A 115,343-nucleotide genomic window follows, 5' to 3' on the forward strand; every position below is an offset into this window, starting at 1 on the left:
ACCGCCGCGACGATCAAGGCCGCCGCAAACCAGACCGACGGCGTGAACGCCGCGATGGTGTACGGCACCGATGGCGGCATCGCCTCGAGCGGCCTCGTCGTGCTCGACGACGACAAGCACGTGCAGCCCGTCTATGCGCCGGCACCCGTGATTCGCGAAGCCGCGCTGAAGGCGCATCCGCAGATCGCCGACTACCTGAAGCCCGTGTTCTCGAGCCTCGACCTGAAGACGCTGCAAGCACTGAATGCACGCATCCAGATCAATGGCGAACCGGCGGCCGGCGTGGCCAAGAGCTATCTGAAATCGAAGGGCTTCGTCAAGTGACGGATCGCGCCGTGGCGTCCGCGCGGCGCATCACGCTCGACAAGGTCGGCATTCTGATCGGTGTCCTGACGATCGTCGCGGTGGTCGGCATGCCGTTCATGGTACTGCGGCCGAACCGCATCGCGGCCGGCACGGGGCTGTCGGTATTCGCCGCGCTGCCGGCCGCGCAGGGCGCCGCGCTCGCTGCACTGTGGATCGTCGGCGCGCTGTGGGCGATGACGGCGAGCCGTCCCGGATGGCGGCTCGCGGCCGGCTCCACGTGGCTCGCGACGCTCGCGTATGCGGTCGGCGCGGCCGCGGCGCACGTCGTCGCGCCCGACGACATGCTCGCGCGCGTGTCGCCCGCGGCAGGCGTCTGGCTGCTGCTGTTCGCGTGGGCCGTGCTCGTCGCGGACGCGCTCGCGCGGCTCGCCTTCGGCCCGTGGCGGCGCCTCGTCGCGCTCGCCGTCGTAATCGCGGCGATATCGGTGCCGCTCGCGAGCGGCTGGTGGGACGGCCTTTCCGTGATGCGCGAATATGCGGTGCGCACCGACGACTTCTGGCGCGAGGCCATCCGGCACGTGTCGCTCGCGGGCGGCTCGGTCGCGGCCGCGCTCGTCGCGGGCGTGCCGCTCGGCATCGCGTGCGCGCGGATCGCACCGGTACGCACCGTCGTGATGCCGGTGCTCAATATCGTGCAGACGATCCCGAGCATCGCGATGTACGGGCTGATGATGGCGCCGCTCGGCCTGCTCGCCGCGCACGTGCCGCTCGCGGCCGCGCTCGGCATCCGCGGGATCGGCGTCGCGCCGGCCGTGCTCGCGCTGTTTCTCTACTCGTTGCTGCCGATCGCATCGAGCGTCGTGGTCGGACTCGAGCAGGTGCCGCCGCATGTGACCGAAGCGGCACGCGCGATGGGCATGACGCGCGTGCAGCGGCTGCTCGGTGTCGACCTCGTGCTCGCGCTGCCGGTGATCCTGAGCGGCGTGCGCATCGTGCTGGTGCAGAACATCGGGCTGACCGCGGTCGCCGCATTGATTGGCGGCGGCGGATTCGGCACCTTCATCTTCCAAGGGATCGGACAATCGGCCGCCGATCTCGTGCTGCTCGGCGCGATCCCGACGATCGCACTCGCGCTGGCAGCCGCCGTCGTGTTCGAAGCCGCGACCACGCTCGCGAAGGGACGTACTGCATGATCGAGATCGAACGCCTCGGCAAACGCTTTGGCGACATCACCGCCGTCGACGACGTGTCGCTGACGATGAAGCAAGGCACGATCACCGCGCTCGTCGGCGCATCGGGCAGCGGCAAGTCGACGCTGCTGCGGATGATCAACCGGCTGATCGCGCCGACCAGCGGCACGATCCGCATCGACGGCGTCGACACCGCGAGCGTTCCGCCCGAGCAGCTGCGGCGGCGCATCGGCTACGTGATCCAGGGGCACGGCCTGTTCCCGCACTGGAGCGTCGCGCGCAATATCGCGACCGTGCCGCGCCTGCTCGGCTGGCCGGCCGCGCGCATCGACGCGCGCGTGCGCGAACTGCTCGAACTGTTTCACCTCGCGCCGTCCGAATTCGCGGACAAGCTGCCGCATGAACTGTCGGGCGGCCAGCAGCAGCGTGTCGGCGTCGCGCGCGCGCTCGCGGCCGAGCCCGCGATGCTGCTGATGGACGAGCCGTTCGGCGCGCTCGATCCGATCATCCGCAACAAGGCGCAGGACGACCTGTACGCGCTGCAGCGCCGCCTCGGCATCACGGTCGTGATCGTCACGCACGATATCGAGGAAGCGCTGAAGCTCGGCGACACGATCGCGGTGATGGACGGCGGCCGGCTGCTGCAGGTCGCGTCGCCGGCCGAGATTCTCGGCAAACCGGCGGCGGGCGTGGTCGAACAGCTCGTCGCGGGCGTCGACCGGCCGCTGCGCCTGCTCGCGCTGACGCCGATCGATGCGGTGGCCGAATCCGGTCACGCCGACGGCGAACCGATCGCCGCGACGCGCACGCTGCGCGATGCGGTGTCCGAGCTGCTGTGGCGCGGCGTCGACGCATTGCCGGTCGACGACGGCAACGGGCGCGATGCGCGACGCATCACGCTCGGCGCGATCCGCGCGCACGCGAGGAAGCCCGCATGACGCCGCGGCCCGCGCGTTCACCCGTGCCGCGGCGGCTGCCCGCGTACGTCGCGCGCGCGGCCGCGCTCGCGCTGTTGCTCGTGCTGCTGTTGCGTCCCGCGTGGCTGCAGGGCGTGTTCGCGCCGTTCGCGGACAACGGCGCGCCGGTCATCTACGATCGCGCGAGCCTGCTCGACCTCACGCTCGCGCACCTCGGCACCGTCGCGCTGTCGAGCCTGATCGGCATGCTGATCGCGGTCGCGGCCGGCATCGCGGTCACGCGGCCCGCCGGCGCGGATTTCCTGCCGGTCGCGCGCAGCGTCGTCGACATCGGCCAGACCTTTCCGCCGGTCGCCGTGCTCGCGCTCGCGGTGCCAGCCGTCGGCTTCGGGTTGAAACCCGTGCTGATCGCGCTCGTTCTGTACGGGCTCCTGCCGATTTTCGAGAGCACGATCGCGGGGCTCGAGGACGTGCCGCGCGACGTCGTCGACGCCGCGCGCGGGATGGGGATGAGCGGCTGGCAACAACTGGTGTCGGTCGAGCTGCCGCTCGCGTTTCCGGTGATCGTGAACGGCATCCGGCTCGCGGTCGTGATCAATCTCGGGACCGCGACGATCGGGTCGACGGTGGCCGCGCGCGGGCTCGGCGACGTCATCATCGCGGGCCTGCAGACCTCGAACACGGCGTTCGTGCTGCAGGGCGGCGTGATCGTCGGGCTGCTCGCCGTGCTGGTCAGCGATGCGATCGGCGCGCTGGCACGGGTGGCGAGTGCGCGGCGGCCGTAGCAAGCGCCTGGCGTCGCGGCGCTGCCCGCGAAAAAGACGGCGCGACAAAAAATCGGGGCGGGCTTGATCCGGACTCCGATGCGTGTTCGTGCAACGATCCCGTCTGCGCACGGCGCGCGTCGATACAAGCCTACAGCATGCTTTCATTCGAGCCCGTGCTCGAACGCGTCAGACGATTGGCCGATATACTATGCGCCTCCCATTTCCCCGCACTACACCATGCGACGACGGTTTTTCTGGCTGATCGTGCTTTCGCTCGGCATTGCGCAACAGGCTTCGGCGCAGCAGGCGCCCGCGCTGCCTGCGTCCGTGCCCGAAGCGGCCGCATCCGCGCCGGCCGCGGCATCTGCGCCGCTCGCCAACGCCAACGATCAGCCGAACGAAGCAAACCGCCGCATCACCTCGTACCTGACGAAGAAATTCGGTCTCGCGAAGGAGCGCGCCGCGCGGCTCGCCGATATCGTGAGCGTCACTGCGACGAAATATTCGCTGCCTCCCGCACTCGTTTACGCGATTATCTCGATCGAATCGCGCTTCCAGGAAAAGGCACGCGGCCAGCATGGCGCGACCGGGCTGATGCAGGTCGTGCCGGCCGCTCACCGCGGCCTGCTGCGCAACGTGAAGGATCTGACCGAGCCGAATGCGAACGTCGAGGCCGGCTCCAAGATCCTGTCGGGCTATGTGCGGGCGGCCGGCGGCAACGTGCAGGCCGGGCTCAAGAGCTACGGCGGATCGAATGCGTATGCGGCGAAGGTGATGCAGCGGGTCGACGCGTTCAGGTTCGTGCTCGAACCTGAAGACGATGCGAAAGCCGCGAGCGACGGCAACGCGCACATGGTGCCGGTCAGCGATCCGTCGACGGCGGCGCCGGCCGCAAGTCGCGGCGCGAAGTAAGCACGCCGCACGGCACGCGCGTTCGTTCGTGCCTATCGTGACGCGTCAGAACGCATGACGGCATCCATCGCCCGTCACGCTCGCGCGAAATGCGTGCGCAGAAACTCGATGAAGACCTGCGTCTTTAATCGTCCTTAGGCGAGCAACGCCCCACGCACGATCGGGTCGCGGCAATTGCAGCCCAACCGCGCGAGCTCAGAGCAGTTCCACGTTGACCTTGGGCACCATGGGTGCAATGCGAAGCACCCGATCGGCCTGATCCCGAACGTACTCCGAAATACGGCGCACCCATGCCTGCTCGTCGCCCGCATAGATGTCCGATTGCGCCAGCTCGGAAGCCAGCTTCGCAGCCAGGGTTGCCATCCGCGTCATTTCGCGTGCAACGAGTGCCGGCCGGATCTGCGCACGATGTGCGAAGTCTGCGAGCGCGAAAGCGGTCAGCTCCTCGGTACGGAACACGTCTCCGTACGCCATCGCCATGTCTTGTACATAGGCGTCTCCGTACACGTTCACGCAGACCAGATCGTACAGCGGCGCCGGATCGAGCCCGCCGCTGCTGACGAAAAACGAAATGTTCTTGCCATGCGCGTCGCTGTTGCCGATCAGCAGTTGCAACAATGCCCAGCGCAGCATGGCCGAACGCGCGGCGGCCGGCGTCTCGAGCGACGGCGTCAACGAGAACAGTCGCTCGAAGCTCACGCCTTCACGGATATTGCGTACGTCCTCGTTGTTACCGAGATTGCGCTCGTACTTGAGCGTCGCCGGTAAATCGAGGGCCTGGCACCCATCGATGATATGAAGTCGCCGCACCGCGCTCACGCGGTGCGGATCGGCCGGGTCGGTCGTCACGATCCGGTCGAATCGTTCGATCAGCAGAATCGGTTCGGGGATGCGCCGAATCTCGACATGCGCGACCGGCAGGCCCATGCGAGCCGCCAGCGTCATGCAGAAATGCTCGTTGGCGACCATGAACGGCGCATTCGGGCTACGCGACTCGGGCTTGAGAATATGCGAGCTGCTGAGCGCGCCATCGACGAGCGAGAACTGCTCGCCCTCGACGAGCACCTGCAGTTTGTCCTGATGACCGGCGATCGACAGGCGCACCTGATCGTCCCAGACGGCAAACGGGATCGCATCGCGCTTGCGGATACGATCGGTCAGCTCTTCCACCGAAATCGGCCGACGCACAGGTTCGGGGCTTTCGGGCGCCCGCGCGGCCGAATCGTCGTCAGGAATGAAGCTCAACGCGCCGACCGGCTCCTTGCCGAGCATCCGGATCAGGCCGAAGACATTGTCCTTCGATATCTGATACATCGATGCGGCCACGTCGAGCGCGCGGCCCTCGGGCAGCAAGTTGCCTACGAAACGCTGGACCGCGCCCGCCGGCGGCTTGCCGCCATCGAGCGGAATGCACGGCGATAACGCGAACGCATCGCCACGCGCGAGCCACGCCGGGTCGTACGAAAAGCCGTAATCGTCGCGACCGGCGTCGTAGGTCAGTTGCCCGACGGGCGAGCCGTCGGTCGACACGCGCAGGCGATGGACCATTACGCGCCCTCGTGCGAATCAGTTGACGCGGCACGCTTCTGCATATGCTCGCGCACTGCGTTGCGCGCCGCCGGTACGTCGCGTTTCGGCACGACGAGCAGATTGAGGCCGAGGCCATCCAGTACCTTGAACAGCTTGTCGACACTCACGGCGCGGCCGTTCTCGAGCCGCGACAGCACGTCCTTGGAGACGCCGAGCATGTCGGCCGCATCATCGATCCGCATCTGGCTCTGCGCGCGTCGGTTGCGCACGAGCGCCCCCAGCGCTGCGAGATCCAGCGCGAGCGGGTCGGGGGCCGCGATCGGTCGCGGTAAGGTACGCGCCATAATTCCGGGATTTCAGGAACAAAGCGCTGGCGCCCCGTGCCCGATCACATAGTTACTAGAATATCGGAATTATAGTCGACCATAGGCCGAAAGCCCAATTATTCCGATATTTCAGGAACAATGCCGCACACACCGGCTCATCACCCTTTGTTCCGATATTTCAGGAATTAAAACGAGCGCGGCGACGCTTCCGCGCCGCCGCCCGAGCTGCGACCGAATCGCCCGCGACCGGGCATCACCCGCTCACAACTGCCCCGCCGCCCCCGTCCACCGCAGGTAATCCCCGCGCGTCCAGTCGAGCGACACGCCGACGCGCTTCGTCCCCGGCCGGATCTTCGGCTTGTACATCGACAGCGTCAGCGACTCCAGCGCGGGCCATTCGCGAAACGACAGCACCGCGAGATCGGCGACGAGCGTCTCGAGCAGCCGCGTATGCGGCTTGTGCGACAGGAACGAGGCGACACGCGCGCAGTAGCCGTCGTAGTCGATCCACTCGCCCTGCTCGCTCGGCTCGCAGCGATACCCGAGCCGTGCATCGATCACGATCGGCTGCGGCGCCTCGTGCTCGTGCGCGTGGATGCCGATGCGCGCGGGCACCTTCAGTTCGTCGACGAACACGCTCCACCCGCGCCCGCGCCCGCGCAGGCGCGGCGCGTCGATCGCCACGAACGGTTCGTCGAACGGCTTCATGATGCGAGCGGCGCCGCGGCGTCGAGCATGATGCGCACGAAATAGTCGGCGAAGCTGCGACGCAGGACGATCTCGAACGTATCGTCGCCGGTCGGGATCAGCGTGATCGGCGACTTGAAGTAGTGCGATTGCGCGCACTGGCCCGGCTTGAGCACGCGCGGATGCAGATCGAGCGGACAGCCGCGCGCGATCACGTCGCGCACGCGTTCGCCGCTGACCTCGACGACCGTGTAGCCGCTGCCGACGTCGACGGCCGCCGCATACGAACCCTGCACGGCCTCCGCGAGCTGCGCCTCGAGCACGCCCGCCTGGACGGGCCCGTTCGAGCGCACGAGCCACTCGTCGGGACCGAGCCAGAGCACGTCGTACTCGACGGCACGCGCCACCGTGTTCGGCGCCGACGGCGGCCGGCAACCGACCACGCGCTCGAACGCGCTGACGAATGCCGGGTCGCTCAGCTCGCCGCGCACGTTCACGAGATCGAGGAACGGCCGCTCGCGCAGCGTGAACTTCTTCGATGCGCGCGCCTGATGCGGCTTCAGCACATCGGCCGAGCCGACGAGCGGCGATTCAAGCGTCACGCCCGCGCCTGCCACCGGCGTCTGATTTCTCGTTTCATTCCACATGCTGGCGCACCCCTTCGGTATCGTAGAAAACCGGGCTCGAGATCTTCGCGGTGACGCGCTTGCCGTTGGCCAGCGGAATCACGACGCTCTCGCCCATCTTGTTCAGGCCGCCCTTCACCACCGCCAGCGCAATCGAGCGCTTCAGGATCGGGCTGTAATAACTCGACGTCACGTGGCCGATCATCGGCGTCGGATCGACCGTCGACACCTGCGTGTCCTTCGCGATGATCTGCGCGCCTTCAGGCAGCACGAACTGTTCGTCTTCGGTCAGCAGGCCGACGAACTGCTTGCGGCCTTCCTTCGACGTATCCGAGCGCGACAGCGAGCGCTTGCCGAGGCAGTCCTTCGACTTCGCGACGAGCCCGCCCATCCCGAGGTCGTACGGCGTAACCGAGCCGTCGGTGTCCTGGCCGACGATGATGTAGCCCTTCTCCGCGCGCAGCACGTGCATCGTCTCGGTGCCGTACGGCGTGATGTCGAACTCGGCACCGGCCGCCATCAGCGCTTCCCACACCGCGCGGCCTGCATTGGCCGGCACGTTCACTTCATACGCGAGCTCGCCGGAGAAGCTGATCCGCATCACGCGCGCCTTCGCGCCCGCGACGGTGCCGTTCCGGTAGCTCATGAACGGGAACGCGTCGTTGCCGAAATCGATGTCCTGGCACACCTTCTGCACGACCTTGCGGCTCTTCGGGCCGACCACCGCGAACGTCGCCCAGTGATCGGTGACGGACGCGAGCCGCACCTTCATGTCGGGCCATTCGGTCTGCAGCCAGCGCTCGAGCCACGTGAGCACGCGCGCCGCGCCGCCGGTGGTCGTCGTCATCATGAAATGCTGGTCGGCGAGGCGCACCGTCACGCCGTCGTCGAACACCATCCCGTTTTCGTCGAGCATCAGCCCGTAGCGGCACTTGCCGATCTCGAGCTTGTTCCACGGGTTCGTGTACATCCAGTTCAGCAGCTTCACCGCGTCCGGACCCTGGATGTCGATCTTGCCGAGCGTCGACGCGTCGAGGATGCCGACACCGTTGCGCACCGCGAGGCATTCGCGCTTCACGGCCGCATGCAGGTCCTCGCCGTTCTTCGGGAAATACCACGGCCGCTTCCAGTTGCCGACGTCCTCGAACAGCGCGCCGTGCTCGACGTGCCATTCATGCACGGCCGTCTTGCGGATCGGGTCGAGGAAATCGCCGGTCTCGCGGCCCGCGAACGTACCGAACGACACCGGCGTGTAGTTCGGGCGGAACGTCGTCGTGCCCGTTTCGGGAATCGTCTTGCCGAGCGCTTGCGCGAGGATCGCCATCCCGTTGATGTTGCCGAGCTTGCCCTGGTCGGTGCCGAAGCCCATCGCGGTGTAGCGCTTCACGTGCTCGACCGACTCGAAGCCTTCGCGTGCGGCCAGCAGGATGTCGGCGGCCGCCACGTCGTTCTGGAAGTCGACGAACTGCTTCGGCCCGCGTGCGGCGGCCTCGCGGCTGCCGACGAGCCACAACGGCTGCAGCGCGCCTTCGACGGTTTCGGCGACCTGCGGCGCGGCCACGCGCTGCGGCGCCGCGAAGCCGGCCGCCTTCGCCGCTTCGACGCCCGCGTCGAGTGCGAGCCGCAGCGCACGTGCGAGACCGAACTCGCCCGCGGCCGCACCGACGCTCGCCTCGGCCTGCACGGGCTTGCCCGGCAGGAAGCACGCCTTCTCATCGTTCCAGCACGCCTTGCCGCCGGACTGCGCGAACAGGTGCAGCACCGGGCTGAAGCCGCCCGACATCGCGACGAGGTCGCACGGCAGCGACTGCAGCTTGCTGCCGGTCTGGCCGTTCGTGTAGGACGCGACGTCGACCGACGATACGCGCCACTTGCCCGAAGCGGCCGTCACCACGGCACCGCTCATCACCGTCACGCCCTGCCGCTTCGCGGCGGCAGGCAGCGCGCCGTTCGACGACGCACGCGAATCGACGACCGTCACCTTCGCACCGCACGCCTTCAGATCGAGCGCGGCCTGGTACGCACGGTCGTTGTTCGTGAACACGACCACGTTGCGGCCCGGCATCACGCCGTAGCGATGCACGTAGGTGGACACCGCGCCAGCGAGCATCACGCCCGGCAGGTCGTTGTTGCCGAATACAATCGGACGCTCGTGCGCGCCGGTCGCGAGGATCACGCGCTTCGCGCGGACCTTCCACAGCAGCTCGCGGGTACCCTTGCGCATCGACACCGGCTGGTGATCGGTCAGGCGCTGCGTGATCGTCACGAGGTTGTGGTCCTGATAACCGAATGCGGTGCTGCGCGACAGGATCGTCACGTCAGGCAGCTTGCGCAGCTCGGCCTCGATCTTCTCGACCCATTGCTGCGCCGGCTTCCCGTCGATTTCCGCGCGGCACGACAGCAGGCTGCCGCCGAGCTCGCGCTGGTCGTCGACGAGGATCACGCGCGCGCCGGCCGTCGCGGCCGCATGCGCGGCGGCGAGGCCCGACGGGCCACCGCCGACCACGAGCACGTCGCAGTGCGCGTAGCATTTGTCGTAGCGATCGGCGTCGAGCACCTCGGGCGCCTTGCCGAGGCCAGCGGCCTCGCGGATCTTCTCTTCGTACTTCGGCCACATGTTGCGCGGCCACATGAAGGTCTTGTAGTAGAACCCGGCCGGCATGAAGCGCGAGAACTTCTGGTTGATCGCGTACTTGTCGTTCTCGAGCGACGGCTCGGCGTTCACGCTCGTCGCGACGAGGCCCTGGTACAGCTCGATTTCGGTCGCACGCGCGTTCGGCACCGTGTACGGGCCGGACTCGAGCTGCACGACGGCATTCGGTTCCGCGACGTCCGCCGTCACGATCCCGCGCGGACGGTGGTACTTGAAGCTGCGCGCGACGAAGTGCACGCCGTTCGCGAGCAGCGCGGACGCGAGCGTGTCGCCCTGGAAGCCCTGATACGTGCGGCCATTGAACGTGAACGTCAGCGGAATCGCGCGATTGATGCGGCCCCCGGTGCCGAGGCGGTCTTTCTGGCTCATTTGCTCGTGCCCTCTTCGTGTGCGTTGCCGGCAGCGGCGCCGTTGGCAGCCCCGCCGAACTTTTCGTAGCCCTTGATATCGTAGGTCACCGTGTCGCGCGTGACCTTGAACCAGCGGCGGCAGCCCTGCGTGTGCAGCCACTGCTCGCGGTGCAGCCCGCGCTTGTTCTCGCGCATGAACACGTATTCGCCCCATTCGCGGTCGGTCATGTTCTCGTTCGCCACCGGGCGCACGATGTCGGCTTCACCGCCGCACGTGAACTCGGATTCGGCGCGCGGCCCGCACCACGGACATTCGATCAGCAACATGTTTCTTTCTCCTTCAGTGCGGGGATTAGTGCGCGACGGCGGCAGCGCCGTGCTCGTCGATCAGATGGCCGGTGTAGAAGCGGTCGAGTGCAAACGGTGCGTTCAGCGGATGCGGTTCGTCGCGGGCGATCGTGTGCGCGAACACCCATCCCGAGCCCGGCGTCGCCTTGAAGCCGCCGGTGCCCCAGCCGCAGTTGAAATACAGGCCCTTCACGTCGGTCTTGGTGATGATCGGGCACGCGTCCGGCGACACGTCGACGATGCCGCCCCACTGGCGGTTCATCCGCACGCGCGAGAACACCGGGAACATCTCGACGATCGCCTGCAGCGTGCTTTCGATGATGTGGAAGCTGCCGCGCTGGCCGAAGCCCGTGTACTGGTCGATACCCGCGCCGATCACGAGGTCGCCCTTGTCGGACTGGCTGATGTACGCATGCACCGCGTTCGACATGATCACCGAGTTGACCACCGGCTTGATCGGCTCGGACACCAGCGCCTGCAGCGGGTGGCTTTCGATCGGCAGGCGCACGCCGGCCATGTCGGCGAGCGTCGTCGTATTGCCGGCCGCGACCACCGCGACCTTCTTCGCCTTGATGAAGCCCTTCACCGTATCGACGCCGACCACTGCGCCGCCTTCGCGGCGAATGCCCGTCACCTGGCAGTTCTGGATGATGTCGACACCGGCGCGGTCCGCGCCGCGCGCGAAGCCCCAGGCCACCGCGTCGTGACGCGCGACGCCCGCACGGCGCTGGATCGATGCGCCGAGCACCGGGTAGCGGCTGTTCAGGTTGATCGTCGGCTCGATTTCCTTGATCTGCGCGGGCGTCAGGAATTCGGCGTCGACGCCGTTCAGCCGGTTCGCGTTCACGCGGCGCTCGGTGTCGCGCACGTCCTGCAGCGTGTGCGCGAGGTTCATCACGCCGCGCTGGCTGAACATCACGTTGTAGTTGAGATCCTGCGACAGCCCTTCCCACAGCTTCATCGCCTTCTCGTACAGCGCGGCCGATTCGTCCCACAGATAGTTCGAGCGCACGATCGTCGTGTTGCGCGCGGTGTTGCCGCCGCCGATCCAGCCCTTCTCGAGGATCGCGACGTTCGTGATGCCGTGCTCCTTCGCGAGGTAGTAGGCGGTCGCGAGGCCGTGGCCGCCGCCGCCGACGATCACGACGTCGTATTCCTTCTTCGGTTCCGGGCTCTTCCACTGCTTTTCCCAGTTCTCGTGATACGAGAGGCCGTTGCGGAACAGGCTGAATATCGAGTAGCGGCTCATGTTAGTGATCCTTCGTTAGCATTCGATGACGTTCACGGCAAGACCGCCGCGCGACGTTTCCTTGTATTTCGTCTTCATGTCGGCACCCGTCTCGCGCATCGTCTTGATCACCGAATCAAGCGACACGTAGTGCTGGCCGTTCCCCTTGAGCGCCATCCGCGACGCGTTCAACGCCTTGATCGCGCCCATCGCGTTGCGTTCGATGCACGGGATCTGCACGAGCCCGCCGACCGGGTCGCAGGTCATGCCGAGGTTGTGCTCCATGCCGATCTCGGCCGCGTTCTCGACCTGGTCGGGCGTGCCGCCCATCACCGCGGCGAGCGCGGCCGCGGCCATCGAGCACGCGACGCCCACTTCGCCCTGGCAACCGACTTCCGCGCCGGAAATCGACGCCGTTTCCTTGTAGATGATCCCGATCGCCGCGGCCGTCAGCAGGAATTCGACGATGCCGGCTTCGTTCGAGCCCGGCACGAATTTCACGTAGTAGTGCAGCACCGCGGGAATCACGCCGGCCGCGCCGTTGGTGGGCGCGGTGACGACGCGGCCGCCCGCCGCGTTCTCTTCGTTGACGGCCATCGCATACAGGTTGACCCAGTCGAGCATCGACAGCGGGTCGCGCAGCGACTCCTCCGAACGCGCACGCAGGTGCCCGTTCATCTCGGCCGCACGGCGCTTCACGCGCATCGGGCCCGGCAGTTCGCCCTCGACCTTGCAGCCGCGCTCGACGCATGCCGCCATCGTGCGCCAGATCGCGAGCAGGCCGGCGCGCACTTCGTCCTCGGGGCGCAGCGCGCATTCGTTGCGCAGCATCACCTCGGCGATCGACAGCCCGTGTTCGCGGCACTGGCGCATCAGGTCGTCGCCGGTACGGAACGGATACGGCACTTCGACCGCCGCACGCACGCCGTTCACGCGATCGCCGTCGCGGTTGACGACGAAGCCGCCGCCGACCGAGTAATACTCTTTCTCGACGAGCAGCTGGCCGTGCTCGTCGAACGCCTGGAAGCGCATCCCGTTCGGGTGCACGATGCTCGTGCCGCTCATCAGCTTGCGATAGAAGCCGATGTTCTCCTTCTCGTCGAAGCGGATCGTCTGCTTGCCGAGCAGCGTCAGCGACTTCTCCGCGCGGATCCCGGCGAGGCGCGGCTCGATCAGGTCCGGATCGATCGTGTCCGGCAGATGGCCCTCGAGACCGAGCAGCACCGCCTTGTCGGTGCCGTGGCCCTTGCCCGTTGCACCGAGCGAGCCGTATAGTTCGACCCGCACGCGGCGCACGAAGCCGAGCAGGTTCGCGTCCTCGATGTGCGATGCGAAGCGGCACGCGGCGATCATCGGGCCGACCGTGTGCGAACTGGACGGGCCGATACCGATCTTGAACAGGTCGAACGCGCTGACGTTCATCTGGCTTCCTCTGGGTGGGCGTACGTGAAATGTCGTTGGCATCAGTACATCAAAGCGTAAAATTGGCAGATAGAACAAAAACGGCATCGGCGTGGGATAGCGCCGCCAAGCCCCGCGCAAGGCAGCCGGAAAGTGCGTTTTGGCGATGGTTCGCGACGCAAAAGCACAAGTCGGCCGGCGCCTGCACCGCCCGGCAGACGTACCCCGCAAACCGAGTGAAACGAGTGAGACCTGCCTTTCCGGCGTGACGAGATTGACCGCGATGACACCCGACGTACCCGCTTCCCCCCTCGCCGAACCGGCGCCGCAGCGCATCCGCTTCGGCATCGTGCTGCTGCCGAACTTCACGCTCACGGCCTTCTCGGGTTTCGTCGACATGCTGCGGCTGTCGGCCGACGACGGCGACTACAGCAAGCCCGTGCGCTGCGCGTGGAGCGTGATCGGCGAAACGCTGGCGCCGGTGCGCGCGAGTTGCGGGATCCAGATCACGCCGTGGGAAACCTTCGATGGGGCCGAACCATTCGACTACGTGGTCGTGGTCGGCGGGCTGCTGCACTCGGGGCCGCAAGCCGGCCCCGAAACGCTCGAGTTCATCCGCCGCGCGGCGGGGGCCGGCGCGACGGTCGTCGGCATCTGCACGGGCGTGTTCACGCTGATGCGCGCGAAGGTGCTCGACGGCTATCGCACCTGCGTGAGCTGGTTCCACTACTGGGATTTCATCGAGCGCTTCCCGAGCGCCGATCCCGACCTGCTGATCGCCGACCGCCTGTTCGTGATCGACCAGCGCCGCATCACCTGCTCGGGCGGCCGCGCGTCGATCGACGTCGCCGCCGCGATCCTGCTGCGCCATTTCGACCATGCGACCGTGCAGAAGGCGCTGCGCATCCTGCTCGTCGGCGAGATGCAGAAAGGCAATGCGCCGCAGCCGCATCCGCCGGGCCTCGAACCGGCCACGCACCCGAAGGTCAAGCGGGCGATTCTTCTGATGGAACAGCATGTCGGGCGCTCGCTGCCGCTCGAGGAACTCGCGTGCAAGCTCGACATGTCGACGCGCCAGCTCGAGCGGCTGTTCAAGGCCGAGACGGGCAGGAGCCCGCAGGCGTTCGCGAAGCAGGTGCGGCTGCGCACCGCCGCGTGGCTGCTGACCAGCTCCGACCGCACCGTCGCCGATATCGCGTCGAGTTGCGGGTTCGCCGACGCGTCGCACCTCGGGCGTGAGTTCCGCAAGCAGTTCGGCGTGCCGCCGGCCACCTATCGCGAGCGCGGCGGAGAGGTCGCGGAAGTCGCGGTGCCGGTTGCAACGGATGCCGATCCCGTCGAAGACATCGCCGACTGACGATCGCGCGCCGTCTCCGGCGCGCTCCCTTTCCTCCTCCGACTGCGCATCGAACCGCGCACGATCGCCGTACGTTCCCCCCTAATTGGAACCGGTTCCAATCGACTTGCCCGACGTTCGCGGATCGTTGATTGAGGGTTATTCCGGATGCTGACGCTCGTCCAAATTTGTATGATGACCACATCACCTTACAAACCAGAGCGCCATGTTCGAGAAAATTCCCGCCCGTGCGATGAGCGATCACGTCGCGCAGCAGCTGCTCAAGCAGATCGAAGCCGGCAGTTTCTCGGCCAGCGGCAAGTTGCCGACGGAAGCCGTGCTTGCGCAGGAATTCGGCGTGAGCCGCACCGTGATCCGCGAGGCGATCTCGCGGCTGAAGAACGAAGGCGTGGTCGAGCCGCGCCAGGGCAGCGGCGTGTACGTGAACCAGCACGGCGCGATCCGGCCGCTGCGGATCGACTACGCGGAAGCCGTCGAGGCCAGCTCGCTGCCGCACCTGCTCGCGGTGCGCCGCGCGATCGAGGCTGAAGTCGCGGCCGAAGCCGCGCTGCGCCACACCGCCGACGACATGGCCGACATCGACGACGCGCTGCGCAAGATCGACGCTGCGGCGGCCGAAGGGCGCGACGGCGTCGCGGAAGATGTCGCGTTCCACCGCACGATCGCGGCCGTCACCGGCAACCCGTATTTCCTGAAGACGCTGCAGTTCCTGAACCAGTACCTCGAGGCCGGCGTGAAGGTCACGCGGCGCAACGAAGCGACGCGCGAGGATTTCTCGCGGCAGGTGCGCGAGGAACACGCGGCGATCGCCGACGCGATCCGCGCGCGCGACCCGATGGCGGCGCGCAACGCGGCACGCACGCACATGTACAACGCCGCGCGCCGTCTCGCGGAAGCCGGCATCTGCTGAAGCCGGCGGCGGTGCCCGACCGGGCGCCGCCGCCGTCCCGAACCTCTTCCCGAATCGATCAAGGTTGACCATGTCACGAAATGTTGGAGTCATCGGCCTCGGCGCAATGGGCCTGGGCGTCGCCCGCTCGCTGCTGCGCGCGGGGTTCCGCGTGCACGCATGCGACGTGCGCGACACCGTATTGCAGGCGTTCGCGGCCGAAGGCGGCGTGGCCTGCGCGAGCCCGGCCGAACTCGGCGCGCAGTGCGACGTCGTCGTCACGCTCGTCGTCAATGCCGCGCAGACCGAAACGGTGCTGTTCGGCGAGCACGGCGCGGTCGTGGCAATGAAGCCGGGCGGCGTCGTGATCGCGAGCGCGACCGTCGCGCCCGACTTCGCGGTCGCGCTCGGCGCGCGCATCGAGGCCGCGGGCTTGCAGATGCTCGACGCCCCGGTGTCCGGCGGCGCCGCGCGCGCGGCGTCGGGCGAGATGACGATGATGACGTCGGGTCCGGCCGCCGCGTATGCAGGCTGCGACGACGTGCTCGCCGCGATGGCCGGCAAGGTGTATCGCCTCGGCGACGCGCACGGCATCGGCTCGAAGGTGAAGATCATCAACCAGCTGCTGGCCGGCGTGCATATCGCGGCGGCCGCGGAGGCGATGGCGCTCGGCCTGCGCGAAGGCGTCGACGCCGATGCGCTGTACGACGTGATCACGCACAGCGCCGGCAATTCGTGGATGTTCGAGAACCGTGTGCCGCACATCCTGAACGGCGACTACACGCCGCTGTCGGCCGTCGACATCTTCGTGAAGGATCTCGGCCTCGTGCTCGATACCGCGCGTCGCAGCAAGTTCCCGCTGCCGCTGTCGGCCACCGCGCACCAGATGTTCATGAGCGCGTCGAGCGCCGGCCACGGCGGCGAGGACGATTCCGCCGTGATCAAGACTTTCCCCGGCATCACGCTGCCGCCCGCCCGCTGATTCGAACGACGCTCCCGCCATGACCGCTTCCGCTTCCCGTCCCCTGCTCGGCTGCATCGCCGACGATTTCACCGGCGCGACCGATCTCGCGAACATGCTCGTCAAGAGCGGCATGCGTACCGTGCAGACGATCGGCGTGCCCGCCGACGGCGCCGCGCTCGATACCATGGTCGACGCCGATGCGATCGTCGTCGCGCTGAAGTCGCGCACGATTCCCGCCGCCGACGCCGTCGCGCAATCGCTCGCTGCTTACGCATGGCTGCGCGCGCAGGGCTGCCGACAATTCTTCTTCAAGTACTGCTCGACGTTCGACTCGACCGACGCGGGCAACATCGGGCCCGTCGCCGACGCGCTGCTCGATGCAGCCGGCGGCGATTTCGCGATCGCGTGCCCGGCGTTCCCCGAGAACGGCCGCACGATCTTTCGCGGGCACCTGTTCGTCGGCGACGTGCCGCTGAACGAATCGGGCATGGAGCACCACCCGCTCACGCCGATGAAGGACGCCAACCTCGTGCGCGTGCTGCAGCGGCAGACGACGTCGAAGGTCGGACTGATCCGCTACGACACGATCGCGCAGGGCGCGGCCGCCGTGTGTGCGCGCATCGACGCGCTGCGCGCGGACGGCACGCGTTTCGCGATCGCCGACGCGCTGTCGGACCACGACCTCCACGTGCTCGGCGAAGCGTGCGCGAACCTGCCGCTCGTCACGGGCGGCTCGGGCGTCGCGCTCGGTCTGCCGGAGAATTTCCGCCGCGCGGGGCTGCTGCCCGAGCGCGACAACGCGGCGTCGCTGCCGCGCATCGACGGGTTGTCGGCCGTGCTCGCCGGCAGCGCGTCGAAGGCGACCAACGCGCAGGTCGCCGCGTGGCGCGAAAGCCGTCCGAGCTTCCGGATCGATCCGCTCGCGGCATCGCGCGGCGAACCCGTCGTCGACGACGCACTCGCATTCGCGCGCTCGCACCTGCCGCAACCCGTGCTGATTTATGCGACCACGTCGCCCGACGAAGTGAAGGCCGTCCAGCAGGCGCTCGGCGTCGAAGCAGCCGGCCATCTCGTCGAAAGCACGCTCGCGGCGATCGCCCGCGGCCTGCGCGAGCTCGGCGTGCGCAAGTTCGTCGTCGCCGGCGGCGAAACGTCCGGCGCGGTCGTGCAGGCGCTCGACGTGAAGTCGCTGCAGATCGGCGCGCAGATCGACCCCGGCGTGCCGGCCACCGCCACCATCGACGCGCAGCCGCTCGGCCTCGCGCTGAAGTCCGGCAACTTCGGCACGGTGGACTTTTTCGACAAGGCGCTGCGCGCGCTCGACGGAGCCGCATGATGCGCGACGAAACGAAACTGCGCGACGAGATCTGCGTCGTCGGCGCGAGCCTGTATGCGCGCGGCCATGCGGTCGGCAGCGCCGGCAACATCAGCGCGCGGCTTGCCGACGGCTGGCTGATCACGCCGACCGACGCGTGCCTCGGCCGGCTCGACCCGAACGACATCGCGAAGGTCGGCCTCGACGGCAAGCCGCTATCGGGCGGCAAGCCGTCGAAGACGCTCACGCTGCATCGCGGGATCTACGCGCGCAACGCGGAAGCGAACGGCATCGTCCACACGCATTCGACGCACCTCGTCGCGCTGACGCTCGCGGGCGTGTGGCGCGACACCGACGTGCTGCCGCCGATCACGCCGTACTACGTGATGAAGGTCGGCCACATTCCGCTGATCCGCTATCGCCGCCCCGGCGACCCGGCCGTCGCGGCCGAAGTCGCGGCGCTCGCCGACCAGGTGCGCGGCGTGCTGCTCGAGCGCCTCGGCCCGGTGATGTGGGGGCCGTCGGTGTCGCACGCGTCGTATGCGCTCGAGGAACTCGAGGAAACCGCGCGGCTGTGGCTGATGACAGATCCGAAGCCCGAGCCGCTGTCCGACGCCGCACTCGACGAACTGCGCCAGACCTTCGGCGCGCGCTGGTAGCGCGACGCATCGCGCACAGGCCACGCGCAAACGACGTACCGATTCCCATGCCCGCCGTGTGCGCGGGCCCTTGCCTCAGCACACACACATGATCCGACGGCGTACGCGCCGCCGGCACACAACATCGATGGAGACGACGATGACTGCTCTCGACGCGGCCGCAAGCCGCTCGCCCGCCGTGCCCGCCCAATCGGCCGAGCTCGACCGCACCTACAAGAAAGTGTTCTGGCGCATCGTGCCGTTCCTGATGCTCTGCTACGTGGTCGCGTATCTCGACCGCGTGAACGTCGGCTTCGCGAAGCTGCAGATGTCGCAGGACCTCGCGTTCAGCGAAACCGTGTTCGGCCTCGGCGCCGGCATCTTCTTCCTCGGCTACTTCCTGTTCGAGCTGCCGAGCAACCTGCTGATGCACCGCCTCGGCGCGCGCATCTGGATCGCGCGGATCATGATCACGTGGGGCCTGCTTTCGGCCGTGTTCGCGTTCGTCAGGACACCGACACAGTTCTACGTGCTGCGCTTTCTGCTCGGTCTCGCGGAAGCCGGCTTCTATCCGGGCGTGATCCTGTACCTCACGTACTGGTTCCCGTCGCATCGCCGCGCGAAGATCATCGCGGTGTTCATGTCGGCGATTCCGGTGTCGGGCATCTTCGGCAACCCGCTGTCGGGCTGGATCATGGAACGCTTTCACGGCGGCTCCGGCTTTCACGGCTGGCAGTGGATGTTCATGATCGAGGCCGTGCCGGCCGTGCTCGTCGGCATCGCGACGATCCTGTATCTCGACAACAGCATCCGCGGCGCGAAGTGGCTCGACGAGCGCGAGAAGCAGCTGCTCGAGGATGAAATCGCCGCGCAGCCGCAGGAACAGCACAAGCACGGCCATTCGCTGAAAGCCGTGTTCGCCGACCCGCGCATGTGGTGGATGTCGCTGATCTACTTCGCGTTCGTCACCGGCCAGTACGGCCTCACGTTCTGGATGCCGACGCTCGTCAAGTCGACCGGCATCACCGATACGCTGCAGATCGGCCTGCTGTCGGCGATTCCGTTCGTCGTCGCGATCGTCGTGATGAACCTGTTCGGCCACAGCGCGGACAAGCACCGCGAACGCCGCTGGCACCTGATCGTGCCGGCGCTGATGGGCGCCGTCGGGTTTGCGGTCGCCGCGTCGTACTCGCACAATACGGCGGTGTCGATCGTGTTCCTGTCGCTCGCGGCGGGCGGCGTGCTGACCTGCGCACCGCTGTTCTGGTCGCTGCCGACCGCGTTCCTCGCCGGCTCCGCCGCTGCCGCCGGGATCGCGATCATCAACTCGGTCGGCAACCTCGCCGGGTTCGCGAGCCCGTACGTGATCGGCTACCTGAAGGACCTCACGCACAGCACGTCGTCCGGCATGTACGTGCTCGCGTCAATGCTCGTGATCGGTGCGATCGCCGTGTGGCTCACGCCCGCGAAACTCGTGAACCGCTGAGCCTGCCGCCATTCGACGCGGGGCGCCGTGCGCCCCGCTCCATTCATTCACAGGAACCGCTGCCATGCCCCGCTTCGCCGCCAACCTCTCGATGATGTATACCGAGCACGCGTTCCTCGAACGCTTCGCCGCTGCCGCTTCCGACGGCTTCAAGGCCGTCGAGTACCTGTTCCCGTACGACTTCGCCGCCGAGGACATCCGTGCGCGGCTCGACGCGCACAACCTCGAGCAGGCGCTGTTCAACGCGCCGCCCGGCGACTGGGCCGCCGGCGAACGCGGGATCGCGTCGCTGCCGGGCCGCGAGGACGAGTTCCGGCGCGGCATCGACCAGGCGCTCGACTATGCGCGCGTGCTCGGCAACAAAAAGCTGCACGTGATGGCCGGGATGGTCGCGCCGCGTGCCGACCGCGCGCGCCATCGCGACACCTACCTGGCGAACCTGCGGCATGCGGCGCAGGCCGCGTTCGCGCACGGCATCACGATCCTGATCGAGCCGATCAACCAGCGCGACATGCCCGGCTATTTCCTGAGCCGCCAGGACGATGCGCACGAGATCTGCGCGGAAGTCGGCGCGCCGAACCTGAAGGTGCAGTTCGACTGCTACCACTGCCAGATCGTCGAAGGCGACCTCGCGATGAAGCTCAAGCGCGATTTCGCGGGCATCGGCCACATCCAGATCGCCGGCGTGCCCGAGCGCCACGAGCCGGATATCGGCGAGCTCAACTACCCGTACCTGTTCGCGCTGATCGACGCGCTCGGCTACGACGGCTGGATCGGCTGCGAGTATCGCCCGAAGGCCGGCACGTCCGAAGGCCTCGGCTGGCTCAAGCCGTACCTGTAATTCAAGCATTCCTAAGAGGGCAACGAACATGAAAGTACTGATCACCGGCGGCGCCGGCTTTCTCGGCCAGCGTCTTGCGCGCAAGCTGCTCGAGCGCGGCGAGCTGACCGGCCCCGACGGCCGGACCGGCAAGATCGACGAGCTGGTGCTGCTCGACGTCGTCGAAGGCAGCGATTTCGGCGACGCGCGCGTGACGTCGATCGTCGGCGACATCGCCGATCGCTCGGTGCTCGAAAGCTCGATCGATACGCAGACGGGCGCGATCTTCCATCTCGCGGCGATCGTCAGCGGGCAGGCCGAAGCCGATTTCGATCTCGGCATGCGAATCAACCTCGACGCGTCGCGCACGCTGCTCGAGGTGTGCCGCGCGCGCGGCCATCGTCCGCGCGTCGTGTTCACGAGCTCGGTGGCCGTCTACGGCGGTGTGCTGCCCGACATCGTGCAGGACGACACCGCGCTGAATCCGCAATCGTCATACGGCGCGGAGAAGGCGATCGCCGAGCTGCTGCTGTGCGACTACGCGCGGCGCGGCTTCGTCGACGGCCGCGTGCTGCGGCTGCCGACCATCAGCGTGCGGCCGGGCCGCCCGAACGCGGCCGCGTCGTCGTTCGCGAGCGGCATCATCCGCGAGCCGCTGAACGGCGAGGAAAGCGTGTGCCCGGTGCCGGGTTCGACGCGGTTGTGGCTGCTGTCGCCGCGCGGCGCGATCGACGCGCTCGTCGCCGGTTGTGAAATCGACAGCGAGAAGCTCGGCAACAAGCGCGTGATCAACCTGCCCGGCCTGTCGGTGTCGGTCGACGAGATGATCGCGGCGCTGCGCGAAGTCGCGGGCGACGACGTCGTGAAGCTGATCCGCCATGCGCCGGACGAGCGCGTCGAGAAGATCGTCGGCAGCTGGCCGGGCCGCTGGGACACGACGCGCGCGGAAGCGCTCGGGCTGAAGGGTGATACGTCGTTCGCGGACGTGATCCGCAGCCATATCGCCGACGAACGGCGTTGACGGTTGCGCCGCCGGGCGGGCAAGCGGCCGCCCGCGCGGCAGGGATCATCGGGCCGCATCGGCGCGGCCTGGCGGATTCCCCGAAGCGCATCGATGCGCGGCCGCGGCGCGCAATCGACAGCATGGCCGTGCGTGCGGTTCGATCAGGTCGCGTGCCGCGCACCGCATGCGTAGTGCCACCACGCGAACACGACGGCCTGAAGAGACACACGTACATGTCGACGCCTAGTTGTCGAGCTGCGCCGGCATGACGGAGGCCGGCGCATCCGCAGCGGCCGCAGCCGCCATCCTCGCGCGATCCTGCTCGGCGAGCTTCGCCTGTGCGGCCTGAATGTCCGCGGGATATTCGCCGTCGTCGCCCCTCGACGGATCGTAACCCGCCGCTTCCAGACGAATCAGCTCGTCGCGAACCTGTGCGCGCGTGAGCGGCGCATTCGATTGCGCGAATGCGGACTGACCGGAAATCGCGCCGATCATCATCAGTAGTGCGATACAAGTTTTCATCATGAACTCCTTCAATGTTTCGTGCGGATCAAGCGTGGTGAATGTCGAACCCGGCGCAGCGGGCCTTCAGGTCAGCTGCCGAAATACGGCGTGCAGAAGCTCTCGGGCCCCACGCACGCGGCCGGGCGCGGACGGGGCGGCAGCGCCGCCGGCCTTCCCGCATCGGAAGCCGCAGCTGGATCGCTGCCGACCGCGCTCTCGGCCTGATGTTGCGGCAACTGTTCGGCCTGCTGCTGGAACAGCGGGCTCACCGCCGGATACGACGTGTCGGTCACGAAGCGCAACCCGTTGTTTTCGGCGTCGATCAGTTCCTGCCTGACCTGCGCGCGCGTCAGTTCCTGGGCCAACGCGGGCGTCGCGACACTCGCGACGGAAATCGCCGCCACCATGGCGGCCACCAGCCAATGCGTGTTCATGCTCCACTCCTTCGAAAGTCATCGAGACGACGTGCTACATCCCGTATGACGACGGCCGGTGTGCGTTTATTCCCGGAATTCCTGGGCGCCTGTTACGAACGTTCACCGAACTGTCATTCTTTCGTCAGCCGGCGTAACCTGACGTAATGCGGCCCCACCGCGCGTGGGGCAGACTGACGACACCTTGTGGATCGGTCCTCGATCATGTCCGTTGCCTACGACTACGCAGCCGGCCTGCTTCGCACGCTGTACGACCGCCATATCGATAGTGGCGCGGTGCTCGACACGGCCGCGTTCCCCGATGCCGAGCGTTTCATCCGTGCATGGCCGGCGATCCGCACCGAAGCGCTCGACGTCGCGCGCGACCTGCCGCGCATCCCGCGCTTTCACGAGATCATGCGCGAGCAGCACGACATCTCGGCCAACGATGCGCGCGACTGGCGAATGTTCATCATGCAGGCGTACGGCCAGCCGTTCCCGCGCAACCTGTCGCGCTGCCCGACCGTCGAATCGATCATCGCGGCGTCGCCCGACGTGCTGTCCGCGTCGCTGTCGTTCCTCTCGCCGGGCAAGCACATCCCGCCGCACCGCGGGCCGTTCCGCGGCATCCTGCGCGGCTATCTGGTGCTGTCGATGCCGAAGCGCGCGGACGGCACGCCGGCCGCCGTGCTGAAGGTCGACGGCCACGAATACCGGCTCGACGAAGGCCGCTTCCTGCTATGGGACGACACGTTCGTGCATGAGGTGTGGAACGACAGCGACGAAGTCCGGATCGTGCTGCTGCTCGATATCCGCCGGCGCGGCATGCCGCGCTTGCTGACGTGGCTGTCGAATGCGGTGATCGGCATCGTGCGGATCGGGATCCGGATACGCGGGCGATCGATTCCGGTCTAGCAAGGAGCCCGGCGCACGCGCGTTGCGATCAATCCTCGCGCGCAAGACGCGCCATGACCTCCGTGAGCGCCTGAATCGCCGGTTGCGCGGCGCGTTGCACCGGGTAGACAAGGTAGTAGCCCAGACCGTTGCGCACCACCTCCGAAAACGGCGCGACCAGCGTTCCGGCTGCCAGCCGATCCGCCGCCATGCGCGGATCGCCGATCGCGACGCCGTGCGCCTGGGCCGCGGCCGTCAGTGTCAGTTCGAGCGTATCGAATACGAGCCCGGTGCGCGGGTCGATCTGCGTGGCGCCCACGGCGTCGAGCCAGCATCGCCATTCATCGCGATTGCGCGCGGGATGCAGCAGCGTCACCCGCGCGAGATCGGTGACCGACTGCAACGACGCGCCCACCTCACACGTACACATCGGCGTCAGGTATTCGTCGAATAGCGGGACCGCCACCATGCCCGCCCAATTGCCGGTGCCACGCACGACGATCGCATCGAAATCGGCGTCGGTGAAATCCGGCGTGTCGTCCGCCGACGTGTGGATGCGCAATTCGGTCCGCGGCAATGCGTGATTGAGCGCGGACAGCCGCGGCAGCAGCCAGCGGATCGCAAACGTGGAAGGCAGCCGCAACGTCAGCGTCGACGCGGCATGCGCATGGGCGTGAGCGTGTCGCGCCAGTTGCGCGAGGACGTCGACGGCCACCGTCAGCAACGCGTCGCCTTCCGTGGTCAACGTCAATCCCGACGGATGACGGACGAACAACGCACACCGGTAGTGCGCTTCCAGTTGCTGCACCTGACGGCTCACCGCGCCCTGGGTCCGGCACAGATGCTCGGCGGCCCGGTTGAAGCTGCCCAGTTCGGCGGCGGCGACAAACGCCTGGAACGCCGTCAGCGGCGGCAGCGCGCGCGTCAGATCCGCGAGCGGGTATGCGCGGGCGGCATGCCCGGGTTGCGGATTTTTCGATTGTTCGGTCATCGCGGCATCGCTATCGTGGTTGCACCAGCGCGACGGCTGTCGCGAACGGCTCGTCAACACTCAGCGGAGAAATAGCATGGTTTCGTCGTCCGACGCACTTTACACGCGACAGGTCGATACCTACCTGAAGACACTCGAGCGCGGCGACGTCGCCGCGATCTGTGCATTGTTCACACCGGACGCGCGGATATTCTCGCCGTTTCTCGGCTGGATGGCGCCGCAACCCTTCTTCGAAAAAGTCGCGGCGGCATCCGGACAAAGCCGGATCACGCCGATCGACATCTGCGTCAGCGCGACGGGCGCGCGCCGGGCAACCGGCTATTTCACCTACGATTGGGGACTGAAAGACGGCTCCGCGGTGCAATTCGAGTGCGTCGACGTATTCGAATTCGACGACGACGCGCGCATCGAGCGCATGATCATCGTCTATGACACGCATCCGATCCGAAGCACGGTCGGCGACAAGTACGCGTAGCAGGGCAGGCGCGTGCACGTGCCATTGCGCGACGCAGCAACGGCTGCCTGAGCCGCCGACCGCACGGCGATGTCGCTGCCGAGCCGATCGATCGCCTAAACTACAGACCGTCCCCCTGCGCGGCTCCTGCCAGCCCCTGCCATGGCCCACCTCTTCTTCGCGGCGTCGATCCAGCGGCATATCGACACGCCCGAGCGCGACGTCGACGCACGTACGCTCGGCGAAGCGCTTGAAACCGTCTTCGGCGAACAGCCGCGGCTGCGCGGCTACATCGTCGACGACCAGGGTGCGCTGAGAAAGCATCTGTCGGTGTTCATCGACGGCCAGCCGGTGCGCGACCGGCAACACCTGTCGGACGCGCTCGGCGACGCGAGCCGCGTCTATGTCGTGCAGGCGTTGTCCGGCGGATAAAGGGACGCATCTCATCGAAGCAAGCGCCCGATCGCGCACAGGAGACACCCGACATGAACGATCGACTGCTCGTCGCGACCCGCAAGGGCCTGTTCGTGCTGCACGCCGACGGCAACGGCGGCTGGTCGCTCGGCGAGCCGCACTTCATCGGCGAACCGGTCAGCATGGCGCTGGCCGATCCGCGCCACGGCACGCTGTATGCGGCGCTCAACCTCGGCCATTTCGGTGTCAAACTGCATCGCCGCCGCTCGGGCGCGGCCGACTGGGAAGAATGCGCGGTTCCGGTATATCCGCCGCAGCCCGCCGACGCGCTGCGCGCAAACGTCGGCGCACATGCCGGCGACGCCGACACGGACGACGAAGCGCCCGCCCCGCCCCGGCCACCGTGGACACTTCAGCAGATCTGGTCGCTCGAAGCCGGCGGCGCCGACGAGCCGGGCGTACTGTGGGCCGGCACGATACCGGGCGGACTGTTCCGCTCCGGCGATGGCGGCGATTCGTGGGAGCTCAACCGCGCATTGTGGGACCGCCCGGAGCGCCCCGAATGGTTCGGCGGCGGCTACGACGCGCCGGGCATCCATTCGGTGATGGTCGATCCGCGCGACAGCCGGCACGTGACGATCGGCATCTCGTGCGGCGGCGTGTGGCAGACCTTCGACGGTGGCGCGAGCTGGCGCGTGAGCGCCGACGGGATGGAAGCCGATTACATGCCGCCGGAGCGGCGCGGCGAGCCCAACGTGCAGGACCCGCATCGCGTCGTGCAGTGCGCGGCCAATCCCGATGTGCTGTGGACCCAGCATCATTGCGCGATCTTCCGCTCGACCGACGGCGCCGCGCACTGGCAGCGCATCGAAGCGCAGCCGTCGAGCTTCGGCTTCGCGGTCGCCGTGCATCCGGCCGACCCCGACACCGCGTGGTTCGTCCCCGCCGCGAAGGATGCGTGCCGGATTCCGGTGAACGGCCGGTTCGTCGTCACGCGCACGCGCGACGGCGGCCGTAGTTTCGAGAGCCTGTCGAACGGGTTGCCGCCTGCACCGGCCTACGACTTGGTATATCGGCACGGCCTCGCGGTGGATGACACCGGCACGCGTCTCGCAATAGCGTCGACGACGGGCGGGTTATGGACTTCCGCTGACGGCGGCGAGAACTGGCGGCAAGTTTCCGCGCATTTGCCGCCGGTGTATTGCGTGCGGTTCGGGTAACGACGCGGCTCAAGCGGCCGGGCCGTGGAAGCAGCCCGCTCGCGGCCGGCATCGAGACGACACTGCCTCGATGCCGGCGCGGAACGTCGATGCCCTGCCGCTCAATGCACGCCGAGATAAGCCTTCACCGCCGGCAGCCCCGGCTTGCCGTCGAGCGTCGTCACGCCGGCCAGCCACTTCTCGAGCGATTGCGGGTTCGCCTTCAGCCACGCGGCGGCGGCCTTGTTCGGGTCTTCCTTGTTCATGATCGGCACCATCACGTGGTTCTCGATCGCCGTCGTGAACTGCAGGTTCGACACGAACTTCGCGACGTTCGGGCAGCGCTGCGCGTAGTCGGGCGGCGTGGCCGTCAGCACCTTCGCCTCACCGTAGTTCGGGCCGAACACGTCGTCGCCGCCGGTCAGGTAATCGATCTTCATCTGCACGTTCATCGGATGCGGTTCCCATCCCAGAAACACGATCCACTGTTTGTCGCGGGCCGCGCGATTCACCTCGATCAGCATGCCGGCTTCGCTCGACTCGACCAGCTTGAACTTGCCGAGGCCAAACTGATTGGTGTCGATCATCTTCTTGATGAGCGCATTGCCGTCGTTGCCCGGCTCGATCCCGTAGATCTTGCCGTTGAGCTTGTCCGCGTACTTCTGGATGTCGGCGAACGACTTCAGGCCGCCCTGATACACGTAGTCGGGCACCGCGAGCGTGTATTTCGCACCGGTCAGGTTGGGCGTGGCGAGCACCTTGATCGTGCCGGCCTTCGTGAACGGCTGGATGATCGGGTCCATCGTCGGCGACCAGTAGCCGAGGAACACGTCGATCTGCTTGCTCTTGATGCCGGCGAACGTGATCGGCACCGACGCGATCGTCTTGGTCGGCGCGTAGCCGAGCCCCTGCAGCATCGTCGACGCGAGGCCGGTGGTGGCCGCGATGTCGGACCAGCCGACGTCCGCGAAGCGCACGTTCTTGCACACGGGCGGGTCGGCCGCATACACCGCCGACATCGGCGCGGCGATCCCGATCCCGCATACCGTTGCGATCAATAGGCGCTTCATCTGTCTTCTCCTCAAAGTGACGTCGTTTTTCATGGTTGCGGGATCGATGGTTGAAGCCGCGCGCCGCGATCCCGGCGGCGTCGCGGACCGAACGGCTCGCGCGGGCCGCGTCAACGCCCCGGCAGCCGCCGTTCGTAACTCGGTGCGTGACCGAACTGCGCGCGATACGCCTTGCTGAAGTGACACGGCGAATGGAATCCGCACGTCGTCGTCACGCGCGCGATCGACGCGTCGGTCGTGCGCAGCAGGTCGCGCGCGCGCTTGAGCCGCAGCGTCAGGTAATAGTGGGTCGGCGATACGTTCAGGTACACCTTGAACATACGCTGCAAGTGCCGCTGCGACAGCCGCACGAGCCGCGCGAGCTCCTCGAGCGACAGCGGCTCCTCAATGTTCGCCTCCATCAGGCGCACGACCTCGATCAGCTCCGCGCGCGAGAAGCCGACGCGCGCATCGACCGGAATCGGCTGCGTGTCGGTCGAGCTGCGGATGCGCTCGAGGATGAACTGTTCGGACACCTGCGCGGCGAGCTGCTGGCCGAAGCGCATGCCGACGAGGTTCAACATCAGGTCGAGCGGCGCGGTGCCGCCGGTGCAGGTGAGCCGGTCGCGATCGACGACGAACAGCTCGTCGGCGAACCCCACCTGCGGAAACTCCGCATGCAGCGCGGACAGGTTCTCCCAGTGCACGGTGCAGCGATAACCGTCGAGTAGCCCGCCGGACATCAATGCATACGCGCCGGTGCAGATGCCGCCCAGCGGCAACCCGCGTTCGGCGAGCGCCGCGAGCGTATCGCGCGCGCCGTCGTCGACCACGTCGCGGATGCGAATCCCGCCGCATACGATCATCACGTCGGGCAGGTTCGTGTAGTCGAGCGCCTGGGTCGGCCGCACCGCGATGCCGTTGCTGGCATGCACGGGGGCGCCGTCGAGCGAATAGATCGACCACTGGTAATGGTCGGCACGCCCGACATAGTTCGCCATCCGAAGCACTTCGACCGCGCTCGAGAACGCGATCATCGAGAAATTCGGCAGCGTAAGAAAGCCGAAATGGGCGAGGGACGAAACCGGTGAAACGCAAGCGGCGGGCACGGCGGCAGCGGCGGACGTCACATCGGGCTCCTGGCGAACGGTTGAGCAGGTTGCAGGACGCCAGTTCCGCGGCGCACGCCGCGGAAAACCGGAGTCGAATCGGAGAAGGCGGCCGGAAGACGCACCGGCCGCCGGTGGCTCAGGCTTGAGCGGGAGCGCCCTTCGCGCGGAACACCTGCTTCAGGCCCGAGAAGAGCGGTGCTTTCACGGTGCCCGGCGCGCGGCCGAAGCTTTCGGTGATGCGGTCGAGAATGATCGCGAGCAGCACGACCGACAGACCGCTTTCGAAACCGAGGCCGATGTCGAGGCGCTGGATACTCGCGAGCACATCGTTGCCGAGGCCGCCCGCGCCGACCATCGATGCGATGATGACCATCGACAGCGCCATCATGATCGTCTGGTTCACGCCCTGCATGATCGACGGCAGCGCATTCGGGAACTGCACCTTGTACAGCAGCTGCCACGGCGTGCAGCCGAATGCCTGGCCGGCTTCGACGATCTCGCGGTTCACGTGACGGATGCCGAGGCTCGTCAGGCGCACGGCCGGCGGCATCGCGAAGATCACCGTCGACAGGATCCCCGGCACGCGGCCGAGACCGAACAGCATCGCGGCCGGAATCAGGTAGACGAACGCAGGCATCGTCTGCATCAGGTCGAGGATCGGACGCACGATCGCGGCGACCAGCTTGCTCTTCGCGGCCCAGATGCCGAGCGGAATGCCGAGCACGAGGCTGATGATCGTCGACGACAGCGTGAGACCGAGCGTGATGACCGTCTGATCCCAGAAGCCCGTCGCGAAGATCAGCAGCAGCGACAAGGTGGTGAACAGCGCGAAGCGCCAGCCCACGCGCCACAGTCCGACGCCGATGAAGATCGCCATCATCAGCCACATCGGGATCGCCTGCAGTCCGTGCTCGACGAACGCGGCGAGGCCCTCGATCGCGCGGCCGATCGCATCGAACGTTGCCGCGTCATGGTCGAGCAGGTAGTGAACGGACCGGTCGACCCAGGTACCGAGCGGAATCATTTCAGACATGGGAACCTCGCGAACGCGTGATGGCTTTCAGGATGAGTGCGCGGTCGACCGAACCGCAGTAACAGCCGTCGTCGTCGACGACGGGCAGTGCATTCGGGCTGGCGACCACGCGCGCGACGACATGATCGAGCGTCGCGTCGCGCCGGATGCTTTCGATCGGCCGCACGGACGGCGTGTCCTGACCGAGCGCATCGCGCGTGACGAAGCCGCGGATCTTGCGTGCGGCGTCGAGCACGAACGCGTATTCGGCGCTGCCGTTCAGCGTCGCCGCGACGTTCGCTGCATCGAACTTCGACATGGTCGGCACGGCACCCGTCTGCATCAGGTCGCCGGCGGTGAGGTAGCGGCTGGTGTCGATGCCGTCGAAGAACGCGCGCACGTAGTCGTCGGCCGGGTTCGCGATGATGTCCTGCGGCGTGCCGACCTGCACGAGCCGGCCGCCTTCCATGATCGCGATGCGGTTGCCGATGCGCAGCGCCTCTTCCAGATCGTGCGACACGAACATGATCGTGCGGCGCTGTTCCTTCTGCAGTTGCAGCAGCACGTCCTGCATTTCGCGGCGCTTGAGCGGATCGAGCGCGGAGAACGCCTCGTCCATGATCATCAGCGACGGGTTCACGGCGAGCGCGCGGGCCAGGCCGACGCGCTGCTGCATCCCGCCCGACAGCTCGGACGGCAGCTTGTGCGCGAACGGTGCGAGACCGACCTGCTCGAGCACGTCCATGGCCCGGCGTTCGCGCTCCTTCTTGCCGACGCCGCCGACCTCGAGGCCGAACGCGGCGTTCGACACCACGGTGCGATGCGGCATCAGCGCGAACGACTGGAACACCATGCTCATGTCCTTGCGGCGCAGCGCGGTCAACTCCGAGCGGCGTGCCGACGCAACGTCGAGCCCGTCGATCAGCACCTTGCCGGCGCTGGGATCGACCAGCCGGTTCACGAGGCGGATCAACGTGGATTTGCCGGAGCCGGACAGGCCCATCAGCACGAATATTTCGCCTTCCTGCACGTCGAACGATACGTTGTGCACGCCGACGACCTGACCGGTACGCTTGAGCACATCGTCTTTCGTTGCACCGGCGGCGAGCATGTCGAGCGCCTGCTGCGGGTTACTTCCAAATACCTTGCACAGACCTTCGACCACGACCTTGGGGGCATCCATTGAAACCTTCTCCTCGTGTAGCGGGGACTAACGCGTCGCATAGCGTGCCTACATAGTTGCCAGAAAAAACCCCGACCTGCCGACGAATTACGACAAACGCTTGCGCAAATACGACACGGCCTCCAGCCCCGCCCGGCGGGCCGCAGCGCGCGGCGGCACCCGTTTGCGGCGACGCAATACGCGCACAGCCAGCACTGGCGGGCATCGGGTGTCGGACTTGTGCGCAGCAGCGCGGTGTGCATCGCATGGCGTTTTGCGCCAATTCGCGTCGAGGGGCGCGTCGTTTTACGACAATTTCACGTCCGTTCCGGGGGCGCTCTGCTCAGACGAAAGAAAACACTGCTTTCACCCGAAAAAGCATGACCGTGCAAAAGGCCGCGCGGCGACACCGAACGGCGCACGCCGTGATACCGCGCCAACCCTGAAAATCCGCGACGAGCGCTGTGATACATTCCCCGCAAACACGCTGAGCGCGACGTTGCCGCGGGCCGTTTACCGATGGTACGCCGATGGTGCGCGCGTGCCGGTTCGCCTGCCGGCCATACCGAAACAGCCTCGATCAGGCCGCGCGATGATCGAAGGACGATAACGAAATGAGAGAGGGAGCAAGGCGATGAATTGGGCCTTTGCCGCAATCGGCTTCATCGCGGGCGGTATCGCCGCATTATTCGGGGATTTCTCGGTCGCCAACGGCTCGCTGCTGGGTGCGGTGGCCGGGTTCTGCATCGGCCACGCGCTGCGGCAACGCAAGCGCAACGGCGGCGACACGCCGCCCGGCGCGTTCGCGATGTCCGCACCGCCTGCAACACCGCAACCCCCACCCGTTCTGCTCGCCGATCGCGTCGCGCGCCTCGAAGCGACGGTCGAGACGCTGACGCGCGAGCTCGATGTGCTGCGCGGCCAGCTCGCCGGCGCGAAAGCCGGTGCTGCCGCGACCGGCACCGCCACGCACGCGCCGTCGGCCACGCCCGCCACCGTCCCGCCGCCTGCCCCGCTTCCGCCACGGTCCGCCGTGCGGCCCGCCGCCGCGAGCGCCGGCACGCCAGCGTCGACGTCCATGCCGACTCCCGCGCCGACGCCCGCACCGACGCCCGCACCGACTCCCGCACCGACTCCCGCGCCGGCAGTCGCCGCGCGGACGAGCGACGCGCCGGCCGCCGCCGCTGCACCGACGAATGCACCCGCAGCCGCAGCCCGCCCGATCCCGCCCGCGCCACGCGAACCCGGCATCGCCGACCGCGCATTCCGCGCCGCGCGCGACTGGCTGCTCGGTGGCAACACGGTCGTGCGCGTCGGCATCATCGTGCTGTTCTTCGGCGTCGCGTTCCTGCTCAAGTACGCGGCCGACAACAGCATGCTGCCGATCGAATTCCGTCTCGCCGGCACGGCGCTCGCCGCGGCCGCGCTGCTCGCGATCGGCTGGCGCGTGCGTGCGCGCCGCGCCGCGTATGGCCTCGTGCTGCAGGGCGGCGGCATCGGCATCCTGTACCTGACGATCTTCGCCGCGACCAAGCTCTACGCGCTGCTGCCGGTCGGCGCCGCGTTCCCGCTGATGGTCGCGGTGTGCGCGCTGAGCGCGTTCCTCGCGGTGAAGCAGAACGCGTTGCCGCTCGCGTTCATGGGCAGCGCGGGCGGCTTTCTCGCGCCGGTGCTGCTGTCGACCGGCCAGGGTAACCATGTCGCGCTGTTCAGTTACTACGCATTACTGAATGCGGGCATCTTCGCGATCGCGTGGTTCAAGGCCTGGCGTCCGCTGAACCTGCTCGGCTTCGTGTTCACGTTCACGATCGGCTCGGCGTGGGGCGTGACGGCCTACCGCCCCGCGCTGTTCGCGAGCACCGAGCCGTTCCTGATCCTGTTCTTCCTGATGTATGTCGGCATCGCGCTGCTGTATGCGGTGAAGCGCGAACTGGCGTTGCGGCACTACGTGGACGGCACGCTCGTGTTCGGCACACCGATCGTCGCGACCGCGCTGCAGGCGGCGCTCGTGAAGGACATCCCGTTCGGGCTCGCGTGGAGCGCCGTCGCGCTGTCGGCCTTCTACGTCGCGCTGGCCGCGTGGCTCACGCGGCGCCGCGAGCGCCTCGCGCTGCTGTTCGAATCCACGCTCGCGCTCGCGGTGATCTTCGCGACGCTCGCGGTGCCGCTCGCGTTCTCGGGCCCGACGACCAGCGCCGCATGGGCGATCGAAGGCGCGGCCGTCGTCTGGCTCGGCGTGCGCGAGAAACGCCTGCTGCGGTTCGGCTTCGGGCTGCTGATGCAGGTCGCCGCGGCCGGCGCATTCTTCACGAGCCTGCTCGGGCCGGCCGACACCACCGCGCTGCCCGTGCTCAACGGCCCGACCATCGCGATGCTGCTGATCGCGCTCGCCGGCCTGTTCACCGGCTGGTGGCTGCACGGACGCGACGAAGCGCGCGCGTGGCATGCATGGATGCCGGAGGTCGGCGCCGCGGCCGCGGCGTGGGGGCTGCTGTGGTGGGTCGGCGGCGGGCTGCATGAAATCCTCGTCTACGCGAGCCGTCACGTCGATCTGCATGCCGACCGCTTCGTCGTCGACGCGACCGCGCTGTTCGCGGCCGGCACCGCGTGGCTGGCACACGTCGCGCGCCGCAAGCTCGCGTGGCCGATCGCAGAATGGCCGGCGCTCGCGCTGACGCCGGTGCTCGCGCTGCTCGCGTGGCGCGCGTTCGATTCGCACGAAGCGCCGCTGTCGGGCATGGGCGCGTTCGCGTGGCCGATCGCCGTCATCGCGTGCTATGCGCTGCTGCTGCGACAGTCGCGGCGCACGACGGCCGCGGGGGCGACGGACAGGTCGGCCGTGGGGGCGCTCCCCGCCCCCGTGCTCGCACCGCTGCACACGCTGATGTTCTGGACGTTGTGCGGGCTGTTCTCGCTCGAAGGCTTCTGGCGCCTGCGCGCGTTCGTACCCGAAGGCGCGTGGAGCTGGAGCGCGTGGGCCTACGGCTTCGGCGCGCTGCTCCTGCTGGTGGCGGGCCCCGGCTCGCGGCTGCGCTGGCCGGTTGCCGCGTTCCCGCGTGCGTATCAGGTATGGGGTGCCGCGCCGCTCGCCGCGCTGCTGGGGCTGTGGAGCATCGCCAGCGTGACGAGCGACGGCGACGCGTCGCCGCTGTTCTGGCTGCCGCTGCTCAATCCGCTCGACGTCGCGCAACTGCTGATCTTCGTCGCGCTCGCCACCTGGCTGCGCCGCCTGAAGACGCTCGGCATCACGTGGCATCCGCTTGCGGCCGACCTCGCGGCGCTCGCGACCGTGTTCCTGTGGTTCAACGCGCTGCTGCTGCGCACGCTGCATCACCGTTTCCACCTGGCCTACGACATCGATACCGTGCTGTCGTCGTTCGGCATCCAGCAGGTGTTCATGGTCGGCTGGAGCCTGTTCGCGTTCGCCGGCATGTGGCTCACGCGCCGTGACGGCATCGCGCGCGTATGCGCGCTCGCGTCGCTGCCGCTGATCGTCGTGATGTGGGTCTGGACCTTCTATGCGAACTTCACGCAGGATGGTGGCAGCTGGGCGCGCATCCCGCTGCTCAATCCGCTCGATCTCGTGCTCGTGGTGGTCTATGCGCTCGCCGCGTCGTGGTTCGTGCGCGCGCGCAAGCTCGGGTGGTCGTTCGACAACTATCGCGTCGAACTGCTGAGCGGAGCGGGCGCGACCGCGTTCCTCTGGCTGAACGCGATCCTGCTGCGCACCCTGCATCACTGGGCCGGCGTGCCGTACGAATTCGGCGCAATGGCCGAATCGACGCTCGTGCAGGCTTCGGTGTCCGTGTACTGGACGCTCTGCGCGCTCGCGATCACGATCTGGGCCACGCGCCGCGGACTGCGTCCGCTGTGGTTCGTCGGCGCCGCGCTGCTCGCGCTCACGGTGATCAAGCTGTTCCTGTTCGACCTGTCGCACGTGACCGGCATCGAGCGCATCGTGTCGTTCATCGGCATCGGCGTGCTGCTGCTGTTGATCGGCTATTTCTCGCCGCTGCCGCCGAAGGCCGCGCTCCAACCGGACGACGCACGATGAAGCGACTCGCAGCCCTGCTCGGCCTGAGCCTGCTGACATCGTTCGCGGCGGCCGACGCCACGCCGGGCGCCGAACGCGTCGCCCGACGCTTCTCGCTCGATCTCGACGGCAGCGCCGCGTATTACCAGCTCACCGTGCCGCAAGCCGTGTACGCGGCGAGCCGGCGCGACGATCTCGGCGACGTGCGCATCTTCAACGGCGCCGGCGAGCCCGTGCCGTATTCGCTCGAGGCGCCCGCGGCGGCGGCCGTGCCGCCGTCGCGCACGCCAGTGCACTGGTTCCCGCTGCCGCCGTCCCGCACCGACGACGGCCGCGCGCCGCTCGGCGTGTCGGTCGCGCCGGACGGCTCGCTGCGCGCGGCCGTTACCGCACCGGCTCGCATGAAGCACGCGGCGGATCTCGTCGACCTGTCGCATGCCGACGGTGAGGTCGACGCGGTGCTCGTGCACGTGAGCGACGACAGCTATCAGGGACGCGTCGCCGTCGAAGCAAGCGACGACCTGCGCAGCTGGCGCTCGCTCGGCAGCACGCAACTGCTGAAGGTCGGACGCGGCGACGACATGCTGGTGCAGGAACGCATCGCCCTCGAAGGCGCGGGGTCGCGCTACCTGCGGCTCGACTGGCTCGACGGTGCGCCCGCGATCGGGTCGATCGAGATCGAAACACAACCGCACGATGCGCGCACGGCGGACGCCGCGGCCGTGCCGCGCCAATGGCGCGATGCCGTGCACGTGCGGGCCGGCGGCGCGCCCGGCGAATATCTGTTCGACACCGACGGCACGTATCCGGTCGACCGCGTGCGCATCGACCTGCCGCAGCCGAATACGGTTGCGCGCGCAACCTTGCAGAGTCGCGCGGACGCGCAGGCGCCGTGGCGCGACGTCGCCGGCGCCGTGCTGTTCCGGCTGCAGGGCAAAGGCGCCGAACAGCGCAACCCGCCGCTGGCGTTCGCGCCGAATCCGGATCGCGCGTGGCGGATCGTCGTCGACATGCGCAACGGCGGCCTCGGCGGCGGTCAACCGGCCGTCGCGGTCGGCTGGCATCCGGCCGCGCTGACCTTCGTCGCGCGCGGCACGCCGCCGTTCACGCTCGGCGTCGGCAACGCATCGCTGCCGTCGTCAGCCGTGAGCCGCGATGCGCTGCTGGTTGGCATGGCGCCGGAAGTGCGGCCCGCGCGCGTCGGCGCGGCATTGCCGGCCCCGGCGGTCGAGCCTGAGCGCGCCGCCGATACGGATGCGACGCGCCGTTACGTGCTGTGGGGCGCGCTGGTCGTTGCGGTCGGTGTGCTCGGTACGATCGCATGGCGCCTCGCGAAAGGCGGCCGCGACGAGTAACGTCGCCCCGCATTCGTGTCCTTCTTGATGCGCCGTTTACCGCACGCACCTGGTTTTATCGACAATCGCAACGCGCGATCGCGTACGATCGTCGCGAGAATTCGTCGGCCGGGCCTCTCTCGGTACTGGCATGCGCGCCACGCAATCAGGCTCGCCGTTATCGGCCCACGAAGCGCCCATGCTGGCGCGGCCGCCACGGCGACGAGCGGCAGCTCGCGGCGCCCGCCGCACGCCGTGCCGCCCATCCGGTGACACGGCGCACGTGCGGGTCGCGCCGGGCCATCGCGGCCACGCGCGACGGCAACGCATACGCGAGACGCCGCACGGCCGCCGCGCGCGCAGCCAGCCGCGACGCCGGCGACACGCGGCGCGCGAAGCGCGCGACGGGCCGCTTGCAGAGGATCGCGCTGTCGTAGCGCTTGCCGGCGAAGCGCATCGTGTCGACGACCTCGAAACCCTGCGCGCCGTAGAACGCCAGCAGGTGCGAAGCGAGATGCGGCGTATCGAGCGCGAGCAGCGCATAGCCGCGCAACGCGGCCCACTGCTCGGCGAACGACAGCAGCAATGCGCCGATCCCGCGGCTCTGGCAGTCGGGATCGACGGCCACCTGCCGCACGCTCGCGACGCCTTCGCACCGGTACAGCGAACAGGCCGACGACGGATCAGTCGCATACAGCGTGGCCGTGCCGATCACACGTCCGCCGCACACGGCGACGTAGCACTCGCCTGCTTGCGCGCGGCGGCGCGTGACGTCTTCGTCCTGGTCGACGCACGTGCAGTTCAGCCCCATCGCGCCGAGCCGCGCGAATGCGCGATGCAGCATCGGCGTGAGTTGCGCATAGCTGTCTGATGCCGGATCGAAACGCCGGACGATCACCCGATCGGCGCACACGGAAGGCAGCGCGCCAGCGGACCGTTCGGCGATCGCGTTCCAGGGTATCGACATTGCAATACTCCGTGGTTGGGATGCCCGAAGTCTATGAGCGCGCCGGCCGCCGTCACAAGAAAAAATGTCGTAAAAGTTTGGGGAAACGCGCGCGGGCGAGACGGTTGCGACGGTGCGTGCCGCGGCTTTCGCGTGGGGCTTCGAGAACGCATGAACGAACGCCGATCGTTGTTCGCGCAAGCAACGTCGCGTGCGTCGTTGACACGTGCGACGACTCCATCCAGACTCGCTGCTCCCCCCACCGTACCGAGCGCGCTCATGATCACCTGCTTCCTTCGCTACGTCATCGATCCGTACAAGCTCGAGCAGTTCGAAACCTACGGCAAGATGTGGATCCCGCTCGTCGAGCAATTCGGCGGCACGCATCACGGCTACTTCCTGCCATCCGAAGGCGCCAACAACATCGCGCTCGCGATGTTCTCGTTCCCGAGCCTCGCCGAGTACGAGCGCTATCGCGAACGCTCGATGGACGATCCGGCCTGCCAGGCCGCGTTCCGCTACGCGGAGGAAACGCGCTGCATCGTCAGCTACGAGCGCAGCTTCTTCCGGCCGGTGTTCGAGTAATCGCCTTGCATCGCGCCCCCTTTCCGGCGGCGGACGAAAAAAAGCCCCGCCAGCATCCGCGCGGCGGGGCCAACCCATGTCAGTAGAGACATCATGGAGGAGACGGGCCCATCTTATCGGGGGCCGCGCGCCGTCCCAACCAAGCATTTCTGCTATCCATCTGCGTCGCCGCGCGCACGCTCGACCCGCGTGCAACGCATATCGATAGAACGAAAAGTCGTTTTCAGAGTGGCGGCGGGGTCGTTACCATCTGGTTTTAAGCCTGTGCTTAGCCGGGCAAGCCATCCCAAGGAGCGCCCCTTGACTGCATTCGATCAACACCGCCGCCCGTTCGTGGTCGGCATCGGCGGCACCACCCGCGCCGCGTCGTCGACCGAGCGCGCGCTGTCGTTCGCGCTGCGCGGCGCACAAGCCGCCGGCGCACGCACGCGCCTGTTCGATGGCCCGTTCCTGCATACGCTGCCGCACTACGCCCCCGAACACAAGACGCTGACCGACGCGCAGCGAGAACTGATCGACACCGTGCGCGAAGCCGATGCGATCGTCATCGCGACGCCCGGCTATCACGGCGGCGTGTCCGGCCTCGTCAAGAACGCGCTCGACACGCTCGAGGAACTGCGCGCCGATGAGCGCCCGTATCTCGACGGCCGCGCGGTCGGCCTGATCGTCACCGCCTACGGCTGGCAGGCCGCCGGCACCGTGCTGACGTCGCTGCGTTCGATCGTCCACGCACTGCGCGGCTGGCCGACCCCGTTCGGCGCGACCGTGAACACGCTCGAAACGCGTTTCGACAGCGCCGACAGTTGTTCGGATCCGAAGGTCGTCGCGCAGCTCGAGACCGTCGGCGCGCAAGCAGCGGAATTCGCGCTCGCGTTCGCGTCGCATCGCGCGGCCTCGCATGCCGCATCGGTCGACGTGCTCGCCCCCGTGCTGAAGATCGCCAACCACTGACCGCAGTCTTCCCGCCGCCCGCGCCCGGCCGACGACGTTCGCCGCGCGCGGGCGATGCGCGTCCGAAGCGCCGGCCGCACCGCGCCGACGCCTCTGCTCCGTACCGGCTCCCCGCCCCGATAATGATTCGGCCCGCCACGTGATTTGCATTGGCCGAAAGATTGGTTCACGTGGGCGGCGGGTTTTCGTACGCTGAAAGCCCGAATCCTCCACGCGTACGCCATGAATCGCACGATCCGCTACAAGGGCTACGAAGTCGCCCCCGCCGCCGCCCGGCTGCCGAATGGGCTGTTCGCCGCGAACCTGACGATCGAGAAGGCAAGCGGCGGCCCGTCGCCGCGCGCCGTGTCGTTCGACGCGATCGATTTCTTCTTCGAAGAGGAACACGCGCTCGCGTATGCGTCCCGCTGGGGACGCCTCTGGGTCGACACGCAGGCCTGAGCGCAGCGCCCGCAGCGAGGGTTCGCACGAAAATACGCGATGACGGAAGCTATGCAAGAATCTTTCGTCTTGTAATCGCATAACAACAGCCATGTCCGACACGCTGCAGGACGAGCATGTAGCGGCAGATTACGCCATGCGCAACTGGACCTTCGAGCGTCAGGGTCCGGTCAGGATCGGTTCCGATGCGCACCGGCAGATGTTCTGCCACATGCTGCTCGATACACACAACCCGTACAAACCGGCCGTCATCGACTGGCCCCCGCTCAAGCCCGACGAACTGAAGCGGCTCACGTCGCTGCCAATCTGGGACATCGCCGTCCAAACCGAGGGCCGCGCGTCGATCCGCGTGGCGACCTACGCCGCGACGGTCGACGATCCGCTGCTGCGCCGCGCACTCGAGATGGACGGCGGCGAGGAGGCCCGCCACAAGGTCGTGCTGTCGAAGCTCGTCGAAGCATACGGCATCCGGCTCGCGCCGGAGCCGCCCTACCCGGCGCCGACGGATCCCGAGTGGTCATGGATGATGACGGGCTTCAGCGAGTGCATCGACAGCTTCTTCGCGTTCGGCCTGTTCCGCTCCGCGCAGCGCTCGGGTTATTTCCCGCCCGAACTCGTCGACACCTTCGAGCCCGTGATCCAGGAGGAAGGCCGCCACATCCTGTTCTTCGTGAACTGGTACGCGTGGTACTGGCGCAATTTGCCGTGGTGGCGCCGGCCGTGGTTCTTCGCGCGCGTCGCGGCCGTGTGGGTGCATCTGGTCCGCGACCGCATCGGCATCGCCCGCGGAATCGACGCCGACGGCGTCGCGCGCGATGCGAACTTCCCGGCGACGAGCACCGCCGACATCGGCGAAACGCTGAACCCGCGCGAGCTGATCGAGCTGTGCCTGACCGAGAACGACCGGCGGATGGCCGGGTACGACAAGCGACTGCTGCGCCCGATGTTCGTCCCGCGCATGGCGCGCCTCGCGCTGCGGTTTCTGCGGAAGTAACGCTGCGGCGCACGGCGGCGCGTTGCTGGCGGCGCGGATTGGCGCGCGCGGCGGCCTGTCGGCGCCTTCTCCTGGACGGTGTGCCGCTTCGGCCGGGCGGGGCGTTGCAATCCGACTCGCCGGGGCGCGGTTGCCGGCCACGCGTCTGCTTCCCGCCTACGAAAACGAACACACTGGGGCCCGGATTCGTTGCGCAACGCGCGACGTGACGTTGGCTTCCTCCCTCCAACTGACGGCGCGGATCGGCCGCATTCGCACGTCACCTCTCCTCCCGCGGGACGCCTTCCCCGGAAACAGGACCAAGTCGTTGTGGCGACGATCCGACATTTCCCGCTCGCTGAATCTGGTCCTGCAAGGGGGCGCGGTTCCAAGCGCGCCCAGACAGGCGATCTGACACCCGTCCAATCGTCCCCTCAATAGAACAAATTCGAAACGACGTTTCAATTACCGCGCGCGATGGGTCCGTAGCACTTTTTTACAACTTTGTGACACCGACCGCCGTGGAATGCCCGTCCCACGGGCGCGCGCGGCCCGCGCGATGCGCAAATCAGCATATGCGCAAGCTCCTGTTTTTTATGTTTTCCCGAATTTAAAGAGACTGGCCCAATACAATTGAAAATCACAACAAAACCTTGAATTAATAAATTAACAAGCCATACAGATGCACGCGAGTTAGCATCCGTCACAACATTACAAACCAGAAAGAATTACCTCCATCGCAAACGTTTGCGGTTTCATTCTTGTTACACATAGAGTCGGACGAAGTGTTACCTGCCGCGCAAATCAAGTATATCTCGTTGATTTTTATACGATATTTCCTCCGCACCGGATTCAGCAACAGTCATACACGAAGCATTCCACGTACTTTCAAATACATTACTTTCGAATGCATCAAAACACGATCCATTAACCATCTTTTAACTTTTCAAACGCCCCATTTTTCACTGTTTGTCAATCTCCAAATATCACCTCAAATAAACTCCGCCCATCAATTTTGAGATCTCGCGCGATCGCACGGCATATTCATCTAACGAAAGAGACCGGTGTGTGGCGTGATTATTTGGAGGTAGCAGGGAATGAACCGCACATACCGCTCGATCTGGAACGAAGCCCTTGGCGCCTGGGTCGCGGCATCCGAACACGATTCGGCACGGGGTAAGCCGAACAAGTCGGCCGTTGTGGTCGCCGCAGTCGCGGCACTGACGATCGGGCTGCCCGGCTTCGCCGAGGCCAATACGCTCAACACACAGCAGACCTGCTTTACGGGCAGCAACAGCGCGGTCGGCCGCGTGAATCCGGGCGGCACGCAAAACCAGGCCGGCGACGGCTCCGGCACGTATTCGGTCGTGGCCGGGTGTAACTCCAACGGCAACGGCTGGACCGGCGTTACGGTTTATGGCTCGTTCGCACAGGCGACCGGCAACGGCGCGGTCGCCACCGGCATGCAGTCGTCGGCGGGCCTGTGGGGCGTCGCGGCCGGCCTCGAAACCACCGCCAGCGGCACCGGTGCGACCGCCCTCGGCTTCGGCTCGACGGCGAGCGCGCTGAACTCGGTCGCGATCGGCGGCGCGGGCGGCAACGGTACGACGCCGCTCTCGCAGGCAAACTCGACGCTCGCGTCGGGCGCAGGCGCGATCGCAATCGGCAGCAACGCAACGAAGGGCGCGCAGTCGGCCGCCTCCGACGGCATCGCGATCGGCGGACAGTCGTCCGTCGCATCGACCGCCACGTCGGGTATCGCCATCGGCCGCGGCGCGACCGTCAATGGGGCGTATGGCATCGCACAAGGTGACGGCGTCATCTCGGGCGCGACGGGCCAGAACGTGGCGATCGGTTCGTCCGGCACGACCGCGAACAGCGCCACGGCTACCGGCGGCGCGGTCGCAATCGGCAGAGGCCAGGTTGCAAGCGGCGACGGCGCCGTTGCGATCGGCGATCCGAACAGCGCGACCGGCACGGGCGCACTGGCGATCGGCGCGAACAACACGTCGAGCGGTTCGGGCGCCCTCGCGCTCGGCAATGGCAACTCGGCGAGCGGCACGGGCGCCGTCGCGCTGGGCAACAGCAGCACGGCGACCAACAGCTCGGTTGCCATCGGCAACGCCGCGACCTCGAACGTCGCGAATTCGGTCGCACTCGGCGGCGGTTCGGTGACGACCAGCGCCGCATCGGCGACGACGGGCGGCACGACGACCGTCAGCAACACAACGATCGGTGGCCAGACGTTCGGCAACTACGCGGGCGCGGGATCGGCAGGCGGCGTCGTCAGCGTCGGTCAGCCGAATGCGGAACGCCGGATCCAGAACGTCGCGGCGGGCCTCGTCAGCGCGACGAGCACAGACGCGATCAACGGCAGCCAGCTCTTCGCCGTGGCAAGCACCACGACGTCGAGCATTACGAGCTTGTCGACTTCCGCGTCGACTGGTTTGTCGTCGGCGAATAGCTCGATCTCGTCACTGTCGACTTCCACTTCGACCGGGATCAACTCGTTGTCTACCGGCCTGAGCTCGACCAATAGCTCGGTTACGTCGCTTTCGTCGTCAACGTCCACCGGGCTGTCGTCGGCTAACAGCTCGATCGGCTCGCTCTCCACGTCGACCTCGACGGGCATCAACTCGCTGTCGACCGGCCTCAGCTCCACCAATAGCTCGGTTACGTCGCTTTCGTCGTCCGCGTCCACCGGACTCTCGTCGGCTAATAGCTCGATTGGCTCGCTCTCCACGTCGACCTCGACCGGCATCAACTCGCTGTCGACCGGCCTCAGCTCCACCAATAGCTCGGTTACGTCGCTTTCGTCGTCAACGTCCACCGGACTGTCGTCGGCTAACAGCTCGATCGGTTCGCTCTCCACCTCGACCTCGACGGGCATCAACTCGCTGTCGACCGGCCTCAGCTCGACCAATAGCTCGGTTACGTCGCTTTCGTCGTCCACGTCGACCGGTCTCTCGTCGGCTAATAGCTCGATCGGCTCGCTCTCGACTGGCCTGAGCTCGACCAACAGCTCGGTTACGTCGCTCTCGTCGTCCACGTCCACCGGACTCTCGTCGGCTAATAGCTCGATCGGCTCGCTCTCCACGTCGACCTCGACGGGCATCAACTCGCTGTCGACCGGCCTCAGCTCCACCAATAGCTCGGTTACGTCGCTTTCGTCGTCAACGTCCAGCGGACTCTCGTCGGCTAATAGCTCCATCGGTTCGCTCTCGACCGGCCTCAGCTCGACCAACAGCTCCGTTACTTCGCTGTCGTCGTCGACCTCGACGGGGCTTTCGTCGGCAAACAGCTCGATCTCGTCGCTGTCTACCTCCACTTCGACGGTTCTCAGCTCCACGAACAGCTCGGTTACTTCACTTTCGTCGTCGACATCGACGGGTCTTTCGTCGGCAAACAGTTCGATCGGCTCGCTCTCGACTTCCACTTCGACGGGTCTCAGCTCGACCAATAGCTCCGTTGCTTCACTGTCGACTTCCACCTCGACCGGCATCAATTCCTTATCCACGGGCCTGAGCTCGACCAACAGCTCAGTTACGTCGCTCTCGTCGTCGACCTCGACGGGTCTTTCGTCGGCAAACAGCTCGATCGGCTCGCTCTCGACTTCCACTTCGACGGGTCTCAGCGCGACCAATAGCTCCGTTGCTTCACTGTCGACTTCCACCTCGACCGGAATCAACTCCTTGTCCACGGGACTGAGCTCCACCAACAGCTCCGTCACTTCACTTTCGAGCTCCACGTCGACGGGTCTGTCTTCGGCTAACAGCTCGATCTCGTCGCTGTCGACTTCCACCTCGACAGGTCTCAGTTCGACAAACAGCTCCGTTGCTTCGCTGTCGACTTCCACCTCGACCGGCATCAACTCGTTGTCCACGGGCCTGAGCTCCACCAACAGCTCCGTCGTTTCGCTGTCGACCTCCACGTCGACCGGCCTCTCGTCGGCAAACAGCTCGATCGGTTCGCTGTCGACGGGCCTCAGCACGGTCACGACCAAAACCGACAATCTCGGCAACAGCACCGCCGCGGCCCTCGGCGGCGGCGCGAGCTACAACCCGGCGACCGGCTCGGTTTCCGCTCCGTCGTACACCACGTACAACGCGAATGGGACGACGTCGACCGCCAACAGTGTCGGCTCGGCAATCGACAGCATCAACAACCAGGGCATCAAGTACTTCCACGCGAATTCGACGGGCACGGACAGCCAGGCGCTCGGCACCGACTCGGTCGCGATCGGTCCGCACGCCATCGCCAACCACACCGGCGACGTCGCGCTCGGCAGCGGCTCCGTCACCGGCACCCCGAACGCAACGCCGACCGGTACCGTCGGCGGCGTGACGAGCACGTTCGCGGGCGGCAATCCGACCAGCGTCGTGAGCGTCGGCGACGCGAGCACGGGCACCACGCGTCAGATCACCAATGTCGCGGCAGGTCAAATCACGGCGACCAGCACCGACGCGATCAACGGCTCCCAGCTCTTCGCGACCAATTCGGCCGTGGATTCGCTGTCGACGACGGTGTCGTCATCCAGCAACGCAATCGCGTCGCTGTCGACCGGCATCACTTCGTTGTCGACAGGCCTCAGCTCGACTAACAGCTCGGTTACGTCGCTCTCGTCGTCCGCGTCGACCGGCCTCTCGTCGGCTAATAGCTCGATCACATCGCTCTCCACGTCGACTTCGACCGGTATCAACTCGCTGTCGACTGGCCTGAGCTCGACCAACAGTTCGGTTACCTCACTGTCGACCTCCACGTCGACGGGTCTCTCGTCGGCTAATAGCTCGATCACGTCGCTCTCCACGTCGACCTCAACCGGTATTAACTCGTTGTCGACCGGTCTGAGCTCCACCGATAGCTCGGTCGCCTCACTGTCGACCTCGACGTCGACCGGCCTGTCGTCGGCGAATAGCTCGATCTCGTCGCTCTCCACGTCGACCTCAACCGGTATTAACTCGTTGTCGACTGGCCTGAGCTCGACCAACAGTTCGGTTACCTCACTGTCGACCTCCACGTCGACGGGTCTCTCGTCGGCTAATAGCTCGATCACGTCGCTCTCCACGTCGACTTCGACCGGTATCAACTCGCTGTCGACTGGCCTGAGCTCGACCGACAGCTCGGTGGCGTCGCTGTCGACTTCGACGTCGACCGGCCTGTCGTCGGCGACGAGCTCGATCGGTTCGCTGTCTACGTCGACTTCGACGGGCATCAACTCGCTGTCCACGGGCCTCAGCTCCACCGACAGCTCGGTGGCTTCGCTGTCGACCTCCACGTCGACCGGCATCTCGTCGGCAACCAGCTCGATCGGTTCGCTGTCCACGTCGACTTCGACGGGCATCAATTCGCTGTCCACTGGCCTCAGCTCGACCAATAGCTCGGTGGCTTCGCTGTCGACTTCCACGTCGACCGGCCTCTCGTCGGCGACGAGCTCCATCGGTTCGCTGTCGACGGGCCTGAGCTCGACCGATAGCTCCGTCGCTTCGCTGTCGACTTCAACGTCGACGGGTCTGTCGTCGGCGACGAGCTCAATCAGTTCGCTGTCCACGGGCCTCAGCTCCACCGACAGCTCGGTGGCGTCGCTGTCGACTTCCACGTCGACTGGCCTCTCGTCGGCCACAAGCTCGATCGGTTCGCTGTCCACGTCGACCTCGACGGGCATCAACTCGTTGTCGACGGGTCTGAGCTCCACGGATAGCTCGGTCGCTTCGTTGTCGACCTCGACGTCGACCGGCCTCTCGTCGGCGACCAGCTCGATAGGTTCGCTGTCCACGTCGACTTCGACCGGTATCAACTCGTTGTCGACTGGCCTCAGCGCGACCGACAGCTCGGTTGCTTCGCTGTCGACTTCCACGTCGACGGGCCTCTCGTCGGCCACAAGCTCGATCGGTTCGCTGTCCACGTCGACCTCGACGGGCATCAACTCGTTGTCGACGGGTCTGAGCTCCACGGATAGCTCGGTCGCTTCGTTGTCGACCTCGACGTCGACCGGCCTCTCGTCGGCGACCAGCTCGATAGGTTCGCTGTCCACGTCGACTTCGACCGGTATCAACTCGTTGTCGACTGGCCTCAGCGCGACCGACAGCTCGGTTGCTTCGCTGTCGACTTCCACGTCGACGGGCCTCTCGTCGGCCACAAGCTCGATCGGCTCGCTGTCCACCTCGACGTCGACGGGCATCAACTCGCTGTCGACTGGCCTGAGCTCGACTGACAGCACAGTAACGTCGCTCTCGACCTCCACGTCGACGGGCCTGTCGTCGGCCACAAGCTCGATCGGCTCGCTGTCCACGTCGACCTCGACGGGTATCAACTCGCTGTCCACGGGCCTCAGCTCCACCGACAGCTCGCTCACGTCGCTCTCGACCTCCACGTCGACCGGGCTGTCGTCGGCAACCAGCTCGATCGGCTCGCTGTCCACGTCGACTTCTACCGGCATCAACTCGTTGTCGACGGGCCTCAGCTCGACCGATAGCTCGCTCACGTCGCTCTCGACTTCAACGTCGACGGGTCTCTCGTCGGCGACCAGCTCGATCAGCTCACTGTCCACCTCGACCTCGACTGGCCTCTCGTCGGCCACCAGCTCGATCGGCTCACTGTCCACCGGCCTCAGCTCGACCAACAGTTCGCTGACGTCGTTGTCCACGTCGACCTCCACCGGCATCAACTCCTTGTCGACGGGCCTGAGCTCCACGAACAGCTCTGTCGCATCGCTGTCGACCTCGACGTCGACCGGCCTCTCGTCGGCGACAAGCTCGATCAGCTCGCTGTCCACCTCGACGTCGACCGGCCTCTCATCCGCAACCAGCGCGATCGGTTCGCTGTCCACCGGCCTGAGCTCGACCGACAGCACGGTAACGTCGCTGTCCACCTCCACGTCGACGGGTCTGTCGACGGCCACCAGCTCGATCACGTCGCTGTCCACCTCGACGTCGACCGCGATCGACGCCGCGAAAACGCACTACTACAGCGTCAACGACAACGGCACGCAGCAAGCCAACTACGCCAACGACGGCGCAACGGGCATCAACTCGCTCGCAGCCGGCGTGAACGCGAGCGCCGCAGGCGCCAGCAGCGTCGCGGTCGGCGACGGCTCGAACGCGCAGACGGCGGGTGCAGTCGCGATCGGCCAGAACGCGTCGGCCACCGGCGGCAAGGCGGTGTCGATCGGCTCCGGCAACACCGCGAGCGGCGACGGCGCGGTCGCGATCGGCGACCCGAGCGTCGCAACGGGCACCGGCGCAGTGGCGATGGGCGCGAACGACACGGCGACCGGCGACGGCGCAGTGGCGCTCGGCAACGCGAACACCGCAACCGGCAACAGCGCGCTCGCCCTCGGCAGCTCGAGCCAGGCCACCGCGGACAACACGATCGCGCTCGGCAACAAGGCAGTCGCCAGCGCCATCGGCGCCCAGGCCTACGGCTCGGCTGCATCGGCCACCGCGGCGGATGCGCTCGCCTTCGGCACGAACGCCACGGCGAACGTCGCGAACTCGATCGCCCTCGGTGCGAACTCGGTCACGAGCGCGGCAGTCGGCACCTCGAGCGCCACGATCGGCGGCGTCTCGTACCTGTTCGCGGGCAGCTCGCCGGTGGGCGTGGTGAGCGTCGGCCAGCCGGGGCAGGAACGCCAGATCACGAACGTCGCGGCAGGCCGGATCTCGCCCACCAGCACGGACGCGATCAACGGCAGCCAGCTCAACGCGACGAACCAGGCAGTCAGCAGCCTGTCCACGTCGACCGCGTCGAACATCTCGTCGCTGTCGACCGGCATCGGTTCGCTGTCCACGGGCCTCAGCTCGACCAACAGCTCGGTGACGTCGCTGTCCACGTCGACGTCGACGGCGATCAGCTCGCTGTCGACGGGCCTCAGCTCGACGAACAGCAATCTGACGTCGCTGTCCACGTCGACCTCGACCGGCATCGGCTCGCTGTCGACCGGCCTGAGCACGACGAACAGCACGGTGGCGTCGCTGTCGACGGGCGTGACGAACCTGGGCGATCAGGTATCCCAACTGTCGACGACGATCAACAACAACACGACGCGCTCGTTGAGCAACAACGGTGTCGCGGTCGACATGAACGGCACAGGCAACGATCGGCCGACCGTCACCGCCGGCACGAACTCGGTGGCGATCGGCGCGAATTCGAATGACGGCGGTCGTTCGAACGTGGTGTCGGTCGGCAGCGACACGCAGCAGCGCCAGATCACGAACGTCGCGCCGGGCACGCAAGGCACCGATGCGGTGAACGTGAACCAGCTGACGCAGGTGCAGACGACGCTGTCGACGGCACTGTCGGGCCAGCAGACGCAGATCAACTCGCTGGGTTCGCAACTGCAGCAGACCGACCAGATGGCGAAGCAGGGTATCGCGGCCGTCGGCGCGATGGCGTCGATCCCGCAGCTCGATCGCGACGCCAACTTCGGGATGGGTGTGGGCACATCGACCTTCCTCGGCCAGAAAGCGATGGCGGTCAACATGCAGGCGCGGATCACCGAGAACCTGAAGGCGTCGATCAACGGCGGCTTCAGCGGCGGTCAGAAGGTGATCGGCGCGGGCATGCTGTATCAGTGGAAGTAACGCGTCGCGCCGCCACGCCGCCGGCTCGCGAGCCGGACGGCGCGCGGCGGCCGCGACGGCACGACGAGCCCGCCGCGCAACCCGCGGCGGGCCTCGGTCAATCCAAGCTTTGAGGACGTAACCGTGAACAAACTCGCTCTTGCGCTCGCACTTTCCGCAACGGCTCTCGCCGCGTGCTCGACCGCATCCGGCCCGACCTTCAGTGCATCCGAACTGCAGCCGCGCGATGGCGTGCGCACTTTCCAGGTGGACTGCCACGGCCTGTTGTCGGGCCCGCAGACCTGCATGAAAGCCGCCCGCAAGATCTGCGGCGACCAGCCGGTGCGCACTGTCGACTCGGCCCGCGCGCTGCGCGACGGCTCGGATCCCGCGACGCTGGTATTCCAGTGCGGCGCCGCGCCGGCCGAAGCGGCGTCGGCTGCCGAGCCCACACCCGCGCCCGCGCCGGCCGCGGTCGAACATGTGAACCTCGCGGGCGACGCACTGTTCGCGACGGGCCTCGCCACGCTCACGCCGGCCGCGCGCGCATCGCTCGACAAGTTGTTGAGCGAGCGCGAAGACCGTACGTATACACAGGTCACGGTCACCGGCCATACGGATTCGGTCGGCAACGACGCCGCCAATCTCGCGCTGTCGAAGCGCCGCGCGGAAACCGTCGCGGGCTACCTGAAGGCGCACGGGCTGAACGCGCAAACCGTGTCGGTCTCGGGCCGCGGCAGCGCGGATCCGGTCGCGTCCAACGCGACGGCCGAAGGCCGCGCGAGCAACCGCCGCGTCGACATCTCGCTGCAACGCTGAGCCACCGGCCGTCGCACCTTCACGCGGCGGCCCTGACCCGCAGCATCCACCGCGCCGACGGCCCTTGATCAGGGCGCCGGCGGCTATGTCAAAGTTCGTCAGCCCCCTCCACAAACCGCTGACTTCCGTGCCACAATCGCCGCAAACAGCTGCCGGGGCATTCCGCCCGCGTCGCGCGCCGTGCCAGTCCCGCCCGACGACACATCGGAATCCGCCGGCCGCCCCGCGATCCGCATCGCGCGACTCGTTGTCGAGCGCGCGCCGGCGCGAACGCAACGACGACAATCCACGGCGCGCCGATACGCGGCCTGGCGCTCGATGCCACGGCCGAACGCACGACGCCGCAGAGGAAACCAACCGGTGACGGACATCAATCAAGCCGCCTCGCGCGGCGCCCGCAAGCAACGGCCGGCTGTCGGCATCTCGCTGTTTGCGCGGGACGGCCAGGCGATCTGGGAAAACGGCATTCACCAGAACATCGCGTACCTCGCGATGATGCTCAAACGCTCGGACCGCGTCGGCCCCGTCTATTTCCTGAACGGCGGCGACGCGAACGCATTGCCGCTCGGACTCGAACTCGATGGCCTCGACGTGCCGCTGGTGAGGCCCACCGACGTCACGCACGAGCTCGACGTCGTGATCGAGATGGGCGCGCAGCTACCGCTCGAATGGCTCAGGCACGTGAAGGCGCTCGGCACGAAGCTCGTCGCGTGCTACGTCGGCCACACCTACAGCGGTCTCGCCGAAACACCGATCTTCGAAAAGCCGTCGGGGCACATCTTCAACGGCACGCAGTTCGACGAAGTGTGGGTGCTCGAGAAGTCGCAGAAGATCGACGTGCCGCTCTTGCGCACGCTCACGCGCGCGCCGGTTCATACGATTCCGCATCTGTGGTCGCCGTACTTCCTCGATCGCCGCATCGCCGCGCTGGCGAGCGAAGGCGTCACGTTCGGCTATCGGCCCGGCCGCCGTCCGTGGCATCTCGCCACGCTCGAGCCGAACATCTCGGTCGTGAAGTCCTGCCATTACCCGATGCTCGTGTGCGACGAGTTCTACCGCGCGCATCCGGATGCCGTGCAGCATCTGTTCGTCGTCAACGCGATGCACATGAAGGCGCATCGGACCTTCGTGCACTTCGCGAACAGCCTCGACCTCGTGCGCCAGCACAAGGCGACGTTCGAGCCGCGCATCGACCTGCCGGGCTTCATGGCGCGCCATGCGGATGCCGTCGTGTCGCACCACTGGGAAAATCCGCAGAACTATCTGTACTACGACGTGCTGTACGGCGGCTATCCGCTGATCCACAACTCGACGCTGCTCGGCGACGCCGGCTATTACTACCCGGATTTCGATTCCGTCGCGGGCAGCCACGCGCTGCGCGATGCATGGCTGCATCACGACGAGCGGCTCGACGACTATCGCGCGAAAGCCGACCGGCTGCTGCAGTCGGTCTCGATCGACAACCCCGCGAACCTGGACGCGTTCGTCACGCGCCTGGTCGCCTGAACCGGAGCATACGCATGTCGGACTCCAATGCCCGTCAAGCGCCCGGCGAGGGCAAGCGTCTCGTCGTCGGCGTGTCGCTGTTCGTGCGCGGCGCCGGCCAGTCGCTGTGGGAAAACGGCATCTTCCAGAACTGCCTACTGCTGATCCTGCTGCTGCGTCAGTCGCCGCACATCGCTCAAGCGGTGATGGTGAACGGCGGCGAACAGCTCGCCGATCCGCAGTTGATGCTCGGCGAATGGGACGTGCCGCTGCTGTCGATGGACGAAGCGCTGCAGCGCTGCGACGTGTTGATCGAAATGAGCGCGCAGTTCAGCGCCGATTACCTGCGCGCGTTCCGCGACCGCGGCGGCAAGGTCATCACGATGCGGGTCGGCAACGACTACGTGATCGACATCGAGCGCGCGATGTTCGACAAGCCATCGGGCTTCCTGTTCTCGGGCGCGCCGTACGACGCGGTGTGGACGATTCCGGAATTCGAGCGCTCGTGCCTGCACTATTACCAGACGGGCCTGCGCGCGCCGGTGACGATCGTTCCGCACATCTGGCATCCGATGCTGTTCGACAAGGCGCGTGCGACGCTCGGCGCCGGCCTGTCGTTCGGTTATCAGGCCGGCAAACCGCGCTGGCGCGTGACGATGTTCGAGCCGAACATCTGCATGGTGAAGACGAGCATCATCCCGATGCTGGTGACTGAAGAGGCGTATCGCGCGAAGCCCGAATTCCTCGAGTTCGTGCGCGTGTGCAACACGCTGCACCTGAAGGAACATGCGACGTTCGTCCACTTCGCGAAGAGCCTCGACATCGTGAACCACGGGATCACGACGTTCGAAAGCCGCTACGCGGTGTACGAGTTCATGGCGGCCTACGGCGACGCAGTGGTGTCGCACACGTGGGAAAACGCGCAGAACTACCTGTACTACGAACTGCTGTACGGCGACTATCCGCTGATCCACAACTCGCCGTTCCTCGGCAAGGCCGGGTATTTCTATCCGGACTTCGATTGCCAGGCTGGCGGCCGGGCGCTGCTGCAGGCGTTCGACGAACACGACGCGAACCTCGAAGCGTATCGCGAGCAATCGAAGCACGTACTCGACTCGGTCAGCATCTACAACCCCGACAACGTCGCCGCGTATTCCGACGCGATCGCGTCACTCTATCGCGACGCATGACGCGCCGCCCTCTCCCCGCTTCGGACTCCGACATGAACGCATACCGGCCCCTCTCCCGCGCGAAATGGTTGATCGGCTGCGCCGTCGCGCCGCTCGCGATCGGCGCGCACGCGCAATCCGGCGGCGAATCGGCCGATGCACTGCTGCGCGACGCCGACGCGGTGTTCAAGCAACTCGATGCCGGCCAGTACGGCGCGGTATGGACCGATTCCGCCGCGTTCGTGAAGGCACGCATCAAGCAGGACCAGTTCGCGGCGGACATGCAGCGCGCGCGCCAGTCGGTCGGCACGGTCCGCCATCGCGGCTGGGCGCAGGTCACGCGCATCCGCTACACGAACGCGCCGGCAATGCCCGACGGGCTTTACGCGAACATCGACTACGCGACGACGCTCACGACCGGCACGACCGTGTACGAAAAGCTGAGCTTTCGACTCGACGACGACGGTCGCTGGCACCTGACCGGCTATGTGCCGCGCCAGGGGCAGGATTTCACGCCGTAAGCTGCACGGCGTCCCGAGCGGGCGATGAAAATCATCGTCGCGATTACGATCAACGTGCAGCGCGACGCTGCGCAGTCACAGATGATGGACACGTTCATCGAACCATCGCACACGAAAGGCGATGCGCGCCGGGAATCCGGAGATTCCGCCAAGAACCGACGCGGTGCGCTTGCCCGGCAAGCGCATACCCGCGATCGGTGAGCGTCAAGCGCGGCGCGCAAGCGGCCGCGACGCTTGCACGCCGCCGTCTGCGCGCCGTGCGGCAAACGCGCGGCCATGCCGGCGTCCGATCCGTGCCAACCTCATGAAACATCGGAGTGCGGCGCCGCTGACCTGCCCGGCGCGCCTCGCGAGGCTACCCGATACACCGCACGCGATCGCCGAATCCTCGCCGCAGGCGCCCGCAAACACGCCGGCGTAGTAGTGCCGTGCCGCGAGTTCGCGGCCGTCGGCGTCGAGCGGCTGCATCCGGTGAATGCGGTGCGCGACGACTTGCAGGCCGTCGAGATACGGCGCGACGTCGATCGGCGTATCGGTCGATTCGGCGCCGAGCTGCCACACCATGTCGGCCAGTTCGGCGATCGCGACGAGTTCGCGCGGATCGGCCGCCTGCGTGCCCATTCCGTGTCCGATCTTGTTCGTCGCCGCCATGCCCACGCCCCTTTGCGATCCATCGTTACCCGATACGTGCGCCCGGCGCCCGCGCTGCTGCGTCATGCGGCGGCCGGCGACCGCCAGCTGAAGCGAACGCCCTGCGCCCACGCGACGCCGGAATCCAGGATGATCTGCCGATCGGTCTCGTTCTCCACGCCTTCGACGACGACATGCCGCGCGCTTTCGTGCGCAAACGCGATCAGCCGGCGAAACTGGTAGCGCCCGATCGCATTGCGCTTGATCAGCGACAGCACCGACTTGTCGAGCTTCACGATATCGGGGTTGCCGACCACCAGGTTGTTCAGCGCGCTGAAGCCGACGCCGAAATCGTCGATCGCGACGCGGCATCCGGCCTGGCGGAACCGATTCACGAACGACCGGCCCGCGACGGGGTTCAGCGGCCCAGTCTCGGTGATCTCGACGACCAGCCGCGCCGCGACCGACGGCTCGCGCTCGAGCCGCCTGAAGATGGCCAGCCACGCGTCGTCCACCGCCGCGCTCGCCGCCGCGACGTTGCAGCCATACACGGCCTGCGGATCGGCACGCAGCGCGTCGATCGTCCGGCCCACCACGAGCCGGTCGAACCAGCGCATCAGCCCGAGCGACTCGAGGCGCGGCAGGAACGCGAGCGGCGGCAACGCGTCGCGCGAGCCCCAGCGCAACCGCGCGAGACATTCGTGATACAGCACGCCGCCCGACAGGTCGGCGCGGCAGACCGGCTCGCGCGCGAACCCGAGCCGGCATTCGACGAAACTGCGTACCGACGCAAGGTCGGGGTGATCGTCAGGCGCGCCGAACACGAGATCGATTTCGTCCCGATTCGCTACGCTGTTCGCCTCCAGGCGAGGTTCGACCGCATTCATCCGGCGCTCCGGCAATTGTCGGGCCGCCGATGACGGCCCGCGCTCTCGATACATGTGGCGCGCGCCGACCACGACACGCGCCACCGCCTACCCGGCCCATCCTCTTGTTTCGATCTTTTCAGGGAGCGTACTTTTCATTTCGGCGCACCGTCAAATCAGATATTGTCAACGATATTCAAATACTAGAAATACACCACGCATGCACGTCGCCGACAGTGCGGCAGGCCACACAAAACCATCGACGATATTGCGCGCCCAAACGCATTTGGCAAAAATCGATTTATCGATGGTCTCGCTTCAAAATCAGGCGACCGTTATTTCGTATGATTAATATCCGGCAGCGAAGCCGTATCCGGACATGTCGCCCGCATTCGCCGCGAGGCCGTGCTGGCCGCGCCACCAGCCGGAACCCATCGGGCATTCGGTCCTCGGAGCATTTAATTTTGTCGTTTCAAACGATATTGAAAATGACCAAACGATAGTCTGCCGAAATAAAATGACGCCATTGGTCCGAGCAATACGGCATTTGTCGATTGAAAGATTTTTAACGATCTTTTCGATTTGTTAACCTATAAAATGATTTCTGACGGTCTTCCCTCGGAGCCGTCAATTTCGTGCCTTCAAAAACCGTCGGATCTTGCCCGGTTCGGCGGTTTCTTTTTTACGGCATGATTTTCATCAGACATTAAGGTGGGGGCCGCCGGCTGCGGCAGGCGGCACACAAACTCAAACTCAAGCAGCCGCCGCGCCGATCAGGTTCGCGAGCAGCGCGTCGTATTCGCCGACGAGCGCGGGGTTCGCCGACGTATAGCGGCCGAGGATCTCGCGCTGGCGCCGCGTGTACCCTTGCCAGTCGTCGTCGTGCGTGTGCAGCGCTTGCAGCAGCGCCTGCGCACCCTGCTGCACGTCGTTGTCCGGATAGTAGTAGCCGAGATCGGGCGCGAGGCTCGCGTTGTGCACGAGCGGATAGCCCTGCCAGCACACGTCGAAATAGAAGTAGTTGAGCGGGTTCGACCATTGATGCGACACGACGATGTCGGTCAGGTCGGCCAGGAACAGCGGCGTGTCGAAGCGCCCGACGAAGCTCGCCTTGCCCGCGCGCACGATGTCCAGATAGTTCATCAGCATCACGAATTCGGGGCTGTCGTGCGCGAGACGATCGGCGTTCGTCACGTGCGTGAAGCAGATCGCATCGGGGTCACTGCGATACGCTTCGTCGATGATCAGCATCGGGTACACGCAGAACTTCACGACGTTGTGGTTCGGCTCCATCACCGTGAGCCGCTTGCCCGGCTCGCTGCGCGGCCGGTATTCGCCGTGCTCGGGCAGCGATGCCGCACGCGCGCTCAGGAACATCGGATCCCATACGAACGGCACGACGCGCCCCGGGCAGCGACGCAGCGACTGCAGGAACGGCAGCGACGACGGCGCGATCTGCGGAATCGCCCACACCTCGTCGTAGCCGCGGTTGATGAAGAGCGAATCCCACAACCGGCGACCGAACAGCATCGACTCCATCGCGTTGATGTACTCGACGCCGCAGCAATAGCTGACGATCTTCGCGCCGCGCGCCTTCAGGTAGTCCGTCTGCGCGGCGTCGATCTGGCCGCCGAGCTCGATCACCACGTCGAGCGCATCCTTCATGTCGGCGAATGCGCGCGTGTCGAACACGGTGTGATCCCACGGCAGCGCGTCGGTGAGCGGCACGTCGGTCGTGTTGACCAGCGTCACGCGATAGCCATGCGGCGACGCCATCAACAGCTTCGCGAGAAACAGCGCGTTCTGCTTGATGCCATTGATCCACAGGCTTTCGTCGGGGGCGCGCAGACCGATCGTGATACCGATGCGCAGGCCGTTCAGGACAGGAGACGTCATCGTCGGCGGGACGGGAAATTGAATGGACACGATGTGGCGCGCATGGCGGCGCACCCCGGGAACAACGGGTCATTCTAGCGGACTGTCGACCGCAGGACTGTCATGGATGGTCAGCGATGGACGGGTTACGGCGCGCCCTTTGCCGAGCTGTCACATCTCCCATCGTCCGGCTTCGATTGCCGCCTCCATCATCCGGATGGTCAGCGGACGCTCCAGGATTTTGTCCCTGGCGCCGCTGCTGAACGGCGACTTGAACACTTCCACCAGAAATCGACCGAAACCCAATTTTCTGGAGGGGTAGTAATAATCCACATCGAAAGCAGAAATATCGACACCGAACGATTCCGAAAATCTCCGCATCAATCTCAACATGGCTCTGTCGGAAAGCTCAAGATCAATGCAGAGATCCGTTTCCGGGGTAATTTCAAGCTCACCCCACAACGGCGAATCAGCCTCCTCCCGCACCATCTCGATCAGACGAGCGTCCATCAAAAACGATCCTCCGGCTTGACCAGGCGATTGTACGCGACTGCAGAGCGATACATTATGATCGATACGTCGGCAGCTGTAATGATCCATCCGGCCACCGGCACCGCCCGTCCGACAAATACGCCGAGCTCCCTGGTAAATTTCACCTTGAGAAGCACGAGACTCTTGAATGAAGTTACCGTTGGAAGAATTTTGTGCTTGATTTCATAGGGGAGCAACCTCCGTGAAACCCTTGATGCGACCGATGTCCCCTTAACCGCTCCGTGGAATTTTCCTCGGGTAGGCACAAACCTTTGCCCCAATAAAATCATTGCGATCCCGACAGCATCATCGATGCCCAATTCATCACAGGCGACGTCGATCACGATCAGGCAAAACAATTCCGGCGGCGTCAGATCTCCGTGGCCCCCGTAATCATATTTGTTCGCCATTTTTATTTTCTCTCCACTCGCTCTTTTGATCATTGCGCAATGCACCGGACTGCGCATCCCGATCGTCACGGTAGCGCTGCCCATCGAGCGTGAGCAGAAAGATGCGGTGGCTTCGCTCATCCAGCGTGACATCCGGAAAGCGATCGCTGTCATTCCGTGCCTTGCTCCACGGGGGATCAGGCGAATTCGCGTTGCCGATGAAGCGGAGGAGAAGCCGTTTTCGATCTGTTAACGAGTGTTGCAACAGCCGAATCGACGAGAAACGGCGCATGTTGCGCCGCTGATCAACGGCCGGGATCGGTTGATGGCCCAGAAACCATGAAAACGTTGCACGCGCATCTTTTATTTTTTGTATGCGATCGAGGATTCGCGAGCGGACGCCCGCGCTATCCGTGAGGGCCGGCAAGGGCCCTCACGCACACTCCGATCAGTCTTCCGCCATCACCAGCAACTGCGCGCCATCCGCGACCTGATCGCCGACGCCGTACAGCACTTCCGCGACGACGCCCGCGCCCGGCGCGCCGATCGTGTGCTCCATCTTCATCGCTTCCATCACGATCAGCGGTGTGCCGGCCTCGACCTTCTGGCCCGGCTCGACCAGCACCGCGATCACCTTGCCGGGCATCGGCGCGGTCAGGCGGCCGCCACCATGCTCGGCATCGCCCGCGTGCGCGAGCACGTTGCGCCATTCGAACGTCTCGGCGACACCCTGCGTGAACACGTGGAAACTGTCGCCGTCCGCATACACGCGGCCGCTGCTGCGCACGCCGTCGAGCGTCACGTCGAAGTCGAGCGGCGTCGCGCCGCGCGTCCATGCAAACGGCTGCGCGGCCGCGTCGCCGGTGGCGAGGCTCGCGTGGCCGCCATTGTCATCGTAGGTGACCGTCACGTCCGCTTCGCGATCGGGCGCATGCCATTCGAGCGTGCGGCGATAGCCGCCGTTCAGCCGCCAGTCCGGCAGCGCATGCCACGGCGACACGCCCTGCTGCGCGGCCGCCCCCCGCTCGCGCGCGAGCAGCGCCGCGCAGGCCAGCGCTAGCGTCGCACGCGGCGACGGTTGCGGCGCGAACAGCGCATCGTGGTTGCGCTCGATCAGGCCCGTGTCGAGATTGGCGGTCGCGAACGGCTCGCTCGCGACGATCCGCTGCAGAAACGCGGCGTTCGTGTGCAGGCCGACCACTTCGCAAGCCCGCAGCGCGCGCAGCATCCTGCCGAGCGCTTCCGCGCGGTCCGCGCCGTGCACGATCAGCTTCGCGATCATCGGATCGTAGAACGGCGTGATCGCGTCGCCTTCGCGCACGCCGCTGTCGACGCGCACCGGCGCGCCGATCGCGAACTCGATGCCTTCCGGCAGCCGCAGATGCTTCAGTGTGCCGGTGGATGGCAGGAAGCCGCGCGCCGGGTTCTCCGCGTAGAGCCGTGCCTCGATCGCATGGCCGTGCACGCGCAGTTGGTCCTGCGTCAGCGGCAGCGGCTCGCCCGCTGCGACGCGCAGTTGCCACTCGACGAGATCGAGCCCGGTGACCATCTCGGTGACCGGATGCTCGACCTGCAGGCGCGTGTTCATTTCCATGAAGTAGAACGCGTCGGCCGTCATGATGAATTCGACGGTGCCCGCCCCGACGTAATGCACCGCGCGCGCGGCCGCGACGGCCGCTTCGCCCATCGCGCGACGCAGGTCGTCAGGCAGGCCCGGCGCCGGCGCTTCCTCGAGCACCTTCTGGTGACGGCGCTGCACCGAGCAGTCGCGATCGAACAGGTAGACGGTGTTGCCGTGCGTGTCGCCGAACACCTGCACTTCGACGTGACGCGGGCGCGTCAGGTATTTCTCGATCAGCACGCGGGCGTTGCCGAAGCTGCTCGCGGCCTCGCGCTGGCACGACGCGAGCGCCGCCCGGAAGTCCTCGGAGCGCTCGACCACGCGCATCCCCTTGCCGCCGCCGCCCGCGCTCGCCTTCAGCAGCACCGGGTAGCCGATCTCGTCGGCTTCGCGATGCAGGTTGGCCGTGTCCTGGTCGTCGCCGTGATAGCCGGGCACGAGCGGCACCGCGGCCGCGTGCATCAGCGCCTTCGCGGCCGCCTTCGAGCCCATCGCCGCGATCGCGTCGACCGGCGGTCCGATGAACACGATGCCGGCCGCTTCGCATGCGTGCGCGAAATCTTCGTTCTCCGACAGAAATCCATAGCCGGGGTGGATGGCCTGCGCGCCGGTCGCGCGCGCGGCCTCGATGATGCGCAAGCCGCGCAGGTAGCTGTCCGCGGCCGCCGCGCCGCCGATATGCACGGCTTCGTCGCATGCGGCGACGTGCTTCGCGTTCGCGTCCGCGTCGGAATAGACGGCGACGCTCGCGATCCCGAGACGTTTGCACGTCGCGGCGACGCGGCAGGCGATTTCGCCGCGGTTGGCGATCAGAATCTTGTCGAACATGGCTTCGGTGTCGTCCGGAAAGTTATTGGCACGCCGTCATTCACGCCACGAAGGCGTGCGCTTCTCGAGGAACGACGCGATCCCTTCGCGTGCTTCGGCGCCGGCGCGGGTGCGCGCAATCCAGTCGGCGGTCTGCTCGATCAGCGTCGCGTCGAGCGGCCGCCCGGCCACGTCGGCGACGAGCTGCTTGCACGCCCGCACCGCGTCGGGGCCGTTCGCGACGAGCGCCGCGGCCAGCTTCGCGACCGTTTCGTCGAGCGCGTCGGCCGGCACCGCGTCGTGAATGAAGCCGAGCGACGCGGCGCGCGCGCTGTCGAACACTTCGGCCGTCGTGAAGTAGCGGCGCGCCGCGCGCTCGCCCATCGCGCGCACGACGTACGGCGCGATCGTCGCGGGAATCAGCCCGAGCCGCGCTTCGGACAGGCAGAACTTCGCGCCATCGACGGCGATCGCGATGTCGGCCGCAGCCACCAGCCCCACGCCGCCCGCATAGGCGTCGCCGTGCACGCGCGCGATCACCGGCTTGCCGCAGCGATGGATCGCCTCGAGCATCCGCGCGAGCTTGCGCGCGTCGGCACGGTTCTCGTCGTCCGAGTAACCGGCCATCTTCTTCATCCAGTTCAGGTCCGCGCCCGCGCAGAACGCGGCGCCTTCCGCCGCGAGCACGATCGCGCGCACCCCCTCGTGCGCGTCGAGCCACTCGAACGCGGTGGTCAGCTCGGCGATCGTCGTCTCGTCGAACGCGTTGCGCACGGCCGGGCGCGCGAGCGTGACGGTCGCCACGCGGTCGGCCTCGTGTACCTTGATCGTTTCGTATCGCATCGGTCAGCCCTCCCGGCCGTTACATGCGGAACACGCCGAAGCGCGTGTCCTCGATCGGCGCGTTCATCGACGCGGCAAGGCCGAGCCCGAGCACGTCGCGCGTCTGCGCGGGGTCGATCACGCCGTCGTCCCACAGCCGCGCGCTCGCGTAGTACGGATGCCCCTGGCGCTCGTACTGGTCGCGGATCGGCTGCTTGAACGCATCCTCTTCCTCGGCCGACCACGCGCCGCCCTTCGCCTCGATGCCGTCGCGGCGCACGGTGGCGAGCACCGACGCGGCCTGCTCGCCGCCCATCACCGAAATCCGCGCGTTGGGCCACATCCACAGGAAGCGCGGGCCGAACGCGCGGCCGCACATCCCGTAGTTGCCCGCGCCGAATGAGCCGCCGATGATCACCGTGAACTTCGGCACCTTCGCGTTCGACACGGCCGTCACCATCTTCGCGCCGTGGCGCGCAATGCCTTCGTTCTCGTACTTGCGGCCGACCATGAAGCCCGTGATGTTCTGCAGGAACACGAGCGGGATCTTGCGCTGGCAGCACAGCTCGATGAAATGCGCGCCCTTCACGGCCGATTCGGAAAACAGGATGCCGTTGTTCGCGATGATCCCGACCGGATGGCCCCAGATATGCGCGAAGCCCGTGACGAGCGTCGTGCCGAAGCGCGCCTTGAATTCGTCGAACTCCGAATCATCGACGATGCGCGCGATCACCTCGCGCACGTCGAACGGCTTGCGCGTGTCGACCGGAATCACGCCGTACAGGCTCTTCGCGTCGTAGCGCGGCGGCTTCGGCTCGCGCAGCGCGAGCGGCGACGCGATCTTCGGCGCGAGATGACCGACGATGTTGCGCGCGATCGACAGCGCATGCGCGTCGTTCTGCGCGAGATGATCGACCACGCCCGACAGGCGCGTGTGTACGTCGCCGCCGCCGAGATCCTCGGCGCTCACTTCCTCGCCGGTCGCGGCCTTTACGAGCGGGGGGCCGCCGAGGAAAATCGTGCCCTGGTTCTTCACGATGATCGACTCGTCGCTCATCGCCGGCACGTACGCGCCGCCCGCCGTGCACGAGCCCATCACGACCGCGATCTGCGCGATCCCCGCGGCGGACATCGTCGCCTGGTTGAAGAAGATGCGGCCGAAGTGGTCGCGATCGGGAAACACGTCGTCCTGGTTCGGCAGATTCGCGCCGCCCGAGTCGACGAGGTACACGCACGGCAGCCGGTTTTCCGCGGCGATTTCCTGTGCGCGCACGTGCTTCTTCACGGTGATCGGGTAGTAGGTGCCCCCCTTGACCGTCGCGTCGTTGCACACGATCACGCACTCGCGGCCCGCGATCCGGCCGATGCCGGTGATCACGCCCGCGCCGGGCGCGTCGTCGTTGTACATGCCGTTCGCCGCGAGCTGCGAGAACTCGAGGAACGGTGCGCCGGGATCGAGCAGTTGCGCGATCCGGTCGCGCGGCAGCAGCTTGCCGCGTGACAGGTGCTTGTCGCGCGCGGCCTGGCCGCCGCCTTGCGCGAGCTGTTCGATCTTCGCGCGCAGGTCGGCGACGACCGCCTCCAGCGCCGCGGCGTTCGTGCGGAATTCTTCCGAACGCGGGTTCAGTTTCGATTCGATGATCGGCATCGACGGGGCTCCGTTCGCGTGACGTGGGGCGTTACATCGTTTCCGCGAACAGCTCGCGGCCGATCAGCATCCGGCGGATCTCGCTCGTGCCGGCGCCGATCTCGTACAGCTTCGCATCGCGCCACAGACGACCGACCGGGTATTCGTTGATATAGCCGTTGCCGCCGAGGATCTGGATCGCCTCGCCGGCCATCCACGTGGCCTTCTCGGCCGTATAGAGGATCACGCCCGCGCAGTCCTTGCGCACCTGGCGAATATGGTCGCTGCCCGCCGAGTCGAGATGGCGGCCGACCGCGTACAGGTAGGCGCGGCATGCCTGGAACGTCGTGTACATGTCGGCGACCTTGCCCTGGATCAGCTGGAACTCGCCGATCGACCGGCCGAACTGCTTGCGGTCGTGGATATACGGGACCACCGCGTCGAGACACGCGGCCATGATGCCCGTCGGGCCGCCCGACAGCACCGCGCGCTCGTAGTCGAGGCCGCTCATCAGCACCTTCACGCCGCCGTTGAGCTGGCCGAGGATGTTCTCCTCCGGCACCTCGACGTCCTGGAACACGAGCTCGCCCGTGTGGGACCCGCGCATGCCGAGCTTGTCGAGTTTCTGCGCGACCGAGAAGCCCTTCATCCCCTTCTCGACGATGAAGGCGGTGATGCCGCGCGGGCCGGCGTCGAGGTCCGTCTTCGCGTAGACGACGAGCGTGTCGCAATCGGGGCCGTTAGTGATCCACATCTTCGTGCCGTTGAGCACGTAGCGGTCGCCGCGTTTGTCGGCGCGCAGCTTCATGCTGACGACGTCGGAGCCCGCGTTCGGCTCGCTCATCGCGAGCGCGCCGATGTGTTCGCCCGACACGAGCTTGGGCAGGTACTTCTGCTTTTGCGCGTCGGTGCCGTTGCGGTGGATCTGGTTCACGCACAGGTTCGAGTGCGCGCCGTACGACAGGCCGATCGACGCCGATGCGCGCGAGATCTCCTCCATCGCGACCATGTGCGCGGTGTAGCCCATGTTCGCGCCGCCGTATTCCTCGGCCACTGTCATGCCGAGGACGCCGAGATCGCCGAACTTCTTCCACAGATCCATCGGAAACTGGTCGGTGCGGTCGACCTCCGCCGCGCGCGGCGTGATTTCCTTCGCCGCAAACGTCGCGACGGCGTCGCGCAGCATCTCGATGTCTTCACCGAGCATGAATTGCACGCCGGGCAGGTTGATCATGTCTCCTCCGTCTCCAGAAAGTGGGTCGCACGCGCCGATTTCTGAGTTTCGCTCAAATCGGATCAATGCGTCGATTCATTAAGCCAATACAGCGGAAATTTTGCACAGTTTCGCGCCTCGTCCGGCTTGGCGTCAATAGTTTTTTGAGTGATACTCAGATATCATCGCAGCATGACAGCCGCTCCCGCCGACACCATGACCGCAACTGCCAGACCCGACCGCGCCGACCCGTCGCGCGCACCCGCCGGGCGCAAATCCCAGCAGCGCGTGCAGGACATCCTGCGCGCCGGTCGTGAAGTGTTTGCCGAAAAGGGTTACGAGCATGCGACGGCCGCCGAGATCGCGCAGCGCGTCGGCGTGTCGGAGGCGACGGTGTTCAGCTATTTCCGCGGCAAGCGCGAGCTGTGCGCGCGCGTGATCGCCGATTGGTACGACGAAATCATTGCCGCGTTCGAACACGGGATGCCGGTGGAAGCATCGGTGCAGCACCAGTTCGCGTTCATCGTGCGCACCCACCTGCGGCTGATGCTGGTGAACGGCACGGGGCTGTGCGCGCTGGTGCTGTCGGAGGGTCGTGCGAAGCAGCATGCGCTGAGTGACGAGCTCACCGCGCTGCAGCGCCGCTACACGGCGCCGCTGATGGACGTGCTCGCGCGCGGCCAGGCAGCCGGGCAGGTGCGCCGCGACATGCCGCTGAGCCTGCTGCGCTCGATGGTGTTCGGGCCGATCGAGCACGTGCTGTGGGATGCGATCCTCGGGCACCGCAAGCTCGATACGGAAACGACGGTCACGCAGTTGGTCGACATGCTGTGGGCGGCCGTGCAGCCGCCCGCGCCGGAGCAGGCGGCGTTGGTGCGCTTCAGGAACGAGGTCGCGGAAGCCGTGCGGCGGCTGGAGGGGCAAGCGTCACGCGCGTGACGCCGGCGGGTTTCGCTTGCCTTCATCTGCTGCCCCGCCGCCGCTTCTACTTCATCTCGCGAGAACCGACCGCTACGAATCCTCGCTCACCCGCAGCGGCGCGCGGCTCTGCTCGTTGTTCAGATGGACGAACTTGCGCAGCAGCCGCATCAGTTCCTCCGAATCGCCCTCTCCCATTCCGTCGAACAGGCCGGCACGCAGTTCCTTCACCGACGGAATCAGGTGTGTGAGCAGTTCCACGCCCGCCGGCGTCAGCAGCAGGCGCCGCTGACGCCGCGGCAGCACTTCGCGGACGATCAATCCTTTCGCTTCGAGCCGGACCGCGAGATCCGCGGTGGTCGACGTGTCGAGCGCCACCCGCTGCGCGAGCGTCACCTGGTCGAGCCCCGGGCATTCGTAGAGCATCCGCAGGACCGCGTACTGCACCGGCGTCACGTCCCGGCCCAGCTTTTCATAGAACATCGCAACCGCGATCTGATGGGCGCGCCGGATCAGGTGCCCGGGTTCGTCGTACAGATCGAGCGGGAATGCCGGCGCGTCGGCGGGATTCGTTTTTTCCATGGATGAGTCGATGACATAGGCGGCGCACGCCGTTGCGTGCACCGACGGCATGGCGCTGCGTCGCGCCATTCCCGGGAAAACCAGTATACCGCCCGCCTTGCTCCCGCCAATCTCGATGAGTACACTGAATCACATTCAGTACACGGAATGACGACGTGCCGCGTATCGGCGGCACCGCCCTGAAGGAGACGATGAACGTGTTTCTCAAGAACGCTTGGTATGTGGCCTGCACGCCCGATGACATCGACGGCAAGCCGCTGGGCCGCAAGATCTGCAACGAGCCGATGGTGTTTTACCGCGCGGCGGACGGCCAGGTCGCCGCGCTCGAGGACTTCTGCCCGCACCGCGGCGCGCCGCTGTCGCTGGGATTCGTGCGCGACGGCGTGCTCGTGTGCGGCTATCACGGGCTGGAAATGGGCTGCAACGGCAAGGCGGCCGGCATGCCGGGCCAGCGGGTCGGCGGCTTCCCGCCGATTCGCAGCTTCCCCGTCGTCGAACAGTACGGCTTCATCTGGGTGTGGCCGGGCGATGCGTCCGAAGCCGATCCGGCCAAACTGCCCGCGCTGTCGTGGGCCGAGGATCCGGCCTGGGCGCACGGCGGCGGCCTGTATCACATCCGCTGCGACTACCGGCTGATGATCGACAACCTGATGGACCTCACGCACGAAACGTACGTGCATGCGACGAGCATCGGCCAGAAGGAAATCGACGAAGCTGCGCCGAAGACGACCGCCAACGGCGACGAAGTCGTCACGAGCCGCTTCATGCAGAACGTGATGCCGCCGCCGTTCTGGCGGATGGCGCTGCGCGGCAACGGGCTGGCCGACGACGTGCCGGTCGACCGCTGGCAGATCTGCCGCTTCACGCCGCCGAGCCACGTGATGATCGAAGTGGGCGTCGCGCATGCGGGCCACGGCGGCTACGACGCGCCGGCCGATCTGAAGGCGTCGTCGATCGTGGTCGACTTCATCACGCCCGAGACGGACACCTCGATCTGGTACTTCTGGGGGATGGCGCGCAACTTCCGGCCCGACGATCACGCGCTGACCGCCGAAATCCGCGAAGGCCAGGGCAAGATCTTCGCCGAGGATCTCGAGATGCTCGAGCGCCAGCAGCTCAACCTCGAGCAGTGGCCGGAGCGCAAGCTGCTCAAGCTGAACATCGACGCCGGCGGCGTGCTGTCGCGCAAGGTGATCGAGCGGCTGCTCGCCGACGAACAGGCGTCGAGCCCGCAGCGCCCCGTGATTCCGGTCGCGCAGATCAAGGAGGCGTCATGAGCGATGCGACGCTGACGGTGCGGGTCGCCCGCAAATGGCAGGAAGCGCGCGACATCTGCGGCTTCGAATTCGTCAGCGACGACGGCTCGCCGTTGCCGCGCTTCGACGCCGGCGCCCATATCGACGTGCATTTGCCGGGCGGCCTCGTGCGCCAGTACTCGCTGTGCAATCACCCGGAGCACGGCGACCGCTATCAGATCGCGGTGCTGCGCGATGCCGACGGCCGCGGCGGCTCGCGCGCCATTCACGATGAAGTGCGGCAAGGCGATACCGTGCGGATCGGCCTTCCGCGCAATCAATTCCCGCTCGCGCCCGACGCACCGCACCACCTGTTGCTCGCGGGCGGGATCGGCGTGACGCCGATTCTCTGCATGGCGGAACGGCTGTTCTCGTCCGGCATCCCGTTCGACATGCACTACTGCGCGCGCTCGACCGACCGCATGGCGTTCGTCGAGCGGATCAACGCGGCCGGGTTCCATGACCGCGCGCGCTTCCACGTCGACGACGGCGACCCCGCGCAACGCTTCGACCTGGCCTCGGTGCTCGCCGCGGCGCCTGACGGCACGCACCTGTACGTCTGCGGCCCGCGCGGCTTCATGGATGCGGTGCTGAGCGCCGCGCGCGAGCGCGGCTGGGCGGACGAGCGGCTGCATTACGAGTTCTTCGGCGGCGCGGTTGCGTCGTCCGGCGCCGATCGTGCGTTCCAGGTCCGGATCGCGAGCAGCGGCAAGGTGATCGACGTGCCGGCTGAATGCACGGTGATCGCGGCGCTGGCGGCCAACGGCGTCGAGATTCTTACGTCGTGCGAGCAAGGCGTATGCGGCACCTGCGTGACGCGCGTGCTGGAAGGCGAGCCCGATCATCGCGATTCGTATCTGACGGAAGCGGAACAAGCGACCGGCGACCAGTTCATGCCGTGCTGTTCGCGATCGCGAAGCGACCTGCTGGTACTCGATCTGTAGACGGACCGCGCGGCGCGCGGCGGAAAACCACAATACTGGAGACGATCAATGGCGCATCATGCCGCACCACCAATCAATACTACTAAGTTTCCTATCGACCGATGGTGGGTCGCCGCGCTGTCATCCGAACTGACGGACAAACCCGTCGCGCGCACGCTGCTCGGGCGCCCGGTCGTACTGTTCCGCTTGCCGTCCGGTGAAGTCGGTGCGCTGGAGGATCGCTGCTGCCACAAGTCGCTGCCGCTGTCGTGCGGCTCGCTCGAGGTGCGCGGCCTGCGCTGCGGCTATCACGGCCTGCTGTTCGACCGCGACGGCGCCTGCGTGGAGATTCCCGGCCAGGACCGGATTCCGGCGAAGGCGTGCGTGGCGTCGTATCCGGTGCGGGAACAGGACGCCATCGTATGGATCTGGATCGGCGCCGAAGCGCATGCTGAACCGACCTGCGCGCCGCCGCGTTATCCGTTCCACTCGGATCCGCAATACCGGTTCGGCGGCGGCCACTACCATTACGACGCGCCGTATCAGCTGATTCACGACAACCTGATGGACCTGAGCCACCTCGGCTATGTCCATCTGAAAACCATCGGCGGCAACGCGTCGCTGCACATGGGCGCGGAAACCCGCGTCAGCACCGACGGCGACACGGTCACGCTGGTCCGCCGCATGCCCGATTCCGAACCGCCGCCGACCTACACGGCGGCATGGCCGTTCGCGGGCCGCGTCGATCGCTGGCAGGAAATCGAATTCCATGTGTCGCACATCCGAATCTGGACCGGCGCGATGGACGCCGGCACCGGCGACCTGCACGATCCGGCGCGCGGCGGCTTTCACATGCGCGGCTTTCACGGCATCACGCCCGAAACGGAAACGACGACGCACTACTTCTGGACCGTCGCGACCAATCCGCAGCACGACATCGAACGCGTCGCGCGAACGGTCATCGAGCAATCCGCGGCGACGTTCGACGAGGACAAGACCGTGATCGAGGCGCAATACCGGAATCAGCTGCGGTTCCCGGACCGCCGCCAGATCGACATTCATGTCGACGCGGGCCCCAATCGCGCGCGGCGCGTGATCGAGCGGCTGCTGCTGCAACCCGAACCCGCGTAGCCGTCGCGCCGGCGCGCGTAACCCGGGCTGCTCGTCAGCCCACGCATTCGCTTTCGTCCCATTCGCTACGGCAGTGCGTCGATTTCATCCCAATCAATTAGTCATACTATTCTTATGAAGGATCTTTGACGTGAGCGCAAATATCCGCAATACGATCGACGAATCCCCGATGAGCGCGTTTCAGACGATGGCGGTCACGGCCTGCGTCGTCCTGAACATGCTCGATGGCTTCGACGTGCTCGCCATCGCGTTTGCCGCGCCGCATCTGGCAGCCGAGTGGAAACTGAGCGGCAAGGAAATCGGCCTGCTGCTGAGCGCCGGGCTGGCCGGCATGGGCCTCGGCTCGGTGCTGATCGCACCGCTGGCCGACCGCGTCGGCCGCCGCCGCATCATCCTGCTGTGCCTCGCCGTGATCTCGACCGGGATGCTGGCCTGCGCGGCCACCCACAGCACGCTGCAACTCGCGGCCGCGCGTGCGTATACGGGGCTCGGCATCGGCGGCATGCTGGCGAGCCTGACCGTCATCAGCGGCGAGTACGCATCGAACAAATGGCGCAGCGCCGCGATCGGCATGCAGTCGACGGGCTACGCGATCGGCGCCACCGCCGGCGGCGTGATCGCCGGTTACCTGCTGTCGACGTGGGGATGGCGCAGCGTGTTCGCGTTCGGCGGCATCCTGACGCTGATGTCGATCCCGATGGTGCTCGCGCTGCTGCCGGAATCGCTCGACTTCCTGCTCGCGCGGCGCCCGGACGACGCGCTGCCGAAAATCAACCGCATCCTCGCGAGAATGAAGCGCGTGCCGATCGACGCGCTGCCGGCCGCGACCGCTTCCGTCGACACGGCGAACCCCGCGTCGAGCTGGACGGCCGTGCTGCGCGCACCGCTCACGCGCCGCACGATCGCGCTGTGGATCGCGTTCTTTCTCGTGATGGGCAGCTTCTACTTCGTCGTGAGCTGGACGCCGAAACTGCTGGTCCAGGCCGGCATGTCGGCATCGCAGGGCGTGACCGGCGGCGTGCTGCTCAATCTCGGCGGCATCGCGGGCGCGTCGCTCTTCAGCCTGCTGTCGACGCGGTTCGGCCTGCGCAACCTGCTGGGCGCGACGCTGCTGCTGGGCGGTGTGCTGATGGTCGTGTTCGGCGCGAACACCGGCTCGCTCGGCATCGGCATGACGGTCGCGGTGTTCCTCGGTGCGGTGATCAATGCGTGCGTGGCCGGCATGTATGCGCTGTCGCCGACGCCGTATCCGGCCGAGATCCGCACGACCGGCATCGGTCTCGCGGTCGGCATCGGCCGCCTCGGCGCGATCCTGTCGCCGATGACGGTCGGCGCGCTGCTGGACAACGGCTGGTCCGTGTCCCACCTCTATCTCGCGTTCCTCGTGCCGCTGGCCGGCGCGGCCATCGCCGTCGCCGTGGCGGGCGCGCGCGCCGCGGCACCGCGCCGGCAACGCGATCCGGCGCTGTCGTAACGCACGACACCCGCAGGCTCGACCGATACCCGTCGGTACCCCCGGCATGTCCGGGGCAATCAAAAAAAACGATAAGTAGATCTACATACTGTTTGGAGACAGCCATGAAAACGAAACTGGGCGTCGCGCTCGCGACGGCGATGGCGCTGGCCGGACCGGCCTGCGCGCAAAGCAGCGTCACGCTGTACGGGATCATCGATACCGGTGTGTCCTACTACAACAACGCCGCGCACGGCGGATCGTTCACCGGGATGCCGACGCTGACCGGCGAGGTGCCGTCACGCTGGGGCCTCAGAGGCACGGAGGATCTCGGCGGCGGCTACCAGGCCTTCTTCGTGCTCGAAAACGGCTTCCAGCCCGGCACCGGCGCATTGAACTATGGCGGACGCCTGTTCGGGCGGCAGGCGAACGTGGGCGTGAACAGTCCGTTCGGCGCGCTGACCCTCGGCCGCCAGATGAACATGACGATGATCGTGCTGACCAATGCCGACGTGATCGGCCCGTCGATTCATTCGATGGCGGATTTCGACTCCTACCTGCCGAACGCGCGCAGCGACAATGCGATCGGCTACAAGGGCACGTTCCACGGCGTGACGCTCGGCGCGACCTACAGCTTCGGCCGCGACGCGGCCGGCCCGGCCGGACCGTCGGCGACGGGCTGCGCCGGCCAGGTGCCCGGCGACATCGTCGCGTGCCGGCAGTACACGGCGATGCTCGCCTATGACGCGAGCAATTTCGGGCTGGCCGCGTCGCACGACGTGATGCGCGGCGGCGGCGGCGCGCTAGCGCCGCTGAACAATCCGGCGTACACCGACACGCGCGACATCGTCGCCGGCTACGTGAAGATCGGCCCCGCGAAACTCGGCGCCGGGTGGATCCGCCGCAACCTCGCGGCGGCCGCACACCTGCAGGCCGACATCGTGTTCGCGGGCGGCACGTACTATGCAACGCCGTACCTCGCGCTCGACCTGCAGGGCGTGCGCTACCTGCAGCGCCGCGAAACCAGCGAAGGCGGCACGAACGCCACGCTGCTCGTCGGCCGCGCGAACTATTTCCTGTCCAAGCGGACGACCGTCTATACGTCGGTGGGCTACATGTTCAACAGCGCCAACGCCGCCAATGCGGTAGCCGCCGGCGGCACCGTCGCGACCGGCAGCAACCAGCTCGGCGTCATGGCCGGGATTCAGCAGAAATTCTGACGCCCCGGGTAGCGCAATTCCGGGCGGCTCGCCGCCGCCCGCGAACCGCGCGTGCCGGACGTCAGCTCTCCAGCCGGCAATGCGCGAGCTTCAGCCCCGGCAACACGGGCGCATCGATATAGCCTTCGTTCACGCAGCTGAAGCGGAAATTCGCGGACGCCGTGAACGGCTTGATCTCGCCGCCGGGGAATTTCGGTTTCAGCGCAGCCTGGTCGGCCACGTCAAAGTGCGTATCGAACTGCTCGCCGTCGGTCGTCAGCGCGCCGAAGTACGTGCCGCCCGGGTCGCTGCCCATCCGGATCACGGCGCCGACGAACACGAGGCGCTTGCCGTCGTACTTCGTCTTCGCGGCGGCCATGTCCCGCGTGTAGGCCTCGATCACGGCGCCGTAATGCGCGTCGATCGCGGGCTCGGCGGCCGAAGCCGCGCAAGCGGTCTGCTGAATGCCCGCCAGCAGCGCGCAGGCCGCAAGCGTCACCGCCGCGAACGGCGCGGAAATCTTGTTCATGGGTGGTCTCCCCTCTAGCGTGGTGATTGAAGTGATTGATGCCCGGCGCTACGCCGGATGAATTCGCTTCCGTTGCTTTATGCGTTCGAATGGCGGAACACGGCTGCGATCACTTCATCACCCGCACGGTTGACCGCGCTGCACGCGACGTGACAGGAAGATGACATGGTGCGGCCCCCGGCTCTCATTGGATTTCACTGCGTCTGATTTTGGCCGCTACGGTAGCAGACGGCCGACGGCCCGGCAATCGCGGTTCACGGTCCGTATCGGCCTCGTTACAATTGCAAACGATTCTCATTACCTATATCATGCGCATCCTGCCGCAGCGGCGCAGTGAAGCGCTGCGGCCTGTGCCTCCGTCCTTAGCACTCCGTTACTCATCGATTCATGCCATCCCGTCGAACGCCCCGCCGCGCGCGGACCTTGCGCCCGTGGCGCGCGAGCCTGCCTGCCCTGATCACCCTTTGCGTCGCCAGCGGCGCGCATGCCGACGCGGAGCCCGCCCAGGCGGCATCCGCGCCCGCACCGGCATCCGTATCGCCGCCCGAACGCGAACTGCCGATGATCAGCGTCAATGCATCGGCGGCCGCCGATCCGACCGTCGGCTACCAGCCGCGCACCAGCAGCATCGCCGGCGGCGACGCGCGCCCCATCAAGGAGATCCCGCAAGCGGTCGCCGTGGTCAGCAGCAGCGTGATGCAGGACCAGCAGGCGCGCTCGCTCGACGACGTGCTCGGCAACATCAGCGGCATCACGCAGACCAACACGCTCGGCGGCACGCGCGACGCGTTCATCAAGCGCGGTTTCGGTTCGAACAACGACGGCTCCGTGCTCGTCGACGGTGTCCGCACGCCGGTGCTGCACAGCTATCTCGCGACGATCGATCGCGTCGAAGTGCTAAAGGGCCCGGCTTCGCTGCTGTACGGGATGCAGGACCCGGGCGGCGTGATCAACCTCATCACGCGCAAGCCGGAGGACACGTTCGGCGGCTCGATCTCCGCATCACGCACGAGCCACGGCGGCAGCAGCGCGCAGTTCGACCTGACGGGCCCGCTGGGCAAACCCGGGCAGGTCGCGGGCGGCACGCTCGCGTTCCGGCTCACCGGCGAATACGACACGAGCCGCTACTGGCGCAGCTTCGGCCGCGAACGCAACGCGCTGATCGCGCCCGCGCTGTCGTGGCACGACGCGAACACGTCGATCGACGTCAGCTACCAGTACGTCGACTACACGATGCCGTTCGATCGCGGCACCGTGCTCGTGAACGGCCGCCCCGACGACGCGCTGCGCTATCGCCGCTACGACGAACCGTGGGCGCAAAGCAGCGGGATCCAGGAAACGCTGCGGGCGCGCGTCGAGCACCGCTTCTCCGACGCGTGGCGCGTACGCGCGACGTACGGCTGGGGCCGCGACCGCTACGATCAGTACATCGCCCGCGGCACCGCCTTCAACAGCGCGACCGGCGCGATGACGCGCACGGCCGACGCGAACCTCGGACGCAACGACTCCGACCAGATCGCGACGCTCGGCCTGCTCGGCAACCTGACGCTCGCCGGGATGAATCACGCGCTCTACATCGGTGGCGAATACGAACGGCAGCGCAGCTTCCGCGGCGACACGATCCGCGGCAAGGCGATCAAGGGCTTCGATCTCTACGATCCCGTCTACGGCCTGCTCGCGCCGGGCGGCACGCCGAACGTGAAGCAGAGCGATTCGCTGTCAAAGGTCCACACGTATTCGATGATCGTGCAGGATTCCGTGAAGATCACCGACCGGCTCACCGCGGTCGGCGGGCTGCGCTGGGAAGACTGGCAGCAGGAATCGGGGATGGGGCGGCCGTTCGCGTTCGCCGACCGCTCGCACGGCAACGTGTGGCTGCCGCAGTTCGGGCTCGCGTATGCGCTCACGCCGTCGCTGACCGCGTATGCGAACGTGAGCCGCTCGTTCAAGGCGAACGTCGCGTCGAATGTCACGTCACCGCTCGCGCCGGAATTCGGCCGCGTGCTGGAAGCCGGCCTGAAGTTCGACCTGAAGCCCGGCATCACCGGCACGCTCGCGGCCTACCAGATCGACAAGCGCAACGTCGCGGTAACAGTAGGCGACATCACGTCGACGATCGGCACCGCGCGCTCGCGCGGGATCGAACTCGACGTCGCGGGGCAGATCACGCGGCACCTGAGCCTGATCGGCAGCTACGCGTACACGAACGCGAACGATCGCGACAGCAACACGTCGCTCGTCAACGTCGCGCGCCACACCGGCAGCCTGTTCGCGGTGTATGACACGGCGATCGCCAACCTGCCCGGCCGCTGGCGCTTCGGCGGCGGCGCGCGGCTCGTCGGCGCACGGCCCGGCGACACCGCGAACAGCTTCACGCTGCCCGGCTACGTGACCGTCGATGCGTTCGCGGCCTACGAGACCACGATCGGCAAGTTCCCGACGCGCATCCAGCTCAACGTGAAGAACCTGCTCGACAAGACCTACTATCCGTCGAGCAACAGCAACCTGATCGTCGCGGTCGGCGAGCCGCGGCTCGTCACGCTGACGACGACGGTGTCGTTCTGACACACCGTCGCACCGGCCGGCCGAGGCGCGCGACGCGCGCCGGCCGGCGACACGAACCGGCATGAACTGAACGCGCGATCAGCCGCCCGCGAAATCGAGCAGGATCTTGCAGCTTTCCGCGGGATTGTGCTCGGCCATCTCGAACGCCTGCGCGACGTCGCGAAAGCCGACCTTGTGCGTGACGATGTGCTCGGGCTGGATCAGCCCGCGCGCAATCCAGTCGATCACCTGCGGGAACATCGCGCAGTTGAGCCGCGATGCGGCGAGCGTCAGCTCCTTCTTCGTCAGCTCGGCCTGCACGATCGCCGACGGCTCCGACGAAAACCCGAGCACGCCGATCCGGCCGGCCGGCGCGGCGATCGTCACGGCCTCCTCGAGAATCGACGGATGGCAGACCGCATCGAAGATCAGCGTCGGGCCGCCGTCGACGCCGCGCTTGGCCAGCGCGTCGGGCAGCGACTCGACGCTCGTGTTGATGATTTCGTCCTCCGCCGCGCCGCACTTGCGCGCGAGCTGCAGCCGCGCGTCGAGCCGGTCGGTGATGAACGCGCGAATGCCGTACACGCGCTTGAGCACCTGCAGGATCGTCAGCCCGACGGTGCCGGCGCCGTAGATCAGCGCGACATCGCCCGGCAGCACGCCGGTGCGCGACGTCGCGTTCGCGGCCACCGCGAACGGCTCGACGATCGCCGCGCAGGTGTCGGCGATCGCGTCCGGAATCCGGTACGCGTTGCCGGCCGGCACGCACGTGTACTGGCTGAAGCCGCCGTCACGATGCACGCCGAGCACGCTCAGATGCCGGCACACGTTGCGCCGGCCGATCGTGCACGCGTGGCAATGCCCGCAGCTGATCACCGGATCGACCGCGACGGTCTCGCCGAGCCGCGCGGCATCGACGCCCGCGCCGACCGATTCGATCGTGCCGACGAATTCATGGCCGATGATGCGCGGGTACGACACGAACGGATTCTTGCCGTGAAAGATGTGCAGGTCCGACCCGCAGATGCCCGCATAGCGCACCTTCACGCGCACCTCGCCGGCGGCGGGCGCGGGCAGCGGCACTTCACGCACGCTCATGCTGTTCGGACGATCGACAACGACGCTCAACATTTCGGTTCTCTCCTTCGGATCTTCGCGGCTCACCAGTTCCACATCGAGCCGTCGCGCAGCCGCGCGACCGGCAGGTACGCGCGCTCGTACGGATATTTCGCGGCCAGCGTCTCGTCGATGTCGACGCCGAGGCCCGGCACGTCGTCCATCACGAGATAGCCGTCCTCGAAGCGGTAGTTGTGCGGAAACACTTCGTCGGTCAGCGCGCTGTGCGGCATCAGCTCCTGGATGCCGAAGTTCGGCGCCCACAGCCCGAAGTTCACGGCCGCCGCCATGCAGACGGGCGACAGGTCCGTCGCGCCGTGGAAGCCGGTGCGCACCTGGTACATCGCCGCGTAATCGGCGATGCGCCGCACGTGCGTGATGCCGCCCGCGTGCACGATCGTCGCGCGGATGTAGTCGATCAGCTGGTCGCGGATCAGGTCCTTGCAATCCCAGATCGAGTTGAACACTTCGCCCACCGCGAGCGGCGTCGTCGTGTGCTGGCGGATCAGGCGGAATGCGTCCTGGTTCTCCGCCGGCGTCGCGTCCTCGAGCCAGAACAGCCGGTGCGGCTCGAGGTCACGGCCAAGCCGCGCGGCCTCGATCGGCGTGAGCCGGTGATGCGCGTCGTGCAGCAGGTGCGGCGCGTCGCCGACCGCGTCGCGCACCTTGCGGAACAGCTCCGGCGTGTGGCGCAGGTAGAGCGCGGTGTCCCACGGCTCCTCGGGCGGCAGCCCCTTCTCGGCCGGCTCGTACGCGCCGGCCGTCTTGCCGACGCCGTACACCTTGTCGAGCCCCGGCACGCCCGACTGCACGCGGATCGCGCGATAGCCGGCCTCGATGTGCGCATGCACCGCGTCGATCGCTTCCTCGTGATCGCGCCCGTTCGCGTGGCCGTACACCATCAGGCCGTCGCGGCTCCTGCCGCCGAGCAGCCGGTAGACGGGCATGCCCGCGAGCTTGCCCAGGATGTCCCACAGCGCCATGTCGATCGCGGCGATCGCCGTCATCGTCACGGGCCCGCGCCGCCAGTACGCGCCGCGATACAGGTATTGCCAGATGTCCTCGATGTTGCGCGGGTCGCGGCCGACGAGGCACGGGAACACGTGGTCTTCCAGGTACACGCGCACCGCGAGCTCGCGCCCGTTGAGCGTCGCGTCGCCGAGGCCGTGGACGCCCTCGTCGGTCACGATCTTCACCGTCACGAAGTTCCGGCCCGGACACGTGACGATGGTCTGCAAGCGTTCGATTTTCACTGCGCTCCTCCAGCGGGCGATTCAGATGTCAGTCGACAAAGTAATGGGGCGCGCGGCTGCGCACGTCCGGCAAGTGCGAGCCGATCCGGTCGACGTGTGCCGCGACCGACGCGCCGAGCAGCGCCATGTTGCGCGACGCGATATGCGCGAGGATCTGTTCGTGTTCCTGCAGCGCGCGGCGCGCGTGATCCTCGACGCGATCGAGCAGCAGCCAGCGCACGCGGTCGAACTGGCGCTTCATCGGCTGCAGCATTTCCCATACGTGCGGCCGGCCCGCGAACGCGAACATCCGCCCGTGCATCGCCTCGTCGAGATCGAAGAATGCTTCGACATCGCCGGCGGCCACCGCGTCACGCTGCGCGTCGATGATCCGCGACAGCTCCGCGAGTTGCGCCGGCGTGATCTTCTGCGCGAGCTCGACGTGGTTCGCGCATTCGAGCGTGCTGCGCGCGAAGCGCCCTTCCTCGAGGATCGACACCGGAATCGGCGCGACCAGCGTGCCGACCTTGCGGATGATCTGCACGAGCCGCTCGTCGGCGAGCTGCGCGAACGCCTCGCGCACCGGCGTGCGGCTGACCTTGATCGTCGTGGAGATCACCGCCTCCGACAGCGCGGTGCGCGGCGGCAGCGCGCCGCGCACGATTGCGTGGCGCAGCAGCGCATGAACCTGCTCCGTATATGACCGGCTCTCGTCCAGCGAGAACCCCTGCAACGCCGTGACGACGACGTCACCTTCCTCCAGTACTGCCACTGCCGCTTCGCTCATGGTGCGATTGATCCGCCTCGATATCGATAACTACCATGGTACAGAACCGGTCGAATTCAGGCGATCTAGCGTTTACACCGATAACTTCGCGGGAAAACTCGAAATAACCTGCACGCATTCGAGCATCTACCATGGTACGCACCCCCACTGATCACCATGTCATCCACCCCCGATTTCCTGCGCACCGCGCCGCCCGGCACGCGCCGCCCCCGTTATGACCGGCGGGCGCTCCGCACCGGCATCGTCCATCTCGGCCTCGGCGCGTTCCATCGCGCGCACCAGGCGCTGCATACGGAAACGGTGCTGGAACAGGGCGATCTCCGCTGGGGGATCGTCGGCGTCGAGCTGCGCCGGCGCCATACCGTCGACCTGCTCGCCGCGCAGGATCACCTGTACTCGGTGACCGAACGCGACGGCCACGGCGCACGCACGCGCATCGTCGGCGCGGTGCACGGCGCGCTGTTCGCGCCCGAATCGCTGCCCGCGCTACTGGCGCTGATCGCCGATCCGGCTGTGTCGATCGTGAGCCTGACCGTGACCGAGAAAGGCTATTGCCGACGCCCCGGCGGCGATCTCGATGCCGACGATCCCGCGATTCGCCAGGATCTCGCGACGCCCGACGCGCCGCGCACCGCGCTCGGCGTGATCGCGGCCGGCATGCGCCGGCGGCCGGCGCATGCGCCGCTGACCGTCGTGTGCTGCGACAACATGACGTCGAACGGCGACACGCTGCGCGCGCTGCTGATCGACTATGCGGAACGCATCGACGGCGCGCTCGCGCGGCGCATCCGCGACGACGTCGCGTTCCCGAACAGCATGGTCGACCGGATCGTGCCGGCCGCGACGCCCGAATCGCTCGACTGGGCGCATGCGCATCTCGGCGCGCGCGACGCGGCCGCGATCGTCTGCGAGCCGTTCTCGCAATGGGTGATCGAGGATCGCTTCGCCGGCCCGCGCCCGCGCTGGGAAGACGCCGGCGCGCACCTCGTCGGCGACGTGCGTCCCTACGAAACGATGAAGCTGCGGTTGCTGAACGGTTCGCATTCGGCGATCGCGTATGCGGGGCAGTTGCGCGTCCGCGCGACCGTGTCCGACGCGATGGCCGATCCGGCGATCGCGGCGCTCGTCGACGGCGTGATGACGCGCGACCTGCTCGCGACCGTCGACGTGCCGTCCGGTTACGACGCGCATGGCTATTGCGTGACGCTCGTGCAGCGCTTCCGCAATCCGACGCTCGCGCATCGCACCGAACAGATCGCGATGGACGGCACGCAGAAGGTGCCGCTGCGCTGGCTGCCGGCGCTCGCGGAAAGCGCGGCGGCCGGTATCGAGCGTCCGTATCTGGAACGCGCGCTCGCGCTGTGGCTGCACTACGTCGCCACCGCGCGCGACGAGTCGGGCCGGTCGCTCGCGATCAACGATCCGGGCGCGGCCGCGCTCGGCGCGACGCTCGCGGCGGCCGGCGATGCAACCGGTGCGGTTCGCGCAGCGCTCGGCAGCAGCGCGCTCACCGGCTCGACCGTGTGGCCCGATGCGTTGATCGCGCGTGTCGGCGCGCATCTGTCGACGCTGCGCACGCACGGCACCGACGCGCTGCTCGCGCCGTTGCACGCACGCTGAACGAACGCGCGTCACGGTTCGCCGCGATCGAAGCGAACCGCGCAACACCCCTGCCCGCCGACGGCGATACCGACGCGGCGAACGATCGACATGACATGACATGACGGCCGGCCCACCGGCACGAAGGAGACAGACAATGAAGCAGAAGTCGCAGGCGTGGTTCACGGTGTTCCTGCTGTTCCTGGTGTACGGGATCAACTATCTCGACCGCGTCGCACTATCGATCGTCGCGCCGATCGTGCAGACCGATCTCGGCATCGACGCCGCACAGATGGGCCTCGTGTTCAGCACGTTCTTCATCGGCTACGCGCTGTTCAATTTCATCGGCGGGCTCGCGTCCGACCGGCTCGGGCCGAAGCTCGTGTACGTGCTGTCGGTCGGACTGTGGTCGGTGTTCTGCGGGATGACGGCGCTCACCGTCGGCTTCGTGAGCCTGCTGATCGTGCGGCTGCTGTTCGGCATGGCCGAAGGGCCGCTGTGCTCGGCCGCGAACAAGATGGTCAACAACTGGCTGCCGCGCGACGGCGCCGCGACCGCGATGGGCCTGCTCAGCGCCGGCTCGCCGCTCGGCGGCGCGATCGCCGGGCCGATCGTCGGCCTGCTGGCCGCGCAGTTCGGCTGGCGGCCGGCCTTCTGGATCGTATGCGCGATCGGGCTCGCGTGGGTCGTCGTGTGGATGATGTCGACGTCGGACCGTCCGGCCGCGCCGGTCGGCGAGGCATCGGACGCGCGTGCTGCGACGCGTGCGGCATCGCCCGCCCACGCGCCCACGACGGCCGCCGCAACGCCGGCGCACACGCTGTCGCACTACGTGCGCCAGCCGCGCATCATCGCGACGGCCGCCGCGTTCTTCAGCTACAACTACGTGCTGTTCTTTTTCCTGAGCTGGTTCCCGAGCTACCTCGTGCGTGCGCACCATCTGAACATCAAGGAGATGAGCGTCGCCACCGTCGTGCCCTGGCTCGTCGGCACGGTCGGCCTCGCGTGCGGCGGCGCGATTTCGGATGCGCTGTACCGGCTCACCGGCAACCTGCTGCTGTCGCGCCGGATCGTGCTCGTCACCTGCCTGCTCGGCGCGGGTGCGTGCGTGGCCGTCGCGGGCGCCGTGCAGTCGACGCAAGGCGCCGTCGCACTGATGTCGGTGTCGCTGTTCTTCCTGTATGTGACGGGTGCGATCTACTGGGCGATCGTGCAGGACGTCGTGCATCCGGCCCGCGTGGGCGGCGTCAGCGGCTTCCTGCATTGCATGGGCAGCCTGTCGGGCGTGATCGGGCCCGCCGTGACCGGCTTCATCGTCGAGCGCAGCGGCTCGTTCGCGTCCGCGTTCGTGCTGGCCGGCGCGATCGCGCTCGCGGGCGCGGTGCTGGCCGGCGTGTTCGTGCGCAACGCGCGACCGTCGAACGTGCTGCGCGAACGCACCGTGCACTGACTTTCCACGGCTGACGAAGGCCGCGCGGCGCCGCATGAACCGGCGCCGCGCGGCCTTGTCGTTTGCGTCAATCATCGGTCCCTCGAATATCTCCCATCCGATATCGCGATTTCCGGTATCGATCGCGCGCCCCTAGACTGGCTACGCGATGGCGACGCATCGCCGGCAGCACGGCGATGCGGCACGCCCCCCACAACAACGACATGGGAGAGTTCGATGTCCGACCGGCATGCGCGCCGCGGCGCGCTCAAGACACTCGGCCTCGCGGCCGGCACCGCGCTGCTCGGCGCAGCGCGCGTCGCCCAGGCGGCCACACCCGAAACCGGCGCGCTGCTGGCCGGCGGCGCGACGCACCTCGCCGAGCTCACCCGCCGCCTCGCAGCCACGCCGAGACGGCGCGACTTCAAGACGGTGCCGATGATCGTCGAGCGCCCCGATCAATGGGATCGCGCGGCGCTCATGGAAGTGATCGGCTATCGCGGCGGCCCGAAGCAGGTATGGGACAACACCGAGCTCGGCGGCCCGTGGCTGAACCTGATGCGCAATGCGCTGAACGCGCAGATCTGGGGGTTCGGTCATCCGGACTTCCTCGTCGTGTCGGCCACGCACGGCGCCGCGCATCTCGCACTGTTCGATCAGTTCGCGTGGGACAAATACGGCCTCGCTAAATTCGCGGGCGCCGCGTTTCCAACCAACACGCTGCTCGCCGCGAAACTCGCACAGTCGAAAGACGCGCACAACCACGAACTGGCCGACGGCGCATTCTCGTCGCACGACAACAGCATCGCCGCGCTCGAGCAGCGCGGCGTCGTGTTCCTGTCATGCCACAACGCGATCTGGGAACTCGCCGAACGGCTCGACCGCGCGAGCGCGAATCCGGACAAGCTGCCGCTCGACGCCCTCGCCGCCGACCTGACCAACCATGTGATTCCGTCGGCGATCGTCACGCCGGGCGCGGTCGGCACGCTGCCCGAACTGCAGCTCGCCGGTTTCACCTACGCGAAATGAGGCGCGCCATGACATCGATCCGCACGCGCGCTCCGTTGCAACGCCGGTGGCGCATGACACTGCATGCTGCGCTGGCCGCGCTCTGCTGCACGTCGGCGCTGTCGCTCGCCGCACCGGCCGCCCCTTCCGCCAGCATCTTTCCGCCGTGGCAGGATGGCCGCAACAACGACGCGACGAACCGCGGCCTCGAATTCACGGTGCCGCAGGTCGACGTGCTCGCCGATTTCCATGGCGACCTCACCGCGCCGAAGCTCGTCCTGTACGTCGGCGGCAATTACTTCTTCGCGATGGCGCCGCTCGTCGCGAAGTTCGAGGCCGATCATCCCGAATACCGCGGCCGCATCTACTGGGAAACGATCCCGCCCGGCTTGCTCGTGAAGCAGATTCACGCGGGCGGCACGATCACCGTGGGCAACATGACGTGGACGGTCAAGCCCGATGCGTATTTCGCGGGGCTCGGCAAGATCGACGAGCTGATCGCGGACGGCACGCTCGAAGGGCCGGCCGTGCCGTACGTGACGAACCAGCTGACGATCATGGTGCGCGCCGGCAACCCGAAGCACATCGCGTCGCTGAACGATCTCGCGCGGCCCGACGTGCAGCTCGCGATGCCGAACCCGGCATTCGAAGGCGTCGCGCGGCAGATTCGCGCGTCGCTCGTGAAGGCCGGCGGCGATGCGCTCGCGCGCACCGTCTACGACGACAAGGTGCGCGCCGGCACGACCGAACTCACGCACATCCATCATCGGGAAACCGCGCTGTTCCTGATGCAGGGCCGCGCGGACGCCGGCGTGCTGTGGCAGTCGGAAGCGGCGTTCCAGGAACAGGTCGGGCATCCGCTGATGCACATCGACATTCCACCCGAGCACAATACGACGGCGATCTATGCGGGCGCGATGGTGAAGCACGCGCCGCATCCGGAAGCCGCGCGTGCATGGCTGGCGTTCATCCGGTCGCCGGACGCATTCCGGATTTTCGCGCGCTACGGCTTCGGGCAATACGACGCGACGGCGCCGACGCCGCATCTCGCGCCGCCTGTCGCGCCACGGCAAGACCGGCCCGACGCGAGCTAAGTACGCGAGCGCACGCGCAACAAGACAGACAACAAGGAGGGGACACGTGAACGATTCGGTCGACCTACCGCGGCGCCGGTTCGCGCCGCTGCTGCTCGCCGCGGCCGCGCTGCTGGCCGGCCACGCCCGCGCGGACGACATCGCGCTCGGCAAGACGATCGCCACCCAGGGCACGACGACGGGCGTGACCGCCTGCATCGGCTGTCACGGTGCACTGGGCGAAGGCAACGCGGCCGCCGGCTTCCCGCGTCTCGCCGGCACGAACGCCGGCTACCTGTCCGTGCAACTCGCCGCGTTCGCGGACGGCAGCCGTCAGAACCCGGTCATGCAGCCGCTCGCGAAACAGCTGTCGCCGCACGAGCGCGATGCGGTGTCCGCGTATTTCGCGAGCCTGCCCGCGCCGCCGGCCGTCACGGCGTCCAACGCCACGTCGATCGATCCGGCCAACACCGGCGCATGGCTCGCGACGCGTGGACGCTGGTCGCAGGGCCTGCCCGCCTGCGCGCAATGCCACGGCGCGGGCGGCCTCGGCGTGGGCGCCGCGTTTCCGCCGCTCGCCGGCCAGCCGGCCGCGTATCTCGCGGGCCAGCTGCACGGCTGGAAGCACGGCGCGCGCGCACCCGGCCCGATGGCGCTGATGCCGATGATCGCCGGCAAGCTGTCCGACGCCGACATCGACGCGGTGGCCGCCTACTATGCGCGCGGCGGCGCCGCCAACGGAGAAAAACAATGATCGACCGCACGAAGCTGATCCGCGGCGCGCTGGTGGGCGCGGCCTGGCTGCCCGCGCTCGCCTGCGCGGCCGCGCCGCAGGAAGTACCGGCCGCCGCATCCGCCATCGCGGCGGCACCGCTTCCAGCCGCGGCGGCGAAGCCGTTCACGCCACCGCCCGAATCCGCGATCCCTGCCGACGACTTCGGCAAGACCGTGAAGCTCGGCGAGCAGATCTTCCTGCACACACCCGAGTACGCGGGCAAGTACGTCGGCAACAAGCTTACTTGCGCGAGCTGCCACCTCGACGCGGGCCGCCGGCCCGATGCGGGCCCGATGTGGGCCGCGTACCTGCTGTACCCGGCCTACCGCAGCAAGAACGGCCACGTGAACACGTTCGCCGAACGTCTGCAGGGATGCTTTCGCTACAGCATGAACGGCAAGGCGCCGCCGGCTGGCGACCCGATCCTCGTTGCGCTCGAAACCTATTCGTACTGGCTCGCGAAGGGCGCGCCGGTCGGCACGAGGCTGCCCGGCCAGGGTTTTCCGAAACTGCCGCCGCCCGCGCAAAAGGCCGACTACGCGCGCGGCGCCGCCGTCTACACGCAGCACTGCGCGCTGTGTCACGGCGCGGACGGCCAGGGACGATCGAGCGGCGACAAGCCGGTCTTTCCGGCGCTGTGGGGCGCGCGCTCGTTCAACTGGGGGGCGGGGATGGGCGACATCCGCAACGCGGCCGGCTTCGTGAAGGCCAATATGCCGCTCGGGCTCGGCGGCACGCTGACCGATCAGCAAGCGTGGGACGTCGCGACCTTCATGGACAGCCACGAGCGCCCGCAGGACCCGCGCTTCACCGGCTCCGTGCAGGCCACGCGCGCGAAATTCCATGACACGCCCGACTCGATGTACGGGCGCGACGTGAACGGCCACGTGCTCGGCGCGCCGTGACGTGCGCGCGCCGCGGCCTGCGTGATCACGGACGCCAACGATACACGACGACGCTCGACCCGTTGTAGTTGTCCTTCGTGATCACGTATTCGCCGGTCGAGCGCCGGTACGCGCGGATGCCGTACATCGAGTCGACGTCGTTGCCGACGTCCATCGCGGACGTGTTCGAGTTCGTCAGCGTCGTGACGAGACTGCCGGTGTTCAGGTCGAACACGTCGACGTTCGGCACCGTGTGCACGTAGCCGACGAACAGGTAGTGGCCGGCCGCCGCCATCGATTTCGGGTTCGCGCTCGTCAGGTCGATCGCCACGTTCGGCGTGGTCGTGTTGCCGGCCTTCCAGCCGCGATAGACCTCGATGTGCCCGTTCATCGCGGTCCAGTCCCAGCTGCCCGAGAGGCCTTGCGCGAGGATCATCGTGTCGCTGTCGGCTTGGTAGATGATCCGCGTGAGCGGCAGCACCGTGCGCGGAATCTGGATCTGCACCGGCGTGCCCCAGGTCGGCTTGCCGGTCGCGTCGAAGCCCGTCATCGGATAGTGCGAGATGTTGTTGGTGCGATCGAGCCCGGCCCATACGTCGCCGTTGTCGTCGAGCGAGAAACCGGCCGTCACCTGCAGGGTCGTGTTGAACGGCTTGCCGGGGATCGAGCCGTCCGGAATCGCGATATAGCCGCTCGCGCTGTTGAAGTGATAGATGTTGTAGTTGCCCGGGTTCTGCCCGGTCGCGACGAGCATCCGGGTGCCCTTCACCAGCGCGAGCTGGCCGAAATGCTGGCCGCGCTGGTAGTCCTTCATGTCGAGACGCGGGTCCTTCGGATAGGTGAACGGATCGATCGTGTTCGCGACGAACGTGCCGCCCGCCGTACCGGTATAGACGTTGTTGCCACTGTAGAAGAACGCGCCGTCGGTCGCCGGGTCGGGCGCGGCGGCGCCCTCGAAGTTCAGCGCCTGCAGCTTCCATTGCAGCACGCCCGTGGGGCTGTACGAATGGAGGTCGGTGCTGCCGTTGCGCCCGAGATCCCAGCCGCCGCCCCACGCGTTGTTCAGCACGTACAGGTTGCCGGCCGCGTCCTTGCCGATGCCCGCGACGCGCGTGAAGCGCTTGTCGCCGACCTGCCCCTTGATGCCCGACGTCGTGTCGAGATAGCCGCCCAGCACGCCGAACGTACCGATCTGCAAGGGCAGGCCGGCGAGCGTGTAGACCTTGATGTTCATGTCGGGCCCTTCGTCGCCCACCAGCATCTGTCCGCTTGGCGCATCGAAATACAGCGACGCGGGCCGCGCGCGTGCCGCCATCTGGATCGTGTTCATCGCCGTGCCGGTCGGGCTGAACTGCGCGACGATACCCGCGCTCTTGCGCGCGACCCACAGGTTGCCCCCCGCGTCGAGTGCGAGCGCGCCGGGCCCCGATACGCTGATGTCGCGCTGCCACACGCCGTCCGTCGTATACACACGCACGCGGTTGCCGTAGAAGTCGCTCACGTACAGCAGGTTGCCGGTCGTCGCGAGGCCGGTGATCACGTCCGCGTACTGGATGCCCGTCCACGTGCTGACCGGGATGCGCAAGTCGCGCTGGTTCGTGCTGCGGTTGTAGCGGCCGACCGAGCCGCTGCCGAACGTGCGGTTGTAGCCGAGCGCGACGAACAGCGAGTTCGCGTTGCCGGTGATCGCGCCGCCCTGGAATTCGTCGTGGATGCCGATCGTGCCGAGCGTCTGCCCGTTCTGGTAGATCGCGACGCCGCCGGCGTTCTCGTCCCAGCGCGACGCCGTATAGATCACGCCTTCGGGCGCGACCCACAACGAGCGTGCGCCGTTGCCAACGTGCGCGGCCAGCGTGCCGAACGTGTTTGCGACCCAGTCCGTCGTGTATTGCGCCTGTGCGTGACTGACCGGCGCCAGCACGGCCATGCACAATCCAAGCAATGCCGCGCGAATTTGTTTCGATAACATGAACGATGCTCCCGGACGATCACTACTCGATACTCTAGTTCGGCGCGTATGAAATATTGGTGATTTCTGCAAAAATCCGGTCATTTCCACCACGAGTTGCTTATTACGTTTTTTACCCGGGATCGCCCCGCGGTTCCCCGCCCGATAGCGCTGTGGCGACTCATCATCACCGGCATTTTGTTCCGAATTTCACGCAACATATGCGTCATTTTTTCTGATACACGCGCATTGCATTTCCATTGCCGGCAAATCGACTCATGATTACAAATCGAAATTAAAATGAAAGAGAAAAAATATTATTCGGCTGCATGCCGCATTGCCGGGAAATCGTGAAGAAGTGAAATAAGGCGGGACGCGGCGGACTGCGGACTGCGGTTGCCGATGAAGATGGAGAGAGGGAGACGAAGATGTGCCGCCCGCGCGTGCGAAGCGTGACGCGGGTCGCGTTGAAGGAAGCAGGCCGTACACGGGCCCGGCGCACAACCGGCGGCCCGCATCGCGCGCGGACCGCCGGTCCCGCGGGTGCCGTCAGAACTTCTGACGCAGGCCGAGGCTGACGATTGCCTGCGATCGCGAATCGGACGAGTGGCCGTTCGCCTTGTCCGACGCCGCCGCGGTCGCGGCCACCGGCCGGCCGAGTGCGTCGAGCGTCGTGCCGGACGCACGCTGGTACGCGCCGAGCAGGTACACGCTGGTGCGCTTCGACAGGTCGTAGACCGCGCCGAGCGTGACGTTGTGATACTGCGCGCGGTCGTCGATGCCGTCGACGTCGCTGCCGCGCGTGTAGCTGTAGCCGACGAACAGCTGGGTCTGCGGCTGTACGTTCCAGCGCGTGAACACGCCCGCGACGTTGAACGTCGCATGACCGCTGAACAGCGACTGCGCGCCGCTGCGGTACTGAATGTTGCTGTAGTTCACGCCGACGACGGCCGGGCCGAAGTTGTACGTCGCGCCGGTTGCGATCACCTGCTGCGACTGCGCGCTCGCATAGCCTTCGTTGATCGACGAGTTGAACAGCCCATCATCGGTGCTCTGCCATTTGCCGGCCGTCGGATCGGTCGCGCCCGTCTTGCTGTTGTCCGAGCGCTCGTAGCCGACGCCCACGCGCAGCGGCCCTGCCGCGTATGCGGCGCCGACGCTCCACGTGTTGCGCTGCTTCATGCTGCCCGGCTGGCTGCCGAAGCCGTACAGCGCGCCGAACGTGAAGCCCGCGTAGTTCGCGCTCGTGTACTTGATCGAGCTGTCGACGCGCGCGGTCTGGTCGAGATCGTCGATGTCGCCCGGGTGCGCGCCGAACCCGCCGATGAACGACGACGGAGCCACTGGGCTCACGAAGTCGTTGAGCGACGTGTACTGGCGGCCGAGCGTGACCGTGCCGTAGCGGGTGCTGCCGACGCCGACGAACGCCTGGCGGCCGAACTGGCGGCCGCCCTGGCCCGACGTGCCGTTGGTCACGTCGAAACCGTTCTCGAGCACGAACAGCGCGCGCATTCCGCCGCCGAGATCCTCGGAACCCTTGATGCCCCAGCGGCTGCCCGACAGGTTGCCGGTGGTCAGGCCGACTTCCGAATGCCCGGTGTAGGCGCCCGGCGAGCCGACCCGTTCGTTGCTGCGATAGGTCACGCCCGCGTCGACGATGCCGTACAGCGTGACGGAGCTTTGCGCGGATGCGACGCCCGCGAGCGAGAGCAGCAGCGGTGCTGCGATCAGTTGCTTGTTCATGGTTTTTAGCGTCTCCGGGTGGTCTACCCGTTGTTCTATGCGAGTAACGCGTGCGGCCGGCGAGATACGCCTGCATGCGAGGCCGACGGCGTTCGCACGCGGGAACGCGCGCGTGCGATACGCGCGCGGCACGTCGCGGCGAGCATGCCCGCCGTGGCCGCCATGGTAGTTGGAACCGGTTTCGCCCGATAGCGCAATAACGAAAACAGCTTCTTGCCGAGATCGAGATAATTGGTTGCGCGGCGGTCATTGCCTGTACAGCACCGGCCGGCACGCCCGATAATCGAGCGCGCACCTGCCACCGGGAGTCTTCGTCATGCATGAAACGACCCTGCTGATCTTCGCCGCCGTCGCGTTCGTCGGGATCGCGACGCCTGGCCCGACCGTGCTGCTCGCGCTGACTAACGGCTCGCGCTACGGCGTGCGCCGCGCGGCCTACGGCTTCGCCGGCGCGATGCTGTCCGACTTCGTGCTGATCGTCGCGGTCGCGCTCGGCCTCGGCGCGCTGCTGATGGCGTCGGCGTTCTGGTTCTCGGTGGTGAAGTGGCTCGGCGCCGCCTATCTCGCGTACGTCGGAATCCGGCTGCTCACGTCGAAGGGCTCGCTCGACGTCGCCGTTGCGCACGGCGGCGCGGCGAGCGAACGCAACGCGTCGATCTTCGCGAAGAGCTTCCTGACCGCGGTGACGAACCCGAAGGGCTATCTGTTCTTTTCCGCGTTCCTGCCGCAGTTCCTCGATCCGTCCGCGGCGCTCGCGCCGCAATACCTCGCGCTCGCGCTCACGTTCGCGCTGCTCGACGGCGCGGTGATGTTCGGCTACGCGCTGCTCGGCGCACGTGCGGTGCGGCTGCTGAAGCGCTCGGGCGCGCTGTGGCTCGAACGCACGTGCGGCGCAATGCTGCTCGCGCTGGCCGGTTCGCTTGCGCTGTATCGGCGTCATGCCGCGTGAGCGCGCCACCATGCACGCCGCCTCGTTCGCCACGGGTACGCGATGAAAATCGACGCACCCCCCCGCTCCGGCTTCCCCGGCCTGTCGCTCCGGCAACTCGACCGCACGGATCTCGACGCGTGGTACGCGTACCTGTCGAATCCCGAGGTCATCCGCCACACGAGCTGGAACCTGCATTCGCGCGACGATCTGCTGCCGCTGTTCGACGGCATCGATTCGGCCCAACCGGATTCGATCCGCCGGCTCGCGATCGTCGATGATGTGTCGGGCGCGCTCGCCGGCACGGTCGGGCTGCATACGGTGTCCACCGCGAACCGCTCGGCCGAGATCGCGTACGACCTCGCGCCGCCGCACTGGGGGCGCGGCATCGCGAGCACGGTGTGCGCGAGCGTCACGGCGTGGGCGTTCGCCGAAGGCGGCTTCATGCGCATCCAGGGTGTCGTGCTGACCAGCAACGCCGGCTCCGCGCGGGTGCTGCAGAAATGCGGCTACCGGTACGAGGGATTGCTGCGCGCCTACCGGATGGTGCGTGGCGTGCCGGGCGATTTCGCGATGTACGCGCGCATCGCGACGGACTGACGCGCCGGCCGACCGATGGCCGACGCTCGATGGGCAGGCCCACTCGCCGCCGGCGCGATTGGACGCGCCACGCCGAATTGGCGACAATCGCCGCTCCCCGCTCGACTTCTTCGCCATGAAAATCGCCGCGCTGTCCGACATCCACGGCAACTTAGCCGCGCTCGACGCGGTGCTCGACGACGTGCGCCGCCGTGGCGCCGACCTGATCGTCAACCTCGGCGACATCGTGTCGGGCGCGCTCCATCCGGCCGAAACGGCCGATCGCCTGATCGCGCTCGACCTGCCGACCATCAAGGGCAATCACGAACGGCAACTGCTGAGCGGCGATCGCGAAACGATGGGGCTGTCCGATCGCTGGGCGCACGACACGCTGCGCGACGACCATCGCGCGTGGATCGCCGCATTGCCCGCACGCCTGACGCTCGACGACGACGTGCTGATGGTGCATGGCACGCCCGCCAGCGACCTCGTCTATTTCCTCGAAACGGTGACGCCCGACGGCTGCCGCGCGGCGACGCCCGATGAAATCGCGCGGCGCGCGGGCGACGAGCCGGCATCGTTGATCCTGTGCGGCCATACGCATGTCCCGCGGATCGCGAAGCTCGACGACGGCCGGCTGATCGTCAATCCGGGCAGCGTCGGGCTGCAGGCGTACACGGACGATCAACCGCATCCGCACCGGATCGAAACGGGCTCGCCGCATGCGCGCTACGCGATGGTGTCGCGTACACCGGCCGGCTGGCAGGCCGAATTCCACGCGGTTGAATACGACTGGCACACGGCCGCCGACACCGCGGCAGCGCGCGGTCGCGACGACTGGACCGTCGCGCTGCGCACCGGCCGGTGCTGACGGATCGTCGCCGTTCCATCCCGCTCCGTTCACCGGCAAACCGATCCGCCGTGCGCGCTGCGTCAGGCAGCACCGCGTTCTGGCCACCGCTCGCGAGCCGTCCCGCGCATCCGGTGGCGCGACGGATCGTCGGCTGTCCGGGCTTCGGCGACACGCCGCGCGATCCGGCCGTCGACACGCATTTGCAGCGCGTGTGACGCCGCCCGCCTCAACACGACGCCCGCGACGCTCCAGACGGGCATCGCATCACCCAGCATTCGCCAGCGTCAGCCGCGCCTCAAGCCCGCCGCCATCCGTCCGGTTGCTCAACGTGAGCGTGCCGCCCATCGCGAGCGCAAGCTGCCGCGCGATCGCGAGACCGAGCCCCGTGCCGCCCGTCTCGCGATTGCGCGACGTCTCCACGCGCCGGAACGGTTCGAACACCGCGTCGAGCTGATCGTCCGGAATGCCGGGCCCGCGATCGCGCACCGCAATGACCGCGCCGCCGCCCGACGCCGCCTGCACGTCGATCTCGGCGGCGCCAGCAAACTTCAGCGCGTTGTCGACGAGGTTGCCGACGATCCGGCGCAGCGCCTTCGGTCGCGTGACGAGCGCGAGCGGGCCGCCGCTGTGCAGCGCGACGTCCTGCCCCGCATCCGTGTAGTCGCACACGATGCTGTCGAGCAGCGCATCGAGATCGATGCGGCGCGCGGCTTCATCCGTGCCGTGCAGCGTGCGCGCATAGGCGACGCCCTCCTTCACCAGATGCTCCATCTCGATCAGGTCCTGGCGTAGTTTCGCCCCCTGCGCGTCGTCGTCCATCACGTCGACGCGCAATCGCATGCGCGTGATCGGCGTCTGCAGGTCGTGCGAGATCGACGCGAGGATCTGCATGCGTTCGGCCATGTACTGCGCGATGCGGTCCTGCATCGCGTTGAACGCCCGCGCGGCACGCGCGACCTCGGACGGCCCGCTCTCGTTCAGGCGTTCGCCCTTCAGGTCGGGGCCGAGCGCGTCGGCCGCCCGCGCGAGCTGGTTCAGCGGCCGCGTCGCGAGCCGCACCGCGAGCCAGCAGCACGCGGCCAGCACCGCGAGCTGCAGCGCGAGCACCACCGGCAGCCAGCCCGACAGCGGCACCGTCGACATCGGGTGGATGTCGATCGTCAGCGGCGAGCCGTCGGTCAGGCGCAGATGCACCTGCAGATGCTCGCGATCGCCGGGAATCGCGTTCGCGGTCAGCGGGTAGTCGCCGCCGATGCCGTCCGAGATCGACCGCTCGACGCGCGCCGACAGCCGCGCCTCGGACGGCGTACCCGTCTCGCCAGGCCCGAGGATGAACGCGTAGCTGCGCCGCGCGAGCCGCGGCAGCCACGCGGCGCGCTCGGCGGCCGGCAGGTGGTCGAGCAGCGCGACCGAGCTCGCGACCTCGCGCTCGATGTAGCCCATCATCAGGTTGGTGGTCGCCTGGTCGCGCTCCGTCATCGTGAGCCAGAACGACAGCGTCTGCGCGAGCGCGAGGCCCACGCACAGGATCAGCGCGAGCCGCGCGAACAGCGAGCGCGGCCAGTGCCGCAGGGTGCGCGCGCTCATGCGTCGCCTTCGACCGTGGTCACCGCCGACGAGAACACGTAGCCCTCGTTGCGCAGCGTCTTGATGTAGCGCGGCTCGCGCGCGCCGTCGCGCAGCCGCTGGCGCAGCCGGCTCACGAGCAGGTCGATCGACCGGTCGAACGGATCGGACTGGCGGCCCTGCGTGAGGTTGAGCAACTGGTCGCGCGTGAGCACGCGCTGCGGATTGTCGAGGAATACGCGCAGCAGCCGGTATTCGGCGCCGCTCAGCGCGACCAGCGTGCCTTCGGCGTCGAGCAGGTGACGCCCCGTCGTGTCGAGCCGCCATTCGCCGAACGCGAGCATCTCGGCCGTCTCAGTCACCTGCATGCCGGGCGGCAGCATGCGCGCGCGGCGCAGCACCGAGCGGATCCGCGCCAGCAGCTCGCGCACCGCGAACGGCTTCGCGAGATAGTCGTCGGCGCCCATCTCGAGGCCGATGATGCGGTCGGTTTCCTCGCCGCGCGCGGTCAGCATCAGCACCGGCACCGTCCGGAACTTGCCGGCGCGCAGATCGCGGCACAACGTGAGGCCGTCCTCGCCGGGCAGCATCAGATCGAGCACGATCAGGTCGGGCGCGCCGTCCTCGAGCACGTTGCGCATCTCGCGGCCGTTCGCGGCGAGCGACACGCGCATGCCGTTCTTCTCGAGGTAGTCGGCGATCAGTTCGCGGATCGCGCGATCGTCGTCGACGATCAGTACGTGGTCGATCTTGTCCATGAGTCAGGGTCGGGGTCGTGAGATTGCGGCTGGCGATGTCCGCCTTTATACCGCACCGCGGGCACGCATTTGTATCCCAATGTATCGCGCCGCCGCGACGACACACAACATTGCACGCACGCGGCTCGCCGGACACATCGCAGATACGTCGGCGCGGCCCAATGAGGGCTGTCGAAACCAGTCCGGCCGACGCGATCGCGCGGCGGCCGGCCGAACCGGAGAACCGCCATGCTGCCCAGACTCAAGACTGCCGCCCTCGTGATCGCGCTCGCCGCCACGGCCGGGATCGCCGCGTTCGCCGGCACCCGCGACGACGCGGGCATGACGGCCTCGCTCGCCGGCACGCCGGCGCCCGACTTCACCGGCATCGAGCGCTGGCAGAACAGCCCGCCGCTCAAGCTCGCGCAGCTGCGCGGCAAGGTCGTGCTGGTCGATTTCTGGACCTACTCGTGCATCAACTGCATTCATACGATTCCGTACGTGAACGACTGGTACCGGAAGTATCGCGACCAGGGGCTGGTCGTGGTCGGCGTGCATACGCCCGAGTATCCGTTCGAACGCGATCCGAAGAACGTCGCCGATGCGCTCAAGCGCTTCGACATCCAGTATCCGGTCGCGCAGGACAACCGCTACGACACGTGGCGCGCGTACGGCAACCAGTACTGGCCCGCGCTGTACCTGATCGACGCGAACGGGAAGATCGTCTATACGCGCTATGGCGAGGGCGGGTACGACAAGACGGAGGCAGCGATTCGCGAGGCGCTGGTGCAGGCGCAGGCCCAGGCGGGCGAAGGCACGAAGGGCGCGATGCGTACGCAGTAACGGGCGCGGGCCGGGGCGGCAGGCGCCCCGGGCGATTCGCCGCCGCTCACTTGAGCTTCGCGTCCGCCTCCGCCAGCATCGCCTCCCCGATCGCGAGCTGCCCGCCGGCGATCAGCGCGTCGCCCGCGCCGCGGATATCGTCGACCGCCTTGTTCTGCCCGAGCTTGCGCTTGCCGACGAGCCGCGTGATCTCGATCTGCAGCCCGACGATCGACTGCAACATCGTGTCGAGATAATCCTTCGGCGCGTCGGCCATCTTCCACGGCGCCGGCTGCGACGCCTCGTGCGTGCGGGTCAGCCGCGCGACCACGCCGCGCACGAACTTCTCGTCGTCGCGCACCGTGATGCGGCCGTGCGCGTGCACGACCACGTAGTTCCACGTCGGCACCTGCCGGTGCGCGACGTGCTTGCTCGGGTACCAGTTCGGCGAAATGTACGCATCGCCGGCGCGGAAGATCACGAGCACCTCGTCGCCGTTCGCAACCTCCTGCCAGACCGGATTCGCGCGCGCGACGTGCGCCTGCAGCTCGCCGAGGCCGCCGTCGCCCGGCAGCAGTTCGAACGGAATGTGGTTCGCGTCGAGCCCGCCCTTGCCGTGCGTGATCAGGCTGCCGAACGGATGCTGGACGATCAGCTCGCGCAGCGCGTCGGGGCGGGATTCGGCGAAATCGGCGGGGACATACATGGCGGCTCCACGGTCGGACGGGGTTCAGGAACGAACGCGCCCGAAACAGGCGCGTCATGGGCCGATTGTGAGCGTTAACTGGTTTATGCTGTAGAGCCGGTTTCGAACAATTTCAGCAGACCAGAATCATGGCCAGAACCGCCCGGATCGTCGAAATCCCGTCGCTCGGCGCGCTCGACCGCGCGGCCGGCGACCTGAGCCGTCAGCTCGCGCAGGCGTTGCGGGACGCGGTGCGCCGCGGCGACGTGCGGCCCGGCGACACGCTGCCGTCCACGCGCCTGCTCGCGGCATCGCTCGAGGTTGCACGCGGCACCGTCGTCGACGCGTATGCGCAGCTCGTCGCCGAAGGCTTCCTGGAGTCGCGCGGCGGCGCCGGCACGCGGGTCGCGAACGCGCTGGCCGAACCGCCGCCGGCCGGCGAACCAGCGGCGGCCCGCCCGCGCGCTGCGCACGCCGGCCTGCCCGAGCCGGCCGCGACGTTCGCGCGGATCGCCCGCGAATTCCGGCCGCTGCCGGCCGCGCCGTTCGCGATCTCGGTGCCGGTCGGGCTCACCGCGCCCGACGACATCTGGCGCCGGCTCGGCAACCGGCTGCGCGCACGCGGTGCCGGTGCGCCGTCCGGCTATGCGGATCCCCAAGGTGCGTTGCCGCTGCGTGAAGCGATCGCCGATTACGTGCGCCGCTCGCGCTCGGTGCGCTGCAGCGCCGATCAGGTCGTGATCACGAGCGGCACGCAACAGGGGCTGCATCTCGCGAGCCAGGTGCTGCTCGGCGCGCATGATCGCGCGTGGGTCGAGAATCCCGCCTATCGCGGCATCACCGCGCTGCTCGAGAGCACCGGGCGCCGCGACGCGATGGTGCGCGTGCCGGTCGACGCGGACGGCATCGACGTCGAGGCCGGCATCCGCATCGCACCGGACGCCCGCGCGGCCTTCGTCACGCCGTCGCACCAGTACCCGCTCGGGATGCCGATGAGCATGGCGCGGCGCAACGCGCTGCTCGGCTGGGCGCGCACACATCGCGCATGGGTGGTCGAGGACGATTACGACAGCGAGCTGCGCTACGAGGGCTATCCGTTTCCGTCGCTGCAGGGGCTCGACCCCGAGCGCGTGGTTTATCTCGGCACCTTCAGCAAGATCCTGTTTCCGTCGCTGCGGCTCGGCTACGTAATCGCGCCCGACGATCTCGTGCCGGCCTTCTGCGGTGCACGCGTACTGATGGATCGCCATGCGCCGACCGCCGATCAGCACGTGCTCGCCGCGTTCATCGCGGAAGGCCATCTCGACCGCCACATTCGCCGCGTGCGCGGCGTCTACGCGGAACAGCGCGCGCTGCTGATCGACACGCTCGGCGCGCGGCTGCCACGCGAGCGCGCATGGGTGCAGCCGGGAGATCAGGGCATGCACGTGGTGCTGTGGCTCGCGCAAGGGATCGACGATCTCGACGTGGTGGCGCGCGCCGCGCAGGCGGGCGTCGCGGTGCGGGCGGTGTCGCCGATGTTCGCGCCGGGCACCGAGCGTCCGGGCCTCGTGCTCGGTTTCGGCGGGTTCGATCGTGCGCGGATGGAAGCGGCCGCCCAGCGGCTCGCGGATGTGGTGGGCGACGCGGCCGGCGCCGATTCATCCGACGAATCGCGACGCCGCACGCGATCAAAGGTTGTCCGCGGGCAACAAACGTAATCGTCTGTAAATCCTGCGGGAAAACCGGCATTTTGGCCACAGCCAACGTTGCGCGGTTTGCTAGGATCGCGCCTTTCCGACCGCGCTCCTGCCGCCGTGAATCGCTTCGTGCCGTTTCTCCGCAACCTTTGGCTTCGCTCCCGTGACGGCACCCGCTCGCTGGGCGCCGGCGCGTGGCAACGCCTGCGCCATCCCACGCGCCGCGGCGTCGCGCTGACGCTCGCCGCGATCCCCTTGCTCGGCCTGCTGGTCCTGCTCGCGTTCGTACCGTTCACGCCGAGCATCGGCGACATCCGCAAGGCGCGCATCGACCGTCCCGCGCGCGTGCTGTCGGCCGACGGCCAACTGATCGCAGAATTCCGGCCCGTCAACCGCGAATGGGTGCCGCTCAAGCAGATCTCGCCGCACATGGTCAACGCGCTGATCGCGACCGAGGACCACCGCTTCTACGCGCATCACGGCATCGACTGGCGCCGCACGCTCGCGGCCGGCCTGCATACGTTCTCGGGCAGCCGCCAGGGCGGCTCGACGATCACGCAGCAGCTCGCGCGCAATCTGTATCCGGATGAAGTCGGCCGCGCGCCGACGCTCACGCGCAAGATGAAGGAGCTGATCACCGCGTTCAAGATCGAGACGGTGTACAGCAAGGACGAGATTCTCGAGACCTATCTCAACACCGTGCCGTTCCTGTACAACGCGTTCGGCGTCGAGATGGCCGCGCGCACCTATTTCAGCAAATCGGCGGACCAGCTCGACATCGTCGAAAGCGCGACGCTGGTCGGGATGCTGAAGGGCAACAGCTACTACAACCCGGTGCTGAACCCGGAGCGGGCGGTCCAGCGCCGCAACATCGTGCTCGCGCGGATGGCGGCGATGGGCATGCTGTCGCCGCAGCAGCTCGCGCGATTGCAGCGCCGGCCGCTGCGCGTCGACTTCGAGCCGCAGACGGCACAGCCCGGCCCGGCTCCGCACTTCGCGGTGCAGCTGCGCAAGTGGCTGATCGCATGGGCCGACCGGAACAACTACGACCTCTACTCGGACGGCCTCGTCGTGCGCACGACGCTCGATGCACGGCTGCAGGACATGGCGACGCAGGCGCTGACCCGGCAGACCGAACGGCTGCAGGCGGTCGCCGACGGCGCGTGGCGCGGCCCGTCCGGATGCGGGCTGCGCAACGACCTGTTCCGCGGCTTCATCCGGCAGACATCCGACTACCGCGACGCGCGCGATGCAGGGCTCGCCGATGCGGCGGCACTGAAGCAGCTCGCCTCGAATCGCGCGTTCATGCAGACGTTGTGCGAGCGCAAGACGCAGGTGCAGGCCGGCTTCGTCGCGATCGATCCGCGCAACGGCGCGATCCGCGCGTGGGTCGGCAGCCCCGATTTCGGCAGCGAGCCGTTCGATCACGTCACGCAGGCGCGGCGTCAGCCGGGCTCGACCTTCAAGCCGTTCGTCTATGGCGCCGCGTTCGCGGACGGGATGCGCCCGGGCGATACGTTCGTCGACCGCCCCGTCGCGATCCCGATCGACGCGCACACGGTGTGGCATCCGACCGATGCGGAGCCGCCGACCGACGCGCCGATGACGCTGCGCGACGCGCTCGCGCTGTCGCGCAATCGCATCACCGCGCAGGTGATGCAGCGCGAAGGCGCGGCCAGGGTCGCGCAGCTCGCGCGTGCGATGGGCGTGCGCGACAGCCCGCTCGACGCGGTGCCGTCGCTCGCGCTCGGCACGAGCCCCGTCACGCTGAAGGAGATGGTGTCCGCGTACGGGACGATCGCGAACCGCGGCGTGTACGTCGCGCCGCAGATGATCACGCGCATCGAGGATCGCGACGGCAAGGTGCTCGCCGCATTCGGCAGCGCGCCGCCCGAACGCGCGCTGCCGGTGGCCGCCGCGCAGACGCTGGTCGACGTGATGCGCGGCGTCGTCGATTACGGGACCGGTGCCGACATTCGCTCGCGCTACGGGATTCGCATCGACGTCGCAGGCAAGACCGGCACGACGCAGGACAACACGGACGGCTGGTTCATCCTGATGCATCCGCAACTGGTGGCCGGCGCATGGGTCGGCTTCGACGACGGCAGCGTGACGCTGCGCAGCGACTACTGGGGCGCGGGCGCGCACAGTGCATTGCCGATCGTCGGTTCGTTCTACGACGCCGCGCTGCGGGCGCGGGCGATCGATCCGCATGAGCAGTTCTCGCCCGACTTCCGGCCGCGCAGCGCACCGGCGCCGAAGCGGCGCGCGCCGCAGCATTCGGGCCTGTTCGACTGGTTGAGGTTCTTTCGCTGATCGGGATAGCTGCGCGCCGGGCTACCGAGGCGTCGTCGTCGCGTGCCCGTCTGCGTACAGCCACACGGGCACGCCGTCGTCGCGCAATGCGGCGACCGGTTCGTCCATGCTCCAGCGCCGCGCGATCTCGACACGGCGAACGAACCACGGCATCAGCGTCACATGCCGTGCATTGTCGTCGCGATCGTCGTCGAACAGCGCATCGTCGCCTATCCGCGTGTAACGCGCCGGATGCAGCACGGTGCCGTCCGCGCGCAGCACCGTCGCCCGCACGTCGTTGCCGCCCTCGTCCTGCACGCAGGCCAGCCAGCCGTGATCGGCCCCCCAGAACAGGCCGGCCACGTCGTCGTAGCGCCCCTGCGCGACCGTCCCGCCTGTCTTGAGATCGCAGATCGCGAGTTGCCCCGGCTCGCCCGGCAGGACGCCGATCGCGTAACGCGTGAACAGCTCGCCCGGCACGGCTTCGTCGTCGGGCAACCACGTCAGCGCCCCCATGTTGACGAAGTCGAACGGCGTCAGCACGCGGCCCTGCCCGTCGACGATCGCGCAACGCCCGTCGTCGCGCCGCACGATATGGCGGATCGCGCCGAGCGCGTCGAGCATCTCCGCCCGCTCACCGTCGGTCAGCGGAGCGACTTCCGCGTAATGCGGTTCGACACTCACCCGACCTTTCGCATCGACGAGACCGACGCGACCGTCGCGCCGTGCGACGAACGCGCCGCACGCGGACGACCATTCGAGCGCCGTCCACTCGGGCCGTGCGTGCCATTGCCCGTCGCGCCCGATCAGCCCCCACTGCTCGCCTTCGGCTACCGCCGCGACGGCGCCGTTCACGAATTCGTGCGCGTCGTCGAAGCGCGGCGGAATCGCCCACGCGCCACGCGCATCGACGAAGCCCCAGCGGCCATTCAGGCTCGCCGACACGACGCCGCCGGTGAACTCGCCGAAATCGTCGAGCGACGGCTCGAGCGCCCACGCACCGTCCGTGCGCACGAGCCCGAACCGCTCGCCGACGCGCACGCAGGCGACGTCGCCGCTGAAATCCCACACCGCATCGAACGCCGGTTCGCGCACGATCCTGGCACCGTCGCCCTCACCGTCCCCATCGGCAAGCAGCAGGCCGACCTTGCCGTCGCGTGCGGCCCACAACAACCGGTCGTCACGCGCGCCACTGGCCCACAGGTTCGTCCATTCGGGCGGCACGATCACGTCCCACGCGTCGTCGGTTTCGCGCCGCACGCCCCAGAGGCCGTTGCGTCCGCGAAAGCTGAACGTGTCGTGATCGAGCCAGTTGCCGTGCAGTTCGCCGGCGTCGAACATCTCGGCAAACGTCACGCGGCGCGGCGGATTCTGGCGCTGGAAATAATGATGCGACACGCCGCCGAACCCAAAGCCCCACGCCCAGTCGCGCCAGTCGGCGGGCGTGTCGATCTCGAGTACGTCGCGCACACCGCGCACGTCGCGGAAGTCCATGCAGTTCGCGACGCGCCACCACAGGCGCGTGCAGGCATCGCGTTCCTCGTCGATGTAGTCGTTCGGATCGCCGTCGTCGAACCATGACAGTTCGTCGAGGTTCGCGGATAGTCGCGGCGCGCCGTGCGCATCGCCGAGCGCATCGATCGATTCGCCGAGATGGCGCACGACCGCATCGGACTGACGCGCAAGCGCCGGATCGTCGCCCGGCAGCGGATACGCGGTGACGAACGCCGCGAGCCGGCTGATGCGTGCCAGCGCGGCGCGTGCATCGCTCACGAGATTCGGCGTGCCCGCGTCGCCGAACACACGCTGATCGGCAATCGCGTCGCCCGCGCCGCCGTCGGCGAGCAGCACGCGCCACAGCAGCGGGAAGTGGTTATTGGATTCCGCGAACTCGATCGTTCGCGCGACATCGCCGTCACCGGCCTGCAGATACAGCCATGCTCGATTGCCCATCGGAAGGAGTCGCCTCGTTGTTATGTCGTCGTGTGCAGCAACCTGCCGGTCCGCTCGCCATCAGCGCGCGGCAACCGTCTTCACGGCGCCGGCGGCGAATCGCCGCTGCGCGCGACCGGATGGAGCTCGATGCCGTCGACCTGAAAGCCTTGCACCATCAGCAGCAGGACACCCGTGGTCGAATGCTTCGTCGTGAAGTTGCTGCCCGTGATCGACGTGACCTGATAGGGCGAGCCGATCGGCATCCTGATCAGTTCGCCGCCCGGCACGTCGAGCACGCACGCGTCGGCAGGCGGCTTCTCCGGACCGTCCATATCGAGCTCCGCCACGCGCGCCGGGGCCGTTTCGGCGCTCCAGCGGCCGGCATCACGTGCACGCAGCACGAAGCCGTCGCCCGCCTTCTCCACCCGCAGGGTCGCGGGCTTGCCGGCGGCCGGCGCGTAATCGCCCAGCAGCCCATCGCAAGCACTGCCGGCTCGCGCGGACAGCGAGACGAACAACATCAGACAGAAGACGGGGATACGCACGGGGAGCCTCTCGGAATCGAATTATTGTCGGAATGCCGGCGCGGGCGCGCGCGGCGGCAGCGACACGCTCGGGCGCTGCCGGACGCCAATATAGCGAATGCGATCGAGGTATGCCAGCCTGACACGCATAGCGCGGCGCGCAGAGACGACAGGACGCGTGCGCGGCATCCTGCTCCGCCCGTGCACGGCCCGGGGCCGTCTGGAAGAAGTGCCGACCGGTCGAGCGACCGGCCGGAAAGCATGCCCGGGCGCGCTCAGTCCGCCGCGAGCGTATCAGCCAGCATGTCGAATTCCGGCGCCCACGCCGCGCGCCATGCGGCCTTCGTGTCGTCGTCGACCCACGCGCCGTCGATCCCGTTCAGCATGAACTGCTTCAGGTCGGCGATCGTGAAGCCGAAATGGCTGAACATCAGCTCCCACGCCTCGGACGGATTCACCTTGTGCAGCGTCGGGTCGTCGGTGTTCGGATGGATCTTCAGCCCGAGGCCCGGCATCTTGCGCATCGGATGCCGCTCCGCCCATTGGTCCGGCGGCAGCGTGCGCAAGTAGTACGAGTTGGTCGGCACGACCGTGAAGACGATCCCGCGTTCCGCATAGCGCGCGCAGAGCTCGGGGTTGTCGACGATCGTATAGCCGTGATCGACGCGGTCGACGTGCAGCAGATCGACGGCCGTCTCGACGTTGCGCCACGGCATCCCGAACTCGCCCGCATGCGCGGTCGTGCGGAAGCCGGCCGCACGCGCGTCGCGATACGCCTTCCAGAACAGCTCCGGCGGCCGGTCGTTCTCGCGGTAGTCAATCCCGATCCCCGCGACTTCGTCTGCGCGATTCGCCTTCATCCAGTCGACGATCGCGACTGCTTCGTCCGGGTCCTGCTCGCGGTCGATGCTCGGAATCAGGCGCGCACCGATCCCGAAATCGCGCGCGGCATCGCGCATCCCCGTCACGATCGCGGCCTGTGCATCCGCATACGGAATGCCCGACACGCGCACCGTACCCGTCGGATTCCAGAAGAATTCCGCATGCCGGACGTTGTGCGCGGCCGCATCCTCGAGATACTCGTATGCGATCCGCCGCAGGTCGTCGGGCCGCGTGAGCAGGTATCGATCAAGCGCGCGCAGCACGTGCAGCACGCCGACCGGCTTCTCGCCGCGCGCATAGAACGCGTCGATCTCCGCGCGCTCGATCGGTGCGCCGCTGCGCTGCGCGAGCGCGACGAACGTGTCGTGCCGCACCGCGCCGAGCAGGTGGCAATGCAGCTCGACCTTCGGCAGCGCGTGGAAGAAGGCCCGATGAGCGGCCGTGATCTCGATACCCGTGCGCGCGGCCGGGACGTTGCCTGGTGTTCCCTTCATGTGTGTCTCTTTTGTGGTAGTGCCGATGCGTCGTGAAAAGCGTCTCTCAGTGCGGCTTCACGACGGTCCAGAAGTAGTAGCCGAGCGGCAGCGCGAGCAAGACGAGCCCCCACGACACGTCGCGCCAGCGGCCGGCCAGCAGCTTGACGAGCACGTAGCACAGCAGCCCGCCCGCGATGCCGGTGCCGAAACTGTTCGACATCAGCGTGAGCAGCACCATCGACATCACGGGCAGTGCATCGGTGAAGTCGTCGAAGTGGGTATGGCGGATCGTCGCGAACATCGACAGCCCGATCAGGATCAGCGCCGGCGCGGTAGCCTCCTTCGGGATCGCGAGCGCGACCGGCACGAACAGCAGCATCGCGGCGAACAGCACGGCCGCCGCCAGCGACGACAGCCCGCTGCGGCCGCCGGCCTCGACGCCCGCCGCCGATTCGATCAGCGCGGTCAGCGCGGGAATGCCGAACACGGGGCCGAACGTCGCGGCGAGCGAGTCGACCAGGAACGGCCGATTGATGTTCGGCAGGTTCCCCTGCTCGTCGAGCAGGTTCGCCTTCGCGCCGATCGCGAGCGCGGTGCCGAGCGTCGAGAAGAATTCCGCCGCGAAGAATGCGAACAGGTACGGCGCGGCCGCCAACGTCAACGCGCCGCGGAGGTCGAGCTTGAACGCGATCGGCGCGATGCTGTGCGGCAGCGACACGAACGACGCGGGCAGATGCGTGACGCCGAGTGGCACGCCGGCCGCAGCCGCCGCGAGAATCGCGATCAGGATCGCGCCGGGCACCTTGCGCGCCTGCAGCACGATCGCAACCGCGAGACCGATCAGCGCGACGAGCGCACCCGGCCGCGAGAAATCGCCGAGCGCGAACGCATTGGTCTTCGCGTTCGCGACGACCATCCCTGCATTGCGCAGCCCGAGCATCGTCACGAACAGGCCGATCGATGCGCCGAGCCCGAGCTTGATCTGCACCGGAATCAGCCGCATCACGACGCCGCGCGCGCCGAAGATCGTCAGCAGGAAGAACAGCACGCCCGATACGCACGCGATGCCGAGGCCCGTCTGCCAGCCGACGTGTTCCGTCGTCGCGAGCGTCACGCCGATGATCACCGAGCCGCCGATGCCGGGGCCGACGAGGAACGGCAGGTTCGCGTAGAAGCCCATCAGCGTCGTGAACAGCACGAACACGATGATCGTCGCGGTCGTCGCCGCGCCGCGCTCCATCCCGCCGGTCGCGAGCAGCGACGGGATCACGACGAGCAGATACGCGGCCGCGAGAAACGACGTGATGCCGGCGAGCGTCTCGGTGCGCACGCTGGTGCCGCGCGCCGCGAGCGCGAAGCGCCGTTCGAGCCAGTTGGCCGGCGTACGCGCCGGCATCGTGTCAGTCGCTGACATGGTGGTTCTCCTGTGATTCCGATTATTGTCCTGTGTCGGTTCGCGCGGCGCGGCCCTATACTGCCGCGTACCGCACCCGACCGTTATTGCCCGATGTCGTCCGACCGCTCGTCGCTGTTACCCGCACTCACGCTGCGGCAGGTCCAGCACTTCGTCGTCCTCGCGCACGCGCGCAGCTTCACGCAGGCCGCGCAGGCGCTGTCGCTCACGCAGCCCGCGCTCACCGCGTCGATCCGCCAGATCGAATTCCTGCTCGGCGGGCGGCTGTTCGCGCGCACCGCGCACCGGCTCACGCTGACCTCCGCCGGCGAGGCCGTGCTGCCGCTCGCCGAGCGGCTGCTGAACCAGGCGCGCGGCACCTTCGACGACATGACGCGGCTCATCGGCGAACGCATCCAGACGGTGCGCATCGCGTTCATCCCGTCGGTCGCCGGCCGCCTGCTGCCCGCGCTCAACGCACTGCGCGGCACGCATCCGGCGCTGCGCTTCACGCTCACCGATCTGCCGAACAGCGCACTCGTCGAAGCCGTGCGCGACGGCGTCGCGGATCTCGGCATCGGCGTGCGCGAACCCGACAGCGACGACGGCACGCTGCACTATCGGCAGCTCTTCGAGGACGAGATCGTGATCGTCGTGCGGCACGACGATCCGCTCGCGGGCGCGAAGAGCGTCACGTGGGCGAAGCTCGTCGACCGCGAGCTGGCCGTGTTCGTGCGCGGCAGCGTCAGCGAGTCGCTGCATCGCACCGGCGGCGCCGCGAAGCTGCGCCTGAACGTCGCGTACCGGATGGAATACACGGAGCCGCTGTACGCGCTCGCGCGCAACGGCCTCGCGACCGCCGTGCTGCCGAGCCTCTACACGATGCATCTGCACGATCCCGAACTCGTCGCGCTGCGCGTGGAGAAACCGCGCGTCACGCGTGCGATCTCGCTGATCTCGCTCGCCGCCGATGATCGCGGCCCGCACGTGCGCACCTGCCGCGAGTGGATTGCGAAGCACATCTGATCCGGTTCGGTGCGTGGCACGTCGCGTTGCGTCACGTCGCCTTCAGGGCAGCTTCGCGATGCGCTCGGCGAGCGTCGCGTAGAAGCGGTCCGCGTCGACCTCGTTGATCCACGTCGCATTCGGCGCGCGGCCGCTGCGCCCGTTCCAGTCGATCACCGTCTCGCCGAGCGTCCACTGCCCGGTCGTCTCGACGACGACGTTCACCTTGCGTCCGTTGAACAGCGTCGGATCGACGAGATAGCCGACCGCCGTCGGGTCGTACATCGGCCCGTCGTCGACACCGCGCCGCTTCCTGTTGTACGCGAGCTCGGCGTCCATGATGTCCGCGACGATCGCGCCGCAGCGGTTGCCGAGCGCACGGAACGGCGCGACGCGCGCCGGCGTGATCGGCGCCTTCACCGCGACGTCGCGCGGCAGCACGACGATCGGCACCCCGCTGCCGAATACGATTTCGGCCGCCTGCGGATCGACGTAGATGTTGAACTCCGCGGCCGGCGTGATGTTGCCGCGCTCGAAAAACGCGCCGCCCATCAGCACGATCTCGCGCAACGCGCCGCGAATCTGCGGCGCTTCGACCAGCGCGGTCGCGATGTTCGTCAGCGGGCCGAGCGCGCACAGCGTCACGCTGTTCGGCGCCGCGCGGCTCAGCGTATCGACGAGGTAAGACACCGCATGCCCGGCCGCGAGCGGCGCGCGCGGTTCGTGCAGCGCGACACCTTCGAGGCCGGTCTTGCCGTGCACGTTCGCGGCCGTCACGAGCTCGCGCACGAGCGGGCGCGGGCAACCCGCGAACACCGGCAGCGTCTGCGTGCGGCCGGCCCAGTCGCGGATGATCCGCGCATTGCGTTCGGTCAGCTCGAGCGGCACGTTGCCGGCCACGGCGGTCAGCGCGCGCACGTCGAGGCGGTCCTGCGCGCCGAGCGCGAACAGGATCGCGATGGCGTCGTCCTGCCCCGGGTCGGTATCGATGATCACCGTGCGCCGCGCGGCGTCGCCGCCGGCCGCGAACGCGCCCGTTTCGGGCAGCAGCGCGGTGCCGGCCAACGCGGCGGACAGTTTCAGGAAGGTGCGGCGGGATGCGATCGGATGGGTCATGGTCGGGCTCTCAGAATACGTGCCGCACGCCGAGCGTCGCCATCATCTGGCGCGTGCCGGTCGAGCGTGCGTACGCGAAGATTTGCGCGTGATCCGCGTCGCCGGCCGCCTGCTGTGCGATCACCGTCAGCGCGACGTCGGTGCGTTTCGACAGGAAGTAGTCGGCCTGCAGGTTCACCTGATGCCATTTCGGCCGCTTGTCGATCACGTCGTACTTGCCGTTCGTGAACGCATACGCGGCACCGAGAAAGAGCTGCGGCGTCATCGTATAGACGACGTTCACGCCGACGTTCTGCAGGTGCAGATGCGAATTGTCGAGGTAATCGTAGCGCACGTCGGTAAACAGCGCCGCGAACTGCGCGCGGCCGATCGTGTAGAAACCGCCCGTGCCCGCGATACGCTGCCGGCTCGCGAATACCGCCGGCGACATCGCGCTCTTCGCGAAGATCAGCAGCGGCGAACCATAGTCGTTCGCGATCGCGCCGTCCTGATTCGTGCTGCTGTAAGGATGGTTGTACTGCGCGTAGACCACGCTCCAGCGCAGCGGGCCGCGCTCGTAGCCGAGACCGAAGCTGTACGCGCTGTTGTTCGCGAAGCCCGTCGCGTTGCTGAAGCCGTACAGCGCGGTGAACTTCAGGCCGTAGTAGACAGGGCTCACGTACTTCACCGAGTTCTGCACGCGGATGTCGTTGTAGCCGTTGTCGTTGTCGCCGATGTTCACGCCGTTGCTCGCGATGATCACGGGCCCGATGTAGTCGTGGATCGCATCGTACTGGCGGCCGAACGTCAGCGACCCGTAGGTGCGGTCGGCGAGGCCCACGTAGGCCATGCGCCCGAACTCGCGGCCGTTCTGCGCGGCCGTGCCCGTCATCACGTTGAAGCCGTTCTCGAGCTGGAAGATCGCCGACAGCCCCTGCCCGAGATCCTCCTTGCCCTTCAGCCCCCAGCGCGGATTCTGGTTCGTGCCGGACAGCGCCTGCCACGCGTTCTTGCCGCCCTGGTTGGTTGCGTACCCGACGCCGGCCGAGATGAGACCGTACAGCGTGATGCTGCTTTGCGCACCGGCATGGGTCGCGAAGGCGCCGAGCATCGCGAGCGGAGCGAGCTTGTAGAGAGTTTTCATGCGGGTCGTAGGGTCGGTGAGGGTCCGGGCGCGGCAGGTTTTCCGCGAAACCGGACTCGACTATACGAATCGCGATCGGATAATAAAAGTTTGCTTTTCTTATGTGTCGATAAAACGGATTTATTCTTATCCGGCCGCCTCCCCAGTGGCGGACCGGCTACCGTCAGTCCGCCGTGTCGCCGTTCTTCGGCAACTTCGACCACGCATTGCGCCCCGGCGCCGGCGACCATGCCGGACGCGTCTTGCGCGCGCTGTCGATCACGACCAGATAGCGGCCGGCGATCGGCGTGATGTCGCGATCGTGGCGCAGCACCCACAGCGACTTGCCGGCTTCGACGCGCGCCTGATAGTCGTCGTCGAGAATGCCGTGCCGGTCGAGGAACGTGTTCAGCGACGCGGGAATTCGCACACAGCCTTTCGAGTGGCGAATGCCCAGCAGCGCCTCGAGGCGGTCGGGGTCGGTCGCGTGCATCTGGAAACGCATCGGCGACTTGCCGCCCTTGCCCCAACCGCGCTCGCCATCCACCCAGCCGAAGTCGTAGATGCGCATGTCGCGGTGGCCGTAGCCGCGAATGCCGTTGTCGTTCGTCGTGCCTTCCGCGCGGAAGTCCATGTTGTCGGGCGAGTGATGGAACACGCCGAGCGGCGTCAGGAAGTGATCGTACTTGCCGGGCCAGCCGGTGCCGACCGGCGACGCGCCGATCATCAGCCACGCATTGGTCGGCGTCGCGCGGAAGTAGATGAACAACGCCTGCACGTTCGGCGCGCGGTCGACCATCACGATGTACTCGCCGGCGAGGTCGCCGAGGTTCGCATCGGCGAGGGCTTTCTGAAGGCGCACGCCGTACGCGCGCTGCTCGCTCGCGGGCACGTTCAGGCGCCGCGTGACTTCCTGCGTGAAGTCCTTGTGCATGTCGACCGCTCGCGCGGTTGCGTTCTTTGCTTCGTCGGCCGACAGCGGCGCGTGTCGGCGCGGCGGCGTCGGCGCGGGAGCCTCGGCTTCGCTCGCGGGCGTGCCGGAAGCGGCCGATGCGGGCGATGCCGCGGACGCCGGCGATGCGGTGGACGCGGCGGATGCTGCTGATGCCGCGCTGGCCGGCAAAGCACGATGCACCGCAGATGCCGGCGATGCCCCGTTGGCCGGCGCAGCATGGTTCACGGCAGATGCCGCTGATGCCCCGCTCGCCGGCGCAGCATGATTCACGGCGGACGCCGCCGATGCCCCGTTGGTCGGCGCAGCACGATGCACGCCCGATGCCGCCGATGCCCCGTTGGTCGGCGCAGCATGATTCACGGTGGATGCCGCAGACGCCCCGTTGGCCGACGAAGCACGATGCACGGCGGATGCACCAGACGACGGCATTGCTGCCGACGGCGCAGACGCCCCCGAAGCCGGATGCGTTGGCGATGCAGTTGATGAGGATGACGTAGCACCAGACGACGGCACGTCGGACGCGGCAAAGGCTGACCGCTCGACAAGCACGGAGATTGGGAGCGCGGCCGCGAGCCACATGGACGCGGCGACGGCGAGGGTACGGCAACGCGGCTTGGGCAGCAACCGCGTCAGGTCGGAAAGCATCATACGATCGAGGCCATCGGCCGATCCGGCCGCCGCACAGGGCGAACGGCGCGTCTTCCGCGCGAGCCATCGACACGCCGCAGGCATCGCATGCCTCGGCGCCGACGCCTCTTCGCGGTGGAGCCGTTCGCGGTACAACGCATTCGGCACGATGGCGGCTAATGAGTCGTCAGGTCTTTCATTCTACCCGCGCGGATGACGATCCGCAGGGCCGAACCCCCGGTTTGACGGCAGTTTTGCGCTTCGTCACGCTTTGTTTCAACTCGTTGCCGATTGCTTCTTCGCCGCATGGCAGGCTGTTATGTTGCGCGTTTTTCGCAACGCCGCGCTCGCGTGCCGTACCCAACACACGAGCGCCCCACCCGCCATCCCTACTTCGAAATCGCTTCGAGCGCGATGCCTTTGGTGCGCGGCCCCATGAGCCCGATCGCGGCCATCACGATCACCATCGCGCCGGCGATGAACGCGAACACGCCGAACGTGCCGAAGCCTTTCAGCACGGCCGCGATCACGAACGACGAGAAGATCGCCGAGAAGCGGCTCCACGAGTAGACGAAGCCCACCGCGCGTGCGCGGATCGACGTCGGGAACAGTTCGGCCTGGTACGCGTGGAAGCTGTACGACATGATGTTGCTCGCGAGCGTGAGGCCGATGCCGAGCACGATCAGGAACGCGCCCACCGTCGTCTGGCTGAACATCAGCCCGCAGACGACGATCGCCGCCGCCATCGCGACGATCACCGACTTGCGCTCGAAACGATCGGCGATCACGAGGCCGATCAGGGGACCGAGCGGCGCCGCGAGCGCGATCACGCTCGAATACATGAGGCTCGACGTGATCGTGATGCCCTGCTTGATCAGCAGCGTCGGCACCCAGTTCGCGAAGCCGTAGAAACCGACCGTCTGAAACACGTTGAAGATCGTCATCATGATCGTGCGGCTGCGATACGGCGGCACCCACATGTCGCGGAAGCTGCCGCGCGGCGGCACCGGCTCGGGCGGCGCGGGCGGCGGCAGCGGCCGACCGTATTCGGCTTCGACCTTCGCCTCGAGCGCGCGCATGATGCGGTCGGCTTCTTCGATGCGCCCCTGCTGCGCGAGCCAGCGCGGGCTTTCCGGCAACGCGCGGCGAATCCACCACACGAACAGCGCGCCGTGCGCGCCGATCAGCACGACCCAGCGCCAGCCGTCGAGACCGAACGGCGCATGCGGCACGAGCAGGTACGCGAGGAACGCGACCACCGGCACCGCGACGAACCCGACCGCCTGTTCGCATGCGAATGCGCGGCCGCGGATCTGCTTCGGCACGAGTTCGGAGATATACGTGCCGATCGTGACCATCTCGACGCCGAGGCCGAGACCGACGACGAAGCGCCAGAAGTTCAATCCGCCCGCGGTGTCCTGGAACGCCATCACGACGTTGGCGGCCGTGTACCACAGCAGCGACCACGTGAAGATCGCCCGGCGGCCGAAGCGGTCCGCGAGGAAGCCGCATGCGATCGTGCCGATGAAGAGGCCGGAGAACAACGCGGCGATGAAGCTCGCGACGCCCGTGGTGCCGAACAGGCCGTGCGTCGTCGCGGACAGGATCCCGCTTTTCACGAGGCCCGGCGCGATGTAGCCGCTGTACAGCAGGTCGTAGAGTTCGAAGAAGAAGCCGAGGCTCAGCAGCACGACGAGCTTCCAGACGCTGCGGGTCGGCGGCAGGCGGTCGAGGCGGGCTGAAATCGAGCCGGCGTCGATGGGGGCAGTTCGAAAGGTGTCCGCTACGGAAGCGGGATCAGGCACGGTCGATGCCATGGGGGCGAGTCTCCGGATTATTGATTGTCTTGGCGCTAGCAGAGGGCATTGGCAAGCGGCTTTGCGCATTTTAGCGACGCGAGCGACCGAGCACATCAATCGTTGAAGCACGGTCGCCGGCGACAACGCGCCGGAATCGACAATCGCCCCACGCACTCGATCCCCGTTTATGCACGCCATCCGCGCGCTGGAGTATGTAACTTTCGTAACCATCGATCCGGCTGATCGAGCGCGCGGCATCGTCGAAACACCGCTTCCCGGCTTCGGCAAAATCGGCGTTCGCCCTGCTGCCACGGGCGCGAGCGGCCGTTTCGAGCGCAGCCGCTGACGCCCCGCCGGCGGAATTCGCGCATATCTGTTCGAATTTCGTTCGAGCCGCACCCCGGTAACATGCTACGGGGCCAAACTCCCGGCTTCCGGCGCCTTTCGGCGCTCGACATTGTCGGCAAAACGTAAGCATTCCATGTCCATACAACGACTCTCCACCTACGCACGCCGGATCGCGCTGTTCGCGTTGCTGCAGTTCGCTGCGCTCGCGACCGCGTCGGCGTTTCCGGGCGCCGCATCCGCGCCGAGCGCGAGCGGCGTCGGCGTCCCCGTGCCGACCATCTCGCTGAGCGACGCGGTTGCGCAGCTCAAGCAGATGCAGGTGCAACAGGACCGCATCAAGCAGCAGACGTCGAACGCGACCAACAGCAAGGAGCTCGACGGGCTCGGCGAAGCAACGCAGGAACTGAGCGCCGATGTCGAGAAGCTGCAGAGCGAGCTCGCGCCGCAGCGCACGCAGATCCAGGCCCAGCTCGACGTGCTCGGCCCGCCGCCGGCGCCGGGCGCGTCGCCCGAAACGCCCGCGGTCGCGCAGCAGCGGGCGACGCTGAACGCGCGCAAGACGCAGATCGAAGCGGCGCTGAAGCAGGCGGCCGACCAGAAGGCCAACCTGGCGAACCTGAACGACCAGTTCGCGAAACTGCACCGCAGCCTGCTGCGCAATCAGCTCGCGTTCCGTTCGGGCAGCATCTTCGGCGCGCAATTCTGGCTGCCGCTGTTCCATCTGTCGCCGGACGATGTCCAGCGCCTCGACGACTTCAACGACGAACTGCGCGACATGCTGCGCTCGTCGTGGACACCCGGCCAGCGCGCCATCACCACGCTGCTGCTGATCGCCGCGCTCGCGGTGTGGCTCGGCGGCCGCCGCCTCGTCGAGCGCGGGCTCGCGTGGTTCTGCCTGAACCGTCTGCCGCCCACCCGGCTGCGCCGCAGCGCACTGGCGCTGGCGACCGCATTCTCGACGCTGCTGGCGACCGCGGTCGCCGTGCAGGTGCTCTATCTCGCGCTCGCGCGCCACTACGAGCTCACGCCGTCGATGAGCGATCTGTGGGACCAGTTCGCGAAGCTCGCCGTGACCTGCGCGCTGATCGCCGGCCTCGGCCGCGCGCTGCTCTGCACCAAGCATCCGTCGTGGCGGCTGCCGGCGCTCGCCGATCCCGTCGCGCTCGCGATGCGGCCGTTCCCCGGCGTGCTGGCCGCGCTGCTGTTGATGTCCGGCACGCTCGAATCGATCAACCGGATCGTCGATACCAGCCTGTCCGTCACGCTGCTCGGCCGCGGCATCGTATCGCTCGTCGTCGCGCTGACCGTCGGCGCGTCGATCCTGCGCGCGAACCGCGTACGCACCGCGCTCGCGGCATCCGGCGAGGCGCCCGAGGAGCGGTCGACGCTCGCGGGGCTGATCCATGCGGGCGTCACGCTGGCGATCGTCGTGTCGCTCGTTGCGCTGCTGATCGGCTACATCACGGTCGCGCGCTTCATCACGTACGAGCTCGTATGGTTCGAGATCGTGCTGTGCAGCGTCTACATCCTGACGCAGCTCACGCGCGACGCGAGCGAAAGCCTGTTCTCCGCGAACCTGTCGAGCGGCAAGCAGATCAAGCACCTGTTCGCGCTCGACGACCGGCATCTCGAGCAGGCGCACACCGTCGTGTCCGGGCTCGGCACGAGCCTGCTGATGCTGGTCGCGGCCATCGCGCTGGTGACGGGCGGCTTCGGCACGACGCCGAGCGACCTGCTCGACAGCGCGATCGCGATGATCGGCGGCCAGCGGCTGCAGAGCCTGAACATCATGCCCGACCGGATCCTGAACGCCGTCATCGGGTTCGCGATCGGCTTCTACCTGCTGCGCTCGGTGCGCCGCTGGCTCGACAACGAATTCATGCCGGCGCTCGGCATGGACGCGGGCATGCGCGTGTCGCTGGTCACGCTGTTCACCAACGTCGGCTACGTGTTGCTCGTGCTGATGACGCTGGGGCTGCTCGGTGTCCGGTGGAGCAACCTCGCGTGGATCGTCAGCGCGCTGTCGGTCGGTATCGGTTTCGGCCTGCAGGAGATCGTGAAGAACTTCGTGTCGGGGCTGATCCTGCTGACCGAGCGGCCGGTGAAGGTCGGCGACATGGTCAGCATCGCGGGCGTCGAAGGCGACATCCGCCGCATCAACGTGCGCGCGACCGAGATCCAGCTCAGCGATCGTTCAACCGTGATCGTGCCGAACTCGCAACTGATCTCGCAGAACGTGCGCAACGTGACGATGGGCAACAGCACGCAAGGCGTCGCGACGCTGACGCTGACGTTCCCGCTGAACACCGATCCCGTGCAGGTGCGCGACCTGCTGCTCGATGCGTATCGCGAACACCCGGCGATTCTCGACAAGCCGGCGCCGTCGGTCACGTTCAGCCAGCTGGCGCCGGACGGGATCACGCTGAGCGTGACGGGCTACGTGGCGAGCCCGCGGATCGCGGCCTCGACCAAAAGCGACCTGCTGTTCGAGATCCTGAAGCAGTTGCGCGCGGCGCAGATCACGCTGTCGACGCCGCAGATGCTGGTCGTGCAGAACATGCCGACGCTCGAGAATTCCCCGCAGCACGAGCCGGAAGCGAACCCGCGGCTGCACGCTGGTCGATCCTCGTAGCACACGCATCACCGGAAACGACAAGGGCCGGTTACCGCTTCCGCGGCAACCGGCCCTGTTCATTTGACCGCCAAGGCGCCCTGCCGGGCGCCGCCCATCACACGTCGAACTTCACGCCCTGCGCGAGCGGCAGCTGACGGCTGTAGTTGATCGTGTTCGTCGCACGGCGCATATACGCCTTCCACGCATCCGAACCCGACTCGCGGCCACCGCCCGTTTCCTTCTCGCCGCCGAACGCGCCGCCGATCTCCGCGCCGCTCGTGCCGATGTTCACGTTGACGATCCCGCAATCGCTGCCCGCTGCCGACATGAACTGCTCGGCCTCGCGCATGTCGTTCGTGAAGATCGCCGACGACAGGCCTTGCGGCACCGCGTTGTGCAGTTCGATCGCATCGTCGAAGTTGTCGTAGATCATCACGTACAGGATCGGGGCGAACGTTTCGCGCTCGACCACCGCCGATTGCTTCGGCATCCGCACGATCGCCGGACGCACGTAGTACGCATCCGCGTGACCGATGTCGACGCGCTCGCCGCCCTTCACTTCGCCGCCCTGCTCGCGTGCATCGGCCAGCGCCTTCTGCATCGCGTCGAACGACGCGCGGTCGACCAGCGGGCCGACGAGCGTGCCTTCCTCGAGCGGGTTGCCGACCTTCACCGACGCATAGGCCTTCTCGATGCGCGGCAGCAGTTGCTCGACCAGGCTGCGATGCACGATCAGGCGGCGCAGCGTCGTGCAGCGCTGGCCGGCCGTGCCGACCGCCGCGAACGTGACCGCGCGCACCACGAGGTCGAGGTCGGCGCTCGGCGCGACGATCATCCCGTTGTTGCCGCCGAGCTCGAGGATGCCGCGCGCGAGACGCTGGCTCAGCACCTTCGCGACTTCCTGGCCCATCCGCACGCTGCCCGTCGCGCTGACCACCGGCACCTTCTTCGACGACGTCAGCACCTCGCCGACATCGCGCATGCCGAGCACCAGCTGGCTCAGGCCCTGCGGCGCGACGCCCGGGTGGGTCTTCTCGAATTCGCGGATCGCCTTCTCGAGCAGCACGTGGCACGCAATCGCGGTGAGCGGCGTCTTCTCCGACGGCTTCCACACGACCGAATCGCCGCACACGAACGCGAGCGCCGCATTCCACGCCCACACCGCGACCGGGAAGTTGAACGCCGAGATCACGCCGCACACGCCGATCGGGTGCCACGTTTCCATCATCCGGTGGCCCGGGCGCTCCGACGCGATCGTCAGGCCGTAGAGCTGGCGCGACAGGCCGACCGCGAAATCGCAGATGTCGATCATTTCCTGCACTTCGCCAAGGCCTTCCGACGTGATCTTGCCGGCTTCGAGCGTGACGAGGCGGCCCAGCTCGGCCTTGTGCTCGCGCAGCACGTTGCCGAACACGCGCACGAACTCGCCGCGCACCGGCGCGGGCACCGTGCGCCACTTGAGGAATGCGTCGTGCGCGGCGTCGATCTTGCGCTCGGCGTCGGCGGGCGAATCGACCGCCAGCGTCGTGAGCGTCGCGCCGTCGAGCGGCGAACGCGCGGTCAGCGCGGTGCCTTTCCACCGGGCGAGATCGATGTCGAGCGCAGCAAGAATGTCGTTGAATTGCATCACTTCCTCTTCAGGGACAGATTGATCGGTGCGGCGGCGACGCCGCCCGCGTGATTCGATTGGAGCGCGTTCGCGCGCCTTGTGCAAGCGGATGCGCGCCCCGGCCGGCCCGACGCGCCGCGCGGCGCATCGCCCGCGCGCCGTCGCCGCAACCCCGGCCGACCGGCACGCCGTCGCCTCGCGACGCACGATCCATGAGGCACATTGTCGGTGGCCACAAGTCGGCCCGCTATTGATATTAACTCACGACTTCATTCCGAAAGCGCAACACCCTGGCGGGACGAATCCCCCGCTTTCCGTAACGGCATGAGACTTGTCCAAAGCCCGTGACGGGGCCGGCCGCCGCGTTGCCGGCCACCCCGACTTGATGACTATCCGGCATTACCCTGTGCGGAAATATCGTTTGCCGCGCGTGCTCGGGCCCCACACAATCGGGTCGCGTCGAAGTGCTCCGCACCCGGCGCGACGACGGCCGCCCGACATGCGGCCGGACGACAGACGAACGCGACGCGCATCGCGCCCCGCGGTTCGCCCGAACCGGGCCGCGCGGAACCGCCGCTGTCCGGCCGGCGGCCGGCGACGGGTGGCGCTTCGTGGCCAAAAACAATTCCGGAGACAGCGCCCAGCACCGCCCATGCATTCAGATGCCCGCCCCGATTCCCCTGCCCCGTCCGGCTCGCGTCCCGCGAAACCGTCCCTCCACCGCAGCCTGCAGGCGCGCCATCTGCGGATGATCGCGATCGGCGGCTCGATCGGCACCGGCCTGTTCGTCGCGTCCGGCGCATCGATTTCCCAGGCCGGCCCCGGCGGCGCGATCGTCGCGTACATGCTGATCGGCCTGATGGTCTACTTCCTGATGACGAGCCTCGGCGAAATGGCCGCGTTCATGCCGGTGTCGGGCTCGTTCGCGACCTACGGCTCGAAGTTCGTCGACGAAGGCTTCGGCTTCGCGATCGGCTGGAACTACTGGTATAGCTGGGCCGTCACGCTCGCGGTCGAACTCGTCGCCGCGCAGCTCGTGATGCACTACTGGTTTCCGCACGTGCCGGGCGTCTGGTGGAGCGCGCTGTTTCTCACGCTGATCTTCGCGCTCAATGCGCTGTCGGTGCGCGGCTTCGGCGAAGCCGAATACTGGTTCGCGCTGATCAAGGTGCTGACCGTCGTCGCGTTCCTCGGCGTCGGCGTGATGATGATCTTCGGCATTCTGCAGGGCGGCCCGAGCGCGGGCTGGGCCAACTTCACGATCGGCGACGCGCCGTTCGCCGGTGGCCTGCCGGCATTGATGGGCGTCGCGATGATCGCGGGCTTCTCGTTCCAGGGCACCGAAATGATCGGCGTCGCGGCCGGCGAATCGGAGAATCCGCGCACGACGATCCCGCGCGCGGTGAGCCAGATCTTCTGGCGCATCCTGCTGTTCTACGTGCTCGCGATCATCGTGATCGGCGTGCTGATTCCGTACACCGACCCGAGCCTGTTGAAGAGCGACGTGACCGACATCGGCGTGAGCCCGTTCAC

General features: G+C 67.3%; 97 protein-coding genes and 1 pseudogene (2 of these 98 only partly in view). 53 read left to right on the top strand and 45 right to left on the bottom strand.

Annotation, left to right across the window (positions count from 1 at the left end; genetic code table 11):
- The 5 genes from osmF to BAMB_RS22695 all read left to right on the top strand — a co-directional run.
- Positions 1–324 carry the end of a glycine betaine ABC transporter substrate-binding protein OsmF gene (osmF, locus tag BAMB_RS22675; protein WP_011659504.1) on the top strand. 597 nt of this gene lie to the left of the window's left edge, so 324 of the gene's 921 nt are visible here — the last part of the coding sequence; the start codon falls outside the window, past its left edge; the stop codon is at positions 322–324.
- Entirely contained in the window at positions 321–1,499 is a 1,179-nt protein-coding gene (locus tag BAMB_RS22680; protein WP_011659505.1) for an ABC transporter permease, read from the top strand. Before osmF ends, BAMB_RS22680 begins: the two co-directional genes overlap by 4 nt.
- Positions 1,496–2,434 carry an ABC transporter ATP-binding protein gene (locus tag BAMB_RS22685; protein WP_011659506.1) on the top strand — a complete coding sequence of 313 codons (939 nt, stop codon included), beginning with the start codon at positions 1,496–1,498 and terminating at the stop codon, positions 2,432–2,434. The genes BAMB_RS22680 and BAMB_RS22685 overlap by 4 nt, the downstream gene beginning before the upstream one ends.
- Entirely contained in the window at positions 2,431–3,198 is a 768-nt protein-coding gene (locus tag BAMB_RS22690; protein WP_011659507.1) for an ABC transporter permease, read from the top strand. The genes BAMB_RS22685 and BAMB_RS22690 overlap by 4 nt, the downstream gene beginning before the upstream one ends.
- Positions 3,199–3,417: 219 nt before the next feature.
- The gene (locus BAMB_RS22695; RefSeq protein ID WP_011659508.1) at positions 3,418–4,092 is read left to right on the top strand and encodes a lytic transglycosylase domain-containing protein; all 675 of its coding nucleotides are present in this window, start codon (positions 3,418–3,420) and stop codon (positions 4,090–4,092) included.
- A 195-nt stretch (positions 4,093–4,287) separates the two neighbouring features.
- Here the strand turns inward: BAMB_RS22695 and BAMB_RS22700 are convergent, their stop codons facing one another.
- The 8 genes from BAMB_RS22700 to BAMB_RS22735 all read right to left on the bottom strand — a co-directional run bounded on the left by BAMB_RS22700 (position 4,288) and on the right by BAMB_RS22735 (position 13,262).
- Positions 4,288–5,640, bottom strand: a complete 1,353-nt coding sequence (locus BAMB_RS22700) for a HipA domain-containing protein (protein WP_011659509.1) — start codon at positions 5,638–5,640, stop codon at positions 4,288–4,290.
- Positions 5,640–5,966, bottom strand: a complete 327-nt coding sequence (locus BAMB_RS22705; RefSeq protein WP_011659510.1) for a helix-turn-helix domain-containing protein — start codon at positions 5,964–5,966, stop codon at positions 5,640–5,642. The genes BAMB_RS22700 and BAMB_RS22705 overlap by 1 nt, the downstream gene beginning before the upstream one ends.
- A gap of 243 nt (positions 5,967–6,209) precedes the next feature.
- Positions 6,210–6,656, bottom strand: coding sequence for a dihydroneopterin aldolase (locus tag BAMB_RS22710; RefSeq protein ID WP_011659511.1), 447 nt, complete (start codon positions 6,654–6,656; stop codon positions 6,210–6,212).
- The gene (locus BAMB_RS22715) at positions 6,653–7,282 is read right to left on the bottom strand and encodes a sarcosine oxidase subunit gamma (RefSeq protein ID WP_011659512.1); all 630 of its coding nucleotides are present in this window, start codon (positions 7,280–7,282) and stop codon (positions 6,653–6,655) included. Before BAMB_RS22715 ends, BAMB_RS22710 begins: the two co-directional genes overlap by 4 nt.
- A complete protein-coding gene (locus tag BAMB_RS22720) occupies positions 7,272–10,283 on the bottom strand; it encodes a sarcosine oxidase subunit alpha family protein (protein ID WP_011659513.1) in 3,012 nt (1,003 codons plus the stop codon). The genes BAMB_RS22715 and BAMB_RS22720 overlap by 11 nt, the downstream gene beginning before the upstream one ends.
- Positions 10,280–10,591 carry a sarcosine oxidase subunit delta gene (locus BAMB_RS22725; protein ID WP_011659514.1) on the bottom strand — a complete coding sequence of 104 codons (312 nt, stop codon included), beginning with the start codon at positions 10,589–10,591 and terminating at the stop codon, positions 10,280–10,282. Before BAMB_RS22725 ends, BAMB_RS22720 begins: the two co-directional genes overlap by 4 nt.
- 25 nt (positions 10,592–10,616) lie before the next feature.
- Positions 10,617–11,861, bottom strand: coding sequence for a sarcosine oxidase subunit beta family protein (locus tag BAMB_RS22730; protein WP_006480591.1), 1,245 nt, complete (start codon positions 11,859–11,861; stop codon positions 10,617–10,619).
- Positions 11,862–11,876: 15 nt separating this feature from the next.
- The gene (locus BAMB_RS22735) at positions 11,877–13,262 is read right to left on the bottom strand and encodes an L-serine ammonia-lyase (protein ID WP_006749888.1); all 1,386 of its coding nucleotides are present in this window, start codon (positions 13,260–13,262) and stop codon (positions 11,877–11,879) included.
- A gap of 262 nt (positions 13,263–13,524) precedes the next feature.
- Between BAMB_RS22735 and BAMB_RS22740 the strand changes: the two genes are divergently transcribed.
- From BAMB_RS22740 to denD, 8 genes are all read left to right on the top strand, one after another.
- Entirely contained in the window at positions 13,525–14,598 is a 1,074-nt protein-coding gene (locus BAMB_RS22740; protein WP_011659515.1) for a GlxA family transcriptional regulator, read from the top strand.
- Positions 14,599–14,803: 205 nt separating this feature from the next.
- Positions 14,804–15,508, top strand: coding sequence for a FadR/GntR family transcriptional regulator (locus BAMB_RS22745; RefSeq protein WP_011659516.1), 705 nt, complete (start codon positions 14,804–14,806; stop codon positions 15,506–15,508).
- 70 nt (positions 15,509–15,578) lie between these two features.
- Positions 15,579–16,469 carry an L-threonate dehydrogenase gene (gene ltnD, locus BAMB_RS22750; protein WP_011659517.1) on the top strand — a complete coding sequence of 297 codons (891 nt, stop codon included), beginning with the start codon at positions 15,579–15,581 and terminating at the stop codon, positions 16,467–16,469.
- A gap of 19 nt (positions 16,470–16,488) precedes the next feature.
- Complete coding sequence (otnK, locus tag BAMB_RS22755) at positions 16,489–17,787, top strand: 3-oxo-tetronate kinase (protein WP_011659518.1); 1,299 nt, start codon at positions 16,489–16,491, stop codon at positions 17,785–17,787.
- A complete protein-coding gene (otnC, locus tag BAMB_RS22760) occupies positions 17,787–18,425 on the top strand; it encodes a 3-oxo-tetronate 4-phosphate decarboxylase (protein ID WP_408580308.1) in 639 nt (212 codons plus the stop codon). Before otnK ends, otnC begins: the two co-directional genes overlap by 1 nt.
- Positions 18,426–18,564: 139 nt before the next feature.
- Positions 18,565–19,890: an MFS transporter gene (locus tag BAMB_RS22765; RefSeq protein WP_011659520.1), complete on the top strand. Its 1,326-nt coding sequence runs from the start codon at positions 18,565–18,567 to the stop codon at positions 19,888–19,890.
- Between the two features lie 64 nt (positions 19,891–19,954).
- Complete coding sequence (gene otnI / locus BAMB_RS22770) at positions 19,955–20,731, top strand: 2-oxo-tetronate isomerase (RefSeq protein WP_011659521.1); 777 nt, start codon at positions 19,955–19,957, stop codon at positions 20,729–20,731.
- 28 nt (positions 20,732–20,759) lie between these two features.
- Positions 20,760–21,731: a D-erythronate dehydrogenase gene (denD, locus tag BAMB_RS22775; protein WP_011659522.1), complete on the top strand. Its 972-nt coding sequence runs from the start codon at positions 20,760–20,762 to the stop codon at positions 21,729–21,731.
- A 225-nt stretch (positions 21,732–21,956) separates the two neighbouring features.
- Here the strand turns inward: denD and BAMB_RS22780 are convergent, their stop codons facing one another.
- Together BAMB_RS22780 and BAMB_RS22785 are read right to left on the bottom strand one after the other, a co-directional pair.
- Entirely contained in the window at positions 21,957–22,235 is a 279-nt protein-coding gene (locus tag BAMB_RS22780; protein WP_011659524.1) for a DUF4148 domain-containing protein, read from the bottom strand.
- 71 nt (positions 22,236–22,306) lie between these two features.
- Entirely contained in the window at positions 22,307–22,651 is a 345-nt protein-coding gene (locus tag BAMB_RS22785) for a DUF4148 domain-containing protein (protein WP_011659525.1), read from the bottom strand.
- A gap of 204 nt (positions 22,652–22,855) precedes the next feature.
- Here BAMB_RS22785 and BAMB_RS22790 point away from each other — a divergent pair, with 204 nt between their 5' ends.
- Positions 22,856–23,545: an aspartyl/asparaginyl beta-hydroxylase domain-containing protein gene (locus BAMB_RS22790; protein WP_011659526.1), complete on the top strand. Its 690-nt coding sequence runs from the start codon at positions 22,856–22,858 to the stop codon at positions 23,543–23,545.
- 28 nt (positions 23,546–23,573) lie between these two features.
- Here BAMB_RS22790 and BAMB_RS22795 read toward each other — a convergent pair whose 3' ends face one another.
- On the bottom strand, positions 23,574–24,515 hold the full coding sequence (locus BAMB_RS22795; protein ID WP_011659527.1) for a LysR substrate-binding domain-containing protein: 942 nt from the start codon (positions 24,513–24,515) through the stop codon (positions 23,574–23,576).
- A gap of 76 nt (positions 24,516–24,591) precedes the next feature.
- Between BAMB_RS22795 and BAMB_RS22800 the strand changes: the two genes are divergently transcribed.
- The 3 genes from BAMB_RS22800 to BAMB_RS22810 all read left to right on the top strand — a co-directional run bounded on the left by BAMB_RS22800 (position 24,592) and on the right by BAMB_RS22810 (position 26,603).
- The gene (locus BAMB_RS22800) at positions 24,592–24,990 is read left to right on the top strand and encodes a nuclear transport factor 2 family protein (protein WP_011659528.1); all 399 of its coding nucleotides are present in this window, start codon (positions 24,592–24,594) and stop codon (positions 24,988–24,990) included.
- A 141-nt stretch (positions 24,991–25,131) separates the two neighbouring features.
- The gene (locus tag BAMB_RS22805; protein WP_011659529.1) at positions 25,132–25,401 is read left to right on the top strand and encodes a MoaD/ThiS family protein; all 270 of its coding nucleotides are present in this window, start codon (positions 25,132–25,134) and stop codon (positions 25,399–25,401) included.
- 53 nt (positions 25,402–25,454) lie between these two features.
- The gene (locus BAMB_RS22810; RefSeq protein ID WP_011659530.1) at positions 25,455–26,603 is read left to right on the top strand and encodes a WD40/YVTN/BNR-like repeat-containing protein; all 1,149 of its coding nucleotides are present in this window, start codon (positions 25,455–25,457) and stop codon (positions 26,601–26,603) included.
- A 101-nt stretch (positions 26,604–26,704) separates the two neighbouring features.
- On the opposite strand, the gene BAMB_RS22815 is transcribed toward BAMB_RS22810, so the two are convergent.
- The 4 genes and pseudogenes from BAMB_RS22815 to BAMB_RS22830 all read right to left on the bottom strand — a co-directional run.
- Positions 26,705–27,652: a choline ABC transporter substrate-binding protein gene (locus tag BAMB_RS22815; RefSeq protein ID WP_006757406.1), complete on the bottom strand. Its 948-nt coding sequence runs from the start codon at positions 27,650–27,652 to the stop codon at positions 26,705–26,707.
- A 110-nt stretch (positions 27,653–27,762) separates the two neighbouring features.
- On the bottom strand, positions 27,763–28,761 hold the full coding sequence (locus tag BAMB_RS22820; protein ID WP_006749908.1) for a GlxA family transcriptional regulator: 999 nt from the start codon (positions 28,759–28,761) through the stop codon (positions 27,763–27,765).
- 118 nt (positions 28,762–28,879) lie between these two features.
- Complete coding sequence (gene choW / locus BAMB_RS22825; RefSeq protein ID WP_006749909.1) at positions 28,880–29,776, bottom strand: choline ABC transporter permease subunit; 897 nt, start codon at positions 29,774–29,776, stop codon at positions 28,880–28,882.
- Positions 29,769–31,060, bottom strand: a pseudogene (locus BAMB_RS22830) (quaternary amine ABC transporter ATP-binding protein); the annotation flags it as partial. The gene choW and the pseudogene BAMB_RS22830, both read right to left, overlap by 8 nt.
- A gap of 491 nt (positions 31,061–31,551) precedes the next feature.
- Between BAMB_RS22830 and BAMB_RS22835 the strand changes: the two are divergent.
- A complete protein-coding gene (locus BAMB_RS22835) occupies positions 31,552–34,971 on the top strand; it encodes a DUF2339 domain-containing protein (RefSeq protein ID WP_011659532.1) in 3,420 nt (1,139 codons plus the stop codon).
- On the top strand, positions 34,968–36,305 hold the full coding sequence (locus BAMB_RS22840) for a DUF3999 domain-containing protein (RefSeq protein WP_011659533.1): 1,338 nt from the start codon (positions 34,968–34,970) through the stop codon (positions 36,303–36,305). Before BAMB_RS22835 ends, BAMB_RS22840 begins: the two co-directional genes overlap by 4 nt.
- A gap of 157 nt (positions 36,306–36,462) precedes the next feature.
- Here the strand turns inward: BAMB_RS22840 and BAMB_RS22845 are convergent, their stop codons facing one another.
- The gene (locus tag BAMB_RS22845) at positions 36,463–37,251 is read right to left on the bottom strand and encodes a GNAT family N-acetyltransferase (RefSeq protein WP_011659534.1); all 789 of its coding nucleotides are present in this window, start codon (positions 37,249–37,251) and stop codon (positions 36,463–36,465) included.
- Positions 37,252–37,509: 258 nt separating this feature from the next.
- On the opposite strand from BAMB_RS22845, the gene BAMB_RS22850 reads away from it, so the two are divergent.
- From BAMB_RS22850 to BAMB_RS35480, 10 genes are all read left to right on the top strand, one after another.
- On the top strand, positions 37,510–37,815 hold the full coding sequence (locus BAMB_RS22850) for an NIPSNAP family protein (RefSeq protein ID WP_011659535.1): 306 nt from the start codon (positions 37,510–37,512) through the stop codon (positions 37,813–37,815).
- A gap of 300 nt (positions 37,816–38,115) precedes the next feature.
- A complete protein-coding gene (locus BAMB_RS22855; RefSeq protein ID WP_041491524.1) occupies positions 38,116–38,766 on the top strand; it encodes an NADPH-dependent FMN reductase in 651 nt (216 codons plus the stop codon).
- Between the two features lie 222 nt (positions 38,767–38,988).
- Positions 38,989–39,207, top strand: a complete 219-nt coding sequence (locus BAMB_RS22860) for a hypothetical protein (RefSeq protein WP_006749916.1) — start codon at positions 38,989–38,991, stop codon at positions 39,205–39,207.
- A 91-nt stretch (positions 39,208–39,298) separates the two neighbouring features.
- Entirely contained in the window at positions 39,299–40,201 is a 903-nt protein-coding gene (locus tag BAMB_RS22865; protein ID WP_011659537.1) for a hypothetical protein, read from the top strand.
- Positions 40,202–41,277: 1,076 nt separating this feature from the next.
- Positions 41,278–48,759, top strand: coding sequence for an ESPR-type extended signal peptide-containing protein (locus BAMB_RS35475; protein ID WP_011659538.1), 7,482 nt, complete (start codon positions 41,278–41,280; stop codon positions 48,757–48,759).
- Between the two features lie 123 nt (positions 48,760–48,882).
- Complete coding sequence (locus BAMB_RS22895) at positions 48,883–49,557, top strand: OmpA family protein (RefSeq protein WP_011659539.1); 675 nt, start codon at positions 48,883–48,885, stop codon at positions 49,555–49,557.
- Positions 49,558–49,917: 360 nt separating this feature from the next.
- Positions 49,918–51,063: a DUF2827 domain-containing protein gene (locus tag BAMB_RS22900; RefSeq protein WP_041491528.1), complete on the top strand. Its 1,146-nt coding sequence runs from the start codon at positions 49,918–49,920 to the stop codon at positions 51,061–51,063.
- Between the two features lie 14 nt (positions 51,064–51,077).
- Positions 51,078–52,232, top strand: coding sequence for a DUF2827 domain-containing protein (locus BAMB_RS22905; RefSeq protein ID WP_011659541.1), 1,155 nt, complete (start codon positions 51,078–51,080; stop codon positions 52,230–52,232).
- Positions 52,233–52,264: 32 nt separating this feature from the next.
- Positions 52,265–52,732 (top strand): DUF4019 domain-containing protein, encoded by a 468-nt coding sequence (locus BAMB_RS22910; RefSeq protein WP_011659542.1) that lies wholly within the window; start codon positions 52,265–52,267, stop codon positions 52,730–52,732.
- Between the two features lie 24 nt (positions 52,733–52,756).
- Entirely contained in the window at positions 52,757–52,933 is a 177-nt protein-coding gene (locus BAMB_RS35480) for a hypothetical protein (protein WP_158380541.1), read from the top strand.
- Positions 52,934–52,936: 3 nt separating this feature from the next.
- Here the strand turns inward: BAMB_RS35480 and BAMB_RS22915 are convergent, their stop codons facing one another.
- The 10 genes from BAMB_RS22915 to BAMB_RS22960 form a co-directional block, all read right to left on the bottom strand.
- A complete protein-coding gene (locus BAMB_RS22915) occupies positions 52,937–53,383 on the bottom strand; it encodes a hypothetical protein (protein ID WP_011659543.1) in 447 nt (148 codons plus the stop codon).
- Between the two features lie 62 nt (positions 53,384–53,445).
- Positions 53,446–54,249 carry an EAL domain-containing protein gene (locus BAMB_RS22920; protein WP_011659544.1) on the bottom strand — a complete coding sequence of 268 codons (804 nt, stop codon included), beginning with the start codon at positions 54,247–54,249 and terminating at the stop codon, positions 53,446–53,448.
- A gap of 732 nt (positions 54,250–54,981) precedes the next feature.
- Positions 54,982–56,124 (bottom strand): DUF2827 domain-containing protein, encoded by a 1,143-nt coding sequence (locus BAMB_RS22925; protein ID WP_011659545.1) that lies wholly within the window; start codon positions 56,122–56,124, stop codon positions 54,982–54,984.
- A 150-nt stretch (positions 56,125–56,274) separates the two neighbouring features.
- Positions 56,275–56,613, bottom strand: a complete 339-nt coding sequence (locus BAMB_RS22930) for a DUF1493 family protein (protein WP_012366809.1) — start codon at positions 56,611–56,613, stop codon at positions 56,275–56,277.
- Entirely contained in the window at positions 56,613–57,044 is a 432-nt protein-coding gene (locus BAMB_RS22935) for an STM2901 family protein (RefSeq protein WP_041491529.1), read from the bottom strand. Before BAMB_RS22935 ends, BAMB_RS22930 begins: the two co-directional genes overlap by 1 nt.
- Positions 57,028–57,450 (bottom strand): hypothetical protein, encoded by a 423-nt coding sequence (locus BAMB_RS35485; RefSeq protein ID WP_127456196.1) that lies wholly within the window; start codon positions 57,448–57,450, stop codon positions 57,028–57,030. Before BAMB_RS35485 ends, BAMB_RS22935 begins: the two co-directional genes overlap by 17 nt.
- 21 nt (positions 57,451–57,471) lie before the next feature.
- A complete protein-coding gene (locus tag BAMB_RS22945) occupies positions 57,472–59,472 on the bottom strand; it encodes an acetyl/propionyl/methylcrotonyl-CoA carboxylase subunit alpha (protein ID WP_011659548.1) in 2,001 nt (666 codons plus the stop codon).
- Between the two features lie 36 nt (positions 59,473–59,508).
- A complete protein-coding gene (locus tag BAMB_RS22950) occupies positions 59,509–60,294 on the bottom strand; it encodes an enoyl-CoA hydratase/isomerase family protein (RefSeq protein ID WP_011659549.1) in 786 nt (261 codons plus the stop codon).
- A 19-nt stretch (positions 60,295–60,313) separates the two neighbouring features.
- Positions 60,314–61,921 (bottom strand): carboxyl transferase domain-containing protein, encoded by a 1,608-nt coding sequence (locus BAMB_RS22955; RefSeq protein WP_011659550.1) that lies wholly within the window; start codon positions 61,919–61,921, stop codon positions 60,314–60,316.
- 31 nt (positions 61,922–61,952) lie between these two features.
- Positions 61,953–63,134 (bottom strand): isovaleryl-CoA dehydrogenase, encoded by a 1,182-nt coding sequence (locus BAMB_RS22960; protein ID WP_011659551.1) that lies wholly within the window; start codon positions 63,132–63,134, stop codon positions 61,953–61,955.
- A 171-nt stretch (positions 63,135–63,305) separates the two neighbouring features.
- Between BAMB_RS22960 and BAMB_RS22965 the strand changes: the two genes are divergently transcribed.
- Positions 63,306–64,052, top strand: coding sequence for a TetR/AcrR family transcriptional regulator (locus tag BAMB_RS22965; protein WP_011659552.1), 747 nt, complete (start codon positions 63,306–63,308; stop codon positions 64,050–64,052).
- A gap of 72 nt (positions 64,053–64,124) precedes the next feature.
- Here the strand turns inward: BAMB_RS22965 and BAMB_RS22970 are convergent, their stop codons facing one another.
- Positions 64,125–64,613, bottom strand: coding sequence for a MarR family winged helix-turn-helix transcriptional regulator (locus tag BAMB_RS22970; protein ID WP_041491688.1), 489 nt, complete (start codon positions 64,611–64,613; stop codon positions 64,125–64,127).
- Between the two features lie 197 nt (positions 64,614–64,810).
- Between BAMB_RS22970 and BAMB_RS22975 the strand changes: the two genes are divergently transcribed.
- The 5 genes from BAMB_RS22975 (at position 64,811) to BAMB_RS22995 (ending at position 70,635) form a co-directional block, all read left to right on the top strand.
- Positions 64,811–65,890 carry an aromatic ring-hydroxylating dioxygenase subunit alpha gene (locus BAMB_RS22975; protein ID WP_041491689.1) on the top strand — a complete coding sequence of 360 codons (1,080 nt, stop codon included), beginning with the start codon at positions 64,811–64,813 and terminating at the stop codon, positions 65,888–65,890.
- Entirely contained in the window at positions 65,887–66,852 is a 966-nt protein-coding gene (locus tag BAMB_RS22980) for a PDR/VanB family oxidoreductase (protein ID WP_011659555.1), read from the top strand. Before BAMB_RS22975 ends, BAMB_RS22980 begins: the two co-directional genes overlap by 4 nt.
- A 48-nt stretch (positions 66,853–66,900) precedes the next feature.
- A complete protein-coding gene (locus tag BAMB_RS22985) occupies positions 66,901–67,962 on the top strand; it encodes an aromatic ring-hydroxylating oxygenase subunit alpha (RefSeq protein ID WP_011659556.1) in 1,062 nt (353 codons plus the stop codon).
- 130 nt (positions 67,963–68,092) lie between these two features.
- Positions 68,093–69,436 (top strand): MFS transporter, encoded by a 1,344-nt coding sequence (locus tag BAMB_RS22990; protein ID WP_011659557.1) that lies wholly within the window; start codon positions 68,093–68,095, stop codon positions 69,434–69,436.
- 104 nt (positions 69,437–69,540) lie between these two features.
- Positions 69,541–70,635 carry a porin gene (locus tag BAMB_RS22995; RefSeq protein WP_011659558.1) on the top strand — a complete coding sequence of 365 codons (1,095 nt, stop codon included), beginning with the start codon at positions 69,541–69,543 and terminating at the stop codon, positions 70,633–70,635.
- Between the two features lie 61 nt (positions 70,636–70,696).
- Here the strand turns inward: BAMB_RS22995 and BAMB_RS23000 are convergent, their stop codons facing one another.
- On the bottom strand, positions 70,697–71,143 hold the full coding sequence (locus BAMB_RS23000) for a hypothetical protein (RefSeq protein WP_011659559.1): 447 nt from the start codon (positions 71,141–71,143) through the stop codon (positions 70,697–70,699).
- A 387-nt stretch (positions 71,144–71,530) separates the two neighbouring features.
- Here BAMB_RS23000 and BAMB_RS23005 point away from each other — a divergent pair, with 387 nt between their 5' ends.
- Entirely contained in the window at positions 71,531–73,708 is a 2,178-nt protein-coding gene (locus BAMB_RS23005; RefSeq protein WP_011659560.1) for a TonB-dependent siderophore receptor, read from the top strand.
- A gap of 78 nt (positions 73,709–73,786) precedes the next feature.
- Here BAMB_RS23005 and BAMB_RS23010 read toward each other — a convergent pair whose 3' ends face one another.
- From BAMB_RS23010 to BAMB_RS23020, 3 genes are read right to left on the bottom strand one after another with little or no spacing between them, the layout of a single operon-like run.
- On the bottom strand, positions 73,787–74,818 hold the full coding sequence (locus BAMB_RS23010; RefSeq protein WP_011659561.1) for a Zn-dependent oxidoreductase: 1,032 nt from the start codon (positions 74,816–74,818) through the stop codon (positions 73,787–73,789).
- 29 nt (positions 74,819–74,847) lie between these two features.
- Complete coding sequence (manD, locus tag BAMB_RS23015; protein WP_011659562.1) at positions 74,848–76,056, bottom strand: D-mannonate dehydratase ManD; 1,209 nt, start codon at positions 76,054–76,056, stop codon at positions 74,848–74,850.
- Between the two features lie 28 nt (positions 76,057–76,084).
- Positions 76,085–76,822 carry a GntR family transcriptional regulator gene (locus BAMB_RS23020; protein ID WP_011659563.1) on the bottom strand — a complete coding sequence of 246 codons (738 nt, stop codon included), beginning with the start codon at positions 76,820–76,822 and terminating at the stop codon, positions 76,085–76,087.
- Positions 76,823–76,978: 156 nt separating this feature from the next.
- Between BAMB_RS23020 and BAMB_RS23025 the strand changes: the two genes are divergently transcribed.
- From BAMB_RS23025 to BAMB_RS23050, 6 genes are all read left to right on the top strand, one after another.
- Positions 76,979–78,442, top strand: coding sequence for a mannitol dehydrogenase family protein (locus BAMB_RS23025; protein ID WP_011659564.1), 1,464 nt, complete (start codon positions 76,979–76,981; stop codon positions 78,440–78,442).
- A gap of 136 nt (positions 78,443–78,578) precedes the next feature.
- Complete coding sequence (locus tag BAMB_RS23030; RefSeq protein ID WP_011659565.1) at positions 78,579–79,871, top strand: MFS transporter; 1,293 nt, start codon at positions 78,579–78,581, stop codon at positions 79,869–79,871.
- A 216-nt stretch (positions 79,872–80,087) separates the two neighbouring features.
- Positions 80,088–80,879 (top strand): thiosulfate dehydrogenase, encoded by a 792-nt coding sequence (gene tetH / locus BAMB_RS23035; RefSeq protein WP_011659566.1) that lies wholly within the window; start codon positions 80,088–80,090, stop codon positions 80,877–80,879.
- Between the two features lie 8 nt (positions 80,880–80,887).
- Positions 80,888–81,952, top strand: coding sequence for a molybdate ABC transporter substrate-binding protein (locus tag BAMB_RS23040; protein WP_011659567.1), 1,065 nt, complete (start codon positions 80,888–80,890; stop codon positions 81,950–81,952).
- Between the two features lie 46 nt (positions 81,953–81,998).
- Positions 81,999–82,685, top strand: coding sequence for a c-type cytochrome (locus BAMB_RS23045; RefSeq protein ID WP_011659568.1), 687 nt, complete (start codon positions 81,999–82,001; stop codon positions 82,683–82,685).
- Positions 82,682–83,611, top strand: a complete 930-nt coding sequence (locus tag BAMB_RS23050) for a c-type cytochrome (protein ID WP_011659569.1) — start codon at positions 82,682–82,684, stop codon at positions 83,609–83,611. Before BAMB_RS23045 ends, BAMB_RS23050 begins: the two co-directional genes overlap by 4 nt.
- 25 nt (positions 83,612–83,636) lie before the next feature.
- Here the strand turns inward: BAMB_RS23050 and BAMB_RS23055 are convergent, their stop codons facing one another.
- Together BAMB_RS23055 and BAMB_RS23060 are read right to left on the bottom strand one after the other, a co-directional pair.
- Positions 83,637–85,559, bottom strand: coding sequence for an SMP-30/gluconolactonase/LRE family protein (locus tag BAMB_RS23055; RefSeq protein WP_011659570.1), 1,923 nt, complete (start codon positions 85,557–85,559; stop codon positions 83,637–83,639).
- 528 nt (positions 85,560–86,087) lie between these two features.
- Complete coding sequence (locus BAMB_RS23060) at positions 86,088–87,281, bottom strand: porin (protein WP_011659571.1); 1,194 nt, start codon at positions 87,279–87,281, stop codon at positions 86,088–86,090.
- Positions 87,282–87,597: 316 nt separating this feature from the next.
- On the opposite strand from BAMB_RS23060, the gene BAMB_RS23065 reads away from it, so the two are divergent.
- From BAMB_RS23065 to BAMB_RS34295, 4 genes are all read left to right on the top strand, one after another.
- A complete protein-coding gene (locus BAMB_RS23065; protein ID WP_011659573.1) occupies positions 87,598–88,230 on the top strand; it encodes a LysE family translocator in 633 nt (210 codons plus the stop codon).
- A 42-nt stretch (positions 88,231–88,272) separates the two neighbouring features.
- Complete coding sequence (locus BAMB_RS23070; RefSeq protein ID WP_011659574.1) at positions 88,273–88,809, top strand: GNAT family N-acetyltransferase; 537 nt, start codon at positions 88,273–88,275, stop codon at positions 88,807–88,809.
- Between the two features lie 115 nt (positions 88,810–88,924).
- Positions 88,925–89,659 carry a metallophosphoesterase family protein gene (locus tag BAMB_RS23075; protein WP_011659575.1) on the top strand — a complete coding sequence of 245 codons (735 nt, stop codon included), beginning with the start codon at positions 88,925–88,927 and terminating at the stop codon, positions 89,657–89,659.
- A 50-nt stretch (positions 89,660–89,709) separates the two neighbouring features.
- Positions 89,710–89,856, top strand: a complete 147-nt coding sequence (locus BAMB_RS34295) for a hypothetical protein (RefSeq protein WP_227739320.1) — start codon at positions 89,710–89,712, stop codon at positions 89,854–89,856.
- A 49-nt stretch (positions 89,857–89,905) separates the two neighbouring features.
- Here BAMB_RS34295 and BAMB_RS23080 read toward each other — a convergent pair whose 3' ends face one another.
- Both BAMB_RS23080 and BAMB_RS23085 read right to left on the bottom strand, forming a co-directional pair.
- Complete coding sequence (locus BAMB_RS23080) at positions 89,906–91,228, bottom strand: ATP-binding protein (protein ID WP_011659576.1); 1,323 nt, start codon at positions 91,226–91,228, stop codon at positions 89,906–89,908.
- Positions 91,225–91,965 carry a response regulator gene (locus tag BAMB_RS23085; protein ID WP_006750896.1) on the bottom strand — a complete coding sequence of 247 codons (741 nt, stop codon included), beginning with the start codon at positions 91,963–91,965 and terminating at the stop codon, positions 91,225–91,227. The genes BAMB_RS23080 and BAMB_RS23085 overlap by 4 nt, the downstream gene beginning before the upstream one ends.
- Positions 91,966–92,193: 228 nt before the next feature.
- On the opposite strand from BAMB_RS23085, the gene BAMB_RS23090 reads away from it, so the two are divergent.
- Positions 92,194–92,787, top strand: coding sequence for a thioredoxin family protein (locus BAMB_RS23090; RefSeq protein WP_011659577.1), 594 nt, complete (start codon positions 92,194–92,196; stop codon positions 92,785–92,787).
- A gap of 46 nt (positions 92,788–92,833) precedes the next feature.
- On the opposite strand, the gene BAMB_RS23095 is transcribed toward BAMB_RS23090, so the two are convergent.
- Positions 92,834–93,472, bottom strand: coding sequence for an FMN-binding negative transcriptional regulator (locus BAMB_RS23095; RefSeq protein WP_011659578.1), 639 nt, complete (start codon positions 93,470–93,472; stop codon positions 92,834–92,836).
- Positions 93,473–93,600: 128 nt separating this feature from the next.
- On the opposite strand from BAMB_RS23095, the gene pdxR reads away from it, so the two are divergent.
- Together pdxR and BAMB_RS23105 are read left to right on the top strand one after the other, a co-directional pair.
- The gene (gene pdxR, locus BAMB_RS23100; RefSeq protein ID WP_011659579.1) at positions 93,601–95,151 is read left to right on the top strand and encodes a MocR-like pyridoxine biosynthesis transcription factor PdxR; all 1,551 of its coding nucleotides are present in this window, start codon (positions 93,601–93,603) and stop codon (positions 95,149–95,151) included.
- A gap of 96 nt (positions 95,152–95,247) precedes the next feature.
- On the top strand, positions 95,248–97,446 hold the full coding sequence (locus BAMB_RS23105; protein ID WP_041491531.1) for a penicillin-binding protein 1A: 2,199 nt from the start codon (positions 95,248–95,250) through the stop codon (positions 97,444–97,446).
- Positions 97,447–97,467: 21 nt separating this feature from the next.
- Here BAMB_RS23105 and BAMB_RS23110 read toward each other — a convergent pair whose 3' ends face one another.
- The 4 genes from BAMB_RS23110 to BAMB_RS23125 form a co-directional block, all read right to left on the bottom strand.
- Positions 97,468–99,378: a WG repeat-containing protein gene (locus BAMB_RS23110; protein WP_011659581.1), complete on the bottom strand. Its 1,911-nt coding sequence runs from the start codon at positions 99,376–99,378 to the stop codon at positions 97,468–97,470.
- A gap of 80 nt (positions 99,379–99,458) precedes the next feature.
- Positions 99,459–99,905, bottom strand: coding sequence for a hypothetical protein (locus tag BAMB_RS23115; RefSeq protein WP_227739322.1), 447 nt, complete (start codon positions 99,903–99,905; stop codon positions 99,459–99,461).
- Between the two features lie 254 nt (positions 99,906–100,159).
- Complete coding sequence (gene add / locus BAMB_RS23120; protein ID WP_011659583.1) at positions 100,160–101,260, bottom strand: adenosine deaminase; 1,101 nt, start codon at positions 101,258–101,260, stop codon at positions 100,160–100,162.
- 46 nt (positions 101,261–101,306) lie between these two features.
- A complete protein-coding gene (locus BAMB_RS23125; RefSeq protein ID WP_011659584.1) occupies positions 101,307–102,656 on the bottom strand; it encodes an NCS2 family permease in 1,350 nt (449 codons plus the stop codon).
- A gap of 93 nt (positions 102,657–102,749) precedes the next feature.
- On the opposite strand from BAMB_RS23125, the gene BAMB_RS23130 reads away from it, so the two are divergent.
- Positions 102,750–103,661, top strand: a complete 912-nt coding sequence (locus tag BAMB_RS23130) for a LysR family transcriptional regulator (protein WP_011659585.1) — start codon at positions 102,750–102,752, stop codon at positions 103,659–103,661.
- A 42-nt stretch (positions 103,662–103,703) separates the two neighbouring features.
- On the opposite strand, the gene BAMB_RS23135 is transcribed toward BAMB_RS23130, so the two are convergent.
- The 4 genes from BAMB_RS23135 to BAMB_RS23155 all read right to left on the bottom strand — a co-directional run bounded on the left by BAMB_RS23135 (position 103,704) and on the right by BAMB_RS23155 (position 109,257).
- Positions 103,704–104,756, bottom strand: a complete 1,053-nt coding sequence (locus tag BAMB_RS23135) for a nucleoside hydrolase (protein WP_011659586.1) — start codon at positions 104,754–104,756, stop codon at positions 103,704–103,706.
- 10 nt (positions 104,757–104,766) lie between these two features.
- Entirely contained in the window at positions 104,767–105,879 is a 1,113-nt protein-coding gene (locus BAMB_RS23140; protein WP_011659587.1) for a porin, read from the bottom strand.
- Between the two features lie 163 nt (positions 105,880–106,042).
- Positions 106,043–107,461: a hypothetical protein gene (locus BAMB_RS34305; RefSeq protein ID WP_408580302.1), complete on the bottom strand. Its 1,419-nt coding sequence runs from the start codon at positions 107,459–107,461 to the stop codon at positions 106,043–106,045.
- Between the two features lie 368 nt (positions 107,462–107,829).
- Positions 107,830–109,257 carry an MFS transporter gene (locus BAMB_RS23155; RefSeq protein WP_011659589.1) on the bottom strand — a complete coding sequence of 476 codons (1,428 nt, stop codon included), beginning with the start codon at positions 109,255–109,257 and terminating at the stop codon, positions 107,830–107,832.
- Positions 109,258–109,426: 169 nt separating this feature from the next.
- Between BAMB_RS23155 and BAMB_RS35490 the strand changes: the two genes are divergently transcribed.
- Together BAMB_RS35490 and BAMB_RS23160 are read left to right on the top strand one after the other, a co-directional pair.
- Positions 109,427–109,585 (top strand): hypothetical protein, encoded by a 159-nt coding sequence (locus BAMB_RS35490; RefSeq protein WP_158380542.1) that lies wholly within the window; start codon positions 109,427–109,429, stop codon positions 109,583–109,585.
- 135 nt (positions 109,586–109,720) lie between these two features.
- Positions 109,721–112,219, top strand: coding sequence for a DUF3772 domain-containing protein (locus tag BAMB_RS23160; RefSeq protein WP_011659591.1), 2,499 nt, complete (start codon positions 109,721–109,723; stop codon positions 112,217–112,219).
- A gap of 97 nt (positions 112,220–112,316) precedes the next feature.
- Here the strand turns inward: BAMB_RS23160 and amaB are convergent, their stop codons facing one another.
- Positions 112,317–113,828 (bottom strand): L-piperidine-6-carboxylate dehydrogenase, encoded by a 1,512-nt coding sequence (gene amaB, locus BAMB_RS23165; RefSeq protein ID WP_011659592.1) that lies wholly within the window; start codon positions 113,826–113,828, stop codon positions 112,317–112,319.
- A 634-nt stretch (positions 113,829–114,462) separates the two neighbouring features.
- Between amaB and BAMB_RS23170 the strand changes: the two genes are divergently transcribed.
- Positions 114,463–115,343 carry the 5' portion of an amino acid permease gene (locus BAMB_RS23170; RefSeq protein ID WP_011659593.1) on the top strand. 700 nt of this gene lie beyond the right edge of the window, so only the first 881 of its 1,581 coding nucleotides appear in the window; the start codon lies at positions 114,463–114,465; its stop codon lies off the right edge, out of view.

The sequence above is a fragment of the Burkholderia ambifaria AMMD genome (assembly GCF_000203915.1).
GTDB lineage: Bacteria > Pseudomonadota > Gammaproteobacteria > Burkholderiales > Burkholderiaceae > Burkholderia > Burkholderia ambifaria.

Bases quoted from the DNA above. Each gene is read 5' to 3' on its own strand.
- BAMB_RS22685 (WP_011659506.1), top strand. From the start codon at position 1,496: ATGATCGAGATCGAACGCCTCGGCAAACGCTTTGGCGACATCACCGCC.
- BAMB_RS22690 (WP_011659507.1), top strand. From the start codon at position 2,431: ATGACGCCGCGGCCCGCGCGTTCACCCGTGCCGCGGCGGCTGCCCGCG.
- BAMB_RS22695 (WP_011659508.1), top strand. From the start codon at position 3,418: ATGCGACGACGGTTTTTCTGGCTGATCGTGCTTTCGCTCGGCATTGCG.
- BAMB_RS22700 (WP_011659509.1), bottom strand. From the start codon at position 5,640: ATGGTCCATCGCCTGCGCGTGTCGACCGACGGCTCGCCCGTCGGGCAA.
- BAMB_RS22705 (WP_011659510.1), bottom strand. From the start codon at position 5,966: ATGGCGCGTACCTTACCGCGACCGATCGCGGCCCCCGACCCGCTCGCG.
- BAMB_RS22710 (WP_011659511.1), bottom strand. From the start codon at position 6,656: ATGAAGCCGTTCGACGAACCGTTCGTGGCGATCGACGCGCCGCGCCTG.
- BAMB_RS22715 (WP_011659512.1), bottom strand. From the start codon at position 7,282: ATGTGGAATGAAACGAGAAATCAGACGCCGGTGGCAGGCGCGGGCGTG.
- BAMB_RS22720 (WP_011659513.1), bottom strand. From the start codon at position 10,283: ATGAGCCAGAAAGACCGCCTCGGCACCGGGGGCCGCATCAATCGCGCG.
- BAMB_RS22725 (WP_011659514.1), bottom strand. From the start codon at position 10,591: ATGTTGCTGATCGAATGTCCGTGGTGCGGGCCGCGCGCCGAATCCGAG.
- BAMB_RS22730 (WP_006480591.1), bottom strand. From the start codon at position 11,861: ATGAGCCGCTACTCGATATTCAGCCTGTTCCGCAACGGCCTCTCGTAT.
- BAMB_RS22735 (WP_006749888.1), bottom strand. From the start codon at position 13,262: ATGAACGTCAGCGCGTTCGACCTGTTCAAGATCGGTATCGGCCCGTCC.
- BAMB_RS22740 (WP_011659515.1), top strand. From the start codon at position 13,525: ATGACACCCGACGTACCCGCTTCCCCCCTCGCCGAACCGGCGCCGCAG.
- BAMB_RS22745 (WP_011659516.1), top strand. From the start codon at position 14,804: ATGTTCGAGAAAATTCCCGCCCGTGCGATGAGCGATCACGTCGCGCAG.
- ltnD (WP_011659517.1), top strand. From the start codon at position 15,579: ATGTCACGAAATGTTGGAGTCATCGGCCTCGGCGCAATGGGCCTGGGC.
- otnK (WP_011659518.1), top strand. From the start codon at position 16,489: ATGACCGCTTCCGCTTCCCGTCCCCTGCTCGGCTGCATCGCCGACGAT.
- otnC (WP_408580308.1), top strand. From the start codon at position 17,787: ATGCGCGACGAAACGAAACTGCGCGACGAGATCTGCGTCGTCGGCGCG.
- BAMB_RS22765 (WP_011659520.1), top strand. From the start codon at position 18,565: ATGACTGCTCTCGACGCGGCCGCAAGCCGCTCGCCCGCCGTGCCCGCC.
- otnI (WP_011659521.1), top strand. From the start codon at position 19,955: ATGCCCCGCTTCGCCGCCAACCTCTCGATGATGTATACCGAGCACGCG.
- denD (WP_011659522.1), top strand. From the start codon at position 20,760: ATGAAAGTACTGATCACCGGCGGCGCCGGCTTTCTCGGCCAGCGTCTT.
- BAMB_RS22780 (WP_011659524.1), bottom strand. From the start codon at position 22,235: ATGAAAACTTGTATCGCACTACTGATGATGATCGGCGCGATTTCCGGT.
- BAMB_RS22785 (WP_011659525.1), bottom strand. From the start codon at position 22,651: ATGAACACGCATTGGCTGGTGGCCGCCATGGTGGCGGCGATTTCCGTC.
- BAMB_RS22790 (WP_011659526.1), top strand. From the start codon at position 22,856: ATGTCCGTTGCCTACGACTACGCAGCCGGCCTGCTTCGCACGCTGTAC.
- BAMB_RS22795 (WP_011659527.1), bottom strand. From the start codon at position 24,515: ATGACCGAACAATCGAAAAATCCGCAACCCGGGCATGCCGCCCGCGCA.
- BAMB_RS22800 (WP_011659528.1), top strand. From the start codon at position 24,592: ATGGTTTCGTCGTCCGACGCACTTTACACGCGACAGGTCGATACCTAC.
- BAMB_RS22805 (WP_011659529.1), top strand. From the start codon at position 25,132: ATGGCCCACCTCTTCTTCGCGGCGTCGATCCAGCGGCATATCGACACG.
- BAMB_RS22810 (WP_011659530.1), top strand. From the start codon at position 25,455: ATGAACGATCGACTGCTCGTCGCGACCCGCAAGGGCCTGTTCGTGCTG.
- BAMB_RS22815 (WP_006757406.1), bottom strand. From the start codon at position 27,652: ATGAAGCGCCTATTGATCGCAACGGTATGCGGGATCGGGATCGCCGCG.
- choW (WP_006749909.1), bottom strand. From the start codon at position 29,776: ATGTCTGAAATGATTCCGCTCGGTACCTGGGTCGACCGGTCCGTTCAC.
- BAMB_RS22835 (WP_011659532.1), top strand. From the start codon at position 31,552: ATGAATTGGGCCTTTGCCGCAATCGGCTTCATCGCGGGCGGTATCGCC.
- BAMB_RS22840 (WP_011659533.1), top strand. From the start codon at position 34,968: ATGAAGCGACTCGCAGCCCTGCTCGGCCTGAGCCTGCTGACATCGTTC.
- BAMB_RS22845 (WP_011659534.1), bottom strand. From the start codon at position 37,251: ATGTCGATACCCTGGAACGCGATCGCCGAACGGTCCGCTGGCGCGCTG.
- BAMB_RS22850 (WP_011659535.1), top strand. From the start codon at position 37,510: ATGATCACCTGCTTCCTTCGCTACGTCATCGATCCGTACAAGCTCGAG.
- BAMB_RS22860 (WP_006749916.1), top strand. From the start codon at position 38,989: ATGAATCGCACGATCCGCTACAAGGGCTACGAAGTCGCCCCCGCCGCC.
- BAMB_RS22865 (WP_011659537.1), top strand. From the start codon at position 39,299: ATGTCCGACACGCTGCAGGACGAGCATGTAGCGGCAGATTACGCCATG.
- BAMB_RS35475 (WP_011659538.1), top strand. From the start codon at position 41,278: ATGAACCGCACATACCGCTCGATCTGGAACGAAGCCCTTGGCGCCTGG.
- BAMB_RS22905 (WP_011659541.1), top strand. From the start codon at position 51,078: ATGTCGGACTCCAATGCCCGTCAAGCGCCCGGCGAGGGCAAGCGTCTC.
- BAMB_RS22910 (WP_011659542.1), top strand. From the start codon at position 52,265: ATGAACGCATACCGGCCCCTCTCCCGCGCGAAATGGTTGATCGGCTGC.
- BAMB_RS35480 (WP_158380541.1), top strand. From the start codon at position 52,757: ATGAAAATCATCGTCGCGATTACGATCAACGTGCAGCGCGACGCTGCG.
- BAMB_RS22915 (WP_011659543.1), bottom strand. From the start codon at position 53,383: ATGGCGGCGACGAACAAGATCGGACACGGAATGGGCACGCAGGCGGCC.
- BAMB_RS22920 (WP_011659544.1), bottom strand. From the start codon at position 54,249: ATGAATGCGGTCGAACCTCGCCTGGAGGCGAACAGCGTAGCGAATCGG.
- BAMB_RS22925 (WP_011659545.1), bottom strand. From the start codon at position 56,124: ATGACGTCTCCTGTCCTGAACGGCCTGCGCATCGGTATCACGATCGGT.
- BAMB_RS22930 (WP_012366809.1), bottom strand. From the start codon at position 56,613: ATGGACGCTCGTCTGATCGAGATGGTGCGGGAGGAGGCTGATTCGCCG.
- BAMB_RS22935 (WP_041491529.1), bottom strand. From the start codon at position 57,044: ATGGCGAACAAATATGATTACGGGGGCCACGGAGATCTGACGCCGCCG.
- BAMB_RS22945 (WP_011659548.1), bottom strand. From the start codon at position 59,472: ATGTTCGACAAGATTCTGATCGCCAACCGCGGCGAAATCGCCTGCCGC.
- BAMB_RS22950 (WP_011659549.1), bottom strand. From the start codon at position 60,294: ATGCGATACGAAACGATCAAGGTACACGAGGCCGACCGCGTGGCGACC.
- BAMB_RS22955 (WP_011659550.1), bottom strand. From the start codon at position 61,921: ATGCCGATCATCGAATCGAAACTGAACCCGCGTTCGGAAGAATTCCGC.
- BAMB_RS22960 (WP_011659551.1), bottom strand. From the start codon at position 63,134: ATGATCAACCTGCCCGGCGTGCAATTCATGCTCGGTGAAGACATCGAG.
- BAMB_RS22965 (WP_011659552.1), top strand. From the start codon at position 63,306: ATGACAGCCGCTCCCGCCGACACCATGACCGCAACTGCCAGACCCGAC.
- BAMB_RS22970 (WP_041491688.1), bottom strand. From the start codon at position 64,613: ATGGAAAAAACGAATCCCGCCGACGCGCCGGCATTCCCGCTCGATCTG.
- BAMB_RS22980 (WP_011659555.1), top strand. From the start codon at position 65,887: ATGAGCGATGCGACGCTGACGGTGCGGGTCGCCCGCAAATGGCAGGAA.
- BAMB_RS22985 (WP_011659556.1), top strand. From the start codon at position 66,901: ATGGCGCATCATGCCGCACCACCAATCAATACTACTAAGTTTCCTATC.
- BAMB_RS22995 (WP_011659558.1), top strand. From the start codon at position 69,541: ATGAAAACGAAACTGGGCGTCGCGCTCGCGACGGCGATGGCGCTGGCC.
- BAMB_RS23000 (WP_011659559.1), bottom strand. From the start codon at position 71,143: ATGAACAAGATTTCCGCGCCGTTCGCGGCGGTGACGCTTGCGGCCTGC.
- BAMB_RS23005 (WP_011659560.1), top strand. From the start codon at position 71,531: ATGCCATCCCGTCGAACGCCCCGCCGCGCGCGGACCTTGCGCCCGTGG.
- BAMB_RS23010 (WP_011659561.1), bottom strand. From the start codon at position 74,818: ATGTTGAGCGTCGTTGTCGATCGTCCGAACAGCATGAGCGTGCGTGAA.
- BAMB_RS23020 (WP_011659563.1), bottom strand. From the start codon at position 76,822: ATGAGCGAAGCGGCAGTGGCAGTACTGGAGGAAGGTGACGTCGTCGTC.
- BAMB_RS23025 (WP_011659564.1), top strand. From the start codon at position 76,979: ATGTCATCCACCCCCGATTTCCTGCGCACCGCGCCGCCCGGCACGCGC.
- BAMB_RS23030 (WP_011659565.1), top strand. From the start codon at position 78,579: ATGAAGCAGAAGTCGCAGGCGTGGTTCACGGTGTTCCTGCTGTTCCTG.
- tetH (WP_011659566.1), top strand. From the start codon at position 80,088: ATGTCCGACCGGCATGCGCGCCGCGGCGCGCTCAAGACACTCGGCCTC.
- BAMB_RS23040 (WP_011659567.1), top strand. From the start codon at position 80,888: ATGACATCGATCCGCACGCGCGCTCCGTTGCAACGCCGGTGGCGCATG.
- BAMB_RS23050 (WP_011659569.1), top strand. From the start codon at position 82,682: ATGATCGACCGCACGAAGCTGATCCGCGGCGCGCTGGTGGGCGCGGCC.
- BAMB_RS23055 (WP_011659570.1), bottom strand. From the start codon at position 85,559: ATGTTATCGAAACAAATTCGCGCGGCATTGCTTGGATTGTGCATGGCC.
- BAMB_RS23060 (WP_011659571.1), bottom strand. From the start codon at position 87,281: ATGAACAAGCAACTGATCGCAGCACCGCTGCTGCTCTCGCTCGCGGGC.
- BAMB_RS23065 (WP_011659573.1), top strand. From the start codon at position 87,598: ATGCATGAAACGACCCTGCTGATCTTCGCCGCCGTCGCGTTCGTCGGG.
- BAMB_RS23070 (WP_011659574.1), top strand. From the start codon at position 88,273: ATGAAAATCGACGCACCCCCCCGCTCCGGCTTCCCCGGCCTGTCGCTC.
- BAMB_RS23075 (WP_011659575.1), top strand. From the start codon at position 88,925: ATGAAAATCGCCGCGCTGTCCGACATCCACGGCAACTTAGCCGCGCTC.
- BAMB_RS23080 (WP_011659576.1), bottom strand. From the start codon at position 91,228: ATGAGCGCGCGCACCCTGCGGCACTGGCCGCGCTCGCTGTTCGCGCGG.
- BAMB_RS23085 (WP_006750896.1), bottom strand. From the start codon at position 91,965: ATGGACAAGATCGACCACGTACTGATCGTCGACGACGATCGCGCGATC.
- BAMB_RS23090 (WP_011659577.1), top strand. From the start codon at position 92,194: ATGCTGCCCAGACTCAAGACTGCCGCCCTCGTGATCGCGCTCGCCGCC.
- BAMB_RS23095 (WP_011659578.1), bottom strand. From the start codon at position 93,472: ATGTATGTCCCCGCCGATTTCGCCGAATCCCGCCCCGACGCGCTGCGC.
- pdxR (WP_011659579.1), top strand. From the start codon at position 93,601: ATGGCCAGAACCGCCCGGATCGTCGAAATCCCGTCGCTCGGCGCGCTC.
- BAMB_RS23110 (WP_011659581.1), bottom strand. From the start codon at position 99,378: ATGGGCAATCGAGCATGGCTGTATCTGCAGGCCGGTGACGGCGATGTC.
- add (WP_011659583.1), bottom strand. From the start codon at position 101,260: ATGAAGGGAACACCAGGCAACGTCCCGGCCGCGCGCACGGGTATCGAG.
- BAMB_RS23125 (WP_011659584.1), bottom strand. From the start codon at position 102,656: ATGTCAGCGACTGACACGATGCCGGCGCGTACGCCGGCCAACTGGCTC.
- BAMB_RS23130 (WP_011659585.1), top strand. From the start codon at position 102,750: ATGTCGTCCGACCGCTCGTCGCTGTTACCCGCACTCACGCTGCGGCAG.
- BAMB_RS23135 (WP_011659586.1), bottom strand. From the start codon at position 104,756: ATGACCCATCCGATCGCATCCCGCCGCACCTTCCTGAAACTGTCCGCC.
- BAMB_RS23140 (WP_011659587.1), bottom strand. From the start codon at position 105,879: ATGAAAACTCTCTACAAGCTCGCTCCGCTCGCGATGCTCGGCGCCTTC.
- BAMB_RS34305 (WP_408580302.1), bottom strand. From the start codon at position 107,461: ATGATGCTTTCCGACCTGACGCGGTTGCTGCCCAAGCCGCGTTGCCGT.
- BAMB_RS23155 (WP_011659589.1), bottom strand. From the start codon at position 109,257: ATGGCATCGACCGTGCCTGATCCCGCTTCCGTAGCGGACACCTTTCGA.
- BAMB_RS35490 (WP_158380542.1), top strand. From the start codon at position 109,427: ATGCACGCCATCCGCGCGCTGGAGTATGTAACTTTCGTAACCATCGAT.
- BAMB_RS23160 (WP_011659591.1), top strand. From the start codon at position 109,721: ATGTCCATACAACGACTCTCCACCTACGCACGCCGGATCGCGCTGTTC.
- amaB (WP_011659592.1), bottom strand. From the start codon at position 113,828: ATGCAATTCAACGACATTCTTGCTGCGCTCGACATCGATCTCGCCCGG.